A 109475-nucleotide genomic window follows, 5' to 3' on the forward strand; every position below is an offset into this window, starting at 1 on the left:
TGCAATAACATTGCTATGGACCCGCGCCGAAACCCGTTCACCCCAGGTGCCGGAACGCCGCCGCCGGAGCTCGCCGGGCGCCAGGATATGCTGGAGCGCACCGCGGTCGCGCTCGATCGCATCCGCGCGGGGCGTGCGGCGCGCAGCACGATCCTTTATGGCTTGCGCGGGGTCGGCAAGACCGTGCTGCTGGCGACGATGCGCGATGCCGCAGAGGCCGAAGGCATGGCCGTCGTCAACATAGAGGCGCCGGAGAACCGCTCCTTGCCCGGCATTCTCGTGCCTGCGCTTCGCGCCGCACTGCTGCGGCTCAACCGCCTGAAGCAGGCGACGGCGGGCGTGACGCGGGCATTGAAGGCGCTCGCCGGCTTTGCCAAGCTCAAGGTCCGGTTCGAGGACCTGGAGGTCGCGCTCGATTTCGAGCCGGAGCCCGGTCTGGCGGACAGTGGCGATCTGGAGGCCGACCTGGCCGATCTGATCGTCGCGGTCGGCGAAGCGGCGCGCGAACGGGAGATCGCCGTCGTCCTCGTGATAGACGAGCTGCAATATGTGCCGGAGGAGCAGCTCGCAGCGCTGATCAGCGCGCTTCACCGGGCCAGCCAGAAGCGCCTCCCGGTCACGATGCTCGCTGCCGGCCTGCCGCAGCTCCTCGGGCAAATGGGACGGGCCAAATCCTATGCTGAGCGGCTGTTCGAGTTCGTCCCCGTCGGCCCGCTGGACAATATGGCCGCGTCCGAGGCGATCCGGCTGCCGATCGAGCGCGAGGAGGAGACGATCGAACCTGGCGCCATCGCCCGGATCACCGCCGACACGCAGGGCTACCCCTATTTCCTGCAGGAATGGGGCAAGCATAGCTGGGACGCGGCCGACGCTTCGCCGATCACAGCCACGGATGTTCGCGCCGGCGCGGTCACCGCCCTGGCGGAGCTCGACGCGAGCTTCTTCCGCGTCCGCTTCGACCGCCTCACGCCCTCGGAAAAACGCTATCTCCGTGCCATGGCCAGCCTGGGCGCGGGGCCGCACCGGTCAGGCGATGTCGCCGATGCGCTGGGCGTGAAGGTCTCCAGCGTCGCGCCGACGCGCAACAGCCTGATCGCAAAGGGAATGCTCTACAGCCCCGCGCACGGCGACACGGCTTTCACCGTGCCCTTGTTCGACGCGTTCATGCGACGCGTGATGCCCGACTGAACACCCGTTTTTCCGAGCGAATCACTTGCCGAGGAACTGCCGCACCTCTGCGTAGAAGCGCTGCGGCTGGTCGTACATGATCATGTGGCCGCTGCCCGGCACGCGCCGGAGCTGCGCCTTGCGCGCCGGCGCGTAGCTGGTGCGATAGAGCCGATCGACCGCCGCGGCGTCCTGCGGATCGGCAGGCGCGGCATAGACGACCGTCAGGGGCGCGGCGATGCGCGGCAGTTCGGGCGTTAGGTCCATCGTCGCCAGTTCGTGCGTCGCGCGGGCGACGACGGCCGAATCGCTGCGGCCGTTCGCAAACCCCGATCCACCGAACGATCCGATCAGCGAATCCAGCATGGTTCGGCCTTGCGGCGAGGCGGTCAGCGTCTGGAACAAGGCGTCGGCGAACGGCTTGATTTGCGTGCCGGCGAAGCCGAAGCCGCTCGCCGGGGCGGGCAGGATATCGACGGCCATCACCTTGCCGATCCGGGCCGGAAAGCGCGCGGCGACCATCAGCGCGACGATGCCGCCCATCGAATGGCCGATCAGCGCCGGCCGCCGCAGGCCCGCTTCGACGATGTAGCGTGCGATCTCGTTTGCGACCGAGGCGACCACTTGGCCCTCGGCATTGCCGCGCGCCGGATCGCCGGCAAAGCCCGCGACCTGGACGAGATGATAGCGATAGCCGGGAACGGCGCTGACGGTGCCGTTCCACACGCTGCGGCCATTGGTCAGGCCCGGGATCAGGATCACGTCCGGGCCGTTGCCGCGCACCTCTATGGACAGCCGCGTCGAGCTGAACGCGGCCGCCATCGCTTCGCCCGCCAGCCCCAAGGCGGCCGCAGTGGCGCAGCCTTCCAGAAAAGTCCGTCGATCCATGATCTTGCCCGCTAGCTCAGATGGGTTGAACCTTAGCTGACGCAAGTCCAAGGCGTGTGCCCGTGACTCTCGATAACGACATCGCCCTTGCCCATGCGCTTGCCGATGCGGCTGGCGCGGCCATCCGCCCCTATTTCCGGGCGCGCTACGACCTCGAGATCAAGGCCGACGCTTCGCCCGTCACCCAGGCGGACCGGGAAGCCGAGGCGGCTATGCGAGCGCTGATCGAACGCGAGCGGCCGCATGACGGCATCATCGGTGAGGAATATGGCGAGCACCGCGCCGATGCCGAGCGCGTCTGGGTGCTCGATCCGATCGACGGCACCCGGTCCTTCATCGCGGGGCGGCCGATTTTCGGAACGCTGATCGCGCTGATGGAGCGCGGCCTTCCCGTGCTCGGGCTGATCGATCAGCCCGTCGCGGGAGAGCGCTGGATCGGGGTCGCGGGACGGCCGACCATGTTCAACGGCGAGCCGGCCCATGCGCGGACCTGCAGCGAGCTTTCGCGCGCGCTGTTCGCGACCACTGCGCCCTGGTTCTGCGACGGTTTCGACGCGTTGCGGGCGGCGTCCGGCGACACGGTGCTGGGCGGCGACTGCTATAATTACGCGCTGCTTGCGTCGGGGCATGTCGACCTGGTCGTCGAGGACGGGTTGAAGCTGCACGACTGGGCGGCGCTGCTGCCGGTGATCGAAGGCGCGGGCGGGCGGATGACCGACTGGTCGGGCGACGTGCTCGCTCAGGGCAGCGACGGCCGGGTGATCGCGGTTGGCGATCCTGCGCTGTTGGACCAGGTCATGGCGATACTGGATCGCGGCTGAAGCCGGTTTCCGCTCGCTTGCAACCCTGCACCCCGCATGCCATCCGATGCGCCTGTAAATGGGGCGGGAGCAACGTGTGCCGAAACTGAGAACCCTTGCGCATAGAGCAGTGTCGCGGTTTTCCGTCGCCAAACTGCGCCGCAAGGGCATGAGGATCGGCGAAGGCGTGATGCTCTCGCGCCATGCCCGACTGGACAATACCAACCCGCGCGGCGTCCATATCGGCGACTATACCGCGCTCGCACCGGCCTGTTCGATCCTAACGCACGATTTCGTGAACAACCGGCACATCGACACTTACATTGGCTCGAACTGCTTCATCGGCACCGGCGCGGTGGTGTTGGCGGGGGTCCGGATCGGCGACCATTGCGTGGTTGCGGCCGGATCGGTGGTGATGTCCGACGTGCCATCGCATTCGATGGTGATGGGCGTGCCGGCCCGCATCGTCCGGTCGGGGGTCGTGACTGGCCGTTGGGGAATTATGGCGGACGATTTCCTGGCCGTGGAATCGGAGCGCGGCCGTCTCCCCGTTCGTCCGGCTGCTCCGGCCGGCGGAGACGCGTCGAGCCTGGCAAGCAAGCTTTCGCCCGATCAGCTTCTGGAAGTCCTTCGCACGGTGAAGCCCGATGCGAGCGAGGCGAATCTCGCCGCGGATATCGACGCACTGGGCATCGACAGCTTCGGCTTCATCAACGTGCGCGTGGCGCTCGAGGCGGCGCTGGGACGGCCGATCCCGGAATCGCTTTGGGGCAGCCTGACGCGGCTCGACCAATTGCTGGCGAACAGCGGCGAGGTTCGGCAGCAAGCGCCCGCGGCGGCGTCCTTCGCAGCGCCCGCGGCCCAAACGCTGGCGCCCGAAGCGAGGCCGGCGGGCGAGAGCCGCACCTATACGATCAACATGCCGCAAATGGCGCTCCGTGGCCTCGCCGAACCTTGGCTGATGAAAGAGCTGGGCGACCTGCACTGGAGCATCCTGATGCGGGAGCTGCGGACCACATCGGGCGCGCTCGCCGACACGACGGGCGCGCGCCTCTACGCGACCTTCACGCGCATCCGCTATCGCTCCGACGCGCCGCTGACCGATTATCGAGAGAATGAGCGGCTTACGATGTCGATCGCGGAGCAGCGCTATGGCGCGGCGATGTTCTTCGGCAGCGGCATTTTCGAAGGCGCGCGGGGCAAGGCGAGCGTCGACATCATGTCGACCTTCTCCAAATATGGCGAAGCCGGCGCGAACACCTCGTTGCTCAAAGGTCAGCCGGACATTCCGGACGGGTGCGCGATCCCGAGCATCACCGAGCTGCCGGAATTCGGCCAGGAATATCGCGCGCTGCGGGCGTCCGATTTCGGCCCGGTGCTGGCGGAGACGGGCTACGATCTGCTTCCGGTGCATGACATCAACGGCGTCGGCCTGCTCTATTTCGCGGCCTATCCGTCGATCGCCGAGCTTTGCCTGACGCGGTTGAAAGGCAAATGGTTCGCGTTCGAGACCAGCCTTATCGCCCGCGACATCTGCTATTTCGCCAATGCGGACCCGGACGAGGAGCTCATCTTCCGGCTGCACGACTGGACGGAAGTTGGCGACGATCTGAGCTACGTCGCGACGCTTTCCCGCGCGAGCGACGGGCATGTGATGGCCCGGATCGCGGGAACAAAGCGACGCGTGACGCTTCCGCCCGCCGGCCTGCCGGTCACCGCAGCCTGAGGGCGGTGCGCGGCGAGGCGCCTGTGCGCTGGCGCTGGGCTGCGGCCGCCCTAGGCGGGCTGGCGGTGGCGATCGCGGCCGGCGACTATATCCAGGGGAAACGCCAGCTCGCCAAGGTGCAGGCGCTCCCGCTGCCACCTACCACAGTAGGCGCGGGCCTGTTGGTGATCGGCGACTCCCGCGTCGCCCAATGGCCGGCAGACCTGATCCCGGATCGCGGCGTCGCCGTGGGGTTTCCCGGCGCGGCGGCAATCAGCATCGCCGCGGTGGCCCCGCAGATCTACGCGCGGACGCGCCCGCGCCGCGTAGTCATTCAAGCAGGTTTCAACGATGCCAGCGCCGCAGCCTTTGCGTTCGGCAAGGAACGGGAGGCAATCGTCGAGGCGGCAGCCAAGGCCGTGACCCGCATGGCGATCGATGCGCGGACGGCAGGTGCTCATGATGTCGTGATTCTGACCGTCGCGCCTGCGATCCAGCCGGAACTGTCGCGGCGGCTGCTCTACGGCGGCCGGCACGATGCGGCCGTCTCTGCGATGAATCAGCAGCTTGGGAAGATCGACGTGGACGGTGTCACGATATTGGATGTGGAGCCGTTCCTGCGCGGAACGACCGGGCGGCTCGATCCGCTTTACAAGACCGATTCTGCGCACTGGTCCGCCGCCGCCTATCGGCGCATTTCGCAAGCGCTCGTGGAGGTTCTGGACGCGCGTTCGATGGACTAAAGGTGCGATGGCTTGGGCTGGAACGTCAGCAGCCAGAGGTCGGGCGTGGCGCCATAGCGGATCGGCACGATGCTGGCGCCAAGCCCACCGGTCACGACGAAGTTGCGGCCGTTCCGGTGCACGATCCCGCAGGCCACGGTGCGCCGGCCCTTTCTGAGGCTGACGAGCGCGCCGACGCCGGGAATGACGACCTGACCGCAATGGGTATGGCCCGCGAGCACCAGCCGTTCGCCGGGCGGCAGCCGGCGCACGACCTCCGGACTGTGGGTCAGCAACAGCACCGGCTGCGGCAGAGGCTTCGCAAAAAGCCGCGCGTCGGGAATGCCGGTGTACATGTCGTCGAGGCCGACGATCGTCAGGCCCCGGAATCGGACAATCCGGTTTTCGAGTAGAGGGATGTGAGCAGCAGCCAGCGCCCTGCGCGCGTCGGCCGCGCCCCGCCGGTGATCGTGATTGCCGAGCACGGCGATGCGCGGCGCATGAAGGGCGGTAAGCGGCGCAAGCGCCTCGTCGAAGCTGTAGCGGCGGGTGGTGAGCAACCGGGCGCTAACCAGATCGCCCGCGATCAGCACCAGGTCCGGCTTCAGCGCGTTGATCTGATCGACGATCCGCGCCACTCGCGACGGCGGCATGTCCGGTCCCGCGACGTGAATGTCGCTGATCAGCACGATGCGGACCGGCGGCTTGTTCGCCGACCAGCCATTCACCCACACGGTCCCGCGGCGCACGACCGGCATCCGCGTCGCGTTCCAATAGCCGACGGCCAGGAAGAGAACGGCCGCGGCCACGAACAGAAAGCGCCAGCGGTGCATCGCCGCTTTGCCTAGCGGCTTTTGCCAGCCGGCGCGACCGGATCAGATCAGGCCGGCCGTCTGCGCAAAAGCGAGGCTGTCGAACATTTCGAAGAAGGCGACCGCCTTGCCGTCCTCGAACGTCCAGATGTCGACCTTGGGCGATCCGACGTCGCGGCCGGTCTTCCGGTTGCGCCAATGGCATTCGCCGATCCACACCACGGTGTCGCCGTCCGCCAAAATCCGATGCTGCGGGAAATCGATCATTTCCCAATCGCGCTCCAGAACCTGGAAATACTCCCGCGCCTCCGCCTTGGATTTGCGGTGATCGGCAAGATCGTTGTCGACCTTGCGCGGCGACAGCACGGATCGCATTTCGCAATGGTCGGCCATCAGATCGAGAAAAACGTCTCCGTCCTTGCCTTTGCTTTCCCGCCACTGCCGATAGGCATTCTCCACCCGAGTGGCGGGCGTCGATGCAGCACCCATAAGCGCCTCCCCTGATTGGCACTTTGTTTCGGGACTGGCAGTTTATGCTTTCATGCGCGCCTTCGCCACTCTCCTCGAACGGCTGGTCTATACCCGGTCGCGCAACGCCAAGCTGAAGCTGATCGGCGATTATCTGAAGGAAACGCCCGATCCCGACCGCGGCTGGGCGCTGGCGGCGCTGACCGGCGGGCTCGACCTGCCGGCGATCAAGCCGGCACTGATCCGCGCGCTGGTCGAGGAGCGCGTCGATCCGGTGCTGTTCTACCTCAGTCGCGACTATGTCGGCGACACGGCAGAAACGGTGTCGCTGATCTGGCCAAGGCCGGACCATGTGCCCGAGACGGACCTCGATCTGTCGCTAGGCGCGGTGGTCGAGCGGATGCGGAGCCTGTCGCGGTCGGAAGCACCGGGCGTGCTTGCCGCCTATCTCGACCGGCTGGAGCCGGAGGAACGGTTCGCGCTGCTGAAGATGGCGACGGGCGCGCTGCGTGTCGGCGTGACCGCGCGGCTCGCCAAGACCGCGCTCGCCCAGGCGTTCGGCCTCGACGTCGATGCGGTGGAGGAAGTGTGGCACGGCATCGCGCCGCCCTATCCGACGCTGTTCGCCTGGGCGGAGGGGCAGGGCGCTCAGCCGCGCGCCGAGGCGCTGCCGGTGTTCCGCTCCTTTATGCTCGCGCATGCGCTGGAAGATGTGCGCGTGGACATGGCGGACTATGCTGCCGAATGGAAATGGGACGGCATCCGCGTCCAGCTCGTCCATGCCGGCGGCGAGACGCGGCTCTACAGCCGCGCGGGCGACGATATCACGCGCGGCTTTCCTGAAGTGGCGACCGCGTTCCGGGCGCCGGGCGTGCTCGACGGCGAGCTGATGGTGAAGGGCGAAGCGCAAGGGGCGGATGAGCATGGCGGCGCCGCAGCCAGCTTCAACGCGCTGCAGCAGCGGCTGAACCGCAAGGCGGTCACGGCGAAGATGCTGGCGGACTATCCGGCGTTCGTGCGGCTCTACGACATCATGTTCGATGGCACGGAGGATCTAAGGGAACTGCCCTGGACCGAGCGCCGGCAGCGGCTGGAAACCTTCGCGGCAAAGCTCGACCCGGCGCGGTTCGACGTGTCCTCGCTGATCGAGGCGGAAGACTTCACGACGCTGGAAGCGATCAGGGCCGGCGCGCGCGACGCGTCGATCGAGGGGGTAATGCTGAAGCGGCGGGACAGCGCCTATGTCGCCGGGCGCCGCGTCGGCTTGTGGTACAAGTGGAAGCGCGATCCGCTCACTGCCGACTGCGTGGTGATGTACGCCCAGCGCGGCAATGGCCGTCGCTCATCCTATTATTCGGACTTCACGTTCGGCTGCTGGACCGACGAAGGCGAGCTGCTGCCGGTCGGCAAGGCCTATTCGGGAATCACCGACGAGGAGCTGAAATGGCTCGACCGCTGGGTGCGCAATCATACCGTTCAGCGCTTCGGGCCGGTGCGCGAGGTCGAGAAATCTTTGGTGTTCGAAGTCGCGTTCGATTCGATCCATTCGTCCGGCCGGCACAAGTCCGGCGTGGCGATGCGCTTTCCGCGCATCGCCCGCATCCGGACCGACAAGCCGGCCGCCGAAGCGGACCGGCTCGAGACGCTCCAGCGCCTGATAACTTAGGCCATCGCCGTGAAGTGATCGAAGTGAAGCGAATGGAAGGAGTGGCCGCCATAGACTTGGCCGCCGCTCGATGCCGTGCTTGTGTTCGTGGTGGTCGCAGGCGCCGAGAACACCTGGCTGTAGGTCGGCAGCGGCTCCGACACCTGGGTGGCGACACCGGACACGTCAGCCACGGACGTCTTGACGGTCTGGGCGCTGGTCGCCGTGTTGGTGCTGCTGCCGAGATCCGCGCTGAGCACCGTCGAAACGGGCGTGCTGGAAACCGACGTCGTGCCCGGCACGTGATAGCCATAGTTGGCGATGATCAGGTCGGTGGGCGACTGCGGCGCGTTCAGGTTCGGAATCTGCGAAGCCATCGACGGCGTTTGCGACAGATCGACATTGTGGCTGAGCGCCACGCCGGTCACGCCGGGCATCACCATGATCTTGTCGCTGATGTTGTCCTTCACGGTGAAATTGTCGCCCGCGGTGAGCTGGATCCAATAGACCTTCCCGTCGGTGCTGTTCGACAGCACGCTGTTGCCTATGATCTGAACGCCATGCCCACCGGCAACGGAAATGCCGTGATACTGGTCGTTCCCGTACAGCAGATTGTTCTGGATCAGCACGTTCTTGTAGCCGACTGCGTTCGGGTCGGAGATAAAGATGCCCTGCGTGCCGGTGCCCGCGCCTTGCATCACGGTGTTGTTGGTGATCGTGATGTTCGACGAGCCGTCGGTCTGGTTGACCTGCCAGAACTGGATCGCGTCGGCGTGATCGCCGGCGATCGGATGGAAGTTGCTGAACACGTTCTTGTCGATGACGATGCCGTCGATCTTGCCCACGTTGATGCCGTCCATCCGGATCATCTGGTAATTGTTGGCCGAGACGGTGACGTTCGTGTCCTTCTCGAAATAGGACCCGCGGTACAAGTCGCGGAACTGCGTCCCCATCAATTGGACGTTGCTTGAGCCGGTCACGTACAAGCCGCAGCCATCGTTCGCGGGATTGTTGTCGAGCGAACCGTGGATCGACATGCCGACCATCTTGATCCCGGTCGAGCTCTGCACGCGCATCATATAGTTATAGTCGGCCTCCCCCGGTGCGAGGGCGTGACCGACGTCCAGCCCCTCGAAGCGCATGTTGCTCGAGTTATTCACCAGCACGTAATCGAAGTGCGCCTTGTTCGTGCTCGACGCGGACTTGATCGTGACGTTCGAGCTGAAATTCTTGTTCTGCAGATAGGCTGAGCCGTAATTGCCGGCGGCCAAAATGATCGAGTCCCCGCCCTTGGCGCTGGCCAAGGCTGCGTTGAACTGCGTGGTGTTGGAAACATTGAAAGTCGTCATGGTGATCCCCGGAGGGCGCAGGCCATCGTTCGCGGAAAGCAACGAATTGCCCGCGCCCGGATCGGTCCTGACCCTGCTTCTGTGGTTGAGAATTCAGCTTTCAGGTTGGCCTTAAAGGCCCGTTGCGCCCGCTCTCTTTGTTCGCAATTCCCCTTGATCGACGGCCATGCGAAGCCAACGACACACCCAAGGGCGCATCGAAGGGTCGGCCAGTGATGTCGGTTATGTTCTACGCCGCCCCGCACGACGTTCGATGTCCCGATTAAGGACATTCGTTACGCTGTGTTAGAGTCTAGCGATGGAGCGCGAGGGAAGCGCGACGAAAGGAGTCGTTGGAGGCCGTCTCGGGCGGAACCGGCGCTCAGTAGGCGGTTTTCTGGAAAACCAACGTCATGGCCGTGCGCGCCATGATGTAGAAATCGAGCAGCACCGACCAGTTCTCGATGTAGTAGAGGTCGTGCTCGAGGCGCTTGAGCAGCTTTTCCTCGGTATCGGTCTCGCCGCGCCAGCCATGGACTTGCGCCCAACCGGTCATGCCCGGCTTCACCTTGTGGCGCGCGGCATAGTGGTCGACGACATCCGAGAAGAGCCGCTCGCCGGCTTTGGTCGATGGCGCATGGGGGCGCGGGCCGACCAGCGACATCTCTCCGGCCAAGACATTGAAGAGCTGCGGCAGCTCGTCGATGCTGGTCCGCCGCAGGATGCGGCCGACGCGGGTGATGCGGTCATCGTCCTTGCGTGCCTGGGTGATGCCGTCAACTTCGCATTGATCGGTGCGCATCGAGCGGAATTTCCAGATGCGGAAGCGCTGGTTGTTGAAGCCCTCGCGGTCCTGACGGAAGAAGATAGGACCCGGGCTGTCGAGCTTGATAGCGAGCGCGACGACCAGCAGCAGCGGCGAAAGCAGGACCAGCGCCAGCGCGCCGACGATCATGTCCTCGATCTTCTTGATGATCTGGTCGAAGCCCGAGATCGGGCGTTCGAACAGGGTCATCACCGGCAGATCGCCGAGCAGCACGACCGGGCGCTGCGAGAAAGCAAATGTCGCGAGATCGGGCGCGAGGCGGATGCGCACCGGCGTGATCGCGAGTTCGGCGACCACTTCCTGCAGGCGCTTTTCCGCCGACCAGGGAAGCGCGACGATCACCTGGTCCACCAATCCCTTGCGGATATGGCCGATCAGGTCGGTCAGGTTGCCGTAGAGGGGCAAGTGCACGTCTCGCTCGGGCAGGCGCTCGGGCAGGCGGTCGTCGAAGAAGCCGACCAGGTCGATAGTCAGCTTCTCGTTGCCGAGAATGTATTTGGCGAGGCGGTCGCCCTGCGAGCCCGCGCCGAAGATGGCGACGCGGTGATTGAACACCCCGCGCCGCTTCAGCCGCTGCATCCAGGCCGTTCCGCCGGCACGGAGCGCGAGCAGCACACCGCCACCGACCGCAAACCAGGCGATCGCCCAGCCGCGCGAGAAATCGTTGGAAACCTTGAGGAGGAAGCCCAGCGTCATCATGAACATGCCGGTCGACAGCCAGGCCGTCATCACGCGCGCCCAGCCGGTGCGGACCGAGAAGCGCGTGTCGATGTCGTAGCAGCCGGTCACCTCCGCCAGCGCCGCGTAGAACAAGGCGGCGATCAGCGCGGCGTTGCTGTAGGAGCTTTCCTTGCCGGCCGGGATGAAGTCGAGCGATATCGCGGCCGAGATCCAGGCGGTGACCGCGACGCTGATCATCTCGGCGCCGCGCAGGAACAAGGTGCCGAGATCGAGCAGGACAGGCGAGCGGCCGGCCGTGGACGGAGCAGTGCCGCCCGCCTGCGCCGGAGCCGTGCCGATCACCTTTTCCTGCAGCATCGTTTCCTTGCTCGTTCCCGAAGCCGCCTCGGTCCGGTCGGGTTTCGTCGCGACCGCCATCAGACCTGGGCGGCTCCCGTGAGCAGCCGGGCCTGTTCGGTCGTGATCAGCGCTGGGCGCACTGCAGGCGGCACCGCTTTCAGCAGGTCCGCCGCGAAGCGCGCGTTCAGCTCGAAACCTGCGCGATCGTCGAGCTCCGTGTTCGAGATGCGGACCAGCACGCCGTCGGGAATGATCCCCGCCAAGGCCGTGCGGAATTTCATCTGCCGCTGTTCGCTGTTGTTGGTCGGCAGGAACTCGCCCAGCCGCGTCCAATAAGTGATCCGTTCCTCACGTCCGGGTGTCGCGGCGACCAGGTTCCGCGCGCGCACGACTGCGCCGCCGCTCATCGCGAGCGCGGTCGGCTGGTTCTTGGTAATCGTGAAACCAAAAGCCGGATAGCAGACCTCTGGCCGGTGCAGCTGGAGCGTGTCGCTCTGGGTGTTGCCATAGGCGATCAGCAGCATGACCGTGCTGTTGCCCGGCCCCGAATACATGCGCCCCACCGACTGGTTGTAGAGGCGGGCGGCAAGGCTGTCCTCGCTCTGCGGCGTGACGATGCCTTCCGCGTCGCGCTCGTGCCAGACGCCGAACGTCTTAGGGATCACGTCCTCGAGCTTTTCCTTGCCGAGCAGCGCCACACGCTTGTGCGGGCGAAGCACCTCGGCTCCGGCAGCGGCGGCAAAGCAGGCGCCGCCGATCAGCAGGTCGCGACGGTTGATCATGCGTGCGACCTCGTCAGCATCCGCCGCACCGGCGACATCACGCCGTCGACCAGGAAAATACCGAGCAGCGCAGTGGCGAACATCACCAGCCCGGCGGTCGAGTGCAGGAAGCCCTGCGCGGCGGCGTTGCCGAAATGGTAGGTGATCAGCACCAAAATCATCACGCGCACCAGATTGGCGAGCAGCGCGACCGGCACGATCCACAGCATCAGGAACAGCGCATAACGCCAGGACGCGTTGTGGAGGATGTAGATGTAGAACAGGCTGATCGCGGTCAGGCTGATCAGCGAGTTCAGTCCCGCGCAGGCATCCTCGACCAGCAGCTCATATTGCGCGACGTAGATCGTGACGCCCTGCCGCACGATCGGATAGCCAAGATGCCCGAGGATCCAGGTCGCGGTGGAGGAGACATATTCCTTCATCGGCGCGGTCATCGTCGTGATGACCCAGCCGGGCAGCGGCACCACGAAGCCGAGATAAAGGATCGGGAACCACATGCGCCGCACGGCCTCTGCGCCGAACGAGCCGTAGAAGACCGCGACGCACACGCCCAGGAATGCGGCCGCCTGGAAGATCAGGAAATCGAACGCCCGGCCGAAAATGTACAAGAGCAGCGACGGGATCAGCACGGCCAGCACGATTCCGATCCGTCCCGGCCGCTGAATGCTGAGCAATTCCTTCCAGCGCCGCGCGAACAGCCAGATGCCGGTCGCCAGCACGATCGGGCCGTGCACGCCCGATTCGCCGGTCCACGAGCCAGTCGCCACCGCATAAAGCGTGGGGAGCGCCAGAACGGCCAGGCCAAGCAGCAGCGGCCAGCGCCGAGCCAGCAACTCGGACCCCGGTGCCTTGGCCCGGATCGGGCGCGTGGCCATGTCCATCAAAAGTCGTTCAGGATCGAGCCGACGACGACCGAGCGGTCGGCGCGCAGCTGCTTCGACAGCACCTTCACGTCTTCGACATAGGATTTGTGCTTGCGCGACACGATCAGGCTGAAGCCCGCCATCGTCGCGACCCGCAGACCGTCCGAGCAGATCTTGGCCGGTGCCGTGTCGAAGATCGTCAGATCATATTCGCGCAGCAACTGGTCGACCAGACCGCGGAAGCGCGGCCCCGACAGCAGCTCCTGCGGATTGTCCGGCGTTTCACCGCCGCCGATCACCGCCAGATTGGGCATCAGATCCGTGTCGACGATCTCGGCCATCGGGACGGAGTCGTCGGCAAGGTAATTGGACAGGCCGGCCATCGACAGCGGCAAGCCGCAGAGGTCCGCGATCATCGGGTCGCGCAGGTTGGCGTCGACGAGCGCGGTGCGAATGCCCGCCTGCGCCATCGCCACGGCGAGGTTCAGCGCGACATAGGTGCAGCCGGATTCGGCGGACGCACCGCACACGGCGAGCGAGCGCCGTCCTTCGCGCAAATGCTGGGCGGTCAAGCGCGTGCGAAGCGCGCGGATCGCTTCCGCCTCGACCGAGTGGGGTGCGTTGATCATCACCGATTCGATCGGCGGCGTTCCGACCGCCGCCAGATCGTATCGTTGTTCGGTGCGGACGGGGGCCGCCTCCTGCTCCATTTCCTGGAGCGCGCTCTTCATGCTCATCGTTAATCAGGCCTCCGCCACGGCGTCGCTGGAAGCGGCGCCTCTACGATCGATCAGTCTCAGCAGCCGCGACGACGCGCTGTTTTCCGGACGGGGCTGCCCCACGGTCGCCAGCACCGGCGCACCGGTTGCATATTCCAGGTCGTCCTCGCTGCGGACGCGCCGGGCGAACAGCTCGACGAACAGCGCCAGCACCACGCCCAGGCCCAGGCCGAACGCCGCCGCCATGCCCACGATCAGCGGCTTGTTGGGCCATACGGGGCTGTCGGGCAGGTTGGTGCTGCCCATCGGCTCGAGATTGCTGTCGCCGGCCCGCGCGATCGCCTTCATCTGCTCGGACATCGAGGCAAGCTTGGTATATTGATCCCGCTTCACCGCGATGTCGTTCTGCATCTGGTTCAGCTTGTCGATCTTGTCGCCCTGCGCCAGCACGCGCGCCTTCTGCGCCTCGTAGGCGGCCTCGACCTGACCGCGGGTGGTGCCGCCGACCATCGATGGGCCGCTGCTCGATTGTCTTTCAGCAACCGAAAGTTGGCGTTCCAGCGCCTGCAGCGTCGGATGGTTCGGGCCGAGCGTCAGCTTCGCCTGCGCGATCTGCTGTTTCAGCATTTCCGCTTGGGCATTGACCTGGGCGCCGGCGACCATCTGCGGCGCCGTCGGCATCGCGGAAACGCCGCTCATCGCACTCAGCTTCGCGCTTTCGGCGTCCGTCAGGCCATTGAGAACAATTCCGTTCGCCTTGGCATATGCCGTCTTCTGCTCTTCCGCGGACGTGATTTCGGTAAGGATCCGCTTCGCCTGCTCGTCATAGGCGACGGCGCTGCGCTGCGCCGTATTGACGCGCTGGTCGCGGTTCAATTTCAGGAACGCCTCGCGGACCGCCTGCGCGATCGCCTGGGTGTTCGCCGGATCGGTGCCGCGATAGACGATCTCGATGATGCTGCTGCCCTCGGCGAACTTCGCCTGGGTATTGTCGGCGATCTGCTGGGCCAGCCAGTCGCGGATATCGCCGCCCGGACGGCCCGCGGCCTCGAACGCCGCCTGGTTGTTGGGATCGGTCGCCCAGCCGAGACTGTCGACGACCAGGCCGGCCGTCTGGACGTCGGTGATCAGCTTCAACTGGGTCGCGATATAGGCGCCCATCATCTGCGGCGAGATCTGGCCCACCAATGCGTCGGGCTTGGTGATGTCGATCAGCACGCGATTGTGCGATTCATAGCGCTTCGGCAGAAGCTGCACCGTCACCAGCGCGGCCAGGAAGCACGCGATCAGGGTCGCGAAGATGATCGACTTGCGCGCCGCCAGGATGCGCAGGAACTGAATGAGGCTCATGTCGCGCTTTCCTTAAAAGAGCCGCTCGCCGATGAAGAAGACGTCGCCCGCCTTGACCTTCATGTCGAGATTGACCTTTTGCTCCTGACCGTCGCGGAACAGCTTGATCCGCTTGATCGAACCCGACGGACCGACGCCGCCGCTCTTCGCGATCACGTTGCGCACGGTCATGTCGCCGCGCAGCGGGAACGCGCCCGGCTGGTTGATCTGGCCGTAAATGTAATAAAGATCGGCTTCCGGAACGTAGATCTTGTCGCCCGGACGAACCATCGGATCGTCGTTGGGGCCGCCGGAAGCGAGCTTTTCGAACGGGTAGTTGTGCTGCTCGCCATTGGCGCGCGTGAGCGTCACGAAATCAGCGCCGTCGGCGCGCATGCCGCCCGCACGGGCGATGATCTCGGACAGGCGATAGTCGCGGTCGACCGGCTGCAGACCGGCCTGGTTCACCGCGCCGAGCAAGACGACATAGCGGCTGGCAAAGCCGGACACTTCGACGTTGACGACGGGCTTCGCATAATAGCCGCCCGCGCGCAGCTTCTCGGCGATCTTGGGCGCGAGCGTCAGCGCCGTTTCACCCTCGATCTTCTGCTCGCCGATGAAGGGCAGCTGGATCGTGCCGTTGGCCTTGACGCGGGCCCGGGTGGTGAATTCCTGCTGGCCGAGCACCGAGATTTCGACGACGTCGTCGGGCCCAAGCACATAGCCGGCCTCGAGATCCTTCTGTGCCTTGGTTTCACCCGCAGGAGGACGGGCAGGCTGCACCGGCGCTCGACCCTGGGCCTGGGCCTGGATTTGCGCCTGCATCTGAGGAGGCAGTCCGGTCGGCGCGGGCGCGCGCACCTGCGCGCTTGCGGCCGCCGCGAAAAACAGAAGCAAGCCAATCGAACGCTTCAAAATCGTCATCTCACCTCATCCCCCTCAGCGGCCCAGCGACAGGCTGACGCCCAGGCTCGCCGTGGTGTTACTATAGCGGAAGCGCGCATCGTTTGCGCCCCGATGTTGTTGGCTAACTAAACCGTTAAGCCTTATCCGTCGATTAAGATCGTAGACGAAGCCCCCGTAGAAGCGCGTGAACTTGTCGTTGGTAATCGGGTTGGCGGCGGTTGCGGTCTGCCGGAAATCGCGCGTCTGCTGCGATGCGCCGAAGTTGAGCGCGATGCGCGGATTGAGGCGATACGTGCCGTTCAGGGCATAGACCTCGGTGATCGAAAAGCTCGCAAAGGTCGTATTCGACAATTCGGCGGAGCGCGACGCGAGCAGGTCGAGGCTCATCCGGTTCGTCGGAATGACGTTGATCTGGGCGGAATAGGAACTGCCGCGGAATTTCTTGGACGCCTGCGCTTTAGGGTCCACCCAGCTGTAGCCGAGCGAGAGGACGCCCGAGATGCGCGAGCCGATATTGCGCTCAAACCGTCCGCCGGCCGAGTAGCTCTTGACGCCATCGTGCGGAAGCCCGGTGAGTTGAACAGGCAGGCCCAGAATGTCGCGGTTCAGATATTCGCCGGTGCTGTAGCTGCCGTAGATCGACAGCCGGCCCAGGGTCGGGCGTTGATAGCCGATGCTGCCGTCAAACGAGTCCTGATTGGAGTCGTTGAACTTGAAGGCGCTCTTGCTGTTGCGCGTTTCGGAGTGGCGATAGCCAAGCCCCGGCGAAATGCCGAAGCCGCTGCCGCAATCCGCGCGTGCGCCGATCGACTTGAACTCTTCCGTGTTGTTGAGCCGGAGGACACTCCCATCGACCGGGTCTACGACGTCGCCGGCATTGGATCGGGTCCGCAGATAGGTGCCGTCGATCGTGGTCGTGCAGAAATTGGTGACCTGAAGATTGGCGCCGACGTCCATGTTGATTCGCGCGCGGTTCAGCTCGGAATTCTTCGTGAAGAAATCATAGCCGATCCCACCGCGGGCAAACACCGATTGCCGTCCGAGCGGTAAAAGGATGTCGAGCTGCAGCGACGGCGTGATCGAGATGTCGTCCTTGGACCGGCCGCCGACCAGCCGTGTCGGCGCAAGCTGGTCGCTCACGCCATAGACGTTACTGTCATAGTTGACGTCGACGTCGGCGCGAATGCCGATGTGGCGCTCCGGCGCGCCGCGGTTTGGGCGGCCGGGCGAGCCGACGACCGGCGGCCGCGGCGACGTGGTTTGCGCGATTGCAGCTTCTCCGCACCCGATGAGGAGAAGCGCCAGCCAGGCCCTTTTATCCACCCTTTATCCCTTTTCACCCAACGCCGCCGGACGTTCGCCGGATTTTAAAGAATCGGCATTGGTCCGGGCTATATCTGGCCCGCCTCCGCTGCAATCTCGTTAACCCAACGCACGAACGCATTATTGGTGCCTGTGACGGTTCGGCGACACTCCACGTGCCTTATTTCTTCATTTATAACATCTAAACCTCGCGTCGGGCATGTGTCTTGACGGCAACACTCCGCGAGGAGCGCTCGCTGGCGCTTTGTTTTGTGGGCCATTCGATGTTAGCGCAGCGGCTTGTTCATATGAGAAAGTGGCATGCAGACCATCTATGACTGGGTGACGGTTGCGATCTTCGCAGGACTGATCGTTGTTTTTCTGCAGCGCTCGGTCGGGGACACGGAACCGCAGGACTCGATTCTCAGTTACCTTCCGCCGGCGATTGGCTGTGCGGTCTCCAACTGGTTTGGCAATCAAGGCGTGGAAAACGGCAGCGTGGCCTATCAGGCGCTTGCTGCGTTGGGGATCGCAGCGGTGCTTGCTTACACCTACTTTGTCATCAAGCCGTTTCAGCGGCGCAGTTAAGGGCGGAGCGGATCTGCCGTTCGTATAAGGTCAGGTGAGGTGATCGTGGCGTTTTGGAACAGGATTTTGAGCTGGTTTCGCAAGGACCGTACTGCCGCGGAGCAAGGACGGCCCGACCGTGCCGAGCTTCTGGAGCGGCGCCGGGCCCGGCAGGCCGCGCTTGATGCGGCGCGTCAGGCGGAGGAGACATCCGCGCCCGCCGCATCCGGACTCCCCGGTTTCCGCACGTCCGCAGTGGACCGCGGCGCCGCACGCGGCGAGACGTCGCGGCTCGCTCGCGCCCGGATGACGCTGCGCGACGTCTTCACCCCTGCGCAGCCCGTCACCGAGCGCAGCAAGTTCGCCGGCCGGCTGGGCGTGCTCGCGCGGCTCATCGAAATCCTGGAAGAACAGCGCAGCCACGTCGTCATCTATGGCGAGCGCGGCATCGGCAAGACCTCGCTGGTCCACATCCTCGCCGACATCGCCCGCGAATCGCGCTATGTCGTGGTGTACGCCTCGTGCGGCGCCTTTTCGAGCTTCGAGGACATTTTCCGTGCGGTGTTGCGGGACGTTCCGCAGCTTTATCTGCGCGACATCGACCCGACGGCGCTTGGCGAAAACCAGGGCTCGCTTGCCGATCGGTTGCCGGAGAATTTCGATGCGCGCCAGTTGGGCGAATTGCTCGCGCAGGTGACCGGCACGCGCGTGATCCTGATCCTCGACGAATATGACCGCGCCGAAAGCGACCAGTTCCGCCAGAGTGTTGCCGAGCTGATCAAGAACCTGTCGGACCGGGCCGCGCGCGTGCAGCTCGTGCTCGCCGGCGTGGCGTCGAACCTTCAGCAACTGATCGGCTACATCCCCTCGATCCGCCGCAACATCATCGGCCTGCCGATGCCGCGCCTGTCGAGCGAGGAAGTGCGGGCGCTCATCCGCATCGGCGAAAAGAGCGCCGGCGTTACTTTCGAAGAGGATGCGGTGCAGGCGATCGAAGGCCTGTCGAACGGCTCGCCCTATCTGGTGCGCCTCGTCAGCCACCATGCGTCGATGATCGCGCTGGATGCCGAACGTCTCGACATTCGGCTGGAAGACGTCTGGGGCGCGCTCGACAAGGTCGTCGATGAATCCGCCAGCCGCCTCGATCCGCGCCTCCTTGCCGCGGTCGAGCCTTTCCTCGATAGCGGGCGGCGCAAGCTGATCGGCGCGGCCGCGCGCGCTGCGAGCACGCCGGACGGCTGGTTCGCGCCCGAAGACGCGGTGGCGCTGGACGATCATGCGTCCGCCGAACGGATGGCGAAGGAGCTCAACGAGCTCACCATCGCCGGCGTGATCGAGCGCGCGACCGATGGAGACGCGACGCGCTATCGTTTCCGCGAAGAGCCGTTGCCGACCTATCTCTGGATGCGAATCGCGCGCGACGAGAATGATGTGCGTAGCCGGCGCACGGCCGTAGGCGCCTGAGGGTCTTTCCGGGCGCGAACTACCGCGCCCACTCGGCCAGTCGCTTTTTGAGGTGGTCGATCAACGCGGCCGGCTCGGTCGTCGCCATGACCGGCGGCTTCGATCGGGCGCGTTCGATGGCCGCGCCCAATGGCTCTCCGTCAAGCACCACTTCGACCAAGCCCCGGGCTGCGAAAGCGGTGCTGATCTCTTCCTGATGGTCATCGTAATGCTCGCCGAGCGAAAACAGCCGCGGCATGACGATCGTGCGGCATCCGGCGCGCAGCGCAGTGATCAGCGACCCGGTGCCCCCGTGGCACACGACGAATGCCGCGCGCTGCAAGATGTCCTGCACCTGATCGAAACCGATGGAGCGATGCACCTCGACTCCGTCGGGAATATCGGACGGCAAGTCCACGTCGCCCACTTGCAGGATCACGCGTTCGGGCAGCGCGCCGCTCGCCTTCAGCTTCAGCACGGCTTCGACCAGCCTCGGGAACCCCAGGGTCGCGCCGACCGTCGCGAACAGCAGCGGCTCCTTGGGTGGCGGCGTTCCTTCGAGCAGCCGAAAGGGGTCGAAAAGCGTGACATCGGGCCACCGATCCTTCAGCGCCTTCGACTGGACGATCGTTTCGGTAGCGAACGGCTTCAGGCCGGTGGCGAACTTTGAAGGCGCATCGAACCGTGCGAACGAATCGATCAGCACGACCTTCGCGCCCGTCGCCCGCGCCGACAGCGCCGTCCAGTACATCGCCCCGGCGCCGGTGGTGATCACAACATCGGGTCGTTCCTGCCGCACCAGCGCCAGCGACTGGGCGAAGTTGCGTGCCGTCCCTTTCAGCATATCGATGCTGCGGCCGAGACGCGCCTGGCCCAGCGCGAAATGGTCGACGAAACGTACCGGATGCTTTTCGGCCAGGCTGCGGCCGAGCGCCGTATCTTCGGTGACGAAGAAATAATCCTGATCCCGCCATGCCGGTTCGAGGTCCAGAAGCTGGCGGACATGGCCGCCGCCGGATGCAGCCAGACAGAGTTTCAGGGCCTTACGGGTCACGCGTTACTTCCTCGATATGGTTAGCAGCTGGTCTTAACGTTGTTTTGGGTTCCGCGCGCTCAATTGCCTGCTAAGAGCAAACGCGCAAAATTGAACCGTGCCGGGCCGGCATGGTGTGGGGAGTGATCTATGCGGAAAATCGTTACGACGGCCTTGATGGTCGGAACGGCGTTGCTCGTGGCAGGCTGCGGCAAGAAGGGCGAAGGCGACCTCGAAAAAGGCCAGGTCGTCGCAACCGTCGACGGCAAGGACATTACCGTCCACGAACTCAATGCCGAACTGCAGGGCCAGCAAGTGCCGGCGAATCTGAGTCCCGAGCAGCGCAAGCAGCTTGAGCAGGGCGCGCTGCAGCAGGTCGTCAACCGCCGTATTCTCGCCGACATCGCGCGCGAGCGCGGGCTCGACAAGACGCCGATGTATCTGCTCCAGGAGCGCCGGGCCGAGGAGCAGATCCTTGTCCAGATGCTGCAGCGTCAGATGAGCGCCGCGGTGAAGCAGCCGAGCGCGGCCGACGTCAGCACTTTCATCGCTCAGAACCCGGACCTGTTTGCCGAGCGCAAGATCTTCACGGTCGACCAGATCCAGTTCGAAATGCCGCGCGACCCGCAAATCCTGCGCAAATATCAGCCGCTGAAGACGATGGACGAAGTCGAGGCGATGCTGAAGCAGGACGGCCTGCAGTTCCGGCGCGCGCCGTCGAAGCTGGATGTCGCCACGGCCAATCCGGACCTCGTTCAGCAGGTCCTGAAGATGCCGAAGGACGAGATCTTCCTGATCCCGGCCGGCCGCGTGATGGTGGCGAACCACATCACCGACACCCAGGTCCAGCCGCTCACCGGCCCGCAGGCGGAGCAATTCGCCACCGGCCTGATCCAGCAGCGCAAGTTCCAGGAACTGATCAAGCGCGATCTGGAGCCGAAGGTGAAGAAGGCCGAAGGCGAAGTGAAATATCAGGCCGGCTTCGGGCCGCCCAAGCCGGCAGCAGCGCCGGTCGCCGCGAAGTAAGAATCCGAGCCGCCGTTTCCCGAGAAACGGCGGCTCAGTTTCCGCTCTGCGCCGCGCCGGCGTATGGGGTGTGATCCCAGAGCTTCCACCACAAAAGCTTGCCGAGTCCGCCGCTCGCGCGCACCGTTTCCGCTTGCCATTGCGGCCGCCCCGCAAGTCGGAGAGCTGCCGCCCGTGCGCCGTGCAGGCCGACCTGCGTAGCGCCTACGCCCATCCATAAGGCAGCCTTCGTCCAGCCCCCGAAGCCGCCGCCGCCGCGCATCATGATGATCCGCTGCTGGCCCTGCCGGTATTTGCGGCTTCGGACATAAGCCAGGGTCGAGCGATCGGGCGGAATCTGTTCCTCCACGATCGCCGCCGGGTTCCAGTGAATGGGAATGCCCCGCTCGACAAGCGAGCGCACGAGCCAGACGTCCTCGCCGCCAGTGCCGTTCAGATCCGTCGTGAAGGGGGCGGAGCCAGTGAAGCAGGCGGCCTTGTCGAACAGCGAATTGCCGGTGCCGACGTGAATCCATTTGTCCGAGATGTCGGCATCCGGGGGCCGCGTCAGGTCGCGCGTATAGAGATCGTCCAGAAAGTCGCGGAGACCGGGCTCGACCGGCGCCAGATAACGCGGCAGGACCATCCCGAAACTCGCTGCAATCCCGCGCTCCGCGTGACGCAGCAGGGCATCGACCCAGGCCGGCTGCGCGAGTTCGTCGTCGTCGATGAACGCCAGATAGCGCCCGCGGGAGTCCGCCACTGCCCGGTTGCGCGCCTGGACGACGCCGGGGCTGGGTTCATGCACGTAACGCAAGTCCGCATCGGACCGGCTATCGCACAACGACCGGGCGCTTCCGTCGGGGTCATTGTCGACAACCAGAACCTCGACTCCTTCGCGGAGTTGAGGGAGCACCGTGTCCAGACACTCGGCGAGCATCTCGGCGCGCCGGAAGGTCGGAATGGCGATCGTCAGCAACACTAGATTTTTCCGGAATCGACCGCGTCGATGAATCCCTGGATATCCGGGCTCTGCATCAGGCCGGCCGCGCGGCGCAGCCGATCGTCCGGCCAGTCCCACCAGCGAATCTGCAGCAGCCGCTCCACAATCTCCGGCGAAAAGCGCTGGCGCAGCGCGCGCGCCGGGTTGCCGACGACAATCGTATAGGGCGGCACGTCGCGGGCGACGACGGCGCCCGCGCCGATCACCGCGCCGTCGCCGACAGTCACGCCCGACATGATGATTGCTGCGCGGCCGATCCACACGTCATTGCCGATCACGACATCGCCGCGGCTGTTCGGTTGTTCGGGATGATAATGCTCGCGCCACATCGCACCGAACGGAAAAGTGGTGACCCATTCCGGGTGATGGTTGCCGCCCAGAAAAATGCCGACGTCCGCAGCGATCGAGCAGAAGGCGCCGATCTTCAGCGTTGCATCGTGCGGATAGCTGAAAATACGGGGCTTGCCGTAGGTGCCGCGACCGATTTGGTATTCGGGGAAAATGAATGCTGTGTAGTTCAGCGGGGGCTCGATGCCCCGCAAATTGGCCAGCTTTGCCCGAAACGTTCTGATCAAACCCTGCACTGTATATCCTTTTGCCGCAGGCCTTTACGGACGAACAGGCCACCGGCGCCCCGCCTCGATCGATCCGCTCGATAAACCGTGGCAAGCAAAAGTAAAATCATCGCAATTGGCCGCGACGGCCGAACGCCAGGGCGCGCGCCGCCGGATCCGAGATTCTTTCGACGACCGCACGTGGGGGTGGCAAGCCGAGCGAGCCGGCAAGCACCGCATAGGCAGGCTCCACGCCGCCCTTCAGCAGCACCTGCGCGGCCTTCGCGACTCCCCATGCCGCCGCCACGGGCAATCGGGCGGGAAAGTGCCGCCGGACGAAGCGCACGCGGTTGCGCTGGTTGAAATAAAAGGAAAATGCGCCGGGCAGGCGCGAATGCGTGCCCGAGCCGATCGCGGTGCCGCCGCGATGATAGATGTCGGCGTCAGGCACCAGCTCGATCGGGATGCCGCGGCGGCGGAAAGCCCAGTCGACTTCCTCGTAATAGAGGAAATAATCCTCGGGCATCAGGCCGATCCGGTCGACGAACGCGCGCGGCACGACGATGTTGGCGCCGGTCACATAGTCGAGCGTCGCGGGGTCGGGCAGCGGCGTCGTCGCGGCGGGTGCGGCGGCATGCATCGAATGGCAGGTTCCGGTCCAGCGGCTGACGCGTCCGCCATCGGTCTGGATCAGCTCCGGCGTCTCGAAATAACGGCAGCGGCTGCTAAGCATCGCGGGCGGGCCGCTTTCCAGGCGTTCGAGGAAGCGGCCGGGAGTGGCTTCCGGCACCACGCTGTCGGGGTTCAGCACCCATTAGCCGATCACGTCGTCATGCGCCTGCAGGAAGCGGATGCCGGCATTCACGCCATAGGCATAGCCGCCATTCACGTCCGACAGCAGCAAAGTCAGCGGCGCGAGCTCGCCGGTGCGGTGGCCGCCGACCCGCGATGTGCTCGCCTCGACGGACGCCTTGCTAGCCCAAGCGACGATCGCTTCGCGCGTCTCGTCTGTCGACTGGTTGTCGACCACGACCACGCGCAGCGAGGCCGCCGCGTGTGCGCGGAACAGGCTGTCCAGGCATTCCAGGATCACGTCGGCCGAGTTGAAGGCAACAATGACCACGCCAAGTTTTACGCTCACCGATTCCCCGCTTTTGCTGGTTTGGAACCATATCCCTGGTTCAACGCTGATAAATGTTGCGCGTTGTTGAATAGCCTCTAGGTTTCGCCGCCACAAATGCGCGTGTTTCAGCCGCGTAGATAGGGGATCGTAAGGCATGTTATTCGGGCGCACCAAGCCACTCGACGCCGTTCTCGCCACCGCCGAAAAGAAAGGTCTGCACCGCACGCTGGGCGCGTTCCAGTTGACCATGCTCGGCATCGGCGCGGTGATCGGCACCGGTATCTTCGTTCTGACCTCGGAAGCGGCGCAAAAGGCCGGTCCCGGCATGTTGCTGAGCTTCGTGGTCGCGGGCTTCGTCTGCGCGGTGGCGGCGCTCTGCTACTCCGAACTGGCGTCGATGGTGCCGGTCTCCGGCTCCGCCTACACCTATACCTACACCGTCGTCGGCGAGCTGCTCGCCTGGATGGTCGGCTGGGCGCTGATCCTCGAATATGCGGTCGGCGCGAGCGCCGTCGCTGTCGGCTGGTCGAACCACGCGGTGGGATTGCTGAACGGCCTTGGGCTGCATTTCCCATCCGCGCTCGGCAACGCCGATGCGCTCAACGCCAAGGTTCTCCTCGCATTCGGCGCGGCGCCAAGCCCCGATCTCACCACCGCCCTGCAGGTTGGCGGCTGGATCAATATCCCGGCCGTTCTGATCGTCGGCGTCGTCACCTGGTTGCTGGTGATCGGCACCACCGAGAGCGCGCGCGTCAATGCGGTTCTCGTGCTGATCAAGATCGCGGCGCTGACCGCGTTCATCGCGCTGACGATCCCGGTGATGAACGCCGAGAATTTCACGCCGTTCACGCCCACCGGCGGAGCCGGCGTGTTCGGCGCGGCCGCATCGATCTTCTTCGCCTATGTCGGTTTCGACGCGGTCTCGACCGCGGCGGAAGAGACCAAGAACCCGCAACGCAACGTGCCGATCGGCCTGATCGGCTCGCTCTTCATCTGCACGCTCTTCTACCTGCTCGTCGCCTCGGGTGCGATCGGCGCGATCGGCGCGCAACCGGTGACCGGCGCGGACGGCACGGTGCTGGCGCCAGGCTCGGCAGAGATCGCCGGCCGCTGCGCCGCGATCGTTGCGAGCGGCACGATCGAGCCGCTCGTCTGCTCGAAGGAAGCGCTGGTTCACGTCCTGCAGGTCATCAACTGGCCGGTGATCGGCCGCCTGGTCGGCCTCGCCGCAGTGCTGGCGCTGCCGTCGGTCGTGCTGATGATGATGTTCGGCCAGACCCGCGTGTTCTTCACCATGGCGCGCGACGGGCTGCTGCCGGAGCGGCTATCGGCGGTGCATCCGAAGTTCCGCACACCGCACGTCGTGACGGTCGTGACGGGCATCGGCGCGGCCATCGCCGCCGCGTTTCTGCCCGTCGGCAAGCTTGCGGACTATTCGAACTCGGGCACGCTGTTCGCGTTCCTGATGGTTGCCGTGTCGGTGATGGTGCTGCGCCGTACCGACCCGAACCGGCCGCGCCCATTCCGGACACCCGGCGTGTACATCATCGCGCCGCTGTCGATCCTCGGCTGCCTCGGTCTCTATTTCTCGCTGCCGCTGACCGCGATCCTGGTCCTGCCGGGCTGGGGCCTGGTCGGGCTGCTGATCTATTTCGGCTATAGCCGCAGCCGCAGCCATGTCGGCCGCGGCATCATCGATGTGCCCGAGATGGATAGCGACGCTCCGCCGGTGCCGGTCCCGCCCATGCCGGGCGCGCCGACACCCGGCATCCGCCAAGCCTGACAAAAAAGCGGCCCCGGAGCGAAACTCCGGGGCCGCTTCGTATTTCAGGTGGGCGGATGATCAGGCCAGCCGCTTTTCGACCAGCGCCTTGATGTCGGCCTGCGGGCGCGGGCCGACATGGGAAATGCACTCGGCCGCGCAGATCGCGCCCATCCGCAGGCTGGTCTCCAGATCGCGGCCCTGCGCTTGACCGGCGAGGAAGCCGGCCGCGAACAAGTCGCCGGCGCCGGTGGTATCGACCACCCGCGCAACCGGTTCGGCGGGCACCCGCGCATGCTCGTCACCCGAATGCGCTTCGGCGCCATTGGGACCGTGAGTGCAGACCAGGGTCGGCACGCGTGCCGCCAGCGCCTTCACCGCTGCCTCGACATCCTCGGTCTGCATCATCGCGCGGACTTCGTTGTCGTTGGCGAAGAGAATATCGATCTCGCCCGCGTCGATCAGCGCGAAGAATGCGTCGCGATGCCCTTCGACGACGAAAATGTCCGAGAGCGTCAGCGCCACTTTGCGCCCGGCCGCCCGCGCCATCTCGATCGAGCGCTTCATCGCATCGCGCGACTGCTCCGCGTTCCACAGATAACCTTCAAGATACAGAATGCCGCCCGCCTTGATCGTTTCGGGATCGAGCGCACTTTCCGGCAAGTTCTGCGCGGCGCCGAGAAAAGTGTTCATCGTGCGCTGGCCGTCGGGCGTGATGAGGACGAGGCAGCGCCCGGTCGGCTCGCCGCCGCTCGCCGGCGCGGTTCCGAAATGCACGCCGAGCGACTTGATGTCGTGCGCGAAGACCTGGCCGAGCTGGTCGTCGGCGATCTGGCCGATGAAGGCGCAGGGCTGCCCCAGGGCGGCGAGGCCGGCGATGGTGTTCGCCGCCGATCCGCCCGACACTTCCTGGCCCGGTCCCATGCGCGAATAGAGCGCGTCGGCCTCGGCCGAATCGAAGATCAACTGCATCGACCCCTTGGTCATGCCTTCGGCAGCGATGAATTCGTCGGTCGACTGCGAAAGGATATCGACAATGGCATTGCCGATCGCGACGACGTCATAGGTAGCAACGGTCACGCAAATCTCCGAGTAGGGAACCGCGCGCCCATAGTCTGGATTGCTGGTGGGTCAAACTCTTGCGCGGGATCGCCGGGCGTGGTGGATCGGATAAATGCGCAAGGCTCTTGTGATCGGATCGACTCTGTTGGGCGCTGGCTGCGCGACTGCCCCGCCCCCCGCCGTGCCGGTTGCGCCGCCGATCATATCAACCTCGGGTCTGGAGCGCGTGCTCGGACATGACGCGCATGACCTTGTCGCGTTGTTCGGCGAGCCGGAGCTGGACGTGCGCGAGGATCAGGCGCGGAAACTGCAGTTCGTCGGGCCGATCTGCGTGCTCGACGCCTATCTTTATTCGAAGAACGGACGCGAACCGGTCGTGACCTATCTCGATGCGCGCCAGCCCGACGGCCGCGACATCGACCGCGCGAGCTGCGTCGCCGCATTGATCGCCAACAAGAAGCGCTAGTCAGTCTGCGCTCGTGTGCCGCTTCAGCTCGTCGCCGACGATGCGGGCGACGTGGAGCACGTTGGTGGAACCGGGCGTTCCGAACGGCACGCCGGCCATAATGATCACGCGGTCGCCTGCCTTGGCGATGTTGTGGCGGAGCGCCATGCGTTTCGACTTGGCGATCATTTCCTCAAACGAGGCGACATCCTTCGTGCGCACGGCGTGGACGCCCCAAAGCAGGCCCAGCCGTCTCGCGGTCTCCAGCTTCGGGGTCAGCACCAGCAACGGCACGGACGGACGCTCGCGGGCGACCCGCCGGGCCGTCGAGCCGGACGAAGTGAAACAGATGATCGCGGCGGCCGACACCGTCTTTGCGATCGCGCCCGCGGCTTCGGCCAGCGCGTCGGCAGTCGTGGGATCGGGGCGGGTTTCGGTGAAATGGACGCGGGCGGCATAGCCGGGATCGCGTTCGACCGCATTGGCGATCGAGTTCATCATCGCGACCGATTCCTCGGGCCAGTCGCCCGCCGCGCTCTCGGCCGACAGCATCACCGCATCGGCGCCGTCATAGATTGCGGTCGCCACGTCGGAAACTTCGGCGCGCGTGGGCGTCGGCGACTTGATCATCGATTCGAGCATCTGGGTCGCGACCACCACCGGCCGTCCCATCCGCCGCGCGCATTCGACGATCCGTTTCTGCATCGGCGGCACGTCCTGCGGCGGCAGCTCGACGCCCAGATCGCCGCGCGCGACCATGACGGCATCCGCGATCTCGAGAATCGATTCCAGCCGCTCCAGCGCCGCCGGCTTCTCGATCTTGGCGAGGAGCGCGGCGCGCCCCTGGATCAGCCGCCGCGCCTCGGCCACGTCCTCCGGCCGCTGCACGAAACTCAGCGCGACCCAGTCGATGTCATGATCCAGCGCGAAAGCGAGATCGGACCGATCCTTCTCGGTCAAGGCCGCGAGCGGCACGACCACGTCAGGGACGTTCAGCCCCTTGTTGTTCGAAAGCACGCCGCCGACCTCGACCTTGGTCTCGATCCGGTCATGTCCGGCCTTCAGCACCCGCAGCACCAGCTTGCCGTCGTCGAGCAGCAGCCGCGACCCGTCCTCCAGCGCGACGAACAGCTCGCGGTGCGGCAGACAAACGCGCTTGGCGTCGCCCGGCGTGGGGTCGCGATCGAGCACGAAATCCTGCCCCGTCTTCAGCATTGCCATGCCGTCGGCGAAAGTGCCGACGCGGAGCTTGGGGCCCTGGAGATCGACGAGGATCGTCGTCGGACGGCCGAGGCTTTTTTCCAGCGCGCGGATCGTCTCGATCGTCTTGGCGTGATCGGCCTGTGCGCCGTGGCTCATATTGACGCGGAAGGCGTCGGCGCCGGCCCGGAACAGCCTTTCGACCATTTCGGGGCTGCGGCTGGCGGGCCCCAGCGTCGCCAGGATGCGGACCTTGCGGGACCTGGGTTCGACGAACTGCGCCATAGCCTCTCTTCCGGTTGGACAGCGGCGTCCTACCCGCTATCGCCCGGCGATCAACCCGCGGGGACGATGTGATGGTCGAATATAGCGATGCCGCGGCGGCGGCCGCCTTTCGCCGGCTGGTCCGGCACCTGCAGGCGCGCACCGATGCGCAGAACGCGGACCTGATGGGGCTGGCGGGCTTCTGCCGCAATTGCCTCGGCGACTGGCTGGCCGAGGCGAGCGAGGGGGCGCTGAGCAAGGAACAGGGCCGCGAGGCGGTCTATGGCATGCCCTATGCCGAATGGAAGGCGAAGCACCAGGGCTCCGCCACGCCGGAACAGCTCGCGCGCATGGACGAAAGCGTGGCGCGGAACCGGGCGTTGGGATTGTAGCTTCCCTCAACTCCGTTCGGCCTGAGCTTGTCGAAGGCCTCCCTTCTTCTTACGGGCTTTACGGAACGAGAAAGGGAGGGCTTCGACAGGCTCAGCCCGAACGGAGAAGGGGGATAAAGTCTTGAGATTATTTGCTGTTGCCGCACTCGCCGCTAGCTTCCTGGGCAGCGCAGCCTTCGCACAGGCGCCGGCCCAGCCCGCACTGAAGGTCACCTACATCCAGGCCGGTGCGCTGCTCGCGGTTCCTGGAGAAGCGCCGCGCGGAGCGACCACGATCATCGTGCGCGGCAACAAGATCGCGGAGCTGCGCGACGGCTTCGTCGCTCCCGAAGCCGGTGCCTCGCTTGTCGACCTTCGCAATCAATTCGTGCTGCCCGGCCTGATCGACATGCACGTCCATTTCTATTCGAGCGGCTATCCGCTGCAGGCGCGGCTGACCTTTGCGAACAAGGACAAGGCGGACCAGTTCGTCGACGCCGAGCTGAATGCCCGCAAGACGCTGGACGCCGGCTTCACCACGGTGCGCGATCTGGGCGGCGACCCGCGCGGCATCCGGGCGCTCCGCGATGCGATCGCGCGCGGCGACGTCGAGGGGCCGACCATCGTCAACGCGGGCGAGATGATCTCGGTCACGGCCGGCCATGGCGATGCGAACGGTCTGCGCGAGGATTTCGCGCATGCCGAACGCGCCGACACGACGGCGATCTGCAACGGCGCCGACGATTGCCGCCGCGCGACCCGCGACCAGATCTTCATGGGCGCCGAAGTCATCAAATTCGCGGCCTCGGGCGGCGTCGGATCGAACATCGCCGGCGGCCTCGAAGCGCAGATGACCTATGACGAGATGAAGGCGATCGTCGACACCGCGCACGCCTTCGGCCGCAAGGCGACCGCGCATGCGCATGGCAAGTCAGGCATCGACACCGCGCTCCGCGCCGGCGTCGATTCGATCGAGCATGGCTCGTACATCGACGACGAGACGGTGGCTCTGTTCAGGAAGACCGGCGCTTATCTGGTCCCCACGCGCCTAGCCTTCGAGAATGTGATCCGCCAAGGGCGGGCCGGCGAGCGCCCCCGCGCCTCTGTCGAAAAGGCGGAGCAGGTGGCGCTGGTGGTCAGCGAAAGCCATAAGCGCGCCGTCAAGGGCGGGGTGAAGATCGCCTTCGGCACCGATTCGGGTGTGGGACCGCACGGCATCAACGCGCAGGAATTCGCGCTGATGACTCAGGTAGGAATGACTCCGGCAGCGGCGATCCGCGCCGCGACCGTCGATGCGGCGACCTTGCTCGGCCGCGCCGACCGGCTCGGCAGCATCGCGCCCGGCAAGGACGCCGACATCATCGCCGTTTCCGCCAGTCCGCTCGAGGATGTGCGCCGGCTGGAGCATGTCGGTTTCGTCATGCACCAGGGCGTCGTCCACAAGATTGGCGACAAGCGCCTGCCTTTCCCGGCCGAATAGCATTGAGGGGCGCGCGCGTCTGTCCTAGACGCGCGCCTTCATCTGAGCCGGGGAAATGATTCATGAGTGACAATGTCGCCGCCGAGCAACTGCGCCTTTTCATCGAGCGCATCGAGCGGCTGGAAGAAGAAAAGAAGGGCATCGCCGACGACGTGAAGGACGTCTATGCCGAGGCCAAGGCCAATGGCTATGACGCCAAGACGATGCGTGCGATCGTCCGCCTGCGCCGGATGGAAAAGAACGCCCGGCAGGAAGCGGAAGCGTTGCTCGACACCTACAAAGCCGCGCTGGGGCTCGACTGACGGGGGAAGACATGAAGGTTTACGGCTCGACCGCATCGCCTTTCGTTCAGCGCGTGCTGATGGCCGCGCGGATCAAGGGGCATGAGCTGCCGGTCGAGCCGCCGCCGGGCGGTATGCAGTCCGACGAATTCCTGGCGATCAGCCCGATGGCGCGCATTCCGGTCCTCAATGACGATGGCTGGACGCTCCCGGAATCGGCCGCGATCGTTGCCTATCTGGAGGACGTGCTCGACGGGCCTTCGCTGCTCTCGGGCACGCCCAAGGAGCGGGCGCATGCCCGGCTGATCGAGACGCTCGCCAGCCATGAGCTTGCCGGGCTGCGCCCGCTCATGGTGTGCAAGGTCTTCCGCATGCGCGACGAGCCGGTGCTGGTCGAAGAAGCGATTACCACGGTCGGCGTCGGCCTCGCCGCGATCGAGAAGGCCCGGGATGCGAGTCATGTCTGGGCGGCCGGCGATCAGCCGAGCGTCGCCGACTGCCTCCTTGTGCCGCTGTTCACGCTGATGGAGATCATCGACCCGATGGCGGGCACGCTGGCACTGATCGCAGAGCAACCCGGTCTCGCCGCCTATCGCGACCGCGCGTTCGCCACCGATATCGGCGGCCGCTCGCATCGCGAGATGAAAGAAGCCTTCGCCGCCATCATGGCACGCCGCCAACAGGCGCAGTGACCCTCAACCAAAGGACGTAAACGGCGATGGCCGGCCATTCCAAATTCAAGAACATCATGCACCGCAAGGGTGCGCAGGATAAGAAGCGCTCCGCCGCCTTCTCCAAGCTCAGCCGCGAAATCACCGTGGCCGCGAAGATGGGCACGCCCGATCCGGACATGAACCCGCGCCTGCGCGCCGCCGTCAACGCGGCCAAGGCGGCGTCGATGCCCAAGGACAATATCCAGCGCTCGATCGACAAGGCGAGCCGGGGCGATGCCGAGAATTACGAGGAAGTCCGCTACGAGGCGTTCGGCCCCGGCGGCACCTCGCTGATCGTGGAAGCCCTGACCGACAACCGCAACCGCACCGCGACCAACGTCCGCACTGCCGTCACCAAGAATGGCGGCAACATGGCGACGGTCTCGCACGGCTTCGACCGGCTGGGGCTGATCACCTATCCGGCGAGCGCGGGAGACCCGGAAAAGGTGTTCGAGGCGGCGCTGGAAGCCGGCGCCGAGGACGTGGAATCGGACGAGGACGAGCACCGCATCTGGACCGCGATCGACGCGCTCCACAGTGTCGCGCGTGCTCTCGAAGCGACGCTGGGCGAGGCGGAAGGCGCGAAGCTCGCCTGGCGCCCGCACATGCAGGTCGCGGTCGCCGAGGACGATGCGAAGCTCCTCCTCCGGATGATCGACACGCTGGACGACGACGACGACGTCCAGACCGTCTGGGGCAATTACGATGTGCCCGACGAGGTGATGGAGAAGATCGCTTGATTCCTCCCCTCCCGCTTGCGGGAGGGGTCGGGGGTGGGACGGTCCTGCCCTCTGCGATCTTTGAAGGCCCAGTCCCACCCCTAACCCCTCCCGCAAGCGGGAGGGGAATGTGATCATCCTCGGCCTCGATCCCGGGCTCGGCACGACCGGCTGGGGCGTGGTCCGGGCGGAGGGCAACCGCCTGGCGCATGTTGCGAACGGGCGGATTTCGACCGACGCGAAGCTGGATCTCGGCGCGCGGCTGGTCGCGCTGGATGCCGCCTTGGCGTCACTTCTGGCGGAACACGCGCCTCAGGCTGCGGCGGTCGAGGAAGTGTTCGTCAACAAGAACCCGCAATCGACGCTGAAGCTGGGGCAGGCGCGGGGCGTGGTGCTGCTCGGCGCGGCGAAGGCCGGGCTGATCGTCGGCGAATATGCGCCGACGCTCGTCAAGAAAGCCGTGGTCGGCACGGGCGGCGCGGAGAAAGCGCAGGTCCACGCCATGGTGTCGCGACTGCTGCCCGGCGTGCAGATCGCGGGACCGGACGCGGCGGACGCCTTGGCCGTCGCGATCTGCCACGCACATCATTTGAGTACGGCGCGCCGCATCGCCTGATCGCGCCGCGCATTGGCGATCGCCGCCGCGGTGCCGCAGCCGGCGCAAGCGGTCGGTACCTCACCTTCCTCCAGCGTGCGTAGCAGCGACGGCGCGTCGCCCGCTTCATCCTTCATGAAGCAGCAGGCCGTAGTGCGGCCGTCTGCGCTCAGATAGCTGCCCTTGACCAGCCAGGGGCAGTTGTCGCGGCGGGGGTCGAAGCCGTCGAACAGCGCGTGGTAGAAGAAAGCGTCGGGGCGCGGTACCGGGGCCAGTTGCGCCAACGCCTGACGATTGCCGAGGAAGCGGCGGACGTCCGCGTCGTCCATCAGCTCCGCCTGCATCGCGGCATCATAGTGGCGGCTATAGACCGGCATCGGCTGGAGCCGCTGCGCGACGATGCCGCCGTCGAGACTGAGTTTTCGATACAGATCGACAATGCCTTGCAAGGCATCCTGCGTGCTGCGGAGCACGGTGACTGCAAGCCCGACTGCGGGTTCCACCAGCCCGCGTTCCCGCCTGCGCTGCACCAGCCGCGCGAGGCCCTCGCGTACCTTGTCGAACTTGCCCCTGCGGATCTCGGCGAAGCGCGTGGGGTCCGCGCTTTCCATCGACACGTGGATCGAATGGATGCCGAAATCGAGCAGCCGCTCGACGCGCTCGGCGCTCAGCAGACTGCCGTTGGTGATGAGGGAAACGCGGATGCCGCGCCCTCGGCATGCGGCGAGCATGTCGAAGAAGCGCGGGTGCAGCAGGGGCTCCCCCTCGCCTTGCAGCTCGACGTGGCGCAGCGCCGGATGCGCGGCCAGAAAGGCGCGAAAGACGTTCCAGTCGAGGTCGCGCTGCGCCATCGCCCGGCCGGCGCAAAATCCGCAGGTGAAGTTGCACCGCGTGGTCGGCTCGATCTGGGCGAAAGTGACGGTCACGCCTTGCCTATAGCCCATTCTCCCCTACGGTCGCGCGCATGATTGCGCGGTTGAGCGGGGCATTGGCGGAAGCGGGAGCGGATCATGCGGTGATCGACGTCGGCGGCGTCGGCTATCTGGTCCAGGCCTCCAGCCGCACGCTCTCCGCGATCGGCCCGATCGGCGGCAGCGTGATGCTGTTCACCGAGATGCAGGTCCGCGAGGATTCGATGACCCTGTTCGGCTTCGGATCGGCGGCGGAGCGCGACTGGTTCCGCCTGCTGACGGGCGTGCAGGGCGTCGGCGGCCGCGTCGCGCTCGCGATCCTGTCGGCGCTGTCGGCGGACGAACTGCAGCGCGCGGTCGCGAGCGGCGACAAGGCAATGGTCGCCCGCGCGCAAGGCGTCGGTCCCAAGCTCGCCGAGCGCATCGTCCGCGAGCTGAAGGACAAGGTCGGCGGCATCGCGCTGGGCCCCGGCGCACCCGCCGCGATCCCGGCCGGCGGCGCCGCAACCGACGCCGTCTCCGCCCTCACCAACCTCGGCTTCCGCCCCGCCGAAGCGAGCGCGGCCGTGGCCGCGGCGAATGATGAACTGGGCGATGGAGCGAGCCTCGATGCGCTGGTCCGGCTGGCGTTGAAGAAGGCAGCGCGGTGAACCAATCCAATGAGCCGCAATCAAGCGCGAGGGAGCGGATCGGCGAACTCTATAACGCCCTCATGACTCAGATAGTCTTCAGGTTGGATGCCACTCTGGAATCCGGAAAAGAAGCTAGGGATAACAAGGATCATCCAGACAACTGGAAAAACGCCGAATTTTGCTATCTGCAGGTCAGAAAGGTTTGTGAGTATCTCGCCTTGGCTATCTTGGTCGCGCACGACGGCTATGAAGGTGCAACATCCAAGAAATACCGGTCATCGTATCATGCCGGGGACCTATTCGACGAGCTGATGAAGCTGAATCGGTACGCGTTTCCCGTCCCCGTCTTAGTTATGATGGATGCCCAAGGCGAAGGCCGGCACCATGTTGAACCCAAATCCAACGGACTGACGATAGCGGAACTCAAATATATCTACGGACAATGCAGCGATCGCCTGCACGTGGGCACTCTCAAGAAGCTTCTCTCGGGGCGAGCCCAAGCCTACGATCTGACCGAACTGATGGGCTGGCGAAACCGGCTCGTGGAAACGCTGAACACCCACATGGTGCTGCTACCAGAGATATTGTCCGTATTGCTGGTTGTTCTGAAGGATGAGAACGATGGATTGGTTCACTGCGCCTTTGGCGATGCCGACGGCGAGTTTGTGATTGGCGATAGGGTAGAGTTCGCGGTGGACCGGAAATTGTGACCGACACCGATCGCCTTCTCGCCTCGGCGCGTAAGCCGGAGGATATCGACGCCGCGCTGCGTCCCAAGTCGCTCGACGAATTCGTCGGGCAGAAGGCGGCGCGGGGGAATCTGCGGGTGTTCATCGCCGCCGCCAAGGCGCGGGGCGATGCGCTGGACCATGTGCTGCTGTTCGGGCCGCCGGGGCTGGGCAAGACGACGCTCGCGCAGATCGTGGCGCGGGAAATGGGCGTGGGGTTTCGCGCCACCTCCGGGCCGGTGATCGCCAAGTCGGGCGATCTCGCGGCTTTGCTCACCAATCTGGAGGACGGCGACGTCCTGTTCATTGACGAGATTCACCGCCTCGCGCCCGCGGTCGAGGAAGTGCTGTATCCGGCGATGGAGGACCGTGCGCTCGATCTGATGATCGGCGAGGGGCCGTCGGCGCGGTCGGTGCGGATCGACTTGCCGCGCTTCACCCTGGTCGGCGCGACGACGCGGCAGGGGCTGCTCACCACGCCTTTGCGCGACCGATTCGGCATTCCGATCCGGCTGCAATTCTACACGGTCGACGAGCTGCAGCATGTCGTCCGCCGCGCGGCGGGGCTGCTCCACCTCGAGATCGCCGATGACGGCGCGCACGAGATCGCCAAGCGTTCGCGCGGCACCCCGCGCATCGCCGGGCGGCTGCTGCGTCGTGTGCGCGATTTCGCGAACGTCGCGGGCGAGGAGACGGTGCACGCCGATGTCGCAGATAAGGCGCTCAACCGGTTGGAGGTCGATCATCTCGGCCTCGACGCGATGGACCGCCGTTACCTCCGCATGATCGCGGACATCTACAAAGGCGGTCCGGTCGGGGTCGAGACACTGGCCGCCGGGCTCAGCGAGCCGCGCGACACGATCGAGGAAGTGATCGAGCCCTATCTGATCCAGCTTGGCCTGATCGCCCGCACCGCGCGGGGCCGCTGCCTGAACGGCTTGGGGTGGAAGCATCTTGGGCTCGACCCGCCGTCGAACGGGCAGGACGGACTGTTCGACTAGGCGAGGCGAAACGGGGTTGGACGCCGAGTCCGCATCCGTTAAGGCCGCCCCAATGCCGCTCGACACCCCTCAGCGGGGCCGCTTCGTCGGCCGAGAGCATCGCTTTCCGGTCCGCGTGTTCTTCGAGGACACCGACCTGTCGGGCGTGGTCTATCACGCCAACTACCTGCGTTTCATGGAGCGCGCCCGCTCCGACATGCTTGCGGTCGCCGGCGTCGACCAGCGCGCGGCGCACGAGGCGGCAGAGGGCGTCTACGTCGTCGCCGATCTGTCGATCCGCTACCGCCGCCCGGCGCGCCTCGACGACGAGTTGCTCGTCGTCAGCACCGTGCAACGGATCGCGGCGGCAAGCGTCACCATTCATCAGCGAGTCATGTTAGGGCGGGAAGTTCTGACCGACGCTACGGTGCTGGCCGCGTTCGTCGCACCGGGCGGCGGCAAGCCGCGGCGGCAACCGCGCGCATGGCTCGCCATTTTCGAGGGGCTTTTGGAGGAATAGTGGATCAGCTTTTCGTGAATACCAGCGCGGCGACGCTCTCGCCCATCGGCCTTTTCCTCCAGGCCGATTGGGTGGTGAAGGCAGTGATGCTCGGCCTGCTGCTTGCCAGCATCTGGACCTGGACGATCATCTGCGGCTTCGGCTTTCGGCTGAAGCGCACCGTTGCCCAGGCCGACGCCTTCGAGCGCGATTTCTGGACCGCGCAGGACATCGATCGCTTCCACCAGCGCCGCGGCGACGAGAATGTGCCGATCGCGCGCGTGCTGGATGCCGGCATCAAGGAATGGCGCCGCTCGACTGGCGCTAAAAAGGTCGATGCTGAAGGCGTGCGCTCGCGCCTCGCGACCCTGATGGCGAGCGCCAGCGCGGCGGAGATCGACGCGCTTTCCGGGCGGCTGAACGTGCTGGCGACGATCGGCAGCGTCGCGCCGTTTGTCGGGCTGTTCGGCACAGTCTGGGGCATCATGCGCAGCTTCACCTCGATCGCGGCGGAGCAGAATTCGTCGCTCGCCGTGGTTGCTCCCGGCATTGCCGAGGCGCTGTTCGCGACTGCGATCGGGCTGTTCGCTGCGATTCCGGCAGTGATCGCCTACAATCGCTTCAGCCACGGCCTGAACCGGCTCGAGGCGCGGCTCCTCCGCTTCGCCGACAAATTCCACGCGACCCTGTCGCGCGAGCTGGACGCGGAGGCGGGCTGATGGCCGTAAAACTCCCTTCCGCCAGCCGCAGCCGGGCGCGCGCGCCGATGGCTGAGATCAACGTGACGCCTTTGGTCGACGTCATGCTGGTGCTGCTGATCATCTTCATGGTGACGGCGCCGCTGCTGACGGCGGGCGTGCCGGTGAATCTGCCGAAGTCCAAGGCCGGGGCGCTGAAGCAGGAGACGAAGCCGGTCACCATTTCGGTCGAGCGCAGCGGCCAGATCTTCATCGGCGAAGAGGAAATCGCGCCTGACGCGCTCTCCAAGCGTTTCGACAGTCTCGCGGCCGAAAACCCGCCGCAAGTCTATCTCCGCGCCGACCGCGCGCTCGATTACGGCGCGGTGATGCAGGTGCTCGGCGAGCTCAACCGGGCCGGCCTGAACAAGGTCGCGCTGGTGAGCGTTGGGCAGGAGACGCGCTGATATGGATCGGGCGGAGAAAATCGGACTCGGCACGGCAACCGCGGGGCATATCGTCCTGTTCGGGCTGCTGTCGGTCGGCTTTCTCGCGACGCCCAACCCCTCGATGATCGAGCGCCACCCGGTCGAAGTCACCTTCGCCAAGGACGTCGGGCTGGAAGCGACAGCGCCCCGCGCGTCCACACAGCCGCCCGCGACCAGCGTCGCGCCCCAGCTCGGCAAGCTCGAGGAAGCGCCGAAGGAGCAGGCGCAGAACCAGCCCGAGCCTGCACCTCAACCGGCCGAGCCTGCGCCTGCCCCGATTCCAGCGCCGACGCCCAAGCCTAATAAACCGCCGGTCCGCCAGCCGCAGACAGCGCACGGCGCGCGGCTCGGTCCCAATTTCCTCAAGGGCCTCACCGAGACCGCCAGCGTCAGCCGCAGCACGGAAGCGTCCGCGCCCAATATCGGACCGCGCGAGCAGGCCTCGCTTGCCGCCGAGCTGAAGCGACAGTTGAAACCCTTCTGGAAGCCGCCGAGCGGTGCGGACATCGACAAGCTCCGCGTCACCATCGTCGCCAATCTGGGTCAGGACGGCGCGATCGTCGGCGAGCCGCGCGTGATCGGCCCGAGCGGCGTCACGCCCAGCAACCGCGCCCAGGCCGACCTGTTCGTCGAGCGCGCGCTGACTGCGGTGAAGCGGGCCTCGCCCTACAATTTTCCCAAAGACTATTACGCGGCGTGGAAGACGATCCGGCCGCAGCTCTACGAGGGCCTATAGATGAAAGTGATCGGCTTACCCCTGTTGTTCCTCTCCGCGGCGGCGTTCGCGCAGGTGCCGTCCGCGGCCGCGCCCGAGCAGCCGTCCGGCCTCAGCGTCGACGTGACTGCGTCGGCCGGCGACGATCTGAAGATCGCGGTGCCGGTGCTGGCGACCGACCAGGTGCGAACGACTGTCGCGGGCGGCACCGACGCGCTCGGCCGCGAGATCGCCGACGTGATCGCCGCCGACCTGCGCGGCTCCGGGCTGTTCCGCCCGATCGGCCCGTCGGGCATTCCCTCGATCACTTTCGCCGAAGCGAACACGCCGAACTTCGCCATCTGGCCGCAGACGGGCGCCGAGGCACTGGTCAGCGGCTTCGTGCGCGCCGGTGGCGACGGGCAACTCACCGTCGGCTGCTACCTCTATGACGTGAACCTCAAATCCGAGCTGAAGCGTACCGGCTTCGTCGTCGCGCCGCGCGACTGGCGGCGGGCGGCGCACAAATGCGCGGACATGATCTATGCGCGCCTATCGGGCGAAAGCCCGTTCTTTGACAGTCGCATCGCCTATATCGCCGAGACCGGCCCTAAGGATCACCGGGTCAAGCGGCTCGCGATCATGGATTCGGACGGGGCGAACCACCGCTTCCTGACCAATGGCCAGAACCTGGTCCTCACGCCGCGCTTCTCGCCCGATTACAAATCGATCGTCTATGTGAGCTACCAGCAGCGCCGCCCGCACGTGTTCGTCTACGATATCGGTACCGGGCGGCAGAAACTGGTGCTCGACACGCCGAACCAGGTGATCGCACCGCGCTTCTCGCCGGACGGACGGACGCTGCTCTTCTCGATGAGCCAGGGCGGTAATACCGATATCTACAAAATGCCGGTCACCGGCGGCACGCCGCAGCGCCTCACCAACTCGCCCGGCATCGACGTTGGCGGCAGCTTCTCGCCCGACGGCAGCCGGATCGTTTTCGAAAGCGACCGTTCGGGCAAGCAGCAGCTCTATGTAATGAATGCCGACGGCTCGAACCAGCAGCGGATCAGCTTCGGCGGCGGTTCCTACGCCACGCCCGAATGGAGCCCGCGCGGCGATCTGATCGCCTATACCCGCCTCGGCAGCTTCAACATCGGCGTGATGTCGCCTTCAGGCAGCGGCGAGCGGCTGCTGACCAACGACGGCTGGCAGGACGAGAGCCCGACCTGGTCGCCCAACGGCCGCGTCATCCAGTTCTTCCGCACATCGCCGGGCCGCGGCGGCAAGTCGACCGTGTGGCAGGTCGACCTGACCGGCCGCAACATCCGCAAGATTCCCACGCCGGTCGATGGATCGGACCCGACCTGGGGACCGTTGCTCCCCTGATAACGACAAGGAGGATAAAATGAACCTTAGGCCTACGCTGATCGCCGCCACCGCGGCCATGATCGCGCTCGCGGGCTGCGCCAAAAAACCGCCCAAGGAATTGCCGCCGGCGCCGCAGCAGGCGCCGACCGCCGAAGCGCCGCCGGCAACTCCGGCCGGTCCGACGCCGGGCAGCCAGGCGCACTTCGTCGCCAACGTCACGTCCGACCGCGTGCATTTCGACACCGACAAGTCGGATGTCCGGCCCGAGGATCAGTCGATCCTGCAAAGCCAGGCGGCCTATCTGAAGCAATATCCGCAGGTGCGCGTCAGCATCGAAGGGCATTGCGACGAGCGCGGCACGCGCGAATACAATCTCGCACTCGGCGAACGGCGCGCCAATGCGGCGAAGAACTATCTCGCCTCGCTCGGCATTGATCCGGGCCGGATGACGACGATCAGCTACGGCAAGGAACGGCCCGAAGCGACCGGCTCCGACGAAACAAGCTGGGCACAGAACCGCCGCGCCGTCACGATCGTGGTGCAGTAGGCGACACGATCAATCGAAAACGCGGTTTGGGCTGAGCTTGTCGAAGCCCTCCCTTCTTTTCTGAAACGGTCAAAGAAGAAGGGAGGCCTTCGGCAGGCTCAGGCCGAACCGGTGTGGGGTTCACCATATAACTCCACCACCGGGGCCTGGGTGCTCGACACCTTGCCCCGGTACATGCCTTTCGAGTTGAACGCCCAGCCGCCGGTCCCGTCCGGGCCGACGACGATCACGCCGCCCGTTCCGCCGAGCGCGCCCATGTCGGCAATGGCAGACCGCGCCGCGCCCATCACATCCTCGCCGCCTAGCCGTACACGCGCGCAGATCTCGTGGGCGACGGCGGTGCGGATGAAGAACTCGCCCGATCCGGTCGCCGAAACCGCTCCGGCGCGGTCGTCGGCATAGGTGCCGGCGCCGATCAGCGGCGAATCGCCGATCCGCCCCCAACGCTTGCCGGTGATGCCGCCGGTCGAGGTCGCCGCGGCGACATGGCCGGCCTGGTCGCGGGCGACTGCGCCCACGGTTCCGTATTTCATGTCCACATCGAAATGGTCGGCGCCGCGCGCCTTCAATTCCTCGAGCTGCCGCCGGCGTTCGGCGATCTCGAACCAGTCGGCGCTTACCTGCTCGACGCCGTGGTCGCGCGCGAAGCGGTCGGCGCCGTCGCGGCTCAGCAGTACGTGCGGGCTTTCCTCCATCACGCGCCGGGCGAGGCTTACGGGGTTGCGCGTCGCGGTGACGCCGGTGACCGCGCCAGCGTCACGCATCCGCCCTTCCATCACCGCCGCGTCCATCTCGATGCGGCCTTCATAGGTGAAGACGGAGCCGCGCCCGGCATTGAAGTTCGGATCGTCCTCCAGCACGCGAACTGCGGCCTCGACCGCGTCGAGAGCCGTGCCGCCGGCGCGCAGGATCGCCGCCCCCGCCTCCAGAGCCCGTCCGAGCGCCTCGCGGATGTCCTTCTCCTGATCAGGCTCGAGCGTCCCCTGCTCGATGATTCCGGCGCCGCCATGCACGACCAACGTCCAGTCCGCACCGCTCACCAGGGCAGCTCCTCTCCATCATACGCGAAGAAGCCGCCGCTCTCGCTCAGCGACAGCCCCGCGATCACGCGGCGCAGGCCGCTGACGCTGGTCTCGGGCGCGATGCTTGCGTCGGCGCCGCCCATGTCGGTCTGCACCCAGCCGGGATGAAGCACGGCCATGGTGACACCGTCGCCGCGGAACTCGATCGCCAGCCCGTGCCACGCGGCGTTCAGCGCCGCCTTGGACGAGCGATAGGCGATCGCGCCGCCCGAATCATTGTCGGCGATGCTGCCCATACGGCTGCTGGTCGCGACCATCTTGCGCTCCCCGCTTGCCGCGACATTCGGCAGCAGCGCACGGGCGAGGAGAGTCGGACCAATGCAATTGGTTGCGAACGCCTTCGACCATTCGTCAGCATCCAGCCCCTGCGGATAGACGCCGGCATTGGCGATCAGCACGTCGATCGGGCGCCCGGCCAGCCGCTTCGCCAGTGCGCCAATGCTCGCGGGATTGGCAGCGTCGAGCGGCAACACATCGGGCCCAAGTTGCTGCAACTCCCCCGCGTCATCGGGACGACGCGCGGTCGCGATCACGTCCCAACCGTCGGCCGTGTATTGGCGCGCGAACTCGAGGCCGATGCCGCGGTTCGCGCCGGTGATCAGAACTGTCGGCATAACACCTCCAAGCGTGCCGGGCGCTTAGCGGTTCCGATTCCCCGCCGCTATCGCTATATCGACGGGCGAAGCAACGCAGAGACCCGTCGATCATGTCCGTTCGTCCCTGGCGCGATATCACGCGCCGCCCATCGCGTCAGATCATGGTCGGCAATGTGCCCGTCGGCGGCGACGCGCCGGTCACCGTTCAGACGATGACCAACACTCCGACCGAGGACGCGAAGGCTACGATCGACCAGATCCGCCGCTGCGAGGAAGCGGGCGCCGACATCATCCGCGTCTCCTGCCCCGACGTCGAAAGCACGACCGCTTTTCGCCAGATCGCCCGTGCCGCGCGCGTGCCGCTCGTCGCCGACATCCATTTCCACTACAAACGCGCGCTGGAAGCGGCCGACGCCGGAGCGGCATGTCTGCGCATCAATCCGGGCAATATCGGCTCGTCCGAGCGCGTCGCTGAAGTCGTGCGCGCGGCGAAGGCGAATGGCTGCGCGATCCGCATCGGCGTCAATGCCGGCAGCCTCGAGAAAGATCTCCTCGAGAAATATGGCGAGCCATGTCCCGAGGCGCTGGTCGAATCCGCGCTCGATCACATCAAGCTGCTGCAGGACCATGACTTCCACGAATACAAGGTCGCGGTGAAGGCGTCCGACGTGTTCCTTGCGGTTGCCGCCTATCAGCAGCTCGCCGAGACGGTCGACTGCCCGCTGCATTTGGGCATCACCGAGGCCGGCGGGCTGATCGGCGGCACGGTCAAGTCGTCGATCGGCATCGGCTCCTTGCTCTGGTTCGGGATCGGCGACACGATCCGCGTCAGCCTCTCCGCCGAGCCCGAAGAAGAAGTCCGCGTCGGCTTCGAAATCCTGAAAGCGCTCGGCATCCGCAACCGCGGCGTGCGCATCGTTTCCTGCCCGAGCTGCGCGCGGCAGGGCTTCGACGTGATCCGCACCGTCGAGAAACTGGAGGAGCGGCTGCAGCACATCCGCACGCCGATGTCGCTGTCGGTGCTCGGCTGCGTGGTGAACGGCCCCGGCGAGGCGCGCGAGACCGACATCGGCCTGACCGGCGGCGGTGCGGGCAAGCACATGGTCTATCTGTCAGGCGTCACCGACCATCATGTGAACGACGTCGACATGATCGAGCATATCGTCCGCCTCGTCGAAGCGAAGGCGGCGGAGATCGAAGCGGCGAGCCAGGCCCAGGCCGCCTGACCCAGACGTGAGCGACGTAAGGCTGCACCAAAGCTGGCTCGAACCGCTCCGGTCCGAGTTCGCCAATCCCTACATGACCGGCCTCAAGCAATTCCTGCTGGCCGAAAAAGCGGCGGGCAAGCGCATCTTTCCGGCGGGCAGCGAGTGGTTCCGCGCGCTCGACCTGACGCCGCTCGACCAGGTGCGCGTCGTCATCCTGGGGCAGGATCCGTATCATGGCGAAGGGCAGGCCCACGGCCTGTGCTTCTCGGTGAAGCCGGACGTCCGGGTGCCGCCCAGCCTCGTCAACATCTACAAGGAAATGCAAAGCGACCTCGGCATTCCGCCTGCGCGCCACGGCTTTCTGGAGCATTGGGCGCAGCAAGGCGTGCTGCTGCTGAACGCGGTGCTGACCGTACAGATGGGCATGGCCGCATCGCATCAGGGGCGCGGATGGGAGCGGTTCACCGACGCCGTGATCCGCCTGGTGAACGAGCGCGCGGAGCCCACCGTCTTCCTGCTCTGGGGCAGCCATGCGCAACGGAAGGCGTCCTTCATCGACCAGAGCCGCCATCTGGTGCTGAAGGCTCCGCACCCCTCGCCGCTTTCGGCGCACGGCGGCTTTTTCGGCTGCCGCCATTTCTCCAAGGCCAATGCGTTTCTGGAGCAGGCCGGAAGAGGCGCGATCGACTGGCAGTTGCCGGCGGCTGGCTAGGCTCAATCTGAGTTAAATCGGCCGCTGCCGTGAACCTTTGCCCGGCCAGCGCGTATTGTTCCCATATAGGAACAAGTCGGGTCGCGTACGCTGCAACAGGGAGCACGTCGATGGCCTTTCTCAAAACGCATGTTCGATTGCTGGCGACCGCATCGCTGGCTGCTGCGGTCCTCGCGACATCGCCGGCCGCCGCCGAGACGATCGTCGGCCTCACCACGCAAGGGGGGCTGGTGCTGTTCGACAGCGCGACGCCCGGAACGGTGAGCGCACCGGTGGCGGTGACCGGCCTTGGCGCGGGCGAAACTCTGCTTGGCATCGATCGCCGGCCGGCCACGGGTCAGTTGTTCGGCATCAGCAGCGCCTCGCGCCTGTACACGCTCGATACCATCACTGGCGCCGCGACCGCGGTCGGCGCGCCCGGCGCCTTCACGCTGTCGGGAACGTCGTTCGGCTTCGATTTCAACCCGACGGTCGATCGCATTCGCGTGACGAGCAACACGGGCCAGAACCTCAGGCTCAACCCCAATACCGGAGCGCTCGCCGCGACCGACACGCCGCTCGCCTATCAGGCCGGCGACGCCAATGCCGGCACTGCGCCCAGCGTGGTCGGCTCCGCCTATACGAACAATTTCAGCGGCGCGGCGTCGACGCAATTGTTCGATATCGATGCCAACCTCGATATCCTGGCGCTGCAGGTGAATCCGAATGCCGGCCTGCTGCAGACGGTTGGTCCGCTGGGCATCAACGCCGGCAGCCTGACGGGCTTCGACATTTCGGGGCCGAGCGGCATTGCCTATCTCGTCACCGAAGCGAACACCGCGCCCTTCTCGAACCTTTACCGCGTCAATCTGGGCACCGGCGCGGCGTCGCTGGTCGGCACGGTCGGCGGCGGACTGGCGCTGGTCGATATCGCGGCGCTGGCCGGCGTGCCGGAGCCGGGGACCTGGGCGACGATGCTCGCCGGCTTCGGCCTGCTGGGCTGGGCGGCGCGGCGCCGGCGCGCGCTCGCCAGCGCTTGAGTGCAAGCGGGCGCTTTGCGTGGCCGGTCCGTTCGATCTCGACCGGTTCGTCGCCGCGCAGGCGCCCGTCTATGGACAAGCGCTCCAAGAACTCCGCGCGGGGCGGAAGCGGAGCCACTGGATGTGGTTCATCTTTCCGCAGCTCAGGGCGCTCGGGCGGAGCGCGACGGCGATTCATTATGGCATCGGCTCGATCGAAGAGGCGCGGGCCTATCGGGTGCATCCGGTGCTGGGGCCGCGGTTGGACGAGTGCTGCGCGGCGCTCCTTCTGCACCGGGGCCGGTCGCCGGAGGCAATCATGGGCGGGATCGATGCGCTGAAGCTTCGATCGTCGATGACCTTGTTCGAGCGCACGGCCGATCCCGCGCCGTTCGCGGCGGTGCTGAACGCTTTCTATGGCGGCGCGCGCGATCCGCTGACGCTGGAACTGCTCAATGCGCCAGCGCCTCCTCCGCCGCGGTGAAGGCCGAGCGGCCTTTCGGCGCATCGTCGGGCACCGCCGTCACGAAATAGGCGACGCCGCGCCCGCGCTTGCGATCGACCCATAGACCGGAGCGCAGGCCATAGGCTTCGCCCGAATGGCCGATCCGATGCGCCCCGTCGCCAAACGGATCGTCCTTGCAGCCCTGGGTCGCCAAGTGGTGCACGGCGAGACCGTAGGTGCAGTAATAGCCCTTCTCCGTCTCGCCATTGCTGCCGTCGAAGCGCCATTCGGGTCCAGTCAGCGTGGCAACGGACGCGAGCGAGAGGAAGCCGTCGTCGTTCTTCAGCAGCATTCGCCCGATCCGGGCGAGGCCGGCGGCGGAAATGCGCGCGCCGCCTTGCGGGCTGAAAAGGGCGCCGTTGCTGCCGGGGACATAGCCGGTCAGATCGCAGGCTGGATCGGGCGAGAGCACCGGACAGTCTGGCCGCTTGCCGTGGAGATCGTCGCGCACGACTTCGCCCTTCGGGTTGCGGAGCGTGACGGCGCGACCGACGGCCGCGTCGCTGCATGTCGTCCAGTTGAAGCAGGCGTCGATCGAGAGCGGCGCGAACACCAGCCGCGCCATCAGCCGGTCGAATCGCTCGCCGGTCGCGGATTCCATAACCGAGGCGACGACGGGAAAGTTGATGTTGCCGTAGCGGAAGAAGCTGCCCGGCGGATGCTCGACATCCCAGGCTTTCGGGTCCGACAGTGTGTCCCGGAGCGTCTTGCCCAAGGGAATCGCATAATCGACACCGTCCTTCAGACTGGACCGGTGGGAGAGCAGCAGCCGCAGCGTGATCGGCCGATCGGGGAAAGCCGGATTGCGGAGCGACCAGCCGAGCCAGCGCGACACGTCGCTGTCGAGGTCGAGCGTACCGCTCTCGACCAGCCGCATCACGCCGAGCGCAGTGATCAGCTTGGAGATCGAAGCGACGCGCACCGGATCGTCGGCCCCTGCGCCGCGCGCCTGCACCGCCGTGATCCGTTCCCGATCGAACGAGACGCGCACCGCGACGCTCGCCGGGCTCGGCCTTGGCAGGGTCGCGCAGGCGGACAGGAAAGCGGTTGCGGCGAGGATCAGGAGCCTTATGCGCATGGCAGGCAGGATGGCGAGGGTGCATGGCGAGCGCAATCGGGCGTGTGTTCAAATGGCTTGGCGTAGGCGTGCTGTTCCTGATCGTGGGCCTGTGCCTTGCGATCGTGCTGGTGCCGCCTTTCCTCGACCGCATCTATTATCGCGGCCCCGTCTCTAATCATTTCGACGGACAGCGCTTCTTCAATCCGGACGGGGAGGACACGCTGCGGCCGCCGGCGGGACGCAGCCGCGGGGGGTTCCTGCTCCGCTACCTGACCGGCAGCGACGATCGCCCAGAATGGCCTGAGCATGTGGCGGTGACGCCCAGCCGCCCGCCGGCGCGGGTTGAGGGGCAGCGGATGCTCGTCACCTGGATCGGCCATGCAAGCGTGCTGGTGCAGACCGCCGGCCTCAATATCCTGACCGACCCGGTCTGGAGCGAGACCGCCGGCCCGCTCGGCTTCGGCCCGCGACGCGTCGCCGCGCCGGGCATACGGTTCGAGGACTTGCCCAAGATCGACCTCGTCCTCGTCAGCCATAATCATTACGACCATTTCGATCTGCCGACGCTCAAGCGGCTGTGGGACCGCGACAAGCCGGTGATCGTAACCGGCCTCGGCAACGACGCGATCATGCGCAGCCGCGGCATCGAGAGCATCGCGCGCGATTGGGGCGCAGTGGTGCCCGTGCGCGGGGCGGAGGTGGTGGTCACGCGCAATCACCATTGGGACAGCCGCTGGTTCACCGACCGCAATCGCGCGCTCTGGTCGAGCTTCGTCGTGCGGATGCCGGGCGGCAACCTGTTCTTCGCCGGCGATACCGGACTGGGCGACGGCAAATGGACCGCAGAGGCGGCGCGCTATGGCCCTATCCGCCTCGCGTTGATCCCGATCGGCGCATTCCGGTTCGAGCCCGGCCAGATGGGCATCGGCAGCCATATCGGCCCGATCGACGCCACCAAGGTGTTCGCCGGCCTTGGCGCCAGCCACGCGATCGGCATCCATTGGGGCACGTTCCGCCTTAGCTACGAAGCCTATGGCACGCCGCCCCGGCTGCTGCACGAAACGATGCGCTGCGCCGGCTATCCCGTGGGGCTGTTCGACACCGTGACGATTGGCCGTCCCATCGAAATCCCGGCTTACGCGCCCCAGCCAAAGGCGCAGCCGCTCGGCTCGGATTGCCTCGCCAGCCCCGCCGTGCGAGCGCTCCGCTGATCATGCCGCCCGCGCGCTCCATTGCCGTTCCGTTTGCCGTCGCGTGCCTTGGCATCGCGACCTTCACCGCGATGGACGCGTTCATGAAGGGGCTGTCGATCGCGATCGGCGCCTATAACGCGACTTTGTGGCGGACGATGGCGGGCACGTTGCTGGGCGGCGTGCTGTTCTTCGGAGCAGGCCACAAGCTGCCGGTGCTTTCGACGCTTAGGCTCCATTTCCTCCGCGGCGGCATCGTCGCGGGAATGGCGGTGCTGTGGTTCTGGGGCCTGGCGCGGGTGCCGATGGCGGAGGCGATCGCGCTCTCCTTCTACGCGCCGCTGATGGCGATCTATCTGGCGAGCATCTTCCTCGGCGAGCGGGTGCGCCAGCAGGCGTTGCTCGGCTCGTTGCTGGCGCTGGCCGGAGTCGCGCTGATGGTTGCGGCGCGTGCGCGGTTGGGCGCGGGCGACACCTCGCTGCTCGGCGCGATCGCGATCCTCTGCTCGGCTTTCCTCTACGCGTTCAACCTGATGCTGATGCGCAAGCAGGCGCAGCTCGCCTCGCCGGTCGAGGTCGGGTTCTTCCAGAACCTGACGACCGGCCTTTTCCTGCTGCTGGCGGCACCCTTCTACGCCGTCGTCCCGGACGCGAGCCACGCGCCGGCGATTCTCGCCAGCGCCGGACTGGCCTTGGTCTCCCTAATCCTGCTGTCCTGGGCCTATGCGCGCGCCGAGGCGCAATCGCTGGTCAGCGTCGAATATACCGGCTTCGGCTGGGGGGCGCTGTTCGGCTGGCTGGTCTATGGCGAGGCGGTCGGCTGGCCGGTACTGGCCGGCACCACCCTGATCGTCGCCGGCTGCCTGATCGCGGTGCGCGCGCCGCGCAAGCCCGAAGAAGTCCGGCTGGAGGCTGCTTTATGACCCTGACCATCCGCTGGGCACGGCCTGGCGACGAAGAGACGATTCTGCGTCTGATCAAGGGGCTCGCCACGTACGAGCGCGAGCCGGACGCAGTGCAGGCGACCGAGCAGTCCCTCCGCGACACGCTGTTCGCGCCGCATGCGCAGGTGTTCGCCTTCATCGCCGAGCTGGATGGTGCGCCGGTGGGGCTCGCGCTCTGGTTCCTGACCTATTCGACCTGGACGGGCCGTCCGAGCCTTTATCTCGAGGACCTGTTCGTCGATGACGATGCGCGGGGACGGGGTATCGCGCGCGCTTTGTTTAAGCGGCTCGCCGAGGAAGCCAAAGCCCGCAATTGCGCGCGGATCGACTGGGCCGTGCTTGACTGGAACGTCGATGCGATGGCCTTTTACGAGCGACTAGGCGGACGGCGTCAGACCGGCTGGGAGCCGTGGCGGCTGCATGGGGCCGCGCTCGACGCGCTGGCGGAAAGCTGATGGCCTGGGCGCTGCTGATCCTGGGCGGGCTGTTCGAGGTCGGCTTCACCACTTGCCTGCGGTTCGTCGAGGGTTTCCGCAACCTGCCCTGGACCTTGGGGTTCCTCGCCTCGGTCAGCCTGTCGATGGGCTTGCTGGAAGTGTCGTCGCGCTCGATCCCGATGGGCACGGCCTATGCCGTCTGGGGCGGCATCGGGGCAATCGGGACGGTGCTGGTCGGCATCCTGTTCTTCGGCGAGGCCGCCGCTCCGCTGCGCCTGATGCTGATCTTCGGGATCGTCCTCTGTATCGCGGGGCTGAAGCTGGTCGCCTGAACGCCGCTCAGGCCGAACGGGACAGCCCCGGTTCGCCCTCGGCGGGCAGCAGCGCGACCTTGCGCGCGCCGCACCACAATTCGCAATCGACGCCGGGGTGGTCGGCGCGCGCCTGCACGATCGCGGCGGCGTCTTCCGCTGCTTCGAACTCCTGCCTGCTCACGATGCGACCCTGCCTGTCGAGGCAGTAAACCTTATACTCTAACATCTACGTCCCCCCGGGGAGACTCGTGTATAACAGGTCGCCGCGCATCGATCTGCACGGGACCCGACATAGCGGACGAACAATGTGATCGAGGACATAGCGGGCGCGCCGAGGCCGCCTTTAGGGGGCTGAGAAAGGGAGGATGATCCTATGAGGCGGTTCCTGATTCTGTCGCTCGCTCTCGCTGCCCCGGCGCTCTCCGCTCCGCCAAACCACGCACCGCGCTGGGCGCCGGCCGGGACGGGCGAGGGCGGCGGCGTGATCGAGATCGACCGCGCGTCGCTCACCTGGCGGCCGCTGCAGCATGCCTGGTGGCGGATCCATTATGCGCCGCCGAAACAGGATGGCACTGTCGAGGAGCGCAACCTGGAGCTGATCGATTGCCGAGAGCGCGTGTCCTACGGCATCGAGACCGTGTCCCTCGATGCGTCCGGTGCCGTCATTTCCGATCAGCGCGACAGTGAGGATCTGGCGATGCAGCGCATGAGCCCGCCGACGCCGGGAACGCCCGGCGAGACCGTCGCCATCCAGGCATGCCGGATGCGCCCGCCGCCTCCGCCGCCGCGCAAGCGCCCCTGACGGGCATCCAAATAAGGTTTATGCCACCGTCGTTCAGCGGTTTGGGCGATTGTTAAGCATTTCGCTTTATGCTGGCGGCATGAGAGTGATGACCATCATGAGCATCGCACTGGCGCTGACCACGGTCTGCGATCGCGCGTTCAATCGCGGCGACCTGACCATGAAGCTCTATGCGAATGCACGGGATGTCCGCGATTGGGCGGAGAAGAGCGGCGGCGACGTTGCCGATAGCTTCATCGGCTTTCGCGCCTCCTGATTTTCCAAAAACGCGCCTAAATTCAAGCGCGTGACCCTCGATCGCAATCCCTGCCGCGCGCTGTGGAAAACGGCCCATTTCGCTTTCGTTTTCGGGCCTCCATCCCTATATCCTCGGCATGGCAACCACCCCCAATGAAAACAGTTACGGCGCCGATTCGATCAAGGTGCTGAAAGGCCTGGACGCGGTTCGCAAGCGCCCCGGCATGTATATCGGCGACACCGACGACGGATCGGGCCTCCACCACATGGTGTTCGAGGTTTCCGACAACGCGATCGACGAGGCGCTCGCCGGGCATTGCGACCTGATCCTGATCCAGTTGAACCCCGACGGTTCGGTCTCTGTCGAGGACAATGGCCGCGGCATCCCGACCGACATCCACCCGGAAGAAGGCGTGTCGGCAGCCGAGGTCATCATGACCCAGCTCCATGCCGGCGGTAAGTTCGAGAATACGTCGGATGACAACGCCTACAAGGTGTCCGGCGGCCTGCACGGCGTCGGCGTTTCGGTGGTAAATGCGCTGTCGGAGCATCTCGACCTGACGATCTGGCGCGACGGGCAGGAGCATTTCATGCGCTTCCGCCACGGAGATGCGGAAGCGCCGCTGAAAGTCGTCGGCACCGCGCCCGAGGGCAAGCGCGGCACGCGGGTGACCTTCCTGCCGAGCCCCGAGACTTTCAAGATCACCGAGTTCGACTTCGAGAAATTGGAGCACCGCTATCGCGAGCTGGCGTTCCTGAACTCGGGCGTGCGGCTGCGGCTGATCGATGCGCGGCACGAAGAGCGGGTGGAGCATGAGCTCTATTACGAAGGCGGGATCGCCGCCTTCGTGAAGTGGCTGGACCGCGCGAAGACGCCGCTGTTCCCCGACCCGATCGCGATTCACGGCCAGCGCGACGCGATCGGTATCGACATCGCGCTCGAGTGGAACGACAGCTATTACGAGAACGTCCTCGCCTTCACCAACAACATCCCGCAGCGCGACGGCGGCACCCACATGGCCGCGTTCCGCGCCGCGCTGACGCGCACGCTCAACGGCTATGCCGATCGCTCCGGGCTGCTCAAGAAGGAAAAGGTCAGCCTCACCGGCGACGACATGCGCGAAGGGCTGACCGCGATCGTGTCGGTGAAACTGCCCGATCCGAAGTTCAGCTCGCAGACCAAGGACAAATTGGTCAGCTCCGAAGTCCGTCAGCCGATGGAACAGCTGATGGCGGACAAACTGGACGAGTGGCTGGAGGAAAATCCGGCTCATGCCCGCGCGATCGTCCAAAAGGTCATCGACGCCGCCGCCGCCCGCGAAGCGGCGCGCAAGGCGCGCGAGCTGACCCGGCGCAAGGGGGTGATGGATATTGCCTCGCTGCCCGGCAAGCTCGCCGACTGCCAGGAGCGCGATCCGGCCAAGTGCGAGCTGTTCCTGGTCGAAGGCGACTCAGCCGGCGGCTCCGCCAAGCAGGGCCGTGACCGCAACATCCAGGCGATCCTGCCCTTGAAGGGCAAGATCCTGAACGTCGAGCGCGCGCGTTTCGACCGGATGCTGTCGTCAAAGGAAATCGGCACGCTGATCCAGGCGATCGGCACCGGCATCGGCCGCGACGATTTCAACATCGAGAAGCTACGCTACCACAAGATCATCATCATGACGGACGCGGACGTGGACGGCGCCCATATCCGCACGCTGCTCCTGACGTTCTTCTACCGGCAGATGCCGGAGATCATCGCGAACGGGCACCTCTACATCGCCCAGCCGCCGCTCTACAAAGTCGCGCGCGGCCGGTCGGAGACGTACCTGAAAGACCAGGCGGCGATGGACGAGTATCTCGTCGGCGCCGGCGTCGAGGCGATGCGGCTGGAGACAGCCGAAGGCACGCGCTTCGGCGACGATCTGCGTGCCGTGGTGGATCACGCCCGCCGCATGCGCGCGCTGATGGCCTATGTGCCGCGCCGCTACGATCCCGCGATCGTCGAGGCGCTGGCGCTGAACGGCGCGCTGGCGCCCGACATGAGCGCCGAGGTGAAAACAGCAGCGATCGCCCGCGTCGCCGAGTGGCTCAACCGCAGCGACACCGAGGCGCGCTGGACCGGCCGCGTCGCGGCGGAAGGCGGCTATCATCTCGAGCGGCTGTGGCGGGGCGTCACCGACCATCATATCGTCGAGGCGGCCTTCCTGGGCTCCGCCGAAGCGCGCAAGCTCCACGGGCTCGCCAAGGAACAAGCGGAAACCTATGCGGCGCCCTCGCGGCTGGTCTCGGTAAAGAGTGCAGCGGTCGAGGACGGCGAGGACGCGCCGGCCGATCCGAAGGGCACGGCAGTCAGCCGCCCGTCCGAGCTGCTCGACGCGATCTTCGCGGCCGGCCGCAAGGGCCTGTCGGTGCAGCGATACAAGGGTCTCGGCGAAATGAACGCCGAACAGCTCTGGGAAACCACACTCGATCCCGACGTGCGCTCGCTGCTGAACGTGGAGATTGCCCAGGCCGACGTCGCCGACGAAATCTTCACGCGCCTGATGGGCGACGTCGTCGAACCCCGCCGCGAATTCATCCAGGAGAACGCGCTGAGCGTCGCCAATCTGGACGTATAGTCGGTGCCGCGGATCGTTCGTCTCGCCAATACCGAGATTGCCATGTATTTTGCCGATCACAACCCGCCCCATTTCCACGTTCTCGGGCGCGGCGGGGCGGCGCAGGTCGCGATCGACACCCTTGAGGTGATCGCCTTGAGCGGCAGGATCGACCTGCGCGAAGCGCTCGATTGGGCGACTCGGAACCAGGCGCGGCTCCGGGAGCTGTGGAACGAGTTCAGCGGAGACGACGCATGAGCATCGGCAAGCTTGCCAGCGCGGAGCCCCAGGCAGATTTCGTCGTCGAACTGGCTTGGGATGATGGTTTCAAGGCAAGGCTCAACCTCGAGCCGCTGATCAAGATGCGCCCCGTCCTGAAGCCGCTTGGCGACCCTGCAGAATTCGCGCGCGTCCGATTGTCCAAGGACGGGTGGTCGATCGAGTGGCCCAGCGGCATCGACTTTGGAGCGCCGCAATTGCGTCGGTGGGCAACCGATGGTTTCGACAAGAAAGCCGCAGCCTAGTGAACAGCGAGACACGTCCCGAGCATTTTGCCTGGTCCGAAGAGGGCAAATGGAAGTGGATCGCGCGGGTCGGCTGGAAAGGCCTGTGCCCGCGCTGCGGCAAGGGGCCGCTGTTCCAGGGCTGGCTGAAAGTGCGGGAATCGTGCCCCGTTTGCGGGCTCGATTACCGGTTCGCGACCCCGGATGATGGGCCGGCCTTCTTCGCGCTGTGCCTGACGGCCTTTCCGCTGATCTTTTTCGTCGTGTGGCTGGAAGTCGCCTATGCGCCGCCCTGGTGGGTGCATGTGATCACGTCCGGGCCGCTGATGGCGCTCGGCACGGTGGCGAGTCTCAGGCCGTTCAAAGGCTGGCTGGTCGCATCTCAATATGTGAACCGCGCAGAGGAAGCGGGTACGGAAGATCTCGCCCGCCGGATCGACCGCAGGGACTGAACCCGGAACGACCCTCGCGTGTTCAACGCTCCAAGCCAAGGAGGTTGAGCAATGGATATTTCCAACAGGCCGCTGATCGAGCGGATCGCGCGGGTGCTGGCCGGGCAGCGCCTGAGCTCCAATGCGGAAGGATCGAACCCGTCGGCCGGCGAAGTGGTCGACCTCGCGTGGCGCGAACATCTGGATGATGCGCGCGCGGTGCTGCGGACGGTCCGAGAACCGGACGAGACGATGGCGGCAGCGGGCGATGCGGCGGTCTGGGAGCGGATGGTGCGCGCCGCGATCGACGCGGATGGCGCCGAAAAGCCGAACGCCGACCGGGTCGAGGAAGAAGCCGCGGCGGTCGGACCCTAAAATTCGCGGCTGAGCGCAAACTCTACGCGGGTGCGTTTGAAATCGTAGATCGGGATCGTCGAATCGCTCTCGGTGTGCGTCACGCGCACGAGCGGGGCGAGGCCGCGCCAGGTGAAGCGGCGCAGGATGATGCCGCCGGTAAGGTCGAATCGCTTGTCGTTGCGGGTGACGCCGAAGAGCGGATCGCGGCCGTCGGCGGACAGGCGGAAGCCGCTCAACTGCACGTAACCGAGCTGTTTGCCGAATGCGCGCGAGGCGAGCAGGTCGACCCCGACGCTCTTGGTCGCGAGGAAATCGACTTTTGCGTCCTGCCGCGTGCCCCGCACGCTTACCCGCGTGCTGAACCGCGGGCTGAAGGCGCGGTCATAGGCGATGCTGAGATCGCTGAGCAGACCGTCCTGAATGGGCGCCTTGGCATAGTTGCTCTGCAGCAGCGTCAGCTCGCCTTCGACCTGACTGACCCGGTCGAGCGGCTTCAGCACGTTCAGCGAGCCGCCATAGCTTTCGGAGTAGAGATCGCCGCCGAACCAGCGCCGTTGGGCGATGGCGGCGGGCCGCACCCGCGCCCCGGCGAGCCTGAACTCGGGACCGGACGCAAGCGTGAGCACCACATCGTTGAACTGCGACTTGCCGTAGAGATCGGCGCGCACCGAAGCGCGGCTGAGCAGGTCGATAGTTTCGGTCAGCTTGCCGCGCGCAAAACCCTGAGCCGAAAGCGAAAAACCGACCCCGGATGTGGCGCGCGCATCCTTGCTGAGCGTCAGCGGCGCGACGACGGTGTCGACGCGCTCTTGGCTGGTCGCGCGGTTGATGTTGCTGTCGGGCGCGACGGCCACTTCGATCGAACCGCCGATCGTGCGGCTGGACCGCAAGGCGGTTGCGAAGCGATCGACCACACGCGCGACATCGTCCGGCAATCCCGCCGCTCCGGCGCGTCGCAGCTCACGCCGCGCGCCGGATTCGTCCCCGGTCTCTGCAAGCAGGCGCGCGAGTTCCAGTCGCGGCCGTCCGGCATTGGGCTTTTCGTCGAGCAACGCCTTCAGCCACTCGATCGCGCCCTGCTTGTCGCCTTGCGCCTCGCGCAGGATCGACAGCCGGAACCGCGCTTCGGCGCGATAGTCGGAATTCGGATCGCGGGTCAGGCCCTTGAGCAGCGTTTCCGCGTCTGAGAAGCGCTTCGCCGCGACGTAGCGATCGGCGATCGCGAACACCTGGACGGCATTCAGCCCGGCCGCACAGCCCTTCTCTGAGTCGCACGCCGGAGAAGCTTGCGCAAATGCCGGCGCCGCAAAAGCGGCGAGGAGCAGCGCGGAGGCCATACGCACGAACACAAACCGCCTCCGCGGCAACAAGCAAAAACGAAACTTAGTTGGCCTTGCCGACCACGGCGCCCGCGGCAGTGCCGCCGCGGCCATTGGGGTCGCTCAGGCTGAACGTGTAGCCCACTTCCTGTCCTTGGGGGCCGAAGAAGGCGCCAGCGAAGCTGCCATTGAACACATTGCCGTCAGCATCGGTGCCGACGTGCGTGAAATTCCCGGCAAACCCGCCGCCCAGCGCCGCGATCGAACCGGTGCCGTCGAAGCGGCCGAGGCTCTTCGCCGTGCCGTTTGCGACGCTAGTGCCGTCGAGCTGTAGCGTCGTCGCGACCGTTTTGGCCGTGAAATCGGCCGTCAGGCTGCTTGTGCCCGCGAGCACATAGATGCCTTCCGGATTGTTCCAGATGCCTTCGACTGTGGTCGCATAGCTGCCCGAGCCGGTGCTCGGCGCATTCGCATCCTGCCGAATGCCATAGACGAAATACTGGAACGACAGGTCGGCCGTCGTGCCATTGCTGACCGAATGCCGCCAGGCGCCGTAGCTCACATAGCTGAGCGCAAGGGTGGTGTTGCCTGCGCCCGGATTGAACAGCACCAATTTGTCCTGACCGCCGCCAGCGGCCTGGTTGAACGTGGTGATCTTAGCGTTCGTCTCGTTGGGATCGGAGCTCTTGGTCGCCGGCAGGAAAGTTGCCGAGGCGCCACTGGCATCGCGGACGGTGTAGCCCTGGGTTGTCGCGTCATAGCTCAGCGACACGCCGCTGCCGAAGCCGTTGGCGAGCGCGGTCTGGCCGGTCGTCGTCTTGTCGGCCTGTAGCGTCGCCGCCGTGCGCGCGCCGGTGGCGTCGAACGTCTGGCTATAGACCAACGGCGAGAGGCTGGTGTTGGTGCCGCCAGGGGCGGGCGTCGGTGTCGGCGTGGGCGCCGGAGTAGGCGTGGGTGTTGGAGCCGGCGTCGGCGTCGGCGTCGGAGCCGGGGTCGGCGACGGGGTAGGAGTTGGGGCCGGGGTCGGCGTAGGTGTCGGCGCCGGAGTGGGTGTCGGCGTCGGAGTCGGAGTCGGGGTGGGCGTCGGCGCCGGAGTAGGCGTCGGAGTTGGGGCCGGCGTAGGCGTCGGGGTGGGTGTCGGCGCCGGGGTAGGCGTTGGGGTCGGCGTCGGAGTAGGAGTCGGCACGGGGGCAGGCGTGCCGCCGGCCGAACCGACGCTCGATCCGCCACCGCCGCAGGCCGCCAGCGCGAGGCCGAGGCTGAAAACGCACGAATTCCGCAACTTACGCATGAACTAACCCCGCCCGATCGGATGACCCGTTAACGATATTCGGTAAGGGTTGATAACGGGTTAAATCGCGGCGTCAGGCGGCGCGCAGGGCCTTTTGTCGCCTTCGTTGCACGGACGATCCTATTCCCATCGCCTCGCGATATTTGGCGACCGTGCGCCGCGCGATGTCGAAGCCCTTGTCGCGAAGCAGATCGACCAGCGTGTCGTCGGACAGGATCGCATTCGGGTCTTCGGCCGCGATCAGCGCTTTCAGCGCGCTCTTCACTGCCTCGGCGGAGACTGCCTCGCCGCCGTCCGCCGCCTGGATCGCGGACGTGAAAAAGTATTTGAGCTCGAACAGCCCGCGCGCGCAGCTCAGATATTTGTTCGAGGTGACCCGGCTGACGGTGGATTCGTGCATGCCGATCGCTTCCGCGACCTGCCGCAAAGTCAGCGGCTTCAGATGGCCGACGCCTTTCAGGAAGAAGAATTCCTGCTGCTTCACGATCTCCGTCGCGACCTTGACGATCGTGCGCTGCCGTTGGTCGAGAGCCTTGATCAGCCAGTTCGCGCTGTTCAGGCAGTCGTTTAGCCAGGCCTTGGACGCCTTGTTCTGCGGGCCGGAGACCAGCTCCGCATAATAGGAGCGATTGACGAGCAGCTTGGGCAAGGTCGCATTGTTCAGCTCGATCGCCCAGCCAAGCGGCCGCTTGGCGACGAAAATGTCCGGCACCACCGTCTCGACCCGCACCGCGCCGAACCTCAGCCCCGGCTTCGGATCATAGTTCCGGAGTTCCCGGATCATGTCGGCCAGGTCTTCGTCGTCGACCTGGCAGATGCGCTTCAGATTCTGCAGCTTACCGGCGGCGACCAGATCGAGGTTCGCGATCAACCGCTGCATGCAGGGATCATAGCGGTCCGCTTCCTTCGCCTGCAGCGCAAGGCATTCGGCAAGGCTGCGCGCGCCCACGCCGGTCGGGTCGAAGCGCTGGATGCCGGCCAGCACGCGCTCAATCTCGGCCAGCGGCACGCCGAGGCGGGAGGCGATCTCGGCCAAGTCGCCGGTCAGATAACCGGTCTCGTCGATCTGGCCGATGATCTGCGTCGCGATGAGATGGTCGCGGCCGGAAAAGCTCTCCCCGGCCTGGGCGAGCAGATGATCCTCGAGCGTGTCCGCCGCGTCGGCGAAGCTGTCGAAGTCGATCGCCTCGCCCGATCCCTCGCCGCCTCCCAATCCGAGCGATCCATCCAGCCCGTAGCTTTCGGTCGGGCCGTCGTGATGAAACGTCTCGGCGATCAGATCGACGTCGAGCGGGGCGTCGGCGACCGCGTCGCCATGCTCGACCAGCCGGTCGGCGGTGACGGGTTCGGGCGGCTCGTCGCCGTCCCATTCCTCCGCCTCCGGGGCTTCCGCAGGCGCGCGCTCCTCGCCGCCGGTTTCGAGCAGCGGATTCTTGTCCAGCTCCTCGGCGATGAACGCCTCGATCTCCAGATTGGACAGCGCCAGCAGCTTGATCGCCTGCTGCAACTGCGGCGTCATCACCAGCGATTGCGACTGGCGCAGGTCGAGGCGAGGCGCGAGGCTTGCCACGATTACAACTCGAAATGCTCGCCCAGATAAAGGCGGCGGACATTGGCGTCGGCGACGAGGTCCTCGGGGCTGCCGGCGAACAGCACGCGGCCGTCATAGATGATGCAGGCGCGGTCGACGATGTCCAAAGTTTCGCGGACATTGTGGTCCGTGATCAGCACGCCGATGCCGCGTTTCTTGAGCTGGCAGACGAGATCGCGAATGTCGGCGATCGAGATCGGGTCGATGCCGGCGAACGGCTCGTCCATCAGGATGATCGACGGATTGGCCGCCAGCGCACGCGCGATCTCGCAGCGCCGCCGCTCGCCGCCGGACAGGCCCATCGCCGGCGAATTGCGCAGGCGCGTCAGGCCGAATTCCTCGAGCAATTGCTCCAGCCGCTCCGCGCGGGCGTCGCGGTCCGGCTCCGCCAGCTCCAGCACTGCCAGGATGTTGCGCTCCACCGACAGGCCGCGGAAGATCGAGGTTTCCTGCGGCAGATAGCCAAGCCCCAGGATCGCGCGCCGATACATCGGCAGACCGGTGATATCCAGCCCGTCGAGCATGATGCGGCCGGAATCGGGCTTCACCAGCCCCATCACCGAATAGAAGCAGGTCGTCTTGCCGGCGCCGTTCGGGCCGAGCAGGCCGATCACTTCGCCGCGCGCGACGGAGAGCGAGACGTCGGACAGCACGACGCGCTTGTCATAGGCCTTGGCGATCGAGACGACCGCAAGGCCGTTGCCGACCTGCGGCTCCGGGTTTGGCGCAACAGGCGCGGTCAGGGTGGCGACGTCATTCATTACAACGGGCTACTCGCAAATCGAAGTTGGCGAACAGTAAACAAATGCGATTTGGCAAGGATCGTGCATGAAAGATAGGCCCCAATGCGACGAAGCGACAAAAGGGCGGCTTGTCCCGCGTGATCTTCGGCGCCGGATGTGGCAGCAGGCGCCGAACCACGGAGCCGCCTCTTGCCGTTATACCAACGAACCGATCGTCCCGCGCTTGCCTATGTTCATCGCGAAGGGGGCGGGCCCACGATCGTGTTTCTCCCCGGCTACGCCTCCGACATGGCGGGAACCAAGGCCGTCGCGCTCGACGAATGGGCGGCGCGCGAAGGACGGGCGATGCTGCGCTTCGATTATTCGGGCTGCGGGGAAAGCGAGGGCGCGTTCGAGGACGGAACACTCGCGCTCTGGCGCGACGATGCGCTGGCGCTGATCGACGCGCTGACCGAGGGGCCGCTGGTGCTGGTCGGCTCCTCGATGGGCGGCTGGATCGGGCTGCTCGTCGCCGAAGCGCGGCCGGAGCGGATCGCGGCGTCCGTCGGCATCGCGGCGGCGCCCGATTTCACCGACTGGGGCTTTACCCAGGACCAGAAGATGAAGCTGCTGAGCGAAGGCCGGCTCGAACGCCTGTCCGACTATGGCGCGCCGCTGGTCACCACGCGGGCCTTCTGGCAGTCGGGTGAAGGCTTGCGCATGCTCCACCGCGAGATCGCGATCGACTGCCCGGTGCGGCTGCTCCACGGCCAGCGCGATCCCGACGTGCCGTGGCACCATTCGACGCACCTCGCGACCCGGCTCCGTTCAGCCGATGTGCAGACGATCCTCGTCAAGGACGGCGACCATCGCCTGTCGCGCCTGCAGGATTTGGCCCTGCTGATCGCGACCGTCTCCAGCCTGCCGGTATGACGCCATGATCCTGCTTGTTCCCTTGCTCCTCCAGGCAGCCGCGCCGCTCCAGAACTGCGCCGAGCTCGTGAAGTCCGATCCCGCCAGGGCGCTGGAAGTGGCGAACGGGCGCATTCTCCAGGGCGGCGGCGTCTCCGCCAAGCATTGCGCGGCGATGGCCTTTGCCGCGCTCGACAAATGGCCCGCGGCCGCCGCCGCGTTCGAGCAGGCCGCGCAGGAAGCCGAGCGCAACAAGCTCGGCATTGCCGGCAGCCTCTGGGTGCAGGCCGCGAACGCGCATTTAGCCGCAGGCGACGCGGCGCCTGCGGTGAGCGCGCTCGATGCGGCACTCTCCGGCGGGTCGCTGACCGGGCTCGCTCGGGGCGAGGCCTATCTCGATCGCGCCCGCGCCAATGTGGCACTTGGAAAGCCTGAGCTGGCGCGCACCGACATGAACGAGGCGCTGAAGCTGGTGCCGCAGGATCCCCTTGCCTGGCTGCTGTCGGCGTCGCTCGCGCGCCGAATGGGCCAGCTCGACCGGGCGCAGACCGATATCGAGCAGGCGGCGAAGCTGTCGCCGGACGATTCCTCGGTCGCACTGGAAGCGGGCCGCATCGCGCTCGCCTCCGGCGCCCCTGGCGCGGCGCGGATCGCGTTCGAAGGCGCGATCAAGAACCAGCCGGGCAGCGAAGGCGCGAAGGCCGCGCAGGCGGAGCTTGACCGACTCGGGAAGCCCGGCGCACCGCCGAAACCATGAAATATCTGCACACGATGATCCGGGTCAGCGATCCGGACGCGACGATCCGCTTCTTCGAGCTGATCGGCCTGAAGGAAGTCCGCCGCTTCGACAGCGAGAAGGGACGCTACACGCTGATCTTCCTCGCAGCCCCCGGCCAGGAAGGCGTCGCCGAGGTCGAGCTGACCCATAATTGGGACCCGGAGGACTATACGGGCGGCCGCAATTTCGGCCATCTCGCCTACCGCGTCGACGACATCTACGAGACCTGCCAGCGGCTGATGGACGCCGGCGTAACGATCAATCGCCCGCCGCGCGACGGCCACATGGCGTTCGTGAAGTCACCGGACGGGATTTCCGTCGAGCTGCTCCAGGACGGCCACCTGCCGCCCGCCGAGCCCTGGGCGTCGATGCCCAATACCGGAAGTTGGTGAGATCAACGCAGATAGAAGTCGATCGTCGTCACCACCCGCACTTTCTGAAGCGGCGAACTCCCGGCCGAGCCGCCGCCTTCCCCATCGACATCGCCGTCGCGCGCGCCGATCGAGAAATAGCCCTGGCTCGCGGACTTGATGCCACCGACGGCCGCGCCGCTGTCATGCGCGAATTGCTCCGCGCTCGCCCGCGCACTCTTCGTGCCCTCGGCGATCATTTCCGGCTTGATGCTGTTGAGCTTGGTGAAGCTGTAAACGATGCCGCTGCCTTCCTCGAGCGCGACGCCGGCGCGGATCAGGTCGGACTGGCGAGCGAAGGCCGCGCGGGCGCGCATCACATCGGCAGTACGAAGCTGCAGCTTGCGGTGCACCGTGATCACATTCTCGTGGCGGTTGCTGTCGAAGAACTGATTGACGCTCGCCCCGGTGTCGCTGACCGCGCTCGCCGGAAAGCCCGCGCGTTGGAAGAAGGTGCGGACCGCCTGGCTCTTCTGGTCGATCGCGCTTTGGACCGGACCGAGCTCGGTGCCGGTCTCCGAAAACTGAATCGTCCAGGTGGCAAGGTCGGCGACGACATTGCGCTCGGCGAGGCCGCGGACGGTGACCGAGCGATCCGCCATCTTCGCGCGCCGCAGTCCGTCGCCCAACAGAAAGCCGCCACTGGTGAAACCGATCGCCAGCAGTGCGGCGGCTGTGAGCAACACTCTGCGGGTTGCGGCAACCTCGGTCATACGGTGTATCCTCCCGATGCCTTTATGCGGCATCTGAGATGAACCGTGCATTTATGTCGACGAACGGAGCAAAGTGCGATGCTTGAGATCGTCCGCGTGCCTGTGCTCAGCGACAATTATGTATGGCTGGTGCACGAGCCTTCATCCGGCGAGACGATGGCCGTCGATCCGGCGGTGGCCCAGCCGGTGCTCGACGCGGCCGCAGCACGCGGCTGGCGGATCACCCAGATCTGGAACACGCACTGGCACCCGGATCACACTGGCGGCAACGCCGAGATCAAGGCGGCGACCGGCTGCATCATCACCGGTCCGGCCGCCGAAGCGCCGCGGATTCCGACGCTCGACGTGCAAGTCCGCGAAGGGGAACGGGTGCGATTGGGCGCGGTCGAGGCGGAGGTGCTGGAAGTGCCGGCGCACACGGCCGGGCACATCGCCTATCACTTCGCGTCAGAGCATGTGGTGTTCGTTGGCGACACCTTGTTCGCGATGGGCTGCGGCCGGCTGTTCGAAGGCACGGCCGAGCAGATGTTCGCCAACATGCAGCGGCTGGCGGCCTTGCCCGAGGACACGCGCGTCTATTGCGCGCACGAATATACGCTGTCGAACGGGCGCTATGCCGTTGTCGCCGAGCCGGACAATGACGCCATTGCGGCACGCATGGCTGAAGTGTCCGCCGCGCGCGAGCGCGGCGAGGCTACGGTGCCGACCACCATTGCGCTCGAACGCGCGACCAATCCGTTCATGCGCGCCCGCGACGCCGTTCAGCTTGCCGAAAGGCGCGCGGCCAAAGATACTTTCAAGGGGTGAGTGCGTTCTTGTTCGGCAGATGGAGGCCAGACCCATGCGCACGCGTACCAGCATTGCATTGATCGGCGTCAGCGCTGCGCTGATCGGCACCGCCGCGATCAGCCAGACCGGGGATCGCGTCGTCGAGCGCGACCTGAAGATCATGGACCAGTGGCTCGGCAACAAGCAGGCCGGCAGGCCGGTGAGCTGCATCCCGCACCGCCAGATCCAGTCGACCTATTATGTCGGCGGTCGCACGATCCTCTATAAGATCAGCAACAACCTGGTTTACCGCAACGACCCGCCGGGCGGCTGCCCGGGGCTGAACAGCAACCTCGCTCTCGAAACGCGCAACCCGACGGGCCTGCTGTGCAGCGGCGAGATCGCGCAGGTCCGCGACTATAGCCAGGGCTATTCGCCGGGAAGCTGCGCGCTCGGCGAGTTCGTGCCGTATCGGCGGGTGAAATAAGCATATCTTTGCGAGGAGCGTAGCGACGAAGCAATCGAGTGCAGCGACTGGATTGCTTCGCTGCGCTCGCAATGACGGCTTCACTCAGCCCTTGTACAACGCGTCCAACCTCGCCCCGTAAGCCTCCTTCAACACATGCCGCCGAATCTTCATGCTGGGCGTGAGCTGCTCGTTCTCGATCGCGAACGGCGCGTCGGCGATGATGATGCGGCGGACTTTTTCGATCACCGACAGGTCCTTGTTGACCCGATCAACCGCCGCCATCAGCGCCGCCTTGTACATCGGGTTGTCTGAGAGCGCGGCGAAGTCGCACTTGTAATCGTTGCCGATGCACCATTCCGCCGTCCATTCGGGGTCGGGGACGATCAGCCCGACAAGATACGGGCGGCGGTCGCCATAGACCATCGCCTGCAGGATCTCGGGCTGCAGGGTCAGCATGCCCTCGACTTTCTGTGGGGACACATTGTCGCCCTTGTCGTTGACGATCAGGTCCTTCTTGCGGTCGGTGATGACGATGCGGCCCTTGTCGTCGATATGGCCGATGTCGCCGGTGTGCAGCCAGAAGCCTGCCCCGGACCCCGATCCGGGGTCCTTCAGCACGCGCGCGGTCTCGGCCGGGTTCTGCCAATAGCCGTGCATGACCAGCTCGCCGCGCACCAGGATCTCGCCGTCCTCTGCAATACGGACCTCGGTCTCCGCGAGCGGCGGCCCGACCGTGTCCATCTTGATGCCGGCGCTCGGACGGTTGCACGAAATGACTGGCCCGGCCTCGGTCTGGCCGTATCCCTGCAACAGCGTCAGGCCGAGCGCGTGGAAGAACACGCCGATCTCGGGATTGAGCGGCGCGCCGCCCGACACCATCGCCTTCATCCGCCCGCCGAAGCGCTGGCGGATCTTGGGACGGAAAAGCTTCTCGAGCAGCAGGTCGGTCGGGCGATCCCAGAGCGGCAGGCCGCCCGCCAATTCCTTCGCACCCAGCGATTCCGCCCGGCGCAGAAGCTGCGGCGCGAGGCCGCCCTGTTTCTCGATATTCTTGACGATCCGCTGCCGCAGCACTTCGAACAGTCGCGGCACCACGACCATGATCGTCGGCCGCACTTCCTCGATATTCGCCGCGAGCTTGTCCAGGCCTTCGGCATAGTAGATCTGCCCGCCGAGCCCGATCGGCAGATACTGGCCGCCGCTATGCTCATAGGCATGGGAGAGCGGCAGGAAGGACAGGAAGACTTCGTCGTCCCAGCCGAAATCCTCGGCGATCACGCGCACGCAGCCATTGACGTTGTGCAGGATCGCGCCGTGGTGTTGGGGCACGCCGCGCGGGGCGCCGCCGGTGCCGCTGGTGTAGATGATGCAGGCGGTGTCCTCGCGCTCGAAATCGGCGGCCGCGGCGACGGCCTGCACGTCGGCCGCGGTCGACGCCAGCGCTTCCCAGCTATGGAACGCGACGCCGCCCGCCTGCGGCACGCGCACCGTTTCCATCGCGATCACATGGTCGGCTTCGGAACGCAGCACGGCCGGGAGCAGCGTGCGCGCCAGCTTGTCGTTCGACACGATCACGGCTGCCGCGCCGCTATTCTCCAGAATGTGGAGGTGATCGCGTTCGGTGTTGGTGGTGTAGGTCGGGACCGTGATGCAGCCGGCGGCCATGATGGCGAGATCGGCGATGCACCATTCCGGCCGGTTCTCGGACACCAGCATCACGCGGTCGCCGCGTTTCAGGCCCAATGCCTTCAGCCCTTCCGCCACCGAGGCGACTTGCTGCGCGGCTTGCGTCCAGCTGATCGGCCGCCACGCATTTTCCGACTTGCGCCACAGGAACGGCTTGTCGCCGCCTTCCGCCGCGCGCGTGAAAAACATCGTCACCAGGTTCGGGAAGCGTTCGAACTGCCGCATTCTCTCTCCGTTTTCCTTTTTCGTTCAGTCGCGCCTCATTCGGGCGGGCGCGTTTCGGTCCTCCGGCGGATCGCGGTCACATGACCTTCTTCATCGATCGCGACGCCTTCGCTGCGCGGATCGGCGGCACCGACCCATTTGCCGCCTGTCCATTCGATCGCATTGGCCTTGAGGCCGAGCGGCGCCACCTGCACGCGCTCGCCGAGCTTGCGCAGCGCCGGCTCCATAGTCTCGGCCTGCGTGCCCTTCTCCAGATAGGCGACCGGCCCCGGCGCAAAGACCAGGCCGAGGCCGATCGCGTCCTGCGCGCTCATCTTCCAGTCGATCACGGCGACGATCGCCTTGGCGACCTGCGCGATGATCGTCGGACCGCCCGCCGCGCCCAGCGCAAGCCGGACATGCCCCGACGCATCATAGACGATGGTCGGCGCCATCGAGCTGCGCGGCCGCTTGCCGCCTTCGACGCGATTGGCGACCAGATAGCCATCGTCCTTCGGCACGATATCGAAGTCGGTCAGCTCGTTGTTGAGCATCGTCCCGTCGACCGAGAGGCCCGATCCGAACACGCTCTCGATCGTCGTCGTTACTTCCACGACGTTGCCCACACGATCGACCGCGACCAGGTCCGTCGTTCCGGGTACCTCGCTGGCCGGTACGCGGATGCGCTTGGGCGCGCCGGGCGGAACGCCGGCCTCGATCTTGTCGAGACTTTTGTTGAGCGAGATCAGCGCCGAACGGCGGCTAAGATACGTACGGTCCAGCAGGCCCTTCAACGGCACCTGCACATAGTCCGGATCGCCCGTGTACATATCCCGATCGGCATAGGCGAGGCGCGAGGATTCGGCGAACAGGTGCCAGGCAACCGGGCTGGCCGCCCCCAGCTTCGCCATGTCGAAGCGCTCGAGCTGCTTCAGGATCATCAGCACGGTGATCCCGCCCGACGAAGGCGGCCCCATGCTGCAGATGCGATAGGTCCGATAGGTCCCGCACAGCGGCGGCCGCTCCTTCGCTTCATAGCTGGCGAGATCGCCCCTGGTCATCCGCGACGGGTTGCGCGTCGCGCCGTTCACGGTCGCGACCAGCTTCTCCGCCTGAGGGCCAACATAGAAAGTGTCCGGCCCCAGGCGCGCGATGCGCTCGAACAGCGCCGCCTGCTCCGGATTGCGCACGGTCGTGCCGGCCGGCAGGATTTTCCCGTCAGGCCCAAGGAAAATGCGCGCGGCGCCGGCGTCCAGCTTGCCGGTCGAACCGCCGGCGATCTGCGCGAAGCGGGCGGAAAGCTGCCAGCCGTCGCGCGCGATGCGTATCGCCGGCTCGAACAATGCCGCCCAGGGAAGCTTGCCCGATTTCGCGTGCGCCAGCGCCATGGCCCTGAGCGCTCCCGGCACGCCGACGCTCCGGCCGCCGGGAACCGCCGCGCCGTGGCTGAGCGGTTTTCCGTCGGGGCCGTAGAACCACTCCGGTCCCGCCGCGTGGGGCGCAGCCTCGCGGCCGTCGACCGTCGTGACTTTGCCCGTCTTCGCATCGTGGCTGACGAAGAAGCTGCCGCCGCCGATGCCGGAGCTTTGCGGCTCGACCACGTTCAGCACCAGCATGGTCGCGATCGCCGCGTCGGTCGCGGTGCCGCCCTTTTTGAGGATCTCGACGCCGGCCGCAGCGGCCCGCGGGTCGGCGGCGGACACCATGCCTTGCGCCGCAAGCGATTGCGGCAGGATGAGCAGGAGGAAAGTAAGAAAAAAACGCTTCATGACGCGCGCGACCGTAATGCCGCGCATCGTTAGGGCAAGTGCGACTTCAACCTTGCCCTATAGCCTCCGCGACAGAGCCGAACCCGTCCTGCCTTAGCCGCCTGGCCAGCCCCCGCGCGATCCGGCGCGCGAGTCCGGGACCTTCGTAAACCAGCGCCGAATAGAGCTGGACAAGCGAAGCGCCGGCTCTGATGCGGGCATAGGCCTCATCGGCGTCCCCAATTCCGCCAGCCGAAACCAGCGGCAGCTTCCCTCCCGCCGCCGAACGGAAATCACGCAATCGCTGCAAGGCGAGCGAGGAAAGCGGAGCACCCGAAAGCCCGCCAGTTTCGTCCGCATAGCGTGATTGAAGCGGCGGCCGCGAGACCGTGGTGTTGGAGACGATCAGCGCTGAAACCCCGCGCTCGATCGCGACGCGGGCGATCGCGTCGATCTCCTCCGCTTCCAGGTCCGGCGCGACTTTCAGGAACACCGGCGTGGGCGCGGGCAGCGCACCCATGACGCCATGCAGCAGCTCGTCGAGCGCCGCCGCGCTCTGCAGCGCGCGCAGGCCCGGGGTGTTGGGAGAGCTGATATTGACCGTCAGGTAATCGGCCACGCCCGCCATCGCTCGCGCGCCCTTGGCGTAGTCGGCGCTGCGGTCGTCCGAATCCTTGTTCGCGCCGATATTAACGCCCACCGGACCCGCGCGCCGGCCGAGGCGCTGCAAGCGCTCTAGCGCGGACGCCTGCCCGCCATTGTTGAATCCCATCCGGTTGATCACTGCCCGGTCCTCAGCCAGTCGGAACAGCCGCGGCTTCGGATTGCCCGTCTGCGGCATCGGCGTCAGCGTGCCGACTTCGACGAAGCCGAAACCGAAGCCGAGCATTTGCGCCGGCACTTCGGCATCCTTGTCGAACCCCGCCGCCAGCCCGACCGGGTTCGGGAAGTGCAGGCCGGCAACGTCGCACGCCAGCACCGGATCGCTTTCGGGAGCGCCGAGCGCGGGCAACGGCTTCAGTGCAGCGATCGTCAGCCGATGCGCCTGCTCGGCGTCGAGCGCATGGATGAGCGGGCGGAACAGCGGATACAGCACGAAGGGCGCGATAGCATGTGCGCGCGCACTGGAAAGCCCGGGCCTGCGCCTCTAGGGTGCCGCCCAAGACACCGGCCAGGGGATTTCGATGAGCGAAGCGAACGTCCAATTTTCGGAACGCGAGGCGTTGCTTTTCCACTCTGTCGGCCGGCCCGGAAAGATCGAGATCGTCGCCTCCAAGCCGATGGCGACGCAGCGCGACCTGAGCCTTGCCTATTCTCCCGGCGTGGCGGTGCCCGTGCGGTGCATCGCCGAAGACCCGGCCCTTGCCTACGACTATACCGCCAAGGGCAATCTGGTTGCGGTCATCTCGAACGGCACCGCGATTCTCGGTCTCGGCAATCTCGGCGCGCTTGCCTCCAAGCCGGTGATGGAAGGCAAGGCGGTGCTGTTCAAGCGCTTCGCCGATGTCGATTCGATCGACATCGAAGTCGCGACCGAGGATCCCGAAGCCTTCATCAACGCGGTCGCGCTGCTGGAGCCGAGCTTCGGCGGCATCAACCTTGAGGACATCGCCGCGCCGGCCTGCTTCATCATCGAGCAGGCGCTCAAGGAGCGGATGAAGATCCCGGTGATGCACGACGATCAGCACGGCACCGCGATCATCACGGCGGCGGGGCTGATCAATGCGTGCCGGCTGACCGGGCGCGAGCTCAGGGACGTGAAAGTCGTCGTGAACGGGGCGGGCGCCGCCGCGATCGCCTGCACGTCGCTGATCAAGGCGATGGGCGTGCGCGGCGACAACGTCATCATGTGCGACCGCAAGGGCGTGATCTACCAGGGCCGTGCCGAGAGCATGGACCAGTGGAAGTCCGCCCATGCCGCCAAGACTGACCGCCGCACGCTGACCGAGGCGCTGGACGGCGCCGACGTGTTCCTGGGCCTTTCGGCCGCCGGCGCGCTGAAGCCGGAGATGGTCAAGAACATGGCGCCCAAGCCGATCATCTTCGCCATGGCCAATCCCGATCCGGAAATCACGCCGCCCGAAGCGAAGGCGGCGCGCCCGGACGCGATCATCGCGACCGGCCGGTCGGACTATCCGAACCAGGTCAATAACGTGCTTGGCTTCCCCTTCATCTTCCGTGGTGCGCTCGATGTGCGCGCGACCGCGATCAACGACGAGATGAAGATCGCGGCGGCGCAGGCCCTAGCCGATCTCGCGCGCCAGCAAGTGCCGGAGGAAGTGGCGGCGGCCTATGGCGGCAAGACGCACAGTTTCGGCGCCGATTACATCATTCCGGCGCCTTTCGACCCCCGGCTGATGGAGATCGTGCCGGCGGCGGTCGCCAAGGCCGCGATGGACTCGGGTGTCGCGACGAAGCCGATCCTCGACCTGAACGAATATCGCCAGTCGCTAAGGGCGCGGCTCAACCCGACTACCTCGGTGCTCACGCTGGCCTATGAAGCGGCGCGCGCCAACCCGAAGCGCGTGCTGTTCGCGGAAGGCGAGGAAGAGACGGTGCTGCGCGCCGCGATCCAGTTCCGCGACGGCGGCTATGGCACGCCCGTGCTGGTCGGCCGCGACGACGTCTACGACCAATTGAAAGAGCTCGGCGTCGACGATCCGCAGAGCTTCGAACTGCACAACAGCCGTAACTCGCCTTTGGTCCCCAAGATGGTCGACCGGTTGTACGAGCGGCTCCAGCGTCGCGGCTACCTGTATCGCGAATGCGAGCGGATGGTGAACCAGGACCGCAACATCTTCGGTTCGCTGCTGCTCGATCTTGGTGAAGTCGATGCGATGATTACCGGCACGACACGCACCTACGCCCAATCGATGCGCGAGATCCGGCGCGTGATCGATCCGCAGCAAGGGCGCACGCCGTTCGGCATCCACGTAATGGTCGGCCAGCACCACACGGTGTTCATGGCCGACACGACGGTCAACGAGCGCCCCTCCGCGTCCGAACTCGCCGATATTGCCGAGCAGACCGCGGCGGTGGCGCGGCGCATGGGCCATGAGCCGCGGGTTGCCTTCCTCAGCTATTCGACCTTCGGCAACCCGCCGGGCGAGTTTCTCGACAACATCCGCGGTGCGGTCGCCTTGCTCGATCAGCGCGGCGTGAGCTTTGAATACGAAGGCGAAATGTCGCCGGACGTCGCGCTCAACCCGCGCGTGATGGCGAGCTATCCGTTCAGCCGGCTCTCAGGGCCCGCCAACGTGCTGGTGATGCCGGGCCTTCAGTCCGCCAATATCTCGGCCAAGCTGCTGCGCGAGCTCGGGGGCGACGAAGTGATCGGCCCGATGCTGGTCGGCATGGACAAGCCCGTGCAGGTCGCGACGATGGCGAGCCGCGCCTCGGAACTGGTGACGCTCGCCGTGCTGGCCGCGAGCGGGATTGCGGGATGAGATCTAAGCCCCTCCCTTTTAAGGGAGGGGTTGGGGTGGGTGTCGGCCGCAGGCCGATCAAAACTCCAAAATAATCGGATGACAGCCCCACCCCAACCCAGCATCAGGTGAACCGTCCCCCAGACGGTTCAGGTCAGTCCGGGGGACTGACCGACCTGATGCTCCTGAAGGAGAGGGGCTTTCAACCTCACCCGCCCGTATTGTCGCTCGGCCCGCTGCCGCCGGGCAGCGTGCCGACCCGGCCGATATTGCCGAACAGGTCCTCGAAGAAGCCGTGCTTGCGGCCGAGCGTCGGGGTCTTATCCTTGACCGGATCGATGCGCGCGACCTTCTCAAGGCCGGTCTGCTCGATCTGGGCGACATTGCCGGCCTGGTCGAAGCGGATGTGCAGCACCGTCTGCGCGATCGGCTTCGGGCTGCCGAAGGCAAGCTGGCGGGTGTCGCGCGAGATATAATACCAGTCGTTGCTGTCGAACTGGCCGGCGAGGCTCGGCAGACCCAGCGTCTTCTGCACCGAAGCCTTGTTGTCGATGCCGGGCTGGACGGTCGCAAGGAGCTGCGAATCCACCAGATAGCCTTGATGCCCGCGAATGCGCGAGCAGCCGCCGGCCGCCACCATCACGCCCAAAAGCGCGGCGCCGGTGATCACGCGCCGCTGTACAGAAAACATTCGAATCTCCCGGACGTGACCAAGCATTGCGCTCGCCGCCCACTGCCTCAATATGCCGCACGCATGGCGCACACAAGCGCACGTGACCTGAACGGAGAGTTGATGCGCCTTTTCGACCGGCTTTTCGGCCGACCCAATGCCAATGAAGCCGCGCGGCCGCTCTACAATGCGGTGGTCGCGCGCGGCCGCGAGGCGCATTGGTATCGCGCAGGCGGCGTGCCCGACACGATCGACGGCCGGTTCGAGATGATCGCAGCGATCCTGGCGCTGGTCATCGCGCGCCTGGAGCTGGAACCCGAGCAGAAGCAGAACGTGGCCTGGCTGGTCGAGCTGTTCGTCACCGACATGGACAGCCAGCTTCGCGAGATCGGCATCGGCGACATGGTGGTCGGCAAGCATATGGGCAGGATGATGGGCGCGCTCGGCGGCCGGATCGGCGCCTATCGCGACGGCCTGCGCGAAGGGGAGTTCGAAGCGGCGCTGGTCCGCAATCTCTATCGCGGCGAGGAGCCGCCGGCCGCCGCGCTCGAGCACACGGCCGAGCAGCTTCGCGCCTTCTACCTCGCACTGCACGCCGCATCCGCCGATTCGATCGCGGCGGGTCAGCTCCCATGACGCCGGAATTCTCGCGGCCCCTCGATGCCGACACAGTATCCGAATCGCCGCGGACTCTGGAAATCGGCGCCGACGAAGCCGAGCGGCGAAAGCTGGCCGGCCGCTTCCGGCTGGTGGCGCTCGACCGGCTTGCGGCGACGGTCACGCTGGCGCGCCGGGCGGGCATCATCCACGCCGACGGGCGCGTTATGGCCGATCTGGTCCAGAGCTGCGTCGTCACCGGCGAGCCGCTCCCCGCGCACATCGATGCGCCTTTCTCGGTCCGCTACGTCCCCGAGACGCCGGGCCCGGCGGGCGAGGAAGAAGTCGAGCTCAGCGAAGAGGATTGCGACACGCTCCCGCTCGAAAACGGACGAATCGACCTGGGCGAGCTCGCCGCCGAGACCCTGGCGCTGGCGCTCGATCCGTATCCGCGCGCGCCTGATGCCGATCTGACGCTGGATGAGTCCGATACGGAAACCGACACAGGCCCGTTCGCCGCCCTCAAGGCGCTGAAGGACAGGATGGAGAAAGGCGCCTAGGCCTCGGTGCTGCGCCGCCGGCGTGCGTCCGGGCGGAATGGGATCACTTTCGCTTCATAACGCGGTCGCGGATGGGCGAGCAACGCGGGATCGAGCCCGAGCCTTTTGTAGAGCCGCCGCCGTTCGGCCGCGCTGAGTTGGCCGGGCAGCGCCGGCAGGTCGGCCGCCCGTCTTTGATGCCGGGCGAGCAAGACGATCGCCACCCACATGCTCAATGCAAGCAGTGCGGTGATGACGATTCCGGCCATGACAATCTCGCTAAGCAGATACCCTGTTTAGCGAGACGCCCGAATCGGCCCTGCTGTTCCCTTGAAAACGGCCCTCAGAACGGAACGTCGTCGTCCAGGTCGGAATCGAACGGGCTCGGACCGCCGCGGCCGCCGCCGCTGCCTCCGCGCCCGCCGCCGAAGCCGCCCGACGGGGTGTTGCCGGAGCCGCCGAAATTGCCGCGATCCTCGCCGCCCCAGCTTCCGCCGCCGGAGCCGCCGCCACCGCCTTCACGTCCGCCCAAGAGCACCAGCTCGCCGCGGAAGCGCTGCAGCACCACTTCGGTCGTGTACTTGTCCTGACCGTTCTGGTCGGTCCATTTGCGCGTCTGAAGCTGGCCTTCCAGATAGACGCTGGAGCCCTTGCGCAGATACTGCTTGGCGACGCGGCCGAGATTCTCGTTGAAGATCACGACGCGGTGCCACTCGGTCTTCTCTTGCGGGTTGCCGTCGCGGTCTTTCCAGCGCTCGCTCGTCGCGACGTTGAAGTTCACCACTTCGCCGCCGCTGCCCATCGACCGCGCTTCCGGATCGGCGCCGAGATTGCCGACCAGAATCACCTTGTTCACGCTTCCTGCCACGTATTGCTCCTAAAGGCCCGCGAGTGTTGCGAGCCAGTATGTAGCGCCCGCCGCCACATACGCTACCGCAAACAGATAGCCGACCATGAAGCCCGGCCATTTCCAGCCATTGGTCTCGCGCCTGGTGACGGCAATGGTCGAGATGCATTGCGGCGCGAACACGAACCAGGCGAGGAAGGCGAGGGCGGTCGGCAGCGGCCAGGCCTTGCTCAGCCGGTCCTTGAGCTGGGTGCTCGCCGCGGCGTCGTCGGCATTGGCGTCGATCGCATAGACGGTGGCGATCGCCGCGACCGCCACTTCGCGAGCCGCCATCGCCGGGATCAGCGCCATCGAGATGTCGTGGTTGAAGCCGATCGGCCTCACCACCGTCTCGACGCCGCTCGCGATATGGCCGGCGATCGAATATTCGCTCTGTTTCACGCCCTTCGGCGCCTGCGGGAAGGACGCGAGCGCCCAGAGCAGAACGGTCGTGAACAGGATGATCGTGCCGGCGCGCTTCAGAAATATCTGCGCGCGGGTGAGCAGCCCCAGGCCGACATCCTGCCAGCGCGGCCATTGATATTTGGGCATCTCCATCATGAAGCCCGATCCGCGGCCCTTGGTCACTGTGCGGCGCAGCACCAGGGCCGCGACGAACGCGCCGGCGATGCCCGCGATGTAGAGGCAGAACAGCACCAGCCCCTGCAGCCCCACGCCCGGGATCACCGCCCGGTCGGGAATGAAAGCGCCGATGATCAGCGTATAGACCGGAAGCCTGGCCGAGCAGGTCATCAGCGGCGCGATCAGGATCGTCGTCAGCCGATCCTTCGGATCGTCGATCGTGCGCGTCGCCATGATGCCGGGCACCGCACAGGCGAAGGACGAAAGCAGCGGAATGAAGGCGCGGCCGGAAAGGCCCACCCGCGCCATCAGCCGGTCCATCAGGAAAGCGGCGCGGACCATATAGCCGCTCGCTTCCAGGATCAGGATGAACAGGAACAGGATCAGGATCTGCGGCAGGAACACCACCACCGCGCCCACGCCCGCGATCACGCCGTCGGCGATCAGCGATCGCAGCACGCCGTCGGGCAGCATTGCGTTCACCCAGCCGCCCAGCGCGTCGAATTGGGCCTGCAGCCAGTCGGCCGGCAGCTTGCTCCAGCTGAACACCGCCTGGAACATCACGAACAGCAGCGCGGCAAGGATCACCGGCCCTAGCACCGGATGGAGCGCAATGCCGTCCAGCGAATGGGTGAAGCGCCGCGCCGGGCTTTCCGACACGATTGCCTTCATCGCCAGCGCACGGGCGCGGCGCTGCACCGTCGCCAGATCCTCGTGTACGAAACCATGACCCGCGCGCAGCTTCAGCGTGCCGTCGCCGACTGCATGGGCGAGCGCCGTCTTCAGCTCTTCCAGCCCGCGCTTGCGCACCGCGACCGTCTCGATCACCGGCACGCCAAGCTCTCTCGCGAGCACCGACGTGTCGATTTCCAGTCCGTCGCGCTTGGCGAGGTCGATCATGTTCAGCGCGATCACGATCGGCAGGCCAAGCCCGATGAGCTGCATCGCAAAGCGCAGATGATTGTCGAGGTTGGAGGCGTCGACGACCACGATCAGCGCAGCGGGTAGCCGCTCGCCCGCCTGCTGGCCCAGGATCACGTCGCGCGTCACCGCTTCGTCGGGACTGGCCGGTTCCAGGCTATAGGCGCCGGGCAGGTCGACCAGTTCGACCGGCCGCCCGTCGGGCAGCGCGAAGCGGCCCGAATGCCGCTCGACCGTCACGCCCGGATAATTGCCGACTTTCTGGCGCGCACCGGTCAGCGCGTTGAACAGAGAGCTCTTGCCGGCATTGGGATTGCCGACCAGCGCGACGAGCGGCGCCGGGTTCACGCTAGGGCGACGCGGATGGCGCTGGCCTGGGCGCGGCGGATCGCGACAGTCATGCGCCCGACGCGATAGGCGATCGGATCGCGGCCGAAGATGCTGCCATGATGCAGCGCTTCGATCGCCACGCCTTCGTCGAAGCCGAGCTCGCGCAGGCGCTTGCCCTCGGCCTCGCCCAGCAAAGCCCAGTCGATCGCACTGATATGCGCCGCCTTGCGCAGCGGCAGGTCACTGAGACGCATGCAGCATCAATAAGCTTGATGCGATTGATTATCAATAACGGGAAATACCTAGATCGCCGGATAGCGCAGCCGTCCGATGAAGCGCGACAGGCTGGGGCGGTGCTTCGCGCGTGTCTTGAAGTCGGCTTTGAAGCGTTCGAACTGCATCACATTCTCGACGCGGCGATCGAGGAACGCGCGCGTGTCGTGCAGGTCGGCCGTTTCGTCGTCGAGCAGCGCCATCACCGTCGAGGCATAAACCGCGCCCAGGGTCATGCGCTTGGTGTAATGGTTGAAGTCGGTGGCCTTGTCGCCGGCCAGCCGCCACATCAGGTCGACCGCGCGCCAGCCCATCTTCGCGGCCGTCGCGGCATTCTGCGGCATAGCAAGGATCGCGACCGCGCGCCGCAGCGCTTCGCGGTCGGGCGCCACGGTCTCGATTCGCGCCCATACGAGCGCTGTGATCCGGTCGCGGATTTTCATTGCCGCCAGTTCCTCGGCACTGAACTTCGCGGCCATCGCGTGATCGACCGACCGAAACCAGGCGTCGATCATCTGCACTGCGCCGTCCTTGAAGGCGAGGCGGGCGATGTCGGCATCGACACCGGCTTGGCTTGCCGCAAGCGCCACCGCCTCCGGTCCCCAGCCGTCGAACGCCGCATGGGCGGGGATCAGCGGCGCCAGATGGGCGCGCACTTCGTCGAGCGTCGGGTCCGCGGACAGATCAGCCATCGCTCCCATCTAGGCGGATCGCCGCGCATCGCCAAGCGTGACACGATTCCAACGACCTGCTAGTCCATTACGCGCCATTAACGACATAAAGAGGGGCTCGTCATGGCCAAGTTCTTCTCAAATCTGAATGCGGTGCTCGTTGCCGCCGTCATCCTGCTCATCGTCGTCATCGTCGGTTTCCACCGCGATATCGCCGGTAATGACATGATGGCCTATCTGAACGGACTGTTCCGCTACCTCCATGTGCTGTTCGGCATCATGTGGATCGGCCTGCTTTATTACTTCAACTTCGTGCAGATCCCGACCATGCCGAAAGTGCCGGCCGAGCTGAAGCCGGGCGTTTCCAAATATATCGCGCCCACCGCCTTGTTCTGGTTCCGCTGGGCGGCGGCGTTTACGGTGCTGATGGGACTGGTGATCGCCGGCAGCCCGCCCGACACCTATGTCGTCGAAGCGCTGACCTTCCAGCCCGGCTACCGGCTGATCGGCCTCGGTATGTGGCTGGGCCTGATCATGGCGTTCAACGTCTGGTTCGTGATCTGGCCGAACCAGAAGCGGGCGCTGGGCATCGTCACCGTCGACGACGCATTGAAGGCGAAGTCCGCCACCACCGCGATGATGTTCTCGCGCATCAACACGATGCTCTCGATCCCCATGCTCTACTGCATGGTGACGCAGGGCGTTCTCGGCGAATAACCTGTCAGGGGGCCGGCTCTTCCTGGGCCGGCCGCCGCACCAGCACGATCGCGACGGCGACCAGGGCCGCGCCGATCCAGTCGAGCGGGGCGAGCGCCTCGCCGTACAGCGTCCAGCCGATCGCCGCCGACACGACCGGCTGCAGCAGGAAAGCGAGCCCGGTCACCAGCGGCCGGACATGGCCCATCGCATAGACCAGCAGCCCCTGCCCGATGAGCTGGCTGCCGAGCGCGAGCCCGACCAGCGGCCACCAGGCATCGGGCCAGATCGTCTCGCCGAGACCCCATGCGAAGGCGAGCAGCGGCGCGATGCCCGCGATCGTCGACAACGTCAGCACCGGCCAGGGCTGCAGCGAGCCGCGCGCCCGGTCGATCGAGATCAGGTAGAATGTGTAGAGCCCGCCCGCGAGCAGGCAGAGCAGGTCGCCGACCAGGTTCTGCGGCGATAGTTCGTAGCTGCGCCCCATCAGCAGCCCGCCGCCCAGCGCCGCGATCGCGAGCGCAAGCGCCTGCGCCCGCGAAGGCCACGCCCGCGCGGCGAGGAAGCCATAGAGCGGAAAGATCAGGCTCGCCGTGTTGCCGAGCAACGTCGCGTTGGCGAGCTTGGTCTTCAGGATGCCGAGATGCCAGCTCCCCAAATCCGCGGCGAAGAAGAAGCCGCCGAGCGCGATCAGTGTCAGCATACCCCCGCGCAATCGCCCGATCGGCTGGCGCGTGGCGCGAGTCAGCAGCAACAGCACCGGCGCGGCCAGCGCCAGCCGCCAGAAGGCCGCAGCGACGGGGCCGATATGCGCTTCGGTGCTCGCCAGCCGCACGAACAGCGGCCCGAATGCCAGCGCGACATTGCCGCCCAGCAGCGCCAGAAAGGCGAGGCTGGTTTCGCTGCGCAAAGTTTTTCTTGAAGCCGCCGGCCGGTGCATGGCGCCCCTTAGCTTCCTATTTGCCGGTTGCAAAAGGAGACCGATAACATGACGAGCCTTTTCGATCCGATACAGCTTGGCGCCGTCCGCGCGCCGAACCGCGTGCTGATGGCGCCGCTCACTCGCGCCCGCTCGAGCCGGGACCATGTGCCTTCCGATCTGATGCCGACCTATTATGCGCAGCGCGCTTCGGCCGGGCTGATCATCACCGAGGCGACCGGCATCAGCCGCGAGGGGCTCGGCTGGCCCTATGCGCCCGGCATCTGGAGCGACGAGCAGACCGAGGCGTGGAAGCCGGTCGTCCGGGCCGTGCACGGCGCCGGCGGCCGCATCTTCCTCCAGCTCTGGCACATGGGCCGGATCGTCCATCCGAGCTTCCTTGGCGGCGAGCAGCCGGTCTCGTCCTCGGCGACAACGGCGCCTGCCTATGCCCATACCTATGACGGCAAGCAGCCTTACACCGAGGCGCGGCCGCTGGAGCTGCACGAAATCCCGCGCCTGCTCGACGATTACCGCCGCGCCACGCGCAACGCGAAGGCCGCCGGCTTCGACGGCGTCCAAATCCATGCCGCCAATGGCTATCTGATCGACCAGTTCCTGCGCGAGAATTCGAACCTGCGTACCGATCGGTACGGCGGCTCGCCCGAAAACCGCATCCGCCTGCTGCGCGAGGTCGTCGAGGCCGTCGCCGGAGAGATCGGCGCCGACCGCACGGCGGTCCGCTTCTCGCCCAACGGCAACAGCCAGGGCGTCGAGGACAGCGACCCCGCGTCCGTCTTCGTCCCCGCCGCCAAGGCGCTGGACGAGATCGGCATCGCCTTCCTCGAGCTTCGCGAGCAGGGGCCCGACGGCACCTTCGGCAAGTCGGACCAGCCCAAGGTCTCGCCCGAGATCCGCCCGGTCTTCTCGCGCCCGCTGGTGCTCAACCAGGATTACGACCTGCTCCGCGCCCAGGCCGACATCGACTCGGGCCTCGCCGACGCGATCGCGTTCGGCCGCCCGTTCATCTCGAACCCCGATCTGGTCGATCGCCTCCGCACCGGCGCACCGCTCGCGCCTGACGTCATGGCAACCTGGTACAGCCAGGGCCCCGAAGGCTATATCGACTATCCGGAGCTGGCGCGCGCCGCCTAGAGCGGGGCGAACCGAACCGGCAGGCCGTCTCTCGGGCGCGGAATCGGGAAGTATTGCCACTTCTCGCCCGCGCCCGCCGGCAGCTCGATCCGGTAGCGGCTCAAGAGGTGCGCCATCAGGATGCGCACCTGCATCGTCGCGAAGTGCAAGCCCAGGCACATATGCGCGCCGCCGCCGAACGGCACCCACGCATATTTGTGCCGCCCGCGCGACGCTTCCGGCGTGAAGCGCATCGGATCGAACCGCTCCGGCTCCGGCCAGTGCTCCGGCATGTGGTGCGTGTAGCCGATGCCGATATTGACGGAGGTCCCGGCGGGAATGCGATAGCCTCCGAACTCGAAATCCTTCAGCGCCCGCCGCGGCACCGAAGGCACCGGCGGCGTCATCCTGAGCGCTTCCTTGAACGCATATTCGGTCAGCACCAGCCGGTCGAGCTGGCCGTGCGGCACGCCGTCCGCGTCGTTCAGCCCCAGCGACGCGATCTCCTCGCGCAATCGGTCCTGCCACTCCGGGTTGCGGCCGAGCAGCATCACCAGGCTGGTCGCCGACGAGGTGATCGTGTCGTGCGCCGCCATCATCAGGAAGTTCATGTGATCGGCGATCGCTTGGGGCCCAAGCGGCCGCCCGTCCTCGTCCTCGGCCCGGCAAAATTGCGAGAAGAAATCCTGTCCCTCGCTCTGCCGCCGCGCCGGAATCTCGCGCAGGAACAGCTCGATCAGATACTGCCGCGCCTTGACGCCCCGCCGCATCATCGTGCCCGGCAGCGGCGAGCGCACCGGCGAGACCGACGCCTGCACTTCGTCCACGAACGCCTTGTTGATCCGCGTCGCTTCCGCCCCGAGCGGCATGCCGAGAAAACTCTCCGCCGCCAGATCGAGGCTCAATTGCTTGATCGCGTCGTAAAAGCGCATCGGCCGGTCCGCCCAGCCGGCGACTGCGCGCGCGATGCCCCGATTCAGCTGCTCGGCATAATGCCGCATCGGCTCCGGCTTGAACGCCACCGACAGCGTCCGCCGGTCGGCGCGATGCTTGTCGAAATCCATCAGCATCAGACCGCGCGGGAACAGCAGGTTCAGCGTCGGCCCCCAGCCCTGTTCGGACGAAAAGATCTTGTCGCGGTCGAACAGCACCAGCTCGTTCGCGTCGGGTCCGACCAGGTTCACCTGCCGCCCGCCGAACGCCCGGTTGCGATAGACCGGGCCGTAGGTGTCGATCATCCGCCGCCCGAACGCCGGGGGGTCCTTCAGGATCGCGAAGGTGTTGCCGAAGATCGGCAGCCCTTCCTCGCCGGGAATGTCCGCCAGCGCCCGCTTCGGATTGCGCGGCAGCCAGTGCGGATTGGCGGCGAAGGTATGGGCGAGCGCCATGCGGGACTCCGGTCTTACTGACAGGAGTGTAGCTAAGAGCGGATGACTAAACAATCGCCGCTTCTCCCCTCCCGCTTGCGGGAGGGGTCGGGGGTGGGACCGTATCTTAGTGCCTAAAGGCCATTTCCCTCCCCTAACCCCTCCCGCTCGCGGGAGGGGAAGTTAGGCAAACCGCTCCCGCAGCGCCAGCATCGCCAGCGCCGCCTTGGCCGCTTCGCCGCCCTTGTCCTTCTCGGTCTTGCGCGCGCGCGCCAGCGCCTGGGCTTCGTTCTCGACGGTGAGGATGCCGTTGCCGATCGCGAGCCCGTCCAGCGTCAGCGCCATGATCCCGCGCGCGCTTTCGTTGGAGACGACTTCGAAATGATAGGTCTCGCCGCGGATTACCACGCCCAGCGCCACGAACGCGTCGTAGCGCCCGCTCTCCGCCGCCATCGCGATCGCCGCGGGCACTTCCAGCGCACCCGGCACGGTGACCGTCTCATGGCTGTGCCCCGCCGCCTCGACCGCGCTCCGCACGCCGTCGAGCAGCAAGTCGTTCAGATGCTCGTAAAACCGCGCCTCGACGATCAGGATATGCGCCATAACCCACTCCGTTCGGCCTGAGCTTGTCGAAGGCCTGTTCTTCTTTTCTCAGCCCTAGAAAGAAAAGCAGGGCTTCGACAAGCTCAGCCCGAACGGCAACTGGATTACCGCTTCCGAGAGCCTATTCCCCGCCCGTCCCCGGAATCGGCTGCTCGCCCACGATCGACAGGCCGTACCCTTCCAGGCCCACCAGCGTGTGGTGCGTGTTGGTCAGCAGCACCATGTCGTGCACGCCCAGCTCGGCGAGGATCTGCGCGCCGATGCCATAGTCGCGCAGTTCCTCGACCTGCGGGTCGCCGGCAACCTTGCCCTCGGCGCGAAGCTGCATGAAGCGGCTGACGATCCCCTGCATCGGCTTGTTGATCACGACGATCACGCCCGCGCCCGCCTCGCCGATCGCTTCCATCGATTTGGAGAGCAGGCCAGCGCGCTGATTGTCCTCGCCAAACACATCGACGAACATCGACATGGTGTGCATGCGCACCAGGGTTGGCTTGTTCGGATCGATCTTGCCCTTCTGCAATGCGATCAGCTCGTCGCCTGTCACCTTGTTGCGGAACGTGATCGCCTTCCAGTCGCCGCCCCAGCGGCTGTGGAATACCATTTCCGCCGCACGCTCGACCAGATGGTCGTTGCGCCGCCTATAGGCGATCAGATCGCGGATAGTGCCGATCTTGAGGTTATGGAGCTGCGCAAAGGAGACGAGGTCGTCCAGCCGCGCCATCGTCCCGTCGTCCTTCATGATCTCGCAGATCACGCCGGAGGGGTTGAGGCCGGCCAGCCGCGCCACGTCCACCGCCGCTTCGGTGTGGCCGGCGCGGACGAGCACGCCGCCGTCGCGCGCGACCAGCGGAAAGACGTGGCCGGGCGTCACGATGTCGTCCGCGCCCTTGGTGCCGTCGATCGCGACCGAGATGGTGCGCGCCCGGTCCGCTGCCGAAATGCCGGTGGTGACGCCTTCCTTCGCCTCGATGGAGACGGTGAAGGCGGTTTCGTGACGTGTGCCGTTGTTGCGGCTCATCAGGTTGAGCCCCAGCTGATCGACGCGCCGTTTCGACAGCGCCAGGCAGATCAGGCCGCGGCCATATTTGGCCATGAAGTTGATTGCATCGGGCGTCGCCATCTGCGCCGGGATGACGAGATCGCCTTCATTCTCCCGGTCCTCGTCGTCGACCAGGATGAACATGCGCCCGTTGCGCGCCTCGTCGATGATCTCGTCGGGCGAGGAGAGATAGCCGTGACGAAGCCGGCTCACTTCAGCGGCGACCATGATAATACTCCATCCGTTGGAGATAGCGGGCGAGCACGTCGATCTCGATATTGACCGCCTGGCCCTGTTCCAGCGCACCCAGCGTGGTCACCGCCTGGGTGTGCGGAATGAGGTTGATCGCGAAATGCGCGGAGCCGTCCGGCTGGTCGGCGACTTCGTTCACGGTCAGCGACACGCCGTCGATCGTGATCGATCCCTTGGGTGCGATGAACGGCGCGAGGTCGGATGCGACACGGAAACCGATCCGCTTCGAATCGCCCTGGGGCGAGACGCTCACCACTTCGGCAACGCCGTCGACATGGCCGGTAACGATATGCCCGCCCAGCTCCTCGCCAAGCTTCAGCGCGCGTTCGAGGTTCAGCGGACGGCCAGCTGTCCATTGCCCTTGCGCCGTGCGGCTGATCGTTTCGCCCGAGACGTCGACCGAAAACCAGCCCGGCCCCTTGTCCACCACGGTCAGGCACACGCCCGAACAGGCGATCGACGCGCCCAGATCGACAGTGCCCGTGTCGTATGCGGTGCGTACGACCACGCGCGTGTCGCCACGCGCTTCGACGGACTCGATCGTCCCGACGTCGGTGATGATTCCCGTGAACATGTCAGCGTTGTCGCAGGTAGGACTCAAACCGGTCGCTGCCAAGCATCCGCGCGTCCGCCAGTGTCCACCGTCCGTGCGCATCGGAAAGGTCGGAGAGGCCGATATCGCCGATCGCGCTCTTGCCCGCCCCGATCAGAATTGCCGCGCGGTACAGCAGCAGCCGGTCGACAAGGTCGGCGCGCAGGAACGCAGCCGCGGTCTCGGCGCCGCCTTCGACGAAGAGATAGTCGCAGGGGAGGGTGGTGATCTGGTCCGGATTCTCGAGTCTTATCCAATCCCGTCCATCCCGAGCGAAGTCGAGGGACCCACTGTCCTCATACCCTGCTCGAAATGAAGTGCGTGCCTCGACTTCGCTCGGCATGGACGGCTTGGAGCTGAGCACCACCCGCACCGGCCCCCGTTCCTCCAGTCCCTCCAGCCGCACGTCCAGCCGCGGCGCATCCGCGTCCCACGTCCCGCGCCCGACCAGGATCGCCTCACGCCGGCTCCGCTCCAGATGGACATGCGCCCGTGCCGCGTCGCCGGTGATCCAGCGGCTGCTGCCATCGGCCAGCGCGATCCGCCCGTCGAGCGAAGTCGCCAGCTTCAACGTGACGAACGGCCGTCCCAAGCGCTGGCGCGTGATGAATCCGGCATAGGATGCCACCGCTTCCGCCTCGCGCACGCCGCTCACGACCTCGACGCCCGCGTCGCGCAACCGCGCGAACCCACTCCCCGCCGTGCGCGGGTCGGGGTCTTCGGCCGCCGCAACCACTCGCGCCACGCCCGCCGCGACGATCAGGTCGGAACAGGCCGGCCCGCGCGGGCTCCGGTGCGCGCAGGGCTCCAGCGTCACGTACAAAGTTGCGCCGCGCGACTCCGCGCCTGCCTGCTCCAGCGCCATCGCTTCGGCGTGCGGGCGGCCGCCGGGCTGGGTCCAGCCGCGGCCGATCACGCGCCCGTCCTTCACGATCACGCAGCCGACATTGGGATTGGGCGCGGTTCGCCCCTGGCCGCGCGCGCCGAGCGCCAGCGCGGCGCCCATCCAGCGCGCGTCGTCGCTCAGAAGCCCCACCGATTGAGCGTGTCGTCGATTCGCTTAAGCGCCGCGCGGTTCTTCGCCTCCAGCTCCTTGCGCTTCGCTTCCTCGGCCGCGCGGGTCTTCTGGTCGGCCTTCTGCGCGGCGACGATCTCGGCATCGGTGCGGTTCAGCGGCCAGCTCTGCACATATTGGATGTCGCGCTCGTACGGCTTTTTCAGGTCGCGCGCGTCGATCATGAAGCCGGTGATGACGAGCAGCGTGGTGACGATCGCCAGGAAGGCGAAGATCAGCTCATGCTTCTGGCGGGAATGGAGGAAGAGACGCAGGTCTCTCAATCCGACCAGCGGGTTGTAGCGGCGAAACCGGGACATGGCGGCCAAGATAGGACGGGCAGTCCTTGCGGACCAGTCCCCCTCCACGCCTTCGTGGAGGGGTTAGGGGTGGCTCTCTTTTCAGTGCGCCAAGGAAAACCACCCCCCCCAACCCCTCCAGCAAAGGCTGGAGGGGGGCTCAGCTCCTGATCTCGAACTTGACGGTCATGGTCTTCCAGCTTTCGACCGCGACCCCGTCGCGCGTGGCGGGCCGGAAACGCCATTTCCGCAGCGCCTGCCGCTCGGTCGCGTCGGCGAACAGCGGATCGTCGGCGGACACGATCTCTGCCTGCTTCACCCGCCCATCGGCGCCGATCAGCACCCGCACCACCGCCTTGCCTTCGATGCCGGTGCGCAGAAGCTGGGGAGGATAGGGCGGCTGGTAATCGCCGGCATAGCGGGGGTCCGGCTGCGGCCCGACCGTGACTGGCTCGGGCGGCTTCGGCGGGTCGACGGGTTCGAACTTGACGGGGGGCAATCCTGGATCGCCGATGAGTCCGCCCATCTCGGTGGTGCCGGCGATCTCCGTTCGATCGACAGCGGTTGGATGCTCGTGCGGCTGCGGCGTCCACGGGTTTTGCGCCTGTGGCTGATGCGGCCGCTGCTTGGGCGGTTCGGTGTTGGGCGGCGGAGGCGGAGGGTCGACGATATTGATCAAGGGAATGGCGCCCGGGGGCACGATCTCGACATAGCCACTCTTCGCCAGCATCAGCGCCGTCACGGCGGCGATGTTGATCGAAAGCGCGGCCGCCATCGCGACCGGATGGCGTTGTTTCTGCTGAAGGAATCCGTCTGCCGTCATCGCACCGTCTCCTGTTCACCGGTCTCTATGGACCGTAAGTAAGAGGATGTTACAACATCACATCAATTGCAAGCGGCTTGTCGTTCGCCCGTCGGTCGCGCAAAGCTGGCGGGGCATGAGTCCGCATCCCGAACAGCAATATCTCGACGCAATGGCCCGGGTCTGGGCCGAAGGCAGCGAGCGGATCGACCGCACCGGAGTCGGCACGCGTTCCCTTTTCGGCGTGACGATGCGCTTCGATCTGTCGGACGGCACGGTGCCGCTGCTCACCACCAAGCGGATCTTCTGGAAGTCCGCGGTGAAGGAGCTGATCTGGTTCCTCTCGGGCGACACGAACATCCGTCCCCTGGTCGAACAGGGCGTCCATATCTGGACCGACTGGCCGCTCGACCGCTACCGCCGCGAGACCGGGGAGGCGATCGACCGTGACGCCTTCGAAACGAGATTAGTCGAAGATGCCGCCTTCGCCGAAAAGTGGGGCGATCTTGGCCCGGTCTATGGAAAACAATGGGTTAGCTGGTCCGACGGCAAGGGCAATTACTTCAATCAAATAGCCAACTTGGTCGATGGCCTCCGCAAAAACCCGGCGTCACGCCGCCACATCTTCACCGGCTGGAACGTCGCCGAACTCGATCGCATGGCCCTCCCGCCCTGCCACATGACCTACCAGTACCACGTCGCCGATGGCCGGCTTTCCGGCATCCTCTACCAGCGCAGCTGCGATCTCGGCCTCGGCTTCGGCTTCAACATTTTCGAAGCCGCCCTCCTCCTCCGCATGCTCGCCCAGCAATGCGACCTCGAACCCGGCGAGATCATCTGGATGGGCGCCGACGTTCATGTCTATCTGAACCACGAGCACCTCGTCGCAGAGCAGATCGCGCGCACCCCGCGGCCATTCCCGAAACTCGAATTCAATCGTCGGCCGGACAGCATTTTCGACTACCGGCTCGAGGATTTCGCGATTGCCGGCTACGACCCGCACCCCCACATCGCGGCTCCCGTCGCCGTTTGAGGAGAAGCCCCATGCGCTACAACAAGCTCGGCCGCACCGGCCTCTACGTCTCGGAACTCTGCCTCGGCACGATGACGTTCGGCGGGCAGGGCATGTGGACGGCGATCGGGCAGCTCGACCAGTCCGCCTCCGACGCATTGGTGAAGACGGCACTGGATGCCGGCATCAACTTCATCGACACGGCGAACGTCTATTCCGAAGGCATGTCGGAACAGATCACCGGCCAGGCGCTGCGCAACCTCGGCATCGCGCGCGACCAGGTTGTGATCGCCACCAAGGCGATGGGCCCGATGGGCAAGGGGCCGAACGACCGCGGCACCTCGCGCTATCACATCATGAACCAGGTCGAGGCCAGCCTGAAGCGCCTGGGCCTTGACCATATCGACCTCTACCAGATTCACGGCTGGGACGCGGCGACCCCGATCGAGGAGACGTTGCGCGCGCTCGATAATATCGTCCAGCGCGGACTGGTCCGTTATATCGGCGTGTCGAACTGGGCGGCCTGGACGATCATGAAGGCGCTGGGCACGTCGGAGCGTCTGAACCTTGCGCGCTTCGAGAGCCTGCAAGCCTATTACACCATCGCCGGCCGGGACCTTGAGCGCGAGATCGTGCCGATGCTGCAAAGCGAAGGCGTCGGGCTGATGGTATGGAGCCCGCTCGCCGGCGGCCTGCTGTCCGGCAAATACAGCCGCGACGACGAGAAGAGTGGGGACGGCCGCCGCGCGGCGTTCGATTTCCCGCCGGTCAATCGCGACCGCGCCTATGACGCGATTGACGTCATGAAGGCGATCGGCGACGCCAATGGCGTCTCGGTCGCGCAGGTCGCGCTCGCCTGGCTGCTCCATCAGCCGGCCGTGTCGAGCGTCATTGTCGGCGCCAAGCGGGTCGAGCAGCTCGCCGACAACATCGCTGCGACCAAGGTCGAGCTGTCGCCCGAGGACCTCGCCAAGCTCGACGCGGTCAGCAAGCTGCCGTCCGAATATCCCGGCTGGATGCTCGAGCGGCAGGGCACGTATCGCAGCCAGCAACTCGCCGCGCCGGCGCCTCCGCCCCGCACGTGAAGCCCGAAATCGTGTTCGTCATTGCCCGGGCTGAAAACGGCGTGATCGGGCGGAATGGCGATCTCCCCTGGCGCATCCCCGAGGACCTCAGGCGCTTCAAGGCGCTGACCATGGGCGCGCCGATGATCATGGGCCGCAAGACGTTCGAGAGCCTGCCGAGGCTGCTGCCCGGCCGCCGCCATATCGTGCTCACCCGCGGCGATTGGTGGGCCGAGGGCGCGGAGGTTGCGCACACGGTCGAGGAGGCGCTGGCGCTCGCCGATCGCCCGCGCGTCTCGATTGTCGGTGGCGCGGATATCTTCCGGCTATTCGAGCCGCTTGCCGACAGAATAGAGCTGACCGAGGTGCGCGGGAACGTCGAAGGCGATACCGTCGTCCCGCCCTTCGCCGGCTGGCGGGAGAAGGCTCGGGAGGATCACGATGGCTACAGTTTCGTCACCCTCGTACGCTGAGCTGCTGTCCCGCGATTTCGCCGATCATAGCGAGTTGCTCCGCGCCCATGCGGCCGAGCATCCCGACAAGCTCGCCATCGCCGACGAGGACGAACGGATTAGCTGGGGAGAGCTCGACGCGTTGGTCGAGCGGATCGCCGCGAAGCTGCAGGCCGACGGCGTCGGCAAGGGCGGAGCGGTTGCGATCGTCGGCCTCAACTCGATTGCGTATGGCGCGGTGTTTCTCGCCGCGATCCGCACCGGCGCGGCCGCGGCGCCGCTCACGACGTCTGCCACGCCCGAAGCGCTGACGGCCATGCTGATCGACAGCGGCGCGAGGCACCTGTTTGCCGATCCTGCGATCCCAATGGAGGTGCCGGCCGGCGTCGAGCGCATATCGCTGCACGATCTGAACGCCTGGCTGCCGCCGGAAGGCGCGCGCGCCGCGCCGGTCCAGGTTGCGCCCGAGGATTCGTTCAACATCATCTATTCGTCCGGCACGACCGGCACGCCCAAGGGCATCGTCCAGTCGCACCAGATGCGCTGGAACTACCTGTCGCGCGCTGCAGTGTATGGACCGGATGCGGTCGCGCTGCTGTCGACGCCCCATTACTCGAACACGACGCTGGTCAGCTTCCTGCCGTGTCTCGGCGCGGGCGGGACGGTCGTGCTGATGAAGAAGTTCGACGCCCGCCGCTTCCTCGAACTGTCGGAGCGCTACCGCGTCACCCACACGATGCTGGTGCCCGTCCAGTATCGCCGGTTGATGGCGTTGCCGGACTTCGACGATTTCGACCTGTCCAGCTACCGCGCCAAATTCTGCACCAGCGCGCCCTTCGCGGCCGAGCTGAAGCGCGACATCCTCGACCGCTGGCCCGGCGGACTCGTCGAATTCTACGGCATGACCGAAGGGGGCGCCTCATGCATGCTCGTCGCGCACGAGCATCCCGACAAGCTCCACACGGTCGGCCAGGTCGCGCCGAACAGCGAGATGAAGCTGATCGACGAGGACGGCAACGAAGTCCCGCCCGGCGGCGTCGGCGAGGTGGTCGGGCGCGGGCCGATGATGATGACCGGCTATAACGGCCGGCCAGACGCCACCCGCGCCGCCGAATGGTTCGACAAGGATGGCCGCCGTTTCATCCGACATGGCGATGTCGGCCGGTTCGACAAGGACGGCTTCATGATCCTGATGGACCGCACCAAGGACATGATCATCTCCGGCGGCTTCAACATCTATCCGAGCGACTTGGAGGCTGTGCTCGCCGCCGATCCGGGCGTCATCGAGGTGGCGGTTGTCGGCGTGCCGCACGCCGATTGGGGCGAAACGCCTGTCGGCTTCGTGGTCCTCCGGCCGGGCGCGAACAAGGATGACGTGTTGACCGCCGCCAACGGCAAGCTCGGTAAGACCCAGCGCCTCTCCGCCCTCCATGTCGTCGACCAGCTCCCGAGGAGCGCGATTGGCAAGGTGCTGAAGCGCGAGCTGCGCGACCGCCTCGCCTGACCACATGTAGGGAAACTCTCTGCCGCTTCGCCGTTTAGCCCGCAAAGAACAGGGAGAACGGTCGTGCTTCAGCCAGAACAATTCCGACCCGGCATGCGGGTGGTCACGCCGGATGGTCAGCGCATCGGCAATGTCGACGACGCCGACAAATACGGGATCAAGCTGGCGCGCGACAGCACGGCGGACGGAGAGCATCATTACGTCGCTGCCGATCTGGTCGACCGGGTCGAAGGCGACACCGTCCATCTGAACCGCCGCTCGCTGGCAGTCATGCAGGGGCATGGGCGACGTTCAGGCGCCGCGAGCCTTGATCTGCACCGGCTGTTGCCGTGGATCCTCGCCGGTCTTCTCGCCCTTATTCTGCTCGTATTGCTGCTTAAGGACCGCGACCGGTCGGCTCCCGCTCCGCAGGCGGAAGCGAGCGCGGCCCCGGCCCAGCCGGCGGTCGCGCCCGTCGCGCTTCCGAACGGCAAGACGGTCGAGCTCGCGCCCGACACGCTGCCCTATGACGTGCAGGCCTATCTCGCTTCGCAGGAGCCGGCCCCGCACACATTCAGCTTCGAGCGCATGAATTTCGACACGAGCAAAGCCGATATCCGCCGCGAAGACCGGGACGCCCTGAACAATCTCGCCCGCGTGCTCACGGCCTATCCGAACGCGCGCATTCGGATCGTAGGCTACACCGATTCGACGGGCGGCGAACTGCCCAACCAGCGGCTTGCCTATCAGCGGGCGCGCAACGTCGCCCGCGCGCTGGCCGACAAAGGCGTGGACGAGGATCGGATCGAGGCGGTCAGCGGGGGCGAAAGCAACCCGATCGGGTCGAACCAGACCGGGCAGGGCCGTTTCGAAAATCGCCGCACCGAGCTGATCGTGCTGAGCAGGTAGCCGGAGCCACTTTGATACGGCCTCTCGCGGACTTACATCGGCGCGAATGGCCGACTCCTCCCAAGAGATCATCGCCCGCATCGACGACGGCGTGGCGTCATTCGACGCGGCCGAATGGGACGCCTGTGCGGGCACTGCCAATCCGTTCGTCAGCCATGCGTTCCTGTCGATTCTAGAGCAGTCCGGCAGCGCCACGGCGCGCGCGGGCTGGCAACCGCTGCCGATCTCGGTGCAAGGCGCGGATGGTAGCCTGACCGCCGTCGCGCCTGCCTATGCGAAGAGCCACAGCCAGGGCGAGTATGTCTTCGATCACGCCTGGGCCGACGCCTATACCCGCGCAGGCGGGCGCTACTACCCGAAGCTGCAGGTAGCGGTGCCGTTCACGCCGGTGCCGGGGCCGCGGTTGTTGCTGCGCGACAAAGCGGCCGCGCCACATCTGATCGCTGCGATCGAGGCAGTGACGGAGCGAAACGATCTTTCGTCCGCGCACGTCACCTTCGTCGCGCCCGATCAGGTCGCTCTGTTCGAAGCCGCCGGATGGCTGATCCGCACCGACAGCCAATTTCATTGGCAGAATGACGGCTACGCGACCTTCGACGACTTTCTCGCGGCCTTGTCGTCTCGCAAGAGGAAGACCTTGCGCAAGGAACGCGCGGCGGCGGTGCAGGGGCTGGACATCCGCCACCTGATCGGTCGCGATCTCACTGAAGAGGTCTGGGACGCCTTTTGGGAATTCTACCAGGACACCGGCTCGCGCAAATGGGGCCGACCTTATCTGACCCGCGCTTTCTTCTCGCTGCTGGGCGAGCGGATGGGCAACCAAACGCTGCTGATCATGGCCTATCGGGATGGCGTGCCGATCGCCGGCGCGCTCAACCTGATCGGAGCCGACGCGCTTTACGGCCGCTATTGGGGCGCGGTGGAGGACGTCCCGTTCCTTCACTTCGAGCTTTGCTATTATCAGGCGATCGACGCGGCGATCGCACGCGGGCTAAAGACGGTCGAAGCCGGCGCGCAGGGCAGCCACAAGCTCGCCCGCGGCTATGTGCCCGTGCCGACCTACTCGGCGCACTATATTCCCGATCCCGGCTTCCGTGCCGCCATTGCCGATTATCTCGATCGCGAACGGGTGGCCGTGGCGCGCGAGATCGAATTCATGGGCGAAATGGCGCCGTTCAGACGCCGCTCCTAACCGTCTTGCGCCGCCAACACACCGGCACCATATGCGCGCCATGCTGAACGCTCTCTCGTTGCTGATCGGCCTGCTCGCCATTCCCTGGGTGCTGCTTGCGGTGTTGCCGCTGGTCGGCGCGTTGAACTGGCTGGTGATTCCCTGGGTGTTGCTCGGCCTGTTCTTCGGCGTGCTTTCGCGCGGGACGGCGGGGCGCAACCTGAACCTCGTCGTGCTGATCGTCGCGGTCGTGCGGCTCTGGATCGGCGGCGGACTGATTTGAGCGCCGAAGCCGAGGCGCGCAAAGGCGTCCTGTTCGGCCTTGGATGTTACCTGTGGTGGGGCTTTCTCCCCGCTTATTTCAAGCTGCTGTATGGCGTCATGCCGACCGAGGTCGTCGCGCAGCGCGTGCTTTGGTCCGTGGCGCTGCTGGTCATGCTGATAACAGTCGTGCGTCGCTGGCCGCATTTGCGCGCTGCCGCCCTCAATCCTCAGGCGATCAAAATCCTGCTGTGCTCATCGCTGCTCATCGCTGCCAACTGGCTGATCTACATCTGGGCCATCGGCGCGAACCATGTGCTCGAGACGAGTCTCGGCTATTTCCTGAACCCGTTGGTCAATGTCGTGATGGGCGTGGCCCTGTTGAAGGAACGACTGACGCGCGGGCAGGGGATTGCCGTCGCGCTTGCCGCCGCCGGCGTGTCGGTGCTGGCGCTGGGCGCCACGTCCGGCCTTTGGATCAGCCTCGCGCTCGCGCTGACTTTTGCAACCTATGGGCTGCTTCGGAAGATCGCACCTGTCGACAGCCTCGAGGGGCTGATGATCGAGACGCTGCTGCTTTCGCCGGTTGCTGCGCTCTATCTCTGGTGGTTGTCCGCGCATGGCGGCGTCGCGTTTGGCTCGGATACCCGGGTGTCAGTGCTGCTCGCACTGGGCGGTATCGTTACCGCAACGCCCTTGCTGCTGTTCGCCGCCGCCGCGCGCCGCCTGCGCTATTCGACGCTCGGCCTGCTCCAGTATCTCGCGCCGACGATCCAGTTCCTGCTCGCTGTCCTCGCTTATGGCGAGAAACTGACGACGGCGCACATCGTCTGCTTCGTGCTGATCTGGAGCGGTCTGGCGGTCTTCGCCCTCGACGGCCTCCGCCGCGCCCGCATGCCGAACGCCGTAAAGCTGGCCGCCTAGGCGAAAATGGTCGGGGAGAGAGGATTCGAACCTCCGGCCCCTGCCTCCCGAAGACAGTGCTCTACCAGGCTGAGCTACTCCCCGACCGGGACCGGGCGACAAGCGCCCGGGGAGGCAAGAGGTGCGCCCATAGCGGGGGCTTGCACGGCTTTCAAGCGGGGGGATGGGCGACTTCGATCATTTCCTCGATCGAGACGAATTTCTCGCGCGGCGCGCCGCTCCGCGCCCGTGCGGCCTCGGCGGCCTCGATCTTCTGCCAATCGCTAAAAGTCACGACGTCGGCGCCCCGGCTGGCGAGCAATGCGTCGAGCCCGTCGGGCCCTGCCTTGCCGCTGTCGCCATCGATGTCGGCCGCGATCAGGTCGACGATCGCATAACCGTCGGGCCGGTTCGTGCCGATCGTGCCCGTCGGGCCGCGGCGCGCCCAGCCGACGCAGTAAAGCCCCGGCAGGATACGGCCCTCGCTGTTCGCGAACCGCCCGCGGCCATGCTCGTATGGCACGCCATCGATCGGCGGCGTCTTGTAGCCGATGCAACTCACCACCAGCGAAGCCGGGATCACATAGGTTTCGCCGGTCGGGACCGAGCGCAGTTCTTCGTCCAAGCGGGTGCGCTCGACGATCACGCGCTCGGCGCGGCCGTCGCCTTCGATCGCGATCGGCATGGCGAAGAAGTCGAACTCGACCGTTACCGGCTTGCCCGCCGGGGGCACGGCGGCGAACTCGCGCAAATGGCCGACCGATTTGCGCATGCCGGGTTCCAGCAGCACGTCGGCGCCGGGATCGGGCAGGTCGGCGGGATCGACATGGGGTTGGGCACGGTCGAGATGGCCGAGCTCGCCCAGTTCCTTCGGCGTCATCGCGATCTGATGCGGTCCGCGCCGGCCCAGCAGCGTCACCCGCACGATGCCCGAGCGTTCGAGCGCTTCGAGTGCATGCGCGGTGATGTCCGCGCCGGAAAACTCGCCGCGGGTCTTTGACAAAATGCGGGCAACGTCGAGCGCGACATTGCCGTTGCCAACCACCACCGCGCCCGGTCCCTCCAGCGTCGGGTTTAGCTCGGTGAACTCGGGATGGCCGTTATACCACCCGACGAATGCCGCCGACCCGACCACGCCGGGCAGGTCGTCCCCCGGAATGCCGAGCGGCCGGTCGGCCGGCGCGCCCGTCGCCAGCACGACGGCGTCGTAGAGCGACTGCAGTTCAGGGATCGATACGTCGTCGCCGACGCTTACATTGCCGACGAAACGGACGTGCGGCGAGAGCGCAACCTGCTCGTAGCGCTTCGACACTGCCTTGATCGATTGGTGGTCGGGAGCGACCCCGAAGCGGATCAGGCCATAAGGAACGGGCAGCCGGTCGATCAAATCGACGCATACGCCGCCGCCAAACGCTTTCAGCGCCGCTTCCGCCGTGTAGAAGCCTGCCGGACCCGACCCAATCACCGCGACGTGGCGCATTCGGCTCTCCCGCCCTTTGCCGCGGATGCTAACGGACGGATTTGCAAGCGCAACCCTGCCCGCGGTCGAACGGATCGCAACCTTCGTCGCGCCTGTCTGGACAGCCGCTGAGGTCGTGCTTACTCCGACGTCAGTGAACCCGTTGGAAGCGCTGGCCACGTTGCTCGGCCTGGTCAATATCGGGCTGATCGTGCGGCGGAGCGTGTGGAACTATCCATTCGGTCTGGCGATGGTCGCAATCTACGCCTGGCTGTTCGCGCAGCCGGACGTGCGGCTGTATAGCGACGCGGGGCTGCAGCTCTTCTTCTTCGTCGTGCAGTTGTACGGCTGGTGGAACTGGGCGCGGTCGGAAGCAGCAAGCGGCGAAGTGGAAGTGCTGCTGCTGCCTGCTGCGGGTCGCGCCTTGTGGTTGGCGGGGATCGCCGTTGCGACCCTCGCCTGGGGGGCGCTGATGCACCGCTTCACCAGTGCGGCGCTGCCTTGGTGGGACGCGTTCATCGCGATGACCAGCGTTGCCGCGCAGTTGCTGATGGCGCGGCGCTATTTGGAGAATTGGATTTTGTGGATTGCTGTCGACGCGGTGGCGATCGGTGTCTATGCGGCCAAAGGCCTGATGCTGACCGCTTTTCTCTACGCCGTTTTCCTGATCATGTCCGCTGTGGGACTCGCGAGCTGGCGCAAGGCGCGCCTGCGCGCGGCTGACGAACTGCCCGCGGCATGACGCGCACCGTTTGCCTGCATGGGCCGGAAAGCACCGGCAAATCGACGCTGGGACCGCGCATTGCGGAGGCGCTGGGCGGCATCTACGTCCCCGAATTCGGTCGCACATGGTCGGAAGCGAAGGGCATCGGTTTCACGATGACCGATCTTGTCGCGATCGCGAAAGGCCATATGGCCGACACGCGGGCGGCGCTGAACCGCCGGCCGCCTTGGGTCATTCTCGACACCGATCCGTTGATGACGGCTGTTTGGGCTGAAATGCTGTTCGGCGAACGCGATCCCTGGTTCGACCGCTTCACCGACACCGCCGATTTCTACGTGATGTTCGACGTCGATCTGCCGTGGATTCCGGACGGGACGCGCATGTTCGGCACCGAAGGTCTCCGCGCCAAGTTCTTCGATCTGTGCCGAGCCGAGCTTGAACGCCGGCATGTGCCCTGGACGATGGTCGGCGGGCACGGCGAAGACCGGTTCGAGAATGCGATGAAAGCAATCGGGGAAGCGGCCGAGCGCGGCTGCTTCCCCGATCTCGCTCAGCGCGGCATCGCCTAGCGCGCCTGGGGTGCCGCGGCAGCCGCGTTGGTCGGCAGGCCGCCAAGCTGGGTGACGAGCTTGGTATAGGCGTCGAGATAGGCGAGCACGATCACCTGGCCGATCTCGGTATCCTGATAGCCGCCGCCCCCGGCCGCCGCGAAGCCACCCCACCAGCCCGCTCCGCCGCCGCCGCCGAAGCTGACGTCCGACTTGCGCGCATAGCCCTGGGTCAGCGCTTCTTCCTCGGTCGTGCGGGCGTTGACGATCGAGAGCGTCACGTTCGCTTCGGACTTCTTGACCGAAATGCCGCCGAGCAACGATCCGAAGCCGCTACCCCGTCCGAGGAAGCCGCCAAGGGCAGCACCCACGCCGCCGCCGCCCGAATTCTTGTTCGAGCTGACGATGTCGGGCTGCAGGAAATAGTCGGCCGCCTTCACCTGGCCCTTGCCGAGGTTGGAGCCGCGCTGCAACTCGCCCGAATCGGCCATTGCGCGTTCCAGGTTGCGGCTTTGCATCGAACGGCCGCGGTTGACGATGGTGAAGCAGCCGGACTGCTGCACGAACACCTTCAGGATCGCCTCGGGGCTGCCGAGGTTCAGCTCGCGCCACCATTGATTGTCCGGCTCGACGATCGCGACGCTGCCGAGCTTGCGGGTGCAGACCGGGATCTGCCGCTCCGCCCGTTCCTGATCGCGACGGCCGGACGACGCGCCTTTGGTCGTGCCGTCCTTGTAGGTCTTGCCTGACGAAGACATTGCGGTCTGCGCCGCGGCGGGGGCGGTCGCAAGCAGGGCCGCGGCAGCGAAAGTCGAAATCAGAGTGCGCACTTCAAAGTCTCCCTAAACCCAGGCGTGCCGTGTTTTCCGGCATGCGCCCTAGCGCGGCCGAAGCCACGGATGAGTGACCCCGGTCACAGGACTTGCGATGTGCGACCCCTTTTCATCGACGATAATGCAGAACGCGCCGGATTGCGACGGGCTTTGCGCGCTACTCAGCCAACAAATCACGGAAGCGAAGCGCATTTCCAGCCGCGCCGCCGCCGGCGGTGTTGTCGAAGATGATCCATGTTGGAATGCCTTGCCGGACGAACGGCCCGACACGCTCCGCCCAGTCCCTCAGCGCCGACTCGTCATAGTGCGACCAATAGGTTCGGGGCGATCCGTGCAGGCGGACATAGATTAGGCCGGGCCAACCGCCGGGCTGCTGCGCTTCCGGCACTGGCGCCGGATCGGCGGCGACGCGGGCGATGCGGAGATCGCGCAGGAAGGCGTCAGCGTCAGGAGCGAACCAACTCGGGTGGCGCGGTTCGCAGACTATGTCGCAGCCCAAGGTTGAGGAGGCTGTGGCGAAGAATGTCTCGGCAACCTCGTTGTCGAAGACGAGGCTCGGCGGGAGTTGCACGAGTAGTGGTCCGCGTTTTTCGCCGAGGGGGGCGATCTCCTCTGCGAAGCGGGCCAGCATTGCGTCGCAATCGACGAGCCGCTGCTGGTGGGTGATCGTCTTGGGCAGCTTGACGGCGAAGCGGAAGTCGGGCGGCACGCTGGCCGCCCACCGCTCCCAAGTCTCAGGGCGGTGGGAACGATGGAAGCTCGAGTTGATCTCGGCGGCGTCGAAGCGGGCGGCGTAGCGTTCGAGCGTGCTGCCGTCGCTTGGGAACGCCTCCGCCGTCTGGCGCGGGACTGCCCAACCCGCCGTGCCGATCCGCACTTCGCTCATCCGCTTCCCCAGTTCATCCGCCCCTGCTAACGCGCCGCGCGATGACTCCGCTCGACAAGATCCGCAATTTCTCGATCATTGCTCATATCGACCATGGCAAGTCGACCCTAGCCGACCGGCTGATCCAGCGGACGGGCGGCCTCAGCGAGCGCGAAATGTCCAGCCAAGTCCTTGATAACATGGACATTGAGAAGGAGCGCGGGATCACGATCAAGGCCCAGACCGTCCGCCTGGACTGGAACGGATACGTTCTGAACCTGATGGACACGCCGGGCCATGTCGACTTCGCCTATGAAGTCAGCCGCAGCCTCGCCGCCTGCGAAGGCGCGCTGCTGGTGGTGGACGCGGCGCAAGGCGTCGAGGCGCAGACGCTGGCCAATGTCTATCAGTCGATCGAGCACGACCATGAAATCGTGCCCGTCATCAACAAGATCGACCTGCCCGCCGCCGAACCCGAACGTGTCCGCGCCGAGATCGAGGAAGTGATCGGCCTCGACGCCAGCGAAGCGGTGCTCGCCAGCGCCAAATCCGGCATCGGCATCGACGAAGTGCTGGACGCGATCGTAAAGAAAATCCCGCCCCCCAAGGGCGACGCCGCCGCCCCGCTCAAAGCCATGCTGGTCGATAGCTGGTACGACCCGTATCTGGGCGTCGTGATCCTGGTCCGCGTGATCGACGGCACGCTGAAGAAAGGCCAGCAGATCAAGTTCATGCAGGCCGGCACCATGCATCTGATCGACCGCGTCGGCTGCTTCCGCCCCAAGATCGAGCAGCTCACCGAGCTCGGCCCCGGCGAAATCGGATTCATCACCGCGCAGATCAAGGACGTGGCGCAGGCCCGCGTCGGCGACACGCTGACCGACGCCCGCCGCCCCGCCGACGCCCCGCTCCCGGGCTTCAAGGAAGTGCAGCCGGTCGTGTTCTGCGGCCTGTTCCCGACCGATGCCAACGACTTCGAGAAGCTGCGCGAATCGATCTCGAAGCTGCGCCTGAACGACGCCAGCTTCAGCTTCGAGATGGAAACCTCGGCCGCGCTCGGCTTCGGCTTCCGCTGCGGGTTCCTCGGCCTCCTCCACCTCGAGATCATCCAGGAGCGGCTGACCCGCGAATACGACCTGGACCTGATCACGACGGCGCCCAGCGTCGTCTATCGCCTGCAGCTCACGCGCTCGGCCGGCGAGGCGGAAGCGCGCACGATCGAGCTTCACAACCCCGCCGACATGCCGGACCCGAACAAGATCGACACGATCGAGGAGCCGTGGATCGAGGCGACCATCTATGTGCCCGACGAATATCTGGGCGCGATCCTGAAGCTGTGCCAGGACCGGCGCGGCATCCAGAAGAACCTGACCTATGTCGGCGGCCGCGCCCAGCTCACCTACGAGCTGCCGCTGAATGAAGTGGTGTTCGACTTTTACGACCGGCTGAAATCGATCAGCCGCGGCTATGCGAGCTTCGATTATCACCAGATCGGCTATCGCGAGGGCGATCTGGTCAAGATGTCGATCCTGGTGAACAACGAGCCCGTCGATGCGCTCAGCATGATCGTCCACCGCGGCACCGCCGAAACCCGCGGCCGCGGCATGTGCGAGCGGCTGAAGGACCTGATCCCGCGCCACCTGTTCAAGATCCCGATCCAGGCCGCGATCGGCGGCAAGGTGATCGCCCGCGAGACGATCGCGGCGCTGCGCAAGGACGTGACCGCCAAATGCTATGGCGGCGATATCACGCGCAAGCGGAAGCTGCTGGAGAAGCAGAAGGAAGGCAAGAAGCGGATGCGGGAATACGGCTCCGTGCAGATTCCGCAGGAGGCCTTTATTGCGGCGTTGAGGATGGGTGACGACGCCTGAGGCTAAGGATGGAATTGCGCAGCAATCGCCGAGTTAGACGAGGTTAAGCGGCGTCACCGGCCGGCGCGCCACGAGCGCGACCGACGACGCGGGCTTTGCCCGCGGCGTTCTCCAGCGATTTGCAACCTGTAAGTGATATCGTTTATTCTACTGCCATGAACGCCTACTCCCCCATTGTCTCCGAGTTCGGCTCTGCCGAAGAGGAAGCCGCCTATCTGGCGTGGCTGAAAGAGAAGGTGGCGGCGTCGCTCGCCGACCCGCGCCCGCCGGTGCCGCACGACGAGGTGATGGCCGAAATGCGTGCGATCATCGAGAACGCAAAGCGCAAACGCCCCGAGTGCTGAACCTGATCTGGCGCGAAGAGGCGCGCGCGGAATCAAGGCAGATATTCCAGTACATCGCGGACCACGATTTCGCCGCCGCAGAGCGCCTTCTCGCCGCGATCGAAACCTGCGCCCAGCGCATTCCGCGCCAACCTTATATGTACCGGCCGGGCCGTGTGGCTGGAACGACAAGCGCGCTACCCATGACGCGGGCGTTGCTCGCGGAATCGGCGGCTGCCGATATGAGCGTCATCGCGAATACAGGAGTGCTTGACTTCTAACGAGCTTTTGGATGCGGTTGACGAATTCCTGTAGTGCGGCGCTGTCCCTTGTCTCGCATTCCCATATGGTTATTACGATCCAGCCCTCCGCCTCCAACTGCTTGCGATTGCGCTCGTCGCGTTCCTTATTCGCGCTGAGTTTGGGTTCCCAAAACTCGGGCCGCGATTTGGGCATTCTGGCATGTTCGCATCCAGAATGCCTATGCCAGAAGCACCCATGAACGAATATCGCGATGCGCGCTCGCCGAAATACAATGTCGGGCCGCCCAGTGAGTTCTCTTGCCTGAAGTCTGTATCGTAGGCCGGCGAGATGTAGAGCGCGACGAACGCGAAGCTCTGGACGGGTGTCCCTTCCCTTCACTCGCGCCATCACTTCGGAGCGGCTGAGCGGTGGACGGACCGCTTTCAAGCGGTGAAACTCTCCAACGCGTATCGATAGGTCGTGTTCTCTTTGTATAGGATGAGTCGCCCAGGAAACACCGTAGTGCGCCAGCCCACCGGCAATGCTGTCATGATTTTGCACAGCAGAGAGCGCGTTGTGTCATCATCTTCAACCTGAACCATGGCCGCAACTCGATGGTCTGCATGGCCAACACGGTAATGCGAAGGTTTATCGGAACCAGCCCGCAGGTCAGTCTCGTAGCGGAAATCATACGGCAAATGCTGCTTAAGGGAAATGAGCAGCATCAGCACATCGTACGACCCTGAAGGCATCAGATGTAGTGGACGGTCTATGTTAATGGGATAGTCGACGTCGAAGTTGGCCGGTCGCTGTCCTTCTCGATTGTGGCCCGGATCGTTCGATCCAAATCCACTATCGTTCCATGCAAGGGCGCTTGCATCAGCCCTTCGCATTGCGTCAATCAGTATTGCCTCAACATCGAAGTTGGAAAAAACCAAAATACGGATTGCCTTGAAGCCAATTTGCCCCGGGTCCAAATTCCGACGATTTTGGATGGTAAAAGCATGTCGGTTCAATCGATCGCGAAAGCCGTGCCGAGTGTCCGTCTTGCCTGCATAAACAGGAAATCCATTGAGAAAGAGGACGTAGGCGCCCTTCGATCCTTCTGGGATATTGTTGACATAAGCGGCCGTCAGTGGCGCAAGCTCTATGCTGGCGACAACGCTGGGCAGTTCCGTGCGAAGCACCTTCTCGATATCTATTTCATATTCGACGTATCCGGCTGGAGCCGGCTCAATTATTGTCGCCGCAGGCGTCTCCAGTAAGTGGTTTTCGTCCATCAGGCGGCGATAGCGGCCTTGCCTCCGTCAGTCGACAAAATGCGATGCATCCATCCGCCAATAGCTTGGGCTAGTTCAACCGGGACGGCATTACCCAACTGGCGCATGCTCTCCGTCCACGAACGAGGAAAAGAGTAGTCGTCTGGCAATCCTTGGAGTCTTGCTGCCTCGCGAATCGTAAAATAGCGCACACTTCCATCGTCTCGGACCATCATGTTTTCGCCGCCTGGCACGCCATGATCGCCAGCTTTAAGAGCCTTAGCCGGCTGGTCTAGCGGACTGCCGGTGTGTCCTTTGTAGACGCGGGCGCCGGGCTGAAAGACGTGATTGTTTTCGCCATTCGGTTCACCCAAGCCGTGGAGCGCGTCACGTACCGTCACCCAGCGTTTGCCGGATGGCTCAATCATTTGTTCGCGAAGACGACGAACTCTTACGGCGTCCAATTTGTCGAAGCTGTTGAGGTTGCGAGGCAGCCCGTGTTCATCCCAGTACTGTCCCGTGACAAACTGCTCCCACAGTAGACGGTCATGACTGTGCGTGGGGAATGGCCTCACAATGGGAACGCTCCCCACTGTGTCCGCACGCAGCCCGGCGATTACAACGCGATGGCGCTTTTGAGCCGCACCGAAATCGGCAGCATTCACGTTCAGGACAGCAACCTCATAACGGATACCGGGGCCCGGCCGCGTCAATCCCGACACGATTGAGTCGAGATAGCCCGCGAATGCCCTGCGGGTCAGACCGCGCACGTTCTCGAATAGGAATGCTCGGGGCTGCACCTCGCGCACGGCACGGATTGCCTGGGGCCACATATCACGGTGATCATTGTTGCCTCCGTGCTTTCCGCCAATCGAGAACGGTTGGCACGGAGGACCGCCAGCAACGAGATCCGCCCCAGCGAATTGGCGCCAACTGATTTCGCGAACGTCGCGACGTTCGATAGGCCAGTCACGCACATGCTCGACGCAAAGTTCTTGATTGTGCCGAACCGTCTCAACCGCATCCTTATTCCATTCGACCAGAAGATCGTGGTGGAAACCAATACGGGAGAGGCCCATGGCGAGACCGCCACAGCCGGTGAACATTTCGACGCTGCGCATTTGACCTCCCTTTGCCCTATTGGGCTTGCGCATGACACTATACGTAGTGTTTAGCGTCGTGAAGTCACTTTTTGTTCCATTCTTGTTCTTTTGGGTTTTGACCCGGAGCAGGTTGGTCCGAAACGGATTAAATGTCGTGACAGAATGGAGTGAATCTCGCGCCGTCGCCCCTTGTCCTTCGGCTGGCTGAGGACGAGGCCGGGCTCCTCGCCTAATTGCTGCGCAACCGCTCCTTACTCTCGGGGCTCACCGGTCGCCCTTATCCCCCTGACCCGGCTTGACCTTGGTCTTGGCGTCGTGGCGCGCGTCGGCGGAGAGGGAGCGGCCCTGGTCCACCACTTCCTTGAAACGGCCCTGTTCGTCGCGGCGCACATAGCGCTTGTCGGTGCCGGTATCGATGAGCTCGCGTTTGCTGGTCATGGCGGTTCTCCTTGAGTCTGCGGGGAGAATCCGTGGGGGAGGGTGTGGTTCCCGGGGGGTGGTGACGAGTGGACGGGAAAAAGAAGCTGGGCCCCGGATCAAGTCCGAGGTGACGAAGAAGGGAGGAGGGCACGGGAGTGAATCCCGTGCCGTCGGTCCTCGCTGCAGGCGAGGCCGGCCGGGGTCCTCGCTGGTCGTCGATTAAGGCGCTGGATCGCTTTGGCGATCGCTCCTTAGTCGTCCGGCTCGGACCGCCAATTCTCCAGCAGCGGCCAGTGTTCGGCGTTGCTGGCCCTGAGCTCGGCTTCGCTGGGGCCCGCGCCTTCCTCCAGCAGCGATTCGAGCGGGCGGTCGTGGAGGGTTTCCCAGGCGGCGCGTTTGGCGGGATCGTGGGCGTAGCGGTCGTAGAAGGCGCGGCGGGCCTGGGCACTGCTTTCCCGGTAATCGGCGATCAGGCGCTCGCGCAGGCGATCGACCCGCTCGCGGATCACCTCCAGCGCCTTTTCGCCGTCCGGATCGTCGTCCTCGTCCGCGCCTGTGCCGTAGCGCCTTGTGCCGGGGTGCAGGTCTGCGCCGTACCGGCTCGGCATGTGGTGCTTCAGCAGGAACATCAGCAGCCGGTCGTTGTACCAGCGGCGCTCGCCGACCTGCTCGCCCTTGTGGAAGACGGGGACGGGCACGCCGTCGCGGGCGCGCTCGAGGGCGATGTCGACCAGGTCCTGGACGCCGAAATCGAGCGCGGCTTCCCAGGCCTTGCGGAAGCCTTCGCTGCCGGGGGCGAGGCGGAGCTGATACGCGCCCTCCTCCGCCATGTTGATGCGATTGGCCGCGTGCTTCACCGATCCGGTTTCGGCAAGCGCCCGGATGAACGCCCGCTGCCGCTCCGGCGTCCAGCCGTCATGCCGGTATTTGCGAGGGACGGGCGTGAAGTCCGGGATCGGCGGGCGCTGGTCCGGCAGCAGGGGCGTGCGGTTCTGCATGACCGAACGTGATAACCGATATGGTTATGTGTAGGACAGCTTTTCTTTCAGGGCCGAGACGCTAGGACGGCGCATGGCTTCAGGATTATTCGCATTGCTCGACGACGTGGCGGCGATCGCCAAGCTGGCGGCGGCGTCGCTGGACGATGTCGGCGCGGCGGCGGGCAAGGCGGGCGCGAAGGCGGCGGGCGTGGTGGTGGACGACACCGCGGTGACGCCGCGCTTCGTCGCCGGCGTCACGCCCGACCGCGAGCTGCCGATCGTCGCGCGGATCGCCAGGGGCTCGCTGGTCAACAAGCTCGTCATCCTGCTGCCCGCGGCGCTGATCCTGACCGCGTTCGCGCCGTGGGCGATCACGCCGCTGCTGATGCTGGGCGGCGCATACCTCAGCTTCGAGGGCGTCGAGAAGCTGATCGAGGCGGTGCAGGGCGTCCACGACGACACGCCGGTGCTCGCCGAGGCGCCGGAGAGCGAAGGCGACATGGTGAAGGGGGCGGTGCGCACCGACTTCATCCTGTCGGCCGAGATCATGGCGATCGCGCTGGCGTCGCTCGCCGGGCGGCCGTTGTTGACGCAAGGCCTGGCGCTGGCGCTGGTGGGCGTTGCAATCACCGTCGCGGTCTATGGCGTGGTCGGGCTGATCGTGAAGATGGACGATATCGGGCTGCACCTGGCCGGCCGACGGAGCGGCGCGACGCGCGCCGTCGGGCGCGGGCTGGTGCAGGCGATGCCGGTGGTTCTGGGAGCGCTCTCCACGATCGGCGTGGCAGCGATGATCTGGGTCGGCGGCGGCATCCTGATGCACGGGCTGGAAGTGTTCGGGCTCGAAGCACTGCCGCACGCGCTCCACGGCCTTGCCGAAAGCGCGGGCGGCGGGCTCGCGGGCTGGGCGGTGACGGCGGTCGGGTCGGGACTGGTCGGGCTGGTCGTCGGCGGGGCGATCGCGGGGGCGCTCCACCTCATTCCCCGCAAGCATTAGTCCTCGGCAGGCGAGACCATCAATTTGTCGATCTTGCGGCCGTCCATGTCGACGATCTCGAAGCGCCAGCCCTGCTCCTCGAACCGCTCGCCCACGGTCGGCAGATGGCGGAGCGCGGCGAGGGCGAAGCCGGCCGTGGTCGCATAGTCGCGATCGTCGGGAAGCGTCAGGTCCAGTTTTTCGGCGAGCACGTCGGCGGGCAGCGAGCCGGAAACGAGCAGGCTGCCGTCCTCGCGCTCGATGCAATCGGGATCGGTGCCTTCGTCCTCGTCGAAGGCGAAACGGCCGGCGAGCGCCGCGAACAGGTCCGCGGGGGTGAGCAGCCCTTCGAGATGGCCATATTCGTCCTGCACTAACACCATCGGCACGTCGGCGCGGCGAAGCGTGTGGAGCGCGTCCATCGCATCGACCTGGTCGGGGACGACGAGCAGAGGCCGCATCAGCGCGCGCAGGTCGAGCGTGCGGCCTTCGAGCAGGGCGGCGACGACATCGCGGCTCTGCAGCACGCCGACGATCTGGTCGACCGAGCCTTCGGCCACAGGCACGCGCGTGTGCGGGCTGTCGATCAGATGCTGGCGGACGCGATCGGGATCGGCGTCGATGTCGATCCAGTCGATTGCGGTGCGCGGTGTCATCACCTCGCGCACCGGCCGGTCGGCGAGGCGGACGACGCCCGAGATGATCGCACGCTCGCTTTCCTCGATCACGCCGGACTTGCTGGCCTCGGCGACGACGAGGTGGAGTTCCTCGGCCGTGACGTGGCGCTCAGCCTCCCGCTTCAGGCCGAGGAGGCGGAAGATCAGCGCGCTGGAGCGATCCAACAGCCACACGACCGGCGCGGTGATGCGCGCCAGCCAGTCGAACGGCAGGGCAGCGAGCGCGGCGATCTGCTCCGGTGTGCGGAGCGCGAATTGCTTGGGGACCAGTTCCCCGATGATCAGCGAGACATAGGTGGTGACCGCGATCGTGACGAGGAAGCCGTAGTGCGCCGGGATGCCGATCAGCGCGAGCCGCTGGCCGACCGGCACCTCTAGGCTGGCGCCGGAGAAAGCGCCGGTCAGGATGCTGATCAGGGTGATGCCGATCTGGCCCGTGGAGAGAAGACGGCCGGGATCGTCCTGCAGCTTGAGGGCCGCGGAGGCGCCGAGCTTGCCCATTTTCGCCATTGCCTGCAGCCGCGCCTTGCGCGCGGAGACGATCGCCAGCTCCGACATCGCGAAGGCGCCGTTCAGCACGATCAACGCAAGGATGACCGCGACGCTGAGCCAGGGAAAGGGGGAAAGGGGCTGCATGCCGGACGTGTAACGTCTTTAGCGGCGAAAAGAGGCGGGGGGCAACTATTACCCTCTCCCATCGGGAGAGGGTCGACTCGGCGAAGCCGAGCGGGGTGAGGGTGGTGGTTCTGCAACTTGGTCGCCCTCACCCTCACCTTCCCACTCGCTGCGCGAGCGGGCCCAGTGCCAAGCCGGTCATGCCCCCAGCATGACCTAAACAGCGCGGGGCGCTGTTTACTTGGCACTCTCTCCCGATGGGAGATGGGTTAGACTGCTTCCAGTGTCATACGTCCAGCGCGGGTGCGCATCCGGTGGGTGGTTGCGATCTGGGGCGAGCGGCCCACTACAGTTTCCATGAACAGCCATTCGCTGGTCGCCGCCTCGGGCGTGAGCGTCAACGTCATGTAACCGCGGCCGCTTGGCTGGCACCATTTGAGCTCGGGGTTGGTACGGATCAGCGCGCGGGAAATGTCGGCCGGCGGCGTCTTGCGGAACGTGGATTCGTAGCCGGGCGACGTGACGCTCTGGCCGTCGAACTCGACGCCGGCGCGCTTGCCGTCCTGCATCAGCTCGAAGCTCCAGGCATTGTGGCTGTCGCCGGCAAGCATGACGAGGTCGGCGCCGGCCGCCTGGGCCGAGCGCAGCAGCCGCGCCCGCGCCGCCGGATAGCCGCCCCAATTGTCGAAGTCGCTCGGCAGGCCCGCCTTCGCCGCGAGCAGGGCCGTTTTTACGCGCGCGACGATATAGTCGGGCGCGTCCGGCGACACCCAGTTGGCGGTCTCGGGCGGGGCAACCGTCTTGCCGACGATCGTGCCGACGCCGACGACCTGCCACCGTTTGCGGGCGCGGACCGAGCGGCCGAGCGCTTCCGCCAGCCACGCCTCCTGCTCCGAGCCCATCATGGTGCGGGCCGGGTCCATCCATGCACCATCGCGGAAGGCAGTGAGCACGGCGACCGGGTCGGCCGCGCCTTTCAGCAGCGCGGCGAGCGAAGGCTGTTCGCTGCGCCCCAGCAGCCGGGTTTCGGTACGAAAATAGGTGCCGAGATCGCCGATCTCATAGGTCTTGAACGGCTCATCGGAGACCGGCATCCATTCGCGCCAGGCCTGCATCGCGGCGATCCTGCGGAGCGTGTAATCGCCTTCGCCGGGATTGTAGTTCTCGGCGCCGCCTTCCCAGGAGTCGTTGGCCGTTTCGTGATCGTCGACCGAAGCGATCATCGGCAGGGCGGCGTGCAGCGCCTGGAGGTCGGGGTCGGCGCGATAGCAAGCGTAGCGGGTGCGGTAGTCGGTGAGCTGGATCAGCTCGTTTGCGGGTTCGAGGATGCGGGCGGCGACAGCCTCGCGCTCGCTCGGATAGCTGCCGCGTTTGTACTCGTAGAAATAGTCGCCGAGGTGGACGGCCAGATGCAAATCGTCGCGGGCGGCGGCGTGGGCGTAGGCGTTAAAATAGCCGAAGGGCAGGTTTGAGCAGGAGAACACCGCCATCCGCCACTCGGGCACGCGCCCTTCCGGCAAAGTGCGGGTGCGGCCGATGGGTGAGACATCGCCGTTGGCGGTGAAGCGGTAATAGTAGGAGCGGCCCGGCTGGAGGCCGGCGACAGTCAGCTTGGCGGTCCAATCGCGGAAGGCGCCGGTGATGACCGAGCCGCCGGCGATCGGGCGGGCGAGATCGGGAGTTTCGGACAGTTCGGCGGTGACATGCGCGCTGTCACCGGACGCCGGGATGTAGCGGGTCCAGAGCAGGATCGAATCCTGCGACGGCTCGCCGCTCGCGACCGAATGGGTGAACCCGCGCGCCGCCATGATCTGCGCGATCGCGGCGCTGCCGCCCGGCATCAGCAGCGCGCCGAGCCCGAACGCGCCTCCCTTCACCAGCGAACGGCGGTCGATCGTCAGGCTCATCGGCATTCCTCCCTTGTCGATCCGCTGTCTAGCGCAGCGTCAGCGACTCTTTTGCGAAACGGGCGATATCGGCTTCATCGTGATACAGGCCGAGCCCGATCCGCAAGACGTCGCCGCGCACATCGGTGACGACGTCGCGCGCCATAAGCGTTTCCTTCCACTGCTGGGCATGCGGCGAGCGGAAGGCGAGGAAGCGCGCGTGGGGCCTTCCGCTCAATGGATTGAGCAGCTCCGCGTCGGCAAGCGCGGTGCCGCGGATGACGTGGAGAAGCTGGGCCTGGAGCGTCGCGACATGGGCGGCGATGGCAGCGGTGGTCAGCCCTTCCTCCGCGAGCATCCCGCGCACCGCGACGAAGCGGTAGAGACCGGACGCGTCGAAGGTCGAGCCCATGAAGCGGCCGGCGTCGGGCGCATAGCCGACCGCGCCGGGCGGCAGCGACAGGTCGTCGAACTCGGCATACCAGCCGGTGTTGACCGGGCGCGGTCCGAAGCCGGGCGGCGCGTGGAGGAAGGCGACGCCTTCGCCGGCCATCGCGTACTTATAGCCGCCGGCGGTGTAGAAAATGCGGTCGGCAATGGCGCTCAAGTCGTTCGGGATCGCCATGAAGGCGTGGTAGCCGTCGATCACGACCCAGCAGCGCTCGCGGTCCGCCAGCGCGGCGAAGCGCTCGATGCCGTCAAAGACCAGCCCTGAGTTGAACATGACATGGCTGACGAAGATCAGGTCGAAGGGTGCGCGTTCGGCCGCGGCGAGGAAGCGGTCGGCGAAGGTCGCGAGCGGCTCGACGGGCACGCGCTCGACCGTCATTTCGCCGGCAGCTTCCCAGCGCGCCGATTGGCGGCGGAAGCTGTGGAACTCGCCGTCGCTCGCCAGCACGCGCAAGGGCCGCGGCCGCTCGATCGCCGAGACCAGCCGCACGATCAGCTCGTGCGTGTTCGGTGCGAAGACGATGGTGGAGGGATCGAGCAGGCCGAGTTCGGCGGCGACCTCGGCCTGGGCGCGCGGCCAGATCTCGCCCATGATCCGGTCCCATTTACGGTCGGCGAGGCGCGCGGCGTCGTCCCACGCCTGATAATGGCCATCAAAACTGGCATCGGGCCAGAGGTGGTGGCTGTGCGCCGCGAGGTGCAGCCGCTCCGGCGCGGCGTCGAGCGCGCGGCGGAACAGGTGCTTGTAGGTCAAAGCAGCGTCCTCAGCGACCAGAGTTCCGGGAAAGCGCGTTTCGACACGGTTTCCTGGAGGTAGCGGACGCCGGCGGTGCCGCCGGTGCCGGGCTTGCCGCCGATAATGCGCTCCACGGTCAGCACATGCTTGTGGCGCCAGGTGGCGAGCGCGTCGTCGAGGTCGACCAGCTTTTCGGCGAGCTGATAGAGGTCCCACCAGCGCGTCGTGTCACGATAGACCTCGGCCCAGCTTTCGGCGACCTGCGGGTCGGGCACGTAGGGCTGGGTCCAGTCGCGGTCGAGCTTGTCGGCGGGAACGTCGAAGCCGGCCCTGGCGAGCGCGGCGATGGCGTCGTCCCACAGGCTCGGCTGCTCGAGAGCTTCGGTCATGGCGCGGGCGGCCTCGGGGCGGTCCTGCTGGTAATCGACGAAGCGGCCGTCCTTCAGCCCGAGGAGATATTCGACGGTGCGGAACTGGTCCGACTGGAAGCCCGAGCTGGTGCCGAGCACGCCGCGGAAGCGGGAATAGTCGCTGGGCGTCATCGTCGCGAGCACGTCCCAGCTGAGCGTCATCACGGCCTGGATGCGGGAGACGCGGGCCAGGCTCTTATAGGCGGGAACGAGCGCGCCGCTGCGGACCTGCGCCTTGGCGAGCCGGAGCTCGGCGATCATCTGCTTCAGCCACAGCTCCTTGGTCTGGTGGATGATGATGAACAGCAGCTCGTCGTGGCGGTCGGATTGCGGGTGCTGGGCGGAAAGCAGCGTGTCGAGCCCCAGATAGGAGGCGTAGGTCACCGAAATGGTCATGCCGCTGTCTAAGCCATTTGGCGGCCAGCGGGAATTGCTCGTTCGTTTCGCCTCGGAAGCGACGAAACGTGCTGTTTCGTCGACGAACCGAACTGATCTAGATGAATTGGAAATGAACCGGAGTTGTTAACTATCGTTCTAAGTTCCGGATCGGAACGTTAGCGTACGGGTCGGTCCATAGCTTTGAGCGGGGGCATTTCGCTCAGGGAGTATGGGCATGAAAAGATGGGTCTTGGCCGCGGTTGCCGCGGTCGCAATGGCAGGTCCGGCCAGCGCCGCGGTGATCACGCTGCAATCGATCACCAACAACGGGCCGGGCAATTTCACCTTCAACTATCAGGGGACGCTGGGCCCTGACGAGGGCGTGCGTGCCGGCGATCGGCTGATCATTTTCGATTTCCGCGGCTATATCGCGGGATCGGTGTTCTCGAACCTCGCGAACGTCACGGCGACGACCGAGAACACGTCGACTGGCGTGATCATCACGCCGGGTCAGAATGACGATCCGAACATCCCGAACCTGGTGTTCACCTATGTCGGGCCGGACTTCCAGACTTCGGGCGGCCCGTTCGCGGCCATCGACTTCAACGGCATTGGCGCCCGGTCGACGTTTGGCAGCACGGCCTTCGACGCGTTCTTCACGCAGACGACGAAGAACAACCCGCCGGCCGAGGCTATGACCGCCGCGTTCCAAGTCGGGACCGTCCGCGTTCCGGCGGCTGCGGTTCCGGAACCGGCGAGCTGGGCAATGATGCTGGGCGGCTTCGGCCTGCTCGGCGCCGCGACCCGGCGTCGCG

Annotated in this window: 123 protein-coding genes and 1 tRNA gene (1 of these 124 only partly in view); 65 read left to right on the plus strand and 59 right to left on the minus strand. The window is 65.9% G+C overall.

The window, feature by feature from the left end; all coding sequences use genetic code 11:
- Positions 1–15 precede the first annotated feature (15 nt).
- Positions 16–1188: an AAA family ATPase gene (locus ACFSCW_RS00635; protein WP_380885847.1), complete on the plus strand. Its 1173-nt coding sequence runs from the start codon at positions 16–18 to the stop codon at positions 1186–1188.
- A gap of 21 nt (positions 1189–1209) precedes the next feature.
- Here the strand turns inward: ACFSCW_RS00635 and ACFSCW_RS00640 are convergent, their stop codons facing one another.
- On the minus strand, positions 1210–2055 hold the full coding sequence (locus ACFSCW_RS00640; protein ID WP_380885849.1) for an alpha/beta fold hydrolase: 846 nt from the start codon (positions 2053–2055) through the stop codon (positions 1210–1212).
- Positions 2056–2117: 62 nt separating this feature from the next.
- Here ACFSCW_RS00640 and hisN point away from each other — a divergent pair, with 62 nt between their 5' ends.
- The 3 genes from hisN (at position 2118) to ACFSCW_RS00655 (ending at position 5303) form a co-directional block, all read left to right on the plus strand.
- A complete protein-coding gene (hisN, locus tag ACFSCW_RS00645; protein ID WP_380885851.1) occupies positions 2118–2876 on the plus strand; it encodes a histidinol-phosphatase in 759 nt (252 codons plus the stop codon).
- A 109-nt stretch (positions 2877–2985) separates the two neighbouring features.
- Positions 2986–4581 (plus strand): LnmK family bifunctional acyltransferase/decarboxylase, encoded by a 1596-nt coding sequence (locus ACFSCW_RS00650; RefSeq protein WP_380885853.1) that lies wholly within the window; start codon positions 2986–2988, stop codon positions 4579–4581.
- 23 nt (positions 4582–4604) lie between these two features.
- Complete coding sequence (locus tag ACFSCW_RS00655) at positions 4605–5303, plus strand: SGNH/GDSL hydrolase family protein (RefSeq protein WP_380885855.1); 699 nt, start codon at positions 4605–4607, stop codon at positions 5301–5303.
- On the opposite strand, the gene ACFSCW_RS00660 is transcribed toward ACFSCW_RS00655, so the two are convergent.
- Together ACFSCW_RS00660 and ACFSCW_RS00665 are read right to left on the minus strand one after the other, a co-directional pair.
- On the minus strand, positions 5300–6115 hold the full coding sequence (locus tag ACFSCW_RS00660) for a metallophosphoesterase (RefSeq protein ID WP_380885857.1): 816 nt from the start codon (positions 6113–6115) through the stop codon (positions 5300–5302). The two genes, ACFSCW_RS00655 and ACFSCW_RS00660, sit on opposite strands and share 4 nt — an antisense overlap.
- A gap of 42 nt (positions 6116–6157) precedes the next feature.
- Positions 6158–6583 (minus strand): nuclear transport factor 2 family protein, encoded by a 426-nt coding sequence (locus tag ACFSCW_RS00665; RefSeq protein ID WP_380885859.1) that lies wholly within the window; start codon positions 6581–6583, stop codon positions 6158–6160.
- A 52-nt stretch (positions 6584–6635) separates the two neighbouring features.
- Here ACFSCW_RS00665 and ACFSCW_RS00670 point away from each other — a divergent pair, with 52 nt between their 5' ends.
- A complete protein-coding gene (locus ACFSCW_RS00670) occupies positions 6636–8228 on the plus strand; it encodes a cisplatin damage response ATP-dependent DNA ligase (RefSeq protein WP_380885861.1) in 1593 nt (530 codons plus the stop codon).
- On the opposite strand, the gene ACFSCW_RS00675 is transcribed toward ACFSCW_RS00670, so the two are convergent.
- From ACFSCW_RS00675 to ACFSCW_RS00710, 8 genes are all read right to left on the minus strand, one after another.
- Positions 8225–9556: a right-handed parallel beta-helix repeat-containing protein gene (locus ACFSCW_RS00675; RefSeq protein ID WP_380885863.1), complete on the minus strand. Its 1332-nt coding sequence runs from the start codon at positions 9554–9556 to the stop codon at positions 8225–8227. The genes ACFSCW_RS00670 and ACFSCW_RS00675 overlap by 4 nt on opposite strands.
- Before the next feature lie 361 nt (positions 9557–9917).
- Complete coding sequence (locus ACFSCW_RS00680; protein WP_380885865.1) at positions 9918–11459, minus strand: undecaprenyl-phosphate glucose phosphotransferase; 1542 nt, start codon at positions 11457–11459, stop codon at positions 9918–9920.
- Positions 11459–12163: an exosortase-associated protein EpsI, V-type gene (gene epsI, locus ACFSCW_RS00685; protein WP_380885867.1), complete on the minus strand. Its 705-nt coding sequence runs from the start codon at positions 12161–12163 to the stop codon at positions 11459–11461. Before epsI ends, ACFSCW_RS00680 begins: the two co-directional genes overlap by 1 nt.
- Positions 12160–13038 (minus strand): exosortase V, encoded by an 879-nt coding sequence (xrtV, locus tag ACFSCW_RS00690; protein WP_380885869.1) that lies wholly within the window; start codon positions 13036–13038, stop codon positions 12160–12162. Before xrtV ends, epsI begins: the two co-directional genes overlap by 4 nt.
- Positions 13039–13043: 5 nt before the next feature.
- Complete coding sequence (locus ACFSCW_RS00695) at positions 13044–13763, minus strand: CpsD/CapB family tyrosine-protein kinase (RefSeq protein ID WP_380885871.1); 720 nt, start codon at positions 13761–13763, stop codon at positions 13044–13046.
- Between the two features lie 6 nt (positions 13764–13769).
- Positions 13770–15095 (minus strand): GumC family protein, encoded by a 1326-nt coding sequence (locus tag ACFSCW_RS00700; RefSeq protein ID WP_380885873.1) that lies wholly within the window; start codon positions 15093–15095, stop codon positions 13770–13772.
- A gap of 12 nt (positions 15096–15107) precedes the next feature.
- Positions 15108–15971 carry a polysaccharide biosynthesis/export family protein gene (locus tag ACFSCW_RS00705; protein WP_380885875.1) on the minus strand — a complete coding sequence of 288 codons (864 nt, stop codon included), beginning with the start codon at positions 15969–15971 and terminating at the stop codon, positions 15108–15110.
- 42 nt (positions 15972–16013) lie between these two features.
- Positions 16014–17303: an outer membrane beta-barrel protein gene (locus tag ACFSCW_RS00710; RefSeq protein WP_380885877.1), complete on the minus strand. Its 1290-nt coding sequence runs from the start codon at positions 17301–17303 to the stop codon at positions 16014–16016.
- 300 nt (positions 17304–17603) lie between these two features.
- Here ACFSCW_RS00710 and ACFSCW_RS00715 point away from each other — a divergent pair, with 300 nt between their 5' ends.
- A complete protein-coding gene (locus ACFSCW_RS00715; protein WP_380885878.1) occupies positions 17604–17870 on the plus strand; it encodes an XrtV sorting system accessory protein in 267 nt (88 codons plus the stop codon).
- A gap of 66 nt (positions 17871–17936) precedes the next feature.
- Positions 17937–19313, plus strand: a complete 1377-nt coding sequence (locus ACFSCW_RS00720) for an ATP-binding protein (protein WP_380885880.1) — start codon at positions 17937–17939, stop codon at positions 19311–19313.
- Between the two features lie 19 nt (positions 19314–19332).
- Here the strand turns inward: ACFSCW_RS00720 and welK are convergent, their stop codons facing one another.
- Complete coding sequence (gene welK, locus ACFSCW_RS00725) at positions 19333–20346, minus strand: beta-1,4-glucuronosyltransferase WelK (RefSeq protein WP_380885882.1); 1014 nt, start codon at positions 20344–20346, stop codon at positions 19333–19335.
- Positions 20347–20475: 129 nt separating this feature from the next.
- On the opposite strand from welK, the gene ACFSCW_RS00730 reads away from it, so the two are divergent.
- Positions 20476–21351 carry a SurA N-terminal domain-containing protein gene (locus ACFSCW_RS00730; protein ID WP_380885884.1) on the plus strand — a complete coding sequence of 292 codons (876 nt, stop codon included), beginning with the start codon at positions 20476–20478 and terminating at the stop codon, positions 21349–21351.
- 34 nt (positions 21352–21385) lie between these two features.
- Here ACFSCW_RS00730 and ACFSCW_RS00735 read toward each other — a convergent pair whose 3' ends face one another.
- The 4 genes from ACFSCW_RS00735 to ACFSCW_RS00750 form a co-directional block, all read right to left on the minus strand.
- Positions 21386–22309, minus strand: a complete 924-nt coding sequence (locus ACFSCW_RS00735; RefSeq protein ID WP_380885886.1) for a glycosyltransferase family 2 protein — start codon at positions 22307–22309, stop codon at positions 21386–21388.
- 2 nt (positions 22310–22311) lie between these two features.
- The gene (locus ACFSCW_RS00740; RefSeq protein ID WP_380885888.1) at positions 22312–22917 is read right to left on the minus strand and encodes a CatB-related O-acetyltransferase; all 606 of its coding nucleotides are present in this window, start codon (positions 22915–22917) and stop codon (positions 22312–22314) included.
- A gap of 97 nt (positions 22918–23014) precedes the next feature.
- Positions 23015–23698 carry a glycosyltransferase family 2 protein gene (locus tag ACFSCW_RS00745; protein WP_380885890.1) on the minus strand — a complete coding sequence of 228 codons (684 nt, stop codon included), beginning with the start codon at positions 23696–23698 and terminating at the stop codon, positions 23015–23017.
- 3 nt (positions 23699–23701) lie between these two features.
- Entirely contained in the window at positions 23702–24028 is a 327-nt protein-coding gene (locus ACFSCW_RS00750; protein ID WP_380885892.1) for a glycosyltransferase family 2 protein, read from the minus strand.
- Between the two features lie 136 nt (positions 24029–24164).
- On the opposite strand from ACFSCW_RS00750, the gene ACFSCW_RS00755 reads away from it, so the two are divergent.
- Positions 24165–25793, plus strand: a complete 1629-nt coding sequence (locus ACFSCW_RS00755; protein ID WP_380885894.1) for an amino acid permease — start codon at positions 24165–24167, stop codon at positions 25791–25793.
- A gap of 60 nt (positions 25794–25853) precedes the next feature.
- Here ACFSCW_RS00755 and ACFSCW_RS00760 read toward each other — a convergent pair whose 3' ends face one another.
- Positions 25854–26852 carry an adenosine kinase gene (locus ACFSCW_RS00760; protein WP_380885896.1) on the minus strand — a complete coding sequence of 333 codons (999 nt, stop codon included), beginning with the start codon at positions 26850–26852 and terminating at the stop codon, positions 25854–25856.
- 94 nt (positions 26853–26946) lie between these two features.
- Here ACFSCW_RS00760 and ACFSCW_RS00765 point away from each other — a divergent pair, with 94 nt between their 5' ends.
- Positions 26947–27300: a hypothetical protein gene (locus tag ACFSCW_RS00765; RefSeq protein WP_380885898.1), complete on the plus strand. Its 354-nt coding sequence runs from the start codon at positions 26947–26949 to the stop codon at positions 27298–27300.
- Here the strand turns inward: ACFSCW_RS00765 and pyk are convergent, their stop codons facing one another.
- A complete protein-coding gene (gene pyk, locus ACFSCW_RS00770) occupies positions 27301–28764 on the minus strand; it encodes a pyruvate kinase (RefSeq protein ID WP_380885900.1) in 1464 nt (487 codons plus the stop codon).
- Between the two features lie 71 nt (positions 28765–28835).
- Between pyk and ACFSCW_RS00775 the strand changes: the two genes are divergently transcribed.
- The 6 genes from ACFSCW_RS00775 (at position 28836) to ruvC (ending at position 32923) form a co-directional block, all read left to right on the plus strand.
- Complete coding sequence (locus ACFSCW_RS00775) at positions 28836–29135, plus strand: DUF1244 domain-containing protein (RefSeq protein WP_380885902.1); 300 nt, start codon at positions 28836–28838, stop codon at positions 29133–29135.
- A 121-nt stretch (positions 29136–29256) separates the two neighbouring features.
- The gene (locus ACFSCW_RS00780; RefSeq protein WP_380885904.1) at positions 29257–30594 is read left to right on the plus strand and encodes a metal-dependent hydrolase family protein; all 1338 of its coding nucleotides are present in this window, start codon (positions 29257–29259) and stop codon (positions 30592–30594) included.
- A gap of 62 nt (positions 30595–30656) precedes the next feature.
- Positions 30657–30896, plus strand: coding sequence for a DUF2312 domain-containing protein (locus ACFSCW_RS00785; protein ID WP_380885906.1), 240 nt, complete (start codon positions 30657–30659; stop codon positions 30894–30896).
- Between the two features lie 11 nt (positions 30897–30907).
- Complete coding sequence (locus tag ACFSCW_RS00790) at positions 30908–31567, plus strand: glutathione S-transferase family protein (protein WP_380885908.1); 660 nt, start codon at positions 30908–30910, stop codon at positions 31565–31567.
- Positions 31568–31593: 26 nt separating this feature from the next.
- Positions 31594–32328 carry a YebC/PmpR family DNA-binding transcriptional regulator gene (locus ACFSCW_RS00795; protein WP_380885910.1) on the plus strand — a complete coding sequence of 245 codons (735 nt, stop codon included), beginning with the start codon at positions 31594–31596 and terminating at the stop codon, positions 32326–32328.
- A gap of 109 nt (positions 32329–32437) precedes the next feature.
- Complete coding sequence (gene ruvC, locus ACFSCW_RS00800) at positions 32438–32923, plus strand: crossover junction endodeoxyribonuclease RuvC (protein ID WP_380885912.1); 486 nt, start codon at positions 32438–32440, stop codon at positions 32921–32923.
- On the opposite strand, the gene ACFSCW_RS00805 is transcribed toward ruvC, so the two are convergent.
- On the minus strand, positions 32893–33846 hold the full coding sequence (locus tag ACFSCW_RS00805; protein WP_380885914.1) for a radical SAM protein: 954 nt from the start codon (positions 33844–33846) through the stop codon (positions 32893–32895). The genes ruvC and ACFSCW_RS00805 overlap by 31 nt on opposite strands.
- 20 nt (positions 33847–33866) lie before the next feature.
- Between ACFSCW_RS00805 and ruvA the strand changes: the two genes are divergently transcribed.
- Genes ruvA through pal form a run of 9 tightly spaced genes read left to right on the plus strand, consistent with a single transcriptional unit; the run spans position 33867 to position 40429 of the window.
- The gene (gene ruvA / locus ACFSCW_RS00810; RefSeq protein WP_380885915.1) at positions 33867–34463 is read left to right on the plus strand and encodes a Holliday junction branch migration protein RuvA; all 597 of its coding nucleotides are present in this window, start codon (positions 33867–33869) and stop codon (positions 34461–34463) included.
- Positions 34460–35155, plus strand: coding sequence for a hypothetical protein (locus tag ACFSCW_RS00815; RefSeq protein ID WP_380885917.1), 696 nt, complete (start codon positions 34460–34462; stop codon positions 35153–35155). Before ruvA ends, ACFSCW_RS00815 begins: the two co-directional genes overlap by 4 nt.
- Positions 35152–36174, plus strand: coding sequence for a Holliday junction branch migration DNA helicase RuvB (gene ruvB / locus ACFSCW_RS00820; RefSeq protein ID WP_380885919.1), 1023 nt, complete (start codon positions 35152–35154; stop codon positions 36172–36174). The genes ACFSCW_RS00815 and ruvB overlap by 4 nt, the downstream gene beginning before the upstream one ends.
- 52 nt (positions 36175–36226) lie before the next feature.
- Positions 36227–36673 carry a YbgC/FadM family acyl-CoA thioesterase gene (locus ACFSCW_RS00825; RefSeq protein ID WP_380885921.1) on the plus strand — a complete coding sequence of 149 codons (447 nt, stop codon included), beginning with the start codon at positions 36227–36229 and terminating at the stop codon, positions 36671–36673.
- Positions 36673–37371, plus strand: coding sequence for a protein TolQ (tolQ, locus tag ACFSCW_RS00830; RefSeq protein ID WP_380885923.1), 699 nt, complete (start codon positions 36673–36675; stop codon positions 37369–37371). The genes ACFSCW_RS00825 and tolQ overlap by 1 nt, the downstream gene beginning before the upstream one ends.
- Positions 37371–37796: a protein TolR gene (gene tolR, locus ACFSCW_RS00835; protein ID WP_380885925.1), complete on the plus strand. Its 426-nt coding sequence runs from the start codon at positions 37371–37373 to the stop codon at positions 37794–37796. The genes tolQ and tolR overlap by 1 nt, the downstream gene beginning before the upstream one ends.
- 1 nt (position 37797) lies before the next feature.
- Positions 37798–38553 (plus strand): cell envelope biogenesis protein TolA, encoded by a 756-nt coding sequence (locus tag ACFSCW_RS00840; RefSeq protein ID WP_380885927.1) that lies wholly within the window; start codon positions 37798–37800, stop codon positions 38551–38553.
- Positions 38554–39900, plus strand: coding sequence for a Tol-Pal system beta propeller repeat protein TolB (gene tolB, locus ACFSCW_RS00845; RefSeq protein WP_380885928.1), 1347 nt, complete (start codon positions 38554–38556; stop codon positions 39898–39900). It abuts the gene before it with no gap.
- A gap of 19 nt (positions 39901–39919) precedes the next feature.
- Positions 39920–40429: a peptidoglycan-associated lipoprotein Pal gene (gene pal, locus ACFSCW_RS00850; RefSeq protein WP_380885930.1), complete on the plus strand. Its 510-nt coding sequence runs from the start codon at positions 39920–39922 to the stop codon at positions 40427–40429.
- 98 nt (positions 40430–40527) lie between these two features.
- Here pal and ACFSCW_RS00855 read toward each other — a convergent pair whose 3' ends face one another.
- Complete coding sequence (locus ACFSCW_RS00855) at positions 40528–41472, minus strand: isoaspartyl peptidase/L-asparaginase family protein (protein ID WP_380889962.1); 945 nt, start codon at positions 41470–41472, stop codon at positions 40528–40530.
- Positions 41466–42125 (minus strand): SDR family oxidoreductase, encoded by a 660-nt coding sequence (locus ACFSCW_RS00860; RefSeq protein WP_380885932.1) that lies wholly within the window; start codon positions 42123–42125, stop codon positions 41466–41468. The genes ACFSCW_RS00855 and ACFSCW_RS00860 overlap by 7 nt, the downstream gene beginning before the upstream one ends.
- Before the next feature lie 92 nt (positions 42126–42217).
- Between ACFSCW_RS00860 and ispG the strand changes: the two genes are divergently transcribed.
- The 4 genes from ispG to ACFSCW_RS00880 all read left to right on the plus strand — a co-directional run bounded on the left by ispG (position 42218) and on the right by ACFSCW_RS00880 (position 45509).
- A complete protein-coding gene (gene ispG, locus ACFSCW_RS00865) occupies positions 42218–43333 on the plus strand; it encodes a flavodoxin-dependent (E)-4-hydroxy-3-methylbut-2-enyl-diphosphate synthase (RefSeq protein WP_380885934.1) in 1116 nt (371 codons plus the stop codon).
- A 7-nt stretch (positions 43334–43340) separates the two neighbouring features.
- A complete protein-coding gene (ung, locus tag ACFSCW_RS00870) occupies positions 43341–44027 on the plus strand; it encodes a uracil-DNA glycosylase (RefSeq protein WP_380885936.1) in 687 nt (228 codons plus the stop codon).
- A 110-nt stretch (positions 44028–44137) separates the two neighbouring features.
- Positions 44138–45046, plus strand: a complete 909-nt coding sequence (locus tag ACFSCW_RS00875; protein WP_380885938.1) for a DUF4394 domain-containing protein — start codon at positions 44138–44140, stop codon at positions 45044–45046.
- A gap of 19 nt (positions 45047–45065) precedes the next feature.
- A complete protein-coding gene (locus ACFSCW_RS00880) occupies positions 45066–45509 on the plus strand; it encodes a DUF1810 domain-containing protein (RefSeq protein WP_380885940.1) in 444 nt (147 codons plus the stop codon).
- Here ACFSCW_RS00880 and ACFSCW_RS00885 read toward each other — a convergent pair.
- Positions 45478–46608, minus strand: coding sequence for a serine hydrolase domain-containing protein (locus ACFSCW_RS00885; protein ID WP_380885942.1), 1131 nt, complete (start codon positions 46606–46608; stop codon positions 45478–45480). The genes ACFSCW_RS00880 and ACFSCW_RS00885 overlap by 32 nt on opposite strands.
- Before the next feature lie 23 nt (positions 46609–46631).
- Here ACFSCW_RS00885 and ACFSCW_RS00890 point away from each other — a divergent pair, with 23 nt between their 5' ends.
- The 4 genes from ACFSCW_RS00890 to ACFSCW_RS00905 are packed head-to-tail and all read left to right on the plus strand — an operon-like array spanning position 46632 to position 49493.
- Positions 46632–47801, plus strand: coding sequence for an MBL fold metallo-hydrolase (locus ACFSCW_RS00890; protein WP_380885944.1), 1170 nt, complete (start codon positions 46632–46634; stop codon positions 47799–47801).
- Between the two features lie 2 nt (positions 47802–47803).
- Entirely contained in the window at positions 47804–48703 is a 900-nt protein-coding gene (locus ACFSCW_RS00895) for a DMT family transporter (protein ID WP_380885946.1), read from the plus strand.
- The gene (locus tag ACFSCW_RS00900; protein ID WP_380885948.1) at positions 48700–49179 is read left to right on the plus strand and encodes a GNAT family N-acetyltransferase; all 480 of its coding nucleotides are present in this window, start codon (positions 48700–48702) and stop codon (positions 49177–49179) included. Before ACFSCW_RS00895 ends, ACFSCW_RS00900 begins: the two co-directional genes overlap by 4 nt.
- Positions 49179–49493 (plus strand): DMT family transporter, encoded by a 315-nt coding sequence (locus tag ACFSCW_RS00905; RefSeq protein ID WP_380885950.1) that lies wholly within the window; start codon positions 49179–49181, stop codon positions 49491–49493. Before ACFSCW_RS00900 ends, ACFSCW_RS00905 begins: the two co-directional genes overlap by 1 nt.
- A gap of 7 nt (positions 49494–49500) precedes the next feature.
- On the opposite strand, the gene ACFSCW_RS00910 is transcribed toward ACFSCW_RS00905, so the two are convergent.
- Positions 49501–49701 carry a hypothetical protein gene (locus ACFSCW_RS00910; RefSeq protein ID WP_380885952.1) on the minus strand — a complete coding sequence of 67 codons (201 nt, stop codon included), beginning with the start codon at positions 49699–49701 and terminating at the stop codon, positions 49501–49503.
- A gap of 147 nt (positions 49702–49848) precedes the next feature.
- On the opposite strand from ACFSCW_RS00910, the gene ACFSCW_RS00915 reads away from it, so the two are divergent.
- The 7 genes from ACFSCW_RS00915 (at position 49849) to ACFSCW_RS00945 (ending at position 54402) form a co-directional block, all read left to right on the plus strand.
- Positions 49849–50277, plus strand: coding sequence for a hypothetical protein (locus tag ACFSCW_RS00915; protein ID WP_380885954.1), 429 nt, complete (start codon positions 49849–49851; stop codon positions 50275–50277).
- Between the two features lie 79 nt (positions 50278–50356).
- Positions 50357–50533 (plus strand): hypothetical protein, encoded by a 177-nt coding sequence (locus tag ACFSCW_RS00920; protein ID WP_380885956.1) that lies wholly within the window; start codon positions 50357–50359, stop codon positions 50531–50533.
- A gap of 118 nt (positions 50534–50651) precedes the next feature.
- Positions 50652–53114, plus strand: a complete 2463-nt coding sequence (gyrB, locus tag ACFSCW_RS00925; RefSeq protein ID WP_380885958.1) for a DNA topoisomerase (ATP-hydrolyzing) subunit B — start codon at positions 50652–50654, stop codon at positions 53112–53114.
- Between the two features lie 3 nt (positions 53115–53117).
- Positions 53118–53351, plus strand: a complete 234-nt coding sequence (locus ACFSCW_RS00930) for a DUF4160 domain-containing protein (protein WP_380885960.1) — start codon at positions 53118–53120, stop codon at positions 53349–53351.
- A complete protein-coding gene (locus ACFSCW_RS00935) occupies positions 53348–53617 on the plus strand; it encodes a DUF2442 domain-containing protein (RefSeq protein WP_380885962.1) in 270 nt (89 codons plus the stop codon). Before ACFSCW_RS00930 ends, ACFSCW_RS00935 begins: the two co-directional genes overlap by 4 nt.
- Complete coding sequence (locus ACFSCW_RS00940; RefSeq protein ID WP_380885964.1) at positions 53617–54048, plus strand: DUF983 domain-containing protein; 432 nt, start codon at positions 53617–53619, stop codon at positions 54046–54048. The genes ACFSCW_RS00935 and ACFSCW_RS00940 overlap by 1 nt, the downstream gene beginning before the upstream one ends.
- Positions 54049–54099: 51 nt before the next feature.
- Positions 54100–54402, plus strand: a complete 303-nt coding sequence (locus ACFSCW_RS00945) for a hypothetical protein (protein WP_380885966.1) — start codon at positions 54100–54102, stop codon at positions 54400–54402.
- Here ACFSCW_RS00945 and ACFSCW_RS00950 read toward each other — a convergent pair.
- From ACFSCW_RS00950 to lptB, 5 genes are all read right to left on the minus strand, one after another.
- Entirely contained in the window at positions 54399–55721 is a 1323-nt protein-coding gene (locus ACFSCW_RS00950; protein WP_380889964.1) for a surface lipoprotein assembly modifier, read from the minus strand. The genes ACFSCW_RS00945 and ACFSCW_RS00950 overlap by 4 nt on opposite strands.
- Before the next feature lie 46 nt (positions 55722–55767).
- Positions 55768–56586, minus strand: coding sequence for a hypothetical protein (locus tag ACFSCW_RS00955; RefSeq protein ID WP_380885968.1), 819 nt, complete (start codon positions 56584–56586; stop codon positions 55768–55770).
- On the minus strand, positions 56576–56974 hold the full coding sequence (locus ACFSCW_RS00960) for a hypothetical protein (RefSeq protein ID WP_380885970.1): 399 nt from the start codon (positions 56972–56974) through the stop codon (positions 56576–56578). The genes ACFSCW_RS00955 and ACFSCW_RS00960 overlap by 11 nt, the downstream gene beginning before the upstream one ends.
- 93 nt (positions 56975–57067) lie before the next feature.
- Positions 57068–58564: an RNA polymerase factor sigma-54 gene (rpoN, locus tag ACFSCW_RS00965; protein ID WP_380885972.1), complete on the minus strand. Its 1497-nt coding sequence runs from the start codon at positions 58562–58564 to the stop codon at positions 57068–57070.
- 2 nt (positions 58565–58566) lie between these two features.
- Entirely contained in the window at positions 58567–59346 is a 780-nt protein-coding gene (gene lptB / locus ACFSCW_RS00970) for an LPS export ABC transporter ATP-binding protein (RefSeq protein ID WP_380885974.1), read from the minus strand.
- A gap of 171 nt (positions 59347–59517) precedes the next feature.
- On the opposite strand from lptB, the gene ACFSCW_RS00975 reads away from it, so the two are divergent.
- The 3 genes from ACFSCW_RS00975 to ACFSCW_RS00985 are packed head-to-tail and all read left to right on the plus strand — an operon-like array spanning position 59518 to position 61389.
- Positions 59518–60240, plus strand: a complete 723-nt coding sequence (locus ACFSCW_RS00975) for an alpha/beta hydrolase (RefSeq protein WP_380885976.1) — start codon at positions 59518–59520, stop codon at positions 60238–60240.
- Positions 60241–60244: 4 nt separating this feature from the next.
- A complete protein-coding gene (locus tag ACFSCW_RS00980; protein ID WP_380885978.1) occupies positions 60245–60976 on the plus strand; it encodes a tetratricopeptide repeat protein in 732 nt (243 codons plus the stop codon).
- Entirely contained in the window at positions 60973–61389 is a 417-nt protein-coding gene (locus ACFSCW_RS00985) for a VOC family protein (protein ID WP_380885980.1), read from the plus strand. The genes ACFSCW_RS00980 and ACFSCW_RS00985 overlap by 4 nt, the downstream gene beginning before the upstream one ends.
- Positions 61390–61391: 2 nt before the next feature.
- Here ACFSCW_RS00985 and ACFSCW_RS00990 read toward each other — a convergent pair whose 3' ends face one another.
- Complete coding sequence (locus ACFSCW_RS00990) at positions 61392–62120, minus strand: SIMPL domain-containing protein (RefSeq protein ID WP_380885982.1); 729 nt, start codon at positions 62118–62120, stop codon at positions 61392–61394.
- Positions 62121–62198: 78 nt separating this feature from the next.
- Here ACFSCW_RS00990 and gloB point away from each other — a divergent pair, with 78 nt between their 5' ends.
- Positions 62199–62927, plus strand: coding sequence for a hydroxyacylglutathione hydrolase (gene gloB, locus ACFSCW_RS00995; RefSeq protein WP_380885984.1), 729 nt, complete (start codon positions 62199–62201; stop codon positions 62925–62927).
- 34 nt (positions 62928–62961) lie between these two features.
- Positions 62962–63375: a hypothetical protein gene (locus ACFSCW_RS01000; protein ID WP_380885986.1), complete on the plus strand. Its 414-nt coding sequence runs from the start codon at positions 62962–62964 to the stop codon at positions 63373–63375.
- Positions 63376–63459: 84 nt separating this feature from the next.
- Here ACFSCW_RS01000 and ACFSCW_RS01005 read toward each other — a convergent pair whose 3' ends face one another.
- Genes ACFSCW_RS01005 through ACFSCW_RS01015 form a run of 3 tightly spaced genes read right to left on the minus strand, consistent with a single transcriptional unit; the run spans position 63460 to position 68091 of the window.
- Complete coding sequence (locus tag ACFSCW_RS01005) at positions 63460–65268, minus strand: AMP-dependent synthetase/ligase (protein ID WP_380885988.1); 1809 nt, start codon at positions 65266–65268, stop codon at positions 63460–63462.
- Positions 65269–65303: 35 nt separating this feature from the next.
- The gene (gene ggt / locus ACFSCW_RS01010) at positions 65304–67016 is read right to left on the minus strand and encodes a gamma-glutamyltransferase (protein ID WP_380885990.1); all 1713 of its coding nucleotides are present in this window, start codon (positions 67014–67016) and stop codon (positions 65304–65306) included.
- Positions 67017–67062: 46 nt separating this feature from the next.
- Entirely contained in the window at positions 67063–68091 is a 1029-nt protein-coding gene (locus tag ACFSCW_RS01015) for a quinone-dependent dihydroorotate dehydrogenase (protein WP_380885992.1), read from the minus strand.
- Positions 68092–68179: 88 nt separating this feature from the next.
- Here ACFSCW_RS01015 and ACFSCW_RS01020 point away from each other — a divergent pair, with 88 nt between their 5' ends.
- Positions 68180–70441: an NADP-dependent malic enzyme gene (locus tag ACFSCW_RS01020; RefSeq protein ID WP_380885994.1), complete on the plus strand. Its 2262-nt coding sequence runs from the start codon at positions 68180–68182 to the stop codon at positions 70439–70441.
- A 187-nt stretch (positions 70442–70628) separates the two neighbouring features.
- On the opposite strand, the gene ACFSCW_RS01025 is transcribed toward ACFSCW_RS01020, so the two are convergent.
- The gene (locus ACFSCW_RS01025; RefSeq protein ID WP_380885996.1) at positions 70629–71111 is read right to left on the minus strand and encodes an outer membrane protein assembly factor BamE; all 483 of its coding nucleotides are present in this window, start codon (positions 71109–71111) and stop codon (positions 70629–70631) included.
- Between the two features lie 63 nt (positions 71112–71174).
- On the opposite strand from ACFSCW_RS01025, the gene ACFSCW_RS01030 reads away from it, so the two are divergent.
- Together ACFSCW_RS01030 and ACFSCW_RS01035 are read left to right on the plus strand one after the other, a co-directional pair.
- Positions 71175–71726, plus strand: coding sequence for a ubiquinol-cytochrome C chaperone family protein (locus tag ACFSCW_RS01030; protein WP_380885998.1), 552 nt, complete (start codon positions 71175–71177; stop codon positions 71724–71726).
- Positions 71723–72247 (plus strand): YceD family protein, encoded by a 525-nt coding sequence (locus ACFSCW_RS01035; RefSeq protein WP_380886000.1) that lies wholly within the window; start codon positions 71723–71725, stop codon positions 72245–72247. The genes ACFSCW_RS01030 and ACFSCW_RS01035 overlap by 4 nt, the downstream gene beginning before the upstream one ends.
- Here the strand turns inward: ACFSCW_RS01035 and ACFSCW_RS01040 are convergent.
- The 5 genes from ACFSCW_RS01040 to ACFSCW_RS01060 form a co-directional block, all read right to left on the minus strand.
- Positions 72244–72495, minus strand: coding sequence for a hypothetical protein (locus ACFSCW_RS01040; RefSeq protein ID WP_380886002.1), 252 nt, complete (start codon positions 72493–72495; stop codon positions 72244–72246). The two genes, ACFSCW_RS01035 and ACFSCW_RS01040, sit on opposite strands and share 4 nt — an antisense overlap.
- Before the next feature lie 74 nt (positions 72496–72569).
- Positions 72570–73094 carry a single-stranded DNA-binding protein gene (ssb, locus tag ACFSCW_RS01045; RefSeq protein WP_380886004.1) on the minus strand — a complete coding sequence of 175 codons (525 nt, stop codon included), beginning with the start codon at positions 73092–73094 and terminating at the stop codon, positions 72570–72572.
- Positions 73095–73103: 9 nt separating this feature from the next.
- Positions 73104–74963 (minus strand): ferrous iron transporter B, encoded by a 1860-nt coding sequence (gene feoB, locus ACFSCW_RS01050; RefSeq protein WP_380886006.1) that lies wholly within the window; start codon positions 74961–74963, stop codon positions 73104–73106.
- Positions 74960–75199 (minus strand): FeoA family protein, encoded by a 240-nt coding sequence (locus ACFSCW_RS01055; protein ID WP_380886008.1) that lies wholly within the window; start codon positions 75197–75199, stop codon positions 74960–74962. The genes feoB and ACFSCW_RS01055 overlap by 4 nt, the downstream gene beginning before the upstream one ends.
- Positions 75200–75247: 48 nt before the next feature.
- Positions 75248–75910, minus strand: coding sequence for a COQ9 family protein (locus ACFSCW_RS01060; protein ID WP_380886010.1), 663 nt, complete (start codon positions 75908–75910; stop codon positions 75248–75250).
- 102 nt (positions 75911–76012) lie between these two features.
- On the opposite strand from ACFSCW_RS01060, the gene ACFSCW_RS01065 reads away from it, so the two are divergent.
- Positions 76013–76606: a urate hydroxylase PuuD gene (locus ACFSCW_RS01065; RefSeq protein ID WP_380886012.1), complete on the plus strand. Its 594-nt coding sequence runs from the start codon at positions 76013–76015 to the stop codon at positions 76604–76606.
- A gap of 4 nt (positions 76607–76610) precedes the next feature.
- Here the strand turns inward: ACFSCW_RS01065 and ACFSCW_RS01070 are convergent, their stop codons facing one another.
- Positions 76611–77525 (minus strand): DMT family transporter, encoded by a 915-nt coding sequence (locus tag ACFSCW_RS01070; protein WP_380886014.1) that lies wholly within the window; start codon positions 77523–77525, stop codon positions 76611–76613.
- A 48-nt stretch (positions 77526–77573) separates the two neighbouring features.
- Here ACFSCW_RS01070 and ACFSCW_RS01075 point away from each other — a divergent pair, with 48 nt between their 5' ends.
- Positions 77574–78659 carry an alkene reductase gene (locus ACFSCW_RS01075; RefSeq protein WP_380886016.1) on the plus strand — a complete coding sequence of 362 codons (1086 nt, stop codon included), beginning with the start codon at positions 77574–77576 and terminating at the stop codon, positions 78657–78659.
- Here ACFSCW_RS01075 and ACFSCW_RS01080 read toward each other — a convergent pair.
- The 7 genes from ACFSCW_RS01080 to ACFSCW_RS01110 form a co-directional block, all read right to left on the minus strand.
- On the minus strand, positions 78656–80026 hold the full coding sequence (locus tag ACFSCW_RS01080) for a cytochrome P450 (RefSeq protein ID WP_380886018.1): 1371 nt from the start codon (positions 80024–80026) through the stop codon (positions 78656–78658). The two genes, ACFSCW_RS01075 and ACFSCW_RS01080, sit on opposite strands and share 4 nt — an antisense overlap.
- A gap of 162 nt (positions 80027–80188) precedes the next feature.
- A complete protein-coding gene (gene ribH, locus ACFSCW_RS01085; RefSeq protein ID WP_380886020.1) occupies positions 80189–80608 on the minus strand; it encodes a 6,7-dimethyl-8-ribityllumazine synthase in 420 nt (139 codons plus the stop codon).
- A gap of 121 nt (positions 80609–80729) precedes the next feature.
- The gene (ribB, locus tag ACFSCW_RS01090; RefSeq protein ID WP_380886022.1) at positions 80730–81878 is read right to left on the minus strand and encodes a 3,4-dihydroxy-2-butanone-4-phosphate synthase; all 1149 of its coding nucleotides are present in this window, start codon (positions 81876–81878) and stop codon (positions 80730–80732) included.
- Positions 81865–82476 carry a riboflavin synthase gene (locus ACFSCW_RS01095; RefSeq protein ID WP_380886024.1) on the minus strand — a complete coding sequence of 204 codons (612 nt, stop codon included), beginning with the start codon at positions 82474–82476 and terminating at the stop codon, positions 81865–81867. The genes ribB and ACFSCW_RS01095 overlap by 14 nt, the downstream gene beginning before the upstream one ends.
- Before the next feature lies 1 nt (position 82477).
- Complete coding sequence (gene ribD / locus ACFSCW_RS01100) at positions 82478–83500, minus strand: bifunctional diaminohydroxyphosphoribosylaminopyrimidine deaminase/5-amino-6-(5-phosphoribosylamino)uracil reductase RibD (protein ID WP_380889967.1); 1023 nt, start codon at positions 83498–83500, stop codon at positions 82478–82480.
- A gap of 17 nt (positions 83501–83517) precedes the next feature.
- Complete coding sequence (locus ACFSCW_RS01105) at positions 83518–83868, minus strand: hypothetical protein (protein ID WP_380886025.1); 351 nt, start codon at positions 83866–83868, stop codon at positions 83518–83520.
- A 139-nt stretch (positions 83869–84007) separates the two neighbouring features.
- Positions 84008–84670: an energy transducer TonB gene (locus tag ACFSCW_RS01110; protein WP_380886027.1), complete on the minus strand. Its 663-nt coding sequence runs from the start codon at positions 84668–84670 to the stop codon at positions 84008–84010.
- Positions 84671–84785: 115 nt separating this feature from the next.
- On the opposite strand from ACFSCW_RS01110, the gene thyA reads away from it, so the two are divergent.
- The 8 genes from thyA to rarD all read left to right on the plus strand — a co-directional run bounded on the left by thyA (position 84786) and on the right by rarD (position 91925).
- A complete protein-coding gene (gene thyA / locus ACFSCW_RS01115) occupies positions 84786–85682 on the plus strand; it encodes a thymidylate synthase (RefSeq protein ID WP_380886029.1) in 897 nt (298 codons plus the stop codon).
- Between the two features lie 11 nt (positions 85683–85693).
- Positions 85694–86746, plus strand: a complete 1053-nt coding sequence (locus ACFSCW_RS01120; RefSeq protein WP_380886031.1) for an aldo/keto reductase — start codon at positions 85694–85696, stop codon at positions 86744–86746.
- Positions 86743–87198 carry a dihydrofolate reductase gene (locus ACFSCW_RS01125; RefSeq protein ID WP_380886033.1) on the plus strand — a complete coding sequence of 152 codons (456 nt, stop codon included), beginning with the start codon at positions 86743–86745 and terminating at the stop codon, positions 87196–87198. The genes ACFSCW_RS01120 and ACFSCW_RS01125 overlap by 4 nt, the downstream gene beginning before the upstream one ends.
- A complete protein-coding gene (locus tag ACFSCW_RS01130) occupies positions 87167–88681 on the plus strand; it encodes a class I adenylate-forming enzyme family protein (protein WP_380886035.1) in 1515 nt (504 codons plus the stop codon). Before ACFSCW_RS01125 ends, ACFSCW_RS01130 begins: the two co-directional genes overlap by 32 nt.
- A gap of 63 nt (positions 88682–88744) precedes the next feature.
- Positions 88745–89569, plus strand: coding sequence for an OmpA family protein (locus ACFSCW_RS01135; RefSeq protein ID WP_380886037.1), 825 nt, complete (start codon positions 88745–88747; stop codon positions 89567–89569).
- A gap of 46 nt (positions 89570–89615) precedes the next feature.
- Positions 89616–90761 carry a GNAT family N-acetyltransferase gene (locus ACFSCW_RS01140; protein WP_380886039.1) on the plus strand — a complete coding sequence of 382 codons (1146 nt, stop codon included), beginning with the start codon at positions 89616–89618 and terminating at the stop codon, positions 90759–90761.
- 40 nt (positions 90762–90801) lie between these two features.
- Complete coding sequence (locus tag ACFSCW_RS01145) at positions 90802–91023, plus strand: hypothetical protein (protein WP_380886041.1); 222 nt, start codon at positions 90802–90804, stop codon at positions 91021–91023.
- Positions 91020–91925 (plus strand): EamA family transporter RarD, encoded by a 906-nt coding sequence (gene rarD, locus ACFSCW_RS01150; protein ID WP_380886043.1) that lies wholly within the window; start codon positions 91020–91022, stop codon positions 91923–91925. The genes ACFSCW_RS01145 and rarD overlap by 4 nt, the downstream gene beginning before the upstream one ends.
- Positions 91926–91932: 7 nt before the next feature.
- On the opposite strand, the gene ACFSCW_RS01155 is transcribed toward rarD, so the two are convergent.
- A tRNA-Pro gene (locus tag ACFSCW_RS01155) sits at positions 91933–92009 on the minus strand.
- A 67-nt stretch (positions 92010–92076) separates the two neighbouring features.
- Positions 92077–93384, minus strand: coding sequence for an FAD-dependent oxidoreductase (locus tag ACFSCW_RS01160; RefSeq protein ID WP_380886045.1), 1308 nt, complete (start codon positions 93382–93384; stop codon positions 92077–92079).
- 133 nt (positions 93385–93517) lie between these two features.
- Here ACFSCW_RS01160 and pnuC point away from each other — a divergent pair, with 133 nt between their 5' ends.
- Together pnuC and ACFSCW_RS01170 are read left to right on the plus strand one after the other, a co-directional pair.
- The gene (gene pnuC, locus ACFSCW_RS01165; protein WP_380886047.1) at positions 93518–94105 is read left to right on the plus strand and encodes a nicotinamide riboside transporter PnuC; all 588 of its coding nucleotides are present in this window, start codon (positions 93518–93520) and stop codon (positions 94103–94105) included.
- Positions 94102–94656 (plus strand): AAA family ATPase, encoded by a 555-nt coding sequence (locus ACFSCW_RS01170; protein ID WP_380886049.1) that lies wholly within the window; start codon positions 94102–94104, stop codon positions 94654–94656. Before pnuC ends, ACFSCW_RS01170 begins: the two co-directional genes overlap by 4 nt.
- Here the strand turns inward: ACFSCW_RS01170 and ACFSCW_RS01175 are convergent.
- Positions 94653–95393, minus strand: a complete 741-nt coding sequence (locus ACFSCW_RS01175; RefSeq protein WP_380889969.1) for a CsgG/HfaB family protein — start codon at positions 95391–95393, stop codon at positions 94653–94655. The genes ACFSCW_RS01170 and ACFSCW_RS01175 overlap by 4 nt on opposite strands.
- A gap of 232 nt (positions 95394–95625) precedes the next feature.
- Positions 95626–96354: a DUF72 domain-containing protein gene (locus ACFSCW_RS01180; RefSeq protein ID WP_380886050.1), complete on the minus strand. Its 729-nt coding sequence runs from the start codon at positions 96352–96354 to the stop codon at positions 95626–95628.
- A gap of 41 nt (positions 96355–96395) precedes the next feature.
- On the opposite strand from ACFSCW_RS01180, the gene lepA reads away from it, so the two are divergent.
- From lepA to ACFSCW_RS01195, 3 genes are all read left to right on the plus strand, one after another.
- The gene (gene lepA, locus ACFSCW_RS01185; RefSeq protein ID WP_380886051.1) at positions 96396–98204 is read left to right on the plus strand and encodes a translation elongation factor 4; all 1809 of its coding nucleotides are present in this window, start codon (positions 96396–96398) and stop codon (positions 98202–98204) included.
- Positions 98205–98359: 155 nt separating this feature from the next.
- Positions 98360–98548: a type II toxin-antitoxin system RelB family antitoxin gene (gene relB, locus ACFSCW_RS01190; RefSeq protein WP_380886053.1), complete on the plus strand. Its 189-nt coding sequence runs from the start codon at positions 98360–98362 to the stop codon at positions 98546–98548.
- Positions 98542–98808, plus strand: a complete 267-nt coding sequence (locus ACFSCW_RS01195) for a type II toxin-antitoxin system RelE/ParE family toxin (protein WP_380886055.1) — start codon at positions 98542–98544, stop codon at positions 98806–98808. The genes relB and ACFSCW_RS01195 overlap by 7 nt, the downstream gene beginning before the upstream one ends.
- Here the strand turns inward: ACFSCW_RS01195 and ACFSCW_RS01200 are convergent.
- The 5 genes from ACFSCW_RS01200 to ACFSCW_RS01220 form a co-directional block, all read right to left on the minus strand.
- Positions 98777–99331, minus strand: coding sequence for a very short patch repair endonuclease (locus ACFSCW_RS01200; protein ID WP_380886057.1), 555 nt, complete (start codon positions 99329–99331; stop codon positions 98777–98779). The genes ACFSCW_RS01195 and ACFSCW_RS01200 overlap by 32 nt on opposite strands.
- Positions 99214–100050, minus strand: a complete 837-nt coding sequence (locus tag ACFSCW_RS01205; protein WP_380886059.1) for a GIY-YIG nuclease family protein — start codon at positions 100048–100050, stop codon at positions 99214–99216. Before ACFSCW_RS01205 ends, ACFSCW_RS01200 begins: the two co-directional genes overlap by 118 nt.
- Positions 100050–101150 (minus strand): DNA cytosine methyltransferase, encoded by a 1101-nt coding sequence (locus ACFSCW_RS01210; RefSeq protein ID WP_380886061.1) that lies wholly within the window; start codon positions 101148–101150, stop codon positions 100050–100052. The genes ACFSCW_RS01205 and ACFSCW_RS01210 overlap by 1 nt, the downstream gene beginning before the upstream one ends.
- A 246-nt stretch (positions 101151–101396) precedes the next feature.
- Positions 101397–101570 (minus strand): hypothetical protein, encoded by a 174-nt coding sequence (locus tag ACFSCW_RS01215; protein WP_380886063.1) that lies wholly within the window; start codon positions 101568–101570, stop codon positions 101397–101399.
- A gap of 233 nt (positions 101571–101803) precedes the next feature.
- Positions 101804–102550 carry a hypothetical protein gene (locus tag ACFSCW_RS01220; protein WP_380886065.1) on the minus strand — a complete coding sequence of 249 codons (747 nt, stop codon included), beginning with the start codon at positions 102548–102550 and terminating at the stop codon, positions 101804–101806.
- A gap of 73 nt (positions 102551–102623) precedes the next feature.
- Here ACFSCW_RS01220 and ACFSCW_RS01225 point away from each other — a divergent pair, with 73 nt between their 5' ends.
- Complete coding sequence (locus ACFSCW_RS01225; RefSeq protein WP_380886067.1) at positions 102624–103529, plus strand: DUF808 domain-containing protein; 906 nt, start codon at positions 102624–102626, stop codon at positions 103527–103529.
- Here ACFSCW_RS01225 and ACFSCW_RS01230 read toward each other — a convergent pair.
- From ACFSCW_RS01230 to ACFSCW_RS01245, 4 genes are all read right to left on the minus strand, one after another.
- The gene (locus ACFSCW_RS01230) at positions 103526–104821 is read right to left on the minus strand and encodes a hemolysin family protein (RefSeq protein WP_380886069.1); all 1296 of its coding nucleotides are present in this window, start codon (positions 104819–104821) and stop codon (positions 103526–103528) included. The two genes, ACFSCW_RS01225 and ACFSCW_RS01230, sit on opposite strands and share 4 nt — an antisense overlap.
- A 248-nt stretch (positions 104822–105069) precedes the next feature.
- Complete coding sequence (locus tag ACFSCW_RS01235; protein WP_380886071.1) at positions 105070–106707, minus strand: alkaline phosphatase D family protein; 1638 nt, start codon at positions 106705–106707, stop codon at positions 105070–105072.
- Positions 106708–106735: 28 nt separating this feature from the next.
- Positions 106736–107890 (minus strand): aminotransferase class V-fold PLP-dependent enzyme, encoded by a 1155-nt coding sequence (locus ACFSCW_RS01240; protein WP_380886073.1) that lies wholly within the window; start codon positions 107888–107890, stop codon positions 106736–106738.
- Positions 107887–108678 carry a tryptophan 2,3-dioxygenase gene (locus ACFSCW_RS01245; protein WP_380886075.1) on the minus strand — a complete coding sequence of 264 codons (792 nt, stop codon included), beginning with the start codon at positions 108676–108678 and terminating at the stop codon, positions 107887–107889. The genes ACFSCW_RS01240 and ACFSCW_RS01245 overlap by 4 nt, the downstream gene beginning before the upstream one ends.
- 217 nt (positions 108679–108895) lie before the next feature.
- On the opposite strand from ACFSCW_RS01245, the gene ACFSCW_RS01250 reads away from it, so the two are divergent.
- Positions 108896–109475, plus strand: the 5' portion of a protein-coding gene (locus ACFSCW_RS01250; RefSeq protein ID WP_380886076.1) for a PEPxxWA-CTERM sorting domain-containing protein. 26 nt of this gene lie beyond the right edge of the window; 580 of the gene's 606 nt are visible here — the first part of the coding sequence; its start codon is at positions 108896–108898; its stop codon lies off the right edge, out of view.

The sequence above is a fragment of the Sphingomonas tabacisoli genome (genome assembly GCF_042678385.1).
GTDB lineage: Bacteria > Pseudomonadota > Alphaproteobacteria > Sphingomonadales > Sphingomonadaceae > Sphingomonas_B > Sphingomonas_B tabacisoli.

Bases quoted from the DNA above. Each gene is read 5' to 3' on its own strand.
- ACFSCW_RS01000 (WP_380885986.1), top strand. From the start codon at position 62,962: ATGCGCACGCGTACCAGCATTGCATTGATCGGCGTCAGCGCTGCGCTG.
- ACFSCW_RS00950 (WP_380889964.1), bottom strand. From the start codon at position 55,721: ATGGCCTCCGCGCTGCTCCTCGCCGCTTTTGCGGCGCCGGCATTTGCG.
- ACFSCW_RS00825 (WP_380885921.1), top strand. From the start codon at position 36,227: ATGCCGCTCGACACCCCTCAGCGGGGCCGCTTCGTCGGCCGAGAGCAT.
- ACFSCW_RS01235 (WP_380886071.1), bottom strand. From the start codon at position 106,707: ATGAGCCTGACGATCGACCGCCGTTCGCTGGTGAAGGGAGGCGCGTTC.
- ACFSCW_RS01080 (WP_380886018.1), bottom strand. From the start codon at position 80,026: ATGGCGCTCGCCCATACCTTCGCCGCCAATCCGCACTGGCTGCCGCGC.
- ribH (WP_380886020.1), bottom strand. From the start codon at position 80,608: ATGGCGCATATCCTGATCGTCGAGGCGCGGTTTTACGAGCATCTGAAC.
- ACFSCW_RS01180 (WP_380886050.1), bottom strand. From the start codon at position 96,354: ATGAGCGAAGTGCGGATCGGCACGGCGGGTTGGGCAGTCCCGCGCCAG.
- ACFSCW_RS00640 (WP_380885849.1), bottom strand. From the start codon at position 2,055: ATGGATCGACGGACTTTTCTGGAAGGCTGCGCCACTGCGGCCGCCTTG.
- lepA (WP_380886051.1), top strand. From the start codon at position 96,396: ATGACTCCGCTCGACAAGATCCGCAATTTCTCGATCATTGCTCATATC.
- ACFSCW_RS01070 (WP_380886014.1), bottom strand. From the start codon at position 77,525: ATGCACCGGCCGGCGGCTTCAAGAAAAACTTTGCGCAGCGAAACCAGC.
- ACFSCW_RS01120 (WP_380886031.1), top strand. From the start codon at position 85,694: ATGCGCTACAACAAGCTCGGCCGCACCGGCCTCTACGTCTCGGAACTC.
- ACFSCW_RS00860 (WP_380885932.1), bottom strand. From the start codon at position 42,125: ATGCCGACAGTTCTGATCACCGGCGCGAACCGCGGCATCGGCCTCGAG.
- ACFSCW_RS00755 (WP_380885894.1), top strand. From the start codon at position 24,165: ATGTTATTCGGGCGCACCAAGCCACTCGACGCCGTTCTCGCCACCGCC.
- ACFSCW_RS00790 (WP_380885908.1), top strand. From the start codon at position 30,908: ATGAAGGTTTACGGCTCGACCGCATCGCCTTTCGTTCAGCGCGTGCTG.
- ACFSCW_RS01215 (WP_380886063.1), bottom strand. From the start codon at position 101,570: ATGACCAGCAAACGCGAGCTCATCGATACCGGCACCGACAAGCGCTAT.
- xrtV (WP_380885869.1), bottom strand. From the start codon at position 13,038: ATGGCCACGCGCCCGATCCGGGCCAAGGCACCGGGGTCCGAGTTGCTG.
- ACFSCW_RS00935 (WP_380885962.1), top strand. From the start codon at position 53,348: ATGAGCATCGGCAAGCTTGCCAGCGCGGAGCCCCAGGCAGATTTCGTC.
- epsI (WP_380885867.1), bottom strand. From the start codon at position 12,163: ATGATCAACCGTCGCGACCTGCTGATCGGCGGCGCCTGCTTTGCCGCC.
- ribB (WP_380886022.1), bottom strand. From the start codon at position 81,878: ATGGTCGCCGCTGAAGTGAGCCGGCTTCGTCACGGCTATCTCTCCTCG.
- ACFSCW_RS00895 (WP_380885946.1), top strand. From the start codon at position 47,804: ATGCCGCCCGCGCGCTCCATTGCCGTTCCGTTTGCCGTCGCGTGCCTT.
- ACFSCW_RS00915 (WP_380885954.1), top strand. From the start codon at position 49,849: ATGAGGCGGTTCCTGATTCTGTCGCTCGCTCTCGCTGCCCCGGCGCTC.
- ACFSCW_RS00775 (WP_380885902.1), top strand. From the start codon at position 28,836: ATGGTCGAATATAGCGATGCCGCGGCGGCGGCCGCCTTTCGCCGGCTG.
- ggt (WP_380885990.1), bottom strand. From the start codon at position 67,016: ATGAAGCGTTTTTTTCTTACTTTCCTCCTGCTCATCCTGCCGCAATCG.
- ACFSCW_RS00840 (WP_380885927.1), top strand. From the start codon at position 37,798: ATGGATCGGGCGGAGAAAATCGGACTCGGCACGGCAACCGCGGGGCAT.
- ACFSCW_RS00635 (WP_380885847.1), top strand. From the start codon at position 16: ATGGACCCGCGCCGAAACCCGTTCACCCCAGGTGCCGGAACGCCGCCG.
- ACFSCW_RS00715 (WP_380885878.1), top strand. From the start codon at position 17,604: ATGCAGACCATCTATGACTGGGTGACGGTTGCGATCTTCGCAGGACTG.
- ACFSCW_RS00920 (WP_380885956.1), top strand. From the start codon at position 50,357: ATGAGAGTGATGACCATCATGAGCATCGCACTGGCGCTGACCACGGTC.
- ACFSCW_RS00990 (WP_380885982.1), bottom strand. From the start codon at position 62,120: ATGACCGAGGTTGCCGCAACCCGCAGAGTGTTGCTCACAGCCGCCGCA.
- ACFSCW_RS01075 (WP_380886016.1), top strand. From the start codon at position 77,574: ATGACGAGCCTTTTCGATCCGATACAGCTTGGCGCCGTCCGCGCGCCG.
- ACFSCW_RS01105 (WP_380886025.1), bottom strand. From the start codon at position 83,868: ATGTCCCGGTTTCGCCGCTACAACCCGCTGGTCGGATTGAGAGACCTG.
- ACFSCW_RS00885 (WP_380885942.1), bottom strand. From the start codon at position 46,608: ATGCGCATAAGGCTCCTGATCCTCGCCGCAACCGCTTTCCTGTCCGCC.
- relB (WP_380886053.1), top strand. From the start codon at position 98,360: ATGAACGCCTACTCCCCCATTGTCTCCGAGTTCGGCTCTGCCGAAGAG.
- gyrB (WP_380885958.1), top strand. From the start codon at position 50,652: ATGGCAACCACCCCCAATGAAAACAGTTACGGCGCCGATTCGATCAAG.
- tolB (WP_380885928.1), top strand. From the start codon at position 38,554: ATGAAAGTGATCGGCTTACCCCTGTTGTTCCTCTCCGCGGCGGCGTTC.
- ACFSCW_RS01170 (WP_380886049.1), top strand. From the start codon at position 94,102: ATGACGCGCACCGTTTGCCTGCATGGGCCGGAAAGCACCGGCAAATCG.
- ACFSCW_RS01205 (WP_380886059.1), bottom strand. From the start codon at position 100,050: ATGGACGAAAACCACTTACTGGAGACGCCTGCGGCGACAATAATTGAG.
- ACFSCW_RS01020 (WP_380885994.1), top strand. From the start codon at position 68,180: ATGAGCGAAGCGAACGTCCAATTTTCGGAACGCGAGGCGTTGCTTTTC.
- ACFSCW_RS01040 (WP_380886002.1), bottom strand. From the start codon at position 72,495: ATGGCCGGAATCGTCATCACCGCACTGCTTGCATTGAGCATGTGGGTG.
- ACFSCW_RS00765 (WP_380885898.1), top strand. From the start codon at position 26,947: ATGCGCAAGGCTCTTGTGATCGGATCGACTCTGTTGGGCGCTGGCTGC.
- ACFSCW_RS00665 (WP_380885859.1), bottom strand. From the start codon at position 6,583: ATGGGTGCTGCATCGACGCCCGCCACTCGGGTGGAGAATGCCTATCGG.
- ACFSCW_RS01160 (WP_380886045.1), bottom strand. From the start codon at position 93,384: ATGCGCCACGTCGCGGTGATTGGGTCGGGTCCGGCAGGCTTCTACACG.
- ACFSCW_RS01035 (WP_380886000.1), top strand. From the start codon at position 71,723: ATGACGCCGGAATTCTCGCGGCCCCTCGATGCCGACACAGTATCCGAA.
- ACFSCW_RS01025 (WP_380885996.1), bottom strand. From the start codon at position 71,111: ATGTTTTCTGTACAGCGGCGCGTGATCACCGGCGCCGCGCTTTTGGGC.
- ACFSCW_RS00805 (WP_380885914.1), bottom strand. From the start codon at position 33,846: ATGGGCTATAGGCAAGGCGTGACCGTCACTTTCGCCCAGATCGAGCCG.
- ACFSCW_RS01220 (WP_380886065.1), bottom strand. From the start codon at position 102,550: ATGCAGAACCGCACGCCCCTGCTGCCGGACCAGCGCCCGCCGATCCCG.
- ACFSCW_RS01130 (WP_380886035.1), top strand. From the start codon at position 87,167: ATGGCTACAGTTTCGTCACCCTCGTACGCTGAGCTGCTGTCCCGCGAT.
- ACFSCW_RS01245 (WP_380886075.1), bottom strand. From the start codon at position 108,678: ATGACCATTTCGGTGACCTACGCCTCCTATCTGGGGCTCGACACGCTG.
- ACFSCW_RS00900 (WP_380885948.1), top strand. From the start codon at position 48,700: ATGACCCTGACCATCCGCTGGGCACGGCCTGGCGACGAAGAGACGATT.
- ACFSCW_RS00700 (WP_380885873.1), bottom strand. From the start codon at position 15,095: ATGAGCCTCATTCAGTTCCTGCGCATCCTGGCGGCGCGCAAGTCGATC.
- ACFSCW_RS00695 (WP_380885871.1), bottom strand. From the start codon at position 13,763: ATGAGCATGAAGAGCGCGCTCCAGGAAATGGAGCAGGAGGCGGCCCCC.
- ACFSCW_RS00660 (WP_380885857.1), bottom strand. From the start codon at position 6,115: ATGCACCGCTGGCGCTTTCTGTTCGTGGCCGCGGCCGTTCTCTTCCTG.
- ACFSCW_RS01225 (WP_380886067.1), top strand. From the start codon at position 102,624: ATGGCTTCAGGATTATTCGCATTGCTCGACGACGTGGCGGCGATCGCC.
- ACFSCW_RS00910 (WP_380885952.1), bottom strand. From the start codon at position 49,701: ATGTTAGAGTATAAGGTTTACTGCCTCGACAGGCAGGGTCGCATCGTG.
- tolR (WP_380885925.1), top strand. From the start codon at position 37,371: ATGGCCGTAAAACTCCCTTCCGCCAGCCGCAGCCGGGCGCGCGCGCCG.
- ACFSCW_RS00795 (WP_380885910.1), top strand. From the start codon at position 31,594: ATGGCCGGCCATTCCAAATTCAAGAACATCATGCACCGCAAGGGTGCG.
- ACFSCW_RS00785 (WP_380885906.1), top strand. From the start codon at position 30,657: ATGAGTGACAATGTCGCCGCCGAGCAACTGCGCCTTTTCATCGAGCGC.
- ACFSCW_RS01055 (WP_380886008.1), bottom strand. From the start codon at position 75,199: ATGCGTCTCAGTGACCTGCCGCTGCGCAAGGCGGCGCATATCAGTGCG.
- ACFSCW_RS00980 (WP_380885978.1), top strand. From the start codon at position 60,245: ATGATCCTGCTTGTTCCCTTGCTCCTCCAGGCAGCCGCGCCGCTCCAG.
- ACFSCW_RS01140 (WP_380886039.1), top strand. From the start codon at position 89,616: ATGGCCGACTCCTCCCAAGAGATCATCGCCCGCATCGACGACGGCGTG.
- ACFSCW_RS00675 (WP_380885863.1), bottom strand. From the start codon at position 9,556: ATGACGACTTTCAATGTTTCCAACACCACGCAGTTCAACGCAGCCTTG.
- ACFSCW_RS00875 (WP_380885938.1), top strand. From the start codon at position 44,138: ATGGCCTTTCTCAAAACGCATGTTCGATTGCTGGCGACCGCATCGCTG.
- gloB (WP_380885984.1), top strand. From the start codon at position 62,199: ATGCTTGAGATCGTCCGCGTGCCTGTGCTCAGCGACAATTATGTATGG.
- ispG (WP_380885934.1), top strand. From the start codon at position 42,218: ATGTCCGTTCGTCCCTGGCGCGATATCACGCGCCGCCCATCGCGTCAG.
- ACFSCW_RS00945 (WP_380885966.1), top strand. From the start codon at position 54,100: ATGGATATTTCCAACAGGCCGCTGATCGAGCGGATCGCGCGGGTGCTG.
- ACFSCW_RS01060 (WP_380886010.1), bottom strand. From the start codon at position 75,910: ATGGCTGATCTGTCCGCGGACCCGACGCTCGACGAAGTGCGCGCCCAT.
- ACFSCW_RS01095 (WP_380886024.1), bottom strand. From the start codon at position 82,476: ATGTTCACGGGAATCATCACCGACGTCGGGACGATCGAGTCCGTCGAA.
- lptB (WP_380885974.1), bottom strand. From the start codon at position 59,346: ATGAATGACGTCGCCACCCTGACCGCGCCTGTTGCGCCAAACCCGGAG.
- ACFSCW_RS00985 (WP_380885980.1), top strand. From the start codon at position 60,973: ATGAAATATCTGCACACGATGATCCGGGTCAGCGATCCGGACGCGACG.
- ACFSCW_RS00890 (WP_380885944.1), top strand. From the start codon at position 46,632: ATGGCGAGCGCAATCGGGCGTGTGTTCAAATGGCTTGGCGTAGGCGTG.
- ACFSCW_RS01145 (WP_380886041.1), top strand. From the start codon at position 90,802: ATGCTGAACGCTCTCTCGTTGCTGATCGGCCTGCTCGCCATTCCCTGG.
- ACFSCW_RS00905 (WP_380885950.1), top strand. From the start codon at position 49,179: ATGGCCTGGGCGCTGCTGATCCTGGGCGGGCTGTTCGAGGTCGGCTTC.
- ACFSCW_RS01210 (WP_380886061.1), bottom strand. From the start codon at position 101,150: ATGCGCAGCGTCGAAATGTTCACCGGCTGTGGCGGTCTCGCCATGGGC.
- ACFSCW_RS00670 (WP_380885861.1), top strand. From the start codon at position 6,636: ATGCGCGCCTTCGCCACTCTCCTCGAACGGCTGGTCTATACCCGGTCG.
- ACFSCW_RS00730 (WP_380885884.1), top strand. From the start codon at position 20,476: ATGCGGAAAATCGTTACGACGGCCTTGATGGTCGGAACGGCGTTGCTC.
- pyk (WP_380885900.1), bottom strand. From the start codon at position 28,764: ATGGCGCAGTTCGTCGAACCCAGGTCCCGCAAGGTCCGCATCCTGGCG.
- ACFSCW_RS01030 (WP_380885998.1), top strand. From the start codon at position 71,175: ATGGCGCACACAAGCGCACGTGACCTGAACGGAGAGTTGATGCGCCTT.
- ruvA (WP_380885915.1), top strand. From the start codon at position 33,867: ATGATTGCGCGGTTGAGCGGGGCATTGGCGGAAGCGGGAGCGGATCAT.
- thyA (WP_380886029.1), top strand. From the start codon at position 84,786: ATGAGTCCGCATCCCGAACAGCAATATCTCGACGCAATGGCCCGGGTC.
- ACFSCW_RS01175 (WP_380889969.1), bottom strand. From the start codon at position 95,393: ATGTCTTCGTCAGGCAAGACCTACAAGGACGGCACGACCAAAGGCGCG.
- ACFSCW_RS01005 (WP_380885988.1), bottom strand. From the start codon at position 65,268: ATGCGGCAGTTCGAACGCTTCCCGAACCTGGTGACGATGTTTTTCACG.
- pal (WP_380885930.1), top strand. From the start codon at position 39,920: ATGAACCTTAGGCCTACGCTGATCGCCGCCACCGCGGCCATGATCGCG.
- ACFSCW_RS01065 (WP_380886012.1), top strand. From the start codon at position 76,013: ATGGCCAAGTTCTTCTCAAATCTGAATGCGGTGCTCGTTGCCGCCGTC.
- ACFSCW_RS01110 (WP_380886027.1), bottom strand. From the start codon at position 84,670: ATGACGGCAGACGGATTCCTTCAGCAGAAACAACGCCATCCGGTCGCG.
- ACFSCW_RS00680 (WP_380885865.1), bottom strand. From the start codon at position 11,459: ATGGCGGTCGCGACGAAACCCGACCGGACCGAGGCGGCTTCGGGAACG.
- ribD (WP_380889967.1), bottom strand. From the start codon at position 83,500: ATGGGCGCCGCGCTGGCGCTCGGCGCGCGCGGCCAGGGGCGAACCGCG.
- ACFSCW_RS01230 (WP_380886069.1), bottom strand. From the start codon at position 104,821: ATGCAGCCCCTTTCCCCCTTTCCCTGGCTCAGCGTCGCGGTCATCCTT.